Consider the following 114,041-nt stretch of genomic DNA (forward strand, 5'->3'; position numbering starts at 1 on the left):
TGCAACATCGGCGTGCTGCTGCAGAACATGTTCGCGTCGCTGGGTTTCGTGCCGCCCATCGGCGTGGACGTGAAGAGCTGGCGCGCGCCGGGCTGGCGCAACAGCGCGGCCAAGGCCTGCGGCACCGATGCGGCCACCTACTGCGCCTTCCAGATGGCCGGTGACGAGCGCGGCGTGGCCACCATCTCGGCCGCCCACGTGGCCGCCCGCGCGGTGATCCGCCGGGTGGCGCCGCAGGTGCAGGTGGGCCTGGCGCTGGCGCTGAGCCAGCCCCAGGTGGCCCCCGGCGGCGAGGCGCAGGCGGCGAAGATGTGGCACGGCAACTTCCGCCAGTGGCTGCCGGCCATCGAAGGCGACGACTTCTTCGCGCTGCAGAACTACACCCGCGAGATCTATGGCCCCGAAGGCCAGGTGCCGCCGCCACCCGGCAGCGAGTCGACCGGCGCGCGCTACGAGTTCGCGCCCCAGGCCATCGCCTCGGTCGCGCGCCGCGTCGCGCACGAGCTCAAGCTGCCCATCCTGATCACCGAGAACGGCTACTGCGGCGACGACGACGCGCGCCGCATCGCGTTCATCCAGCAGGCACTGGCCGGCCTGCATGCGGCCATCGACGACGGTGTGCCGCTGATCGGCTACACCTACTGGACGGCCTTCGACAACTTCGAGTGGGTGTTCGGCTATGCCATGCGCTTCGGCCTGGTGGCGGTGGACCGCGCCACCCAGCAGCGCAGCCCCAAGCCCAGCGCCCAGGTGCTGGGCGCCATCGCCCGCGCCAACGCGCTGCCCGACGGCATCTTGATCGAGCCGCAGCCCGGCACTTCGCAGGAACTGGCCATGGACCATGTCTACACCCCGCCCGCCGCCGAGCCCGGCACGGTGTTCACCAACGTGCGCATCTTCGACGGCAGCGGCAGTGCGCCCTTTGCCGCCGAGCTGCGCGTGGACGGCCGCCGCATCACGGCCATCGGCGCCAGCGTGTCGCACGACAACGCCCGGGTGATCGACGGCCAGGGCGGCGTGCTGATGCCCGGCCTCACCGAGGCCCATGCCCACCTCACCTGGCCTACCAGCGTGGAGAAGTTCGTGCCCGGCATGAGCCTGCCGCCCGAGGAGCTGACGCTGACCGCCGCGCGCAACGCCCGCATCCTGCTGGACCACGGCTTCACCAGCGCCTACTCGGCCGGCGCCCTGGGCAAGCGCATCGAGCCGGCGCTCAAGGAGATGATCGACAGCGGCGGCATGCCCGGCCCGCGCCTGGTGGCGTCGTCCGTCGAGCGCGAGCCGCCCAGCGACGGCACGCTGCTGGACCCCGGCAAGGTCGACGAGCACGGCGCCGGCCCGGCCAACGTGGCGGCCTTCGTCAAGGGCTGCAGCGACATCGGCGCCAAGGCGGTGAAGTTCCTGATCTCGGGCGAGAGCGCGCTCAAGCCCGGCGCGTCGCTGGAGCTGCTCTACACCGATGAGGAGCTGATGGCCGCCGGCCTGGCGGCACGCGAGCACGACGTCTGGCTCACCGGCCATGCCCACGCGGCCGCGGCCGTGAAGATCGGCGTGAAGGCGGGCTTTCGCGTGCTGTACCACTGCACCTATGCCGACGAGGAGGCGCTGGATCTGCTGGAGTCGGTCAAGGACAGCATCTTCATCGCCCCCAGCATCGGCATCATCCAGGCCACGCTCGACGCCACGCCGCCGCCGCACTTCGACATGACCCACATGAAGCAGGACGCGGCCCTGGTGCTCGAGACCCAGAAGAAGCTGGTGCCCGAGCTGCGCCGCCGCGGCCTGCGCCTGCTGCCGGGCGGCGACTACGGCTTTCCGTTCAACCCGAACGGCCGCAACGCGCGCGACCTGGCGCTGTGGGTCGAGCACTTCGGCTACACGCCCGCCGAGGCCCTGCACGCGGCCACCGCCCTGGGCGGCCAGATCATGGGCATGGGCGACGAGCTGGGCCAGCTCAAGCCCGGCTATCTGGCCGACCTGCTGCTGGTGGACGGCGACCCGACCGCCAATGTCGCCATCCTGCAGAACAAGCACCACCTGAAGGCCATCATGAAGGACGGCCGCTTCCACAAGGCCCCGCACTGAGATGGATCACCGCCTGCCTACGGGCCGGGCCGCGGGCGCCGGCCCCGCTGCGGCTGAACCCCTCGCATCGACGGCCGCCGGATGAAAAACAACGCCCGCCCACTGCGGCGCGCGCTGGCGATGGCCGCGCTGGCAAAGGCTGCACTGGCAATCGCCGCGCTGCTGGGCCTGGCGGCACGGGCCGGCGCGGCCGGCCCGCCGCCCGACCGGCCGCCGGCGCCCGCGCTGTCACCCGCCGCCGAGCGGGTGCTGGCCACGGTGCATGAAGATCTGCGCCCGCTGGCGCGGCGCTTCCTGGCCGCGCCGCCGCCACCGCCGCTCAGTGCCACCAGCCTGCCGGCGCTGCGCGGCATGAAGTTCATGCTGCCGCCGCAGCTGGCCGAGCCCGCGCCGCAGACCCTGCGCATCGACGGCCCGGCCGGTGCGCGCGCGCTGAGCCTGCATGTGGTGGGCGAGCGTGCGGCCACCGCCAAGCCGGTGCTGCTGTACCTGCATGGCGGCGGCTTCGTGTCGGGCGCGCCGGCGATGGATGTGCGGCAGCTGCAGGACATCGCGCTGGCGGTGGACTGCATCGTCGTCAGCGTTGGCTACCGCCTGGCGCCCGAGACCGTGCACCCCGGCGCGCTGGAGGACAACCTGGCCGCGCTGCAGTGGCTGCGTGCCCACGCCGCCGAGCTGGGCGGCGACCCCACCCGCATGGCCGTGCTGGGCGGCAGCGCCGGCGGCGGCCATGCGGCGATGCTGAGCCTGGCCATGCGCGACCGCGGCCTGCCGCCGCTGCGCATGCAGGTGCTCATCTACCCGATGCTCGACGACCGCAGCGGCAGCAGCCAGGCCGTGCCGGCGCCGTTTGGCAACATGATGTGGAACGAGGCTGCCAACCGCTTCGGCTGGAGCGCGCTGCTGGGCGTGCCGGCCGGCTCGCCGCAGGTGCCCGATGGCGCCGTGCCGGCGCGGGCGCCCTCGGTGACCGGGCTGCCGCCCACCTTCATTGGCGTTGGCAGCATCGACCTGTTCCTGCCCGAGAACCTGCGCTTTGCCGAGCGGCTGATGGCGGCCTCGGTGCCCACCGAGCTGCTGGTGGTGCCGGGCGGCTTCCACGGCTTCGACATGGTCGCGCGCGACACCCCGGTGGCGCGCGAATTCACCCAACGCTGGCAGGCCGCGCTGCGGCGTGCCTTGGCCCCCCACCCTCAACCCGCATCGCCATGAGCCTGCCCCGCAAACTCCGTTGTTCCGTCATCACGGCCGTGGCCTGCGCCGCGCTCGGCCAGGCCGGCAGCGCCCAGGCCGCCGAGGGCGGGCCGCCGCGCCATGTCTTCCGCACCGTGCCCGCCACGCCCATGGCCCTGCCGGCCGCGCTGGCGTTTGGCGGCCCGGCCAGCGGCCCGGCGTTCCAGTGGACCGGCCTGGGCCAGGAGCGCATCCTGCGCAATGTGCAGCGCCCGCAGCTGTTTGCCGTGCGGCCGGCCACCGGCAAGGCCAATGGCCGGGCCGTGCTGGTGGTGCCGGGCGGCGGCTACCGCTTCGTGGCCATCGAGAACGAAGGCCTGCCCATTGCGCGCCGGCTGGCCGACCAGGGCTTCACGGCCTTCGTGCTGGTCTACCGCGTCAAGCCCACGCCGGTGGTCGATGCCGACTTTGCCGCCGAGGTCAATGCCGAGATCGCCCAGCGTTTTGCCCCCGGTGCGCCCAAGGCCGCCGACGACCTCGCGCCGCACGGCCCGGCGGTGGAAGACGCCAGGGCGGCCATGGCCTGGCTGAAGGCCCACGCCACCGAGCAGGGCTTTGACGCCCAGCGCCTGGGCTACATCGGCTTCTCGGCCGGGGCCCGCAGCGGCCGCGCGCTGGTGAGCCAGGCCAGCGCCGCCGAAATGCCCGACACGCTGGCGCTGATCTACGGCGGCTTCTACGCCACCCAGCCGCGCCAGCCGGTGCCGCCGCTGTTTCTCGCCCAGGCCGCCGACGACCCGCTGTTTCCGCCCGACGGCTTCGACATCGTGCACAACTGGCGCCAGGCCGGCCAGCGCGTGGAGCTGCATCTGTACGAACGCGGCGGCCATGGCTTTGGCTCGATGCCGCGCGGCACCACGGCCGACGCCTGGCTGGACGCCTACCTTGGCTGGCTGAACCGGCAGTGAGCCGGGTCCGGCAGCTCCTGGCCCAGCTGAGCCTGGGCGAGAAGGCCGGTCTGATGGCCAACGCCAATGCCGCCGTGCCCCGCCTCGGCCTGCCCGCCTACGACCACTGGACCGAGGCATTGCATGGCCTGGTGGCGGCGGGCGAGTCGGCGGTGGTCTACCCGGCGCCCATCGCGCTGGCCGCTGGTTTTGACGCCGCGCTGCTGCACACCATCGGCCAGCAGATCGCCACCGATGGGCGCCGCGCCCACGCCCGTGCGCTGCAACGCAGCCCGGGTGGCACGGGTGGCACGGGCATGTCCGAGGGCCTGTGCTTCATGGCCCCCAACCTCAACATCCTGCGCGATCCGCGCTGGGGGCGGGGCCAGGAGACCCTGGGCGAAGACCCGCAGCTCACCGCCCAGCTGGGCGTGGCCCTGATCCGCGGCCTGCAGGCCGGCGACCAGGCCTGTGCCGTGGCCAAGCACTTTGCGGTGCACAGCGGGCCCGAGCCGCTGCGTTTCAGCTTCGATGCCCAGGTCAGTGCCTACGACCTGAGCGACACCTACCTGCCGGCCTTTCGCGCCGCCGTGGTGGACGGGCAGGTGGGCGGCCTGATGACGGTCTACAACGCCGTCAACGGCCAGCCGGGTGCGGCCCATGCGGGCCTGGTGCGCGACATGGCGCGCTCGGCCTGGGGCTTCCAGGGCTTTGTGATGTCCGACTGCAATGCCGTGCGCTTTCTGCACAGCCGGCACCAGCATGTGGCCAGCGAGGCCGAGGCCGTGGCCGCCGCAGTGCGCAGCGGCATGGACACCGAGCTGTACGCCGGCCCGGTGCCGGCCGCTGCCGCCTACCTCGACGCCGTGGCCGCCGGCCTGCTGACCGAAGCCCAGCTCGACACCGCACTGGCACGCAGCCTGGCCGTGCGCGAGCGCCTGGGCGTGCTGCATGCCGCTGACGCCGCGGCGGCGGCGCCAGGCCCGGCCCCAAGCACAGGCCCAGGCGCAACCCCGGACGCAGCCCACGCCGAGGCCGCGCTGCGCGCCGCGCAGCAGGGCCTGGTGCTGCTCAAGAACAACGGCCTGCTGCCGCTGGCGCCCGGCATCGCGCGCATTGCCGTGGTGGGGCCGCTGGCCGACGACCTCGAGTCGATGCTGGGCAACTACCACGGCCAGCCCACCGGCGGCCTCACGCCGCTGCAGGCCCTGGGGCAGCGCTTTGCGCAGGCCGAGTTCATCCACGCCCGGGGCGCCAACGTGCCCATGACGCCGCAGGACCTGCCGACGGCCCTGCTCAGCAGCGACGACGGCCAGCCCGGCCTGAGCGCCCAGCGCCATGCCGGCTTCGGCCCGGCGGGCGAGCCGGTGGCGCGCTGGGTGGATGCGCAGGCCCGCTGGTTTGGCCGTGCGGGCCAGGGCTTTACCCGCTGGACCGGCTGGCTGACCGTGCCCGAGAGCGGCCGCTGGCACCTTGGCAGCCACGGCACCGGTGCCTGCCGCATGTGGCTCGACGAGCAACTGCTGGCCGACGACGCCCACCCGCATGCGCCGGCCGACTGCCTGGCCGCGCTCGACCTGGTGCAGGGCCAGCGCCTGCGGCTGCGGTTCGAGGTCATGGGCATGCCCATGGGCTTCAGCCGGCTGGTGGGCTATCGCGAGGCGCCGGGCGCCTTGCAGCAGGCCGAAGCCGCGATGGCCCAGGCCGATCTGGTGCTGGCCTTCGTGGGCCTGAACGGGCGGCTGGAAGGCGAAGACCTGCCCGTGTGCCTGCCCGGCTTTGAAGGCGGCGACCGCCAGACCCTGGCGCTGCCCGCCGAGCAGCAGCTGCTGCTGGCGGCCGTGCGCCGCAGCGGCAAGCCCTGGGCCGCCGTGCTGATGGCCGGCGGCGCGGTGTCGGACGACGGCCTGGACGCGGCCGACGCCCTGCTGCACGCCTGGTATCCCGGCCAGGCGGGCGGCACGGCCATCGCCCAGGTGCTGGCGGGCGATGTCAACCCGGGTGGGCGCATGCCGGTGACCACCTACCGCGAGCTGGCCGATCTGCCGCCCTTCGAGAGCTACGCGATGGCGGGGCGCACCTACCGCTACTACCGGGGCCGGCCGCGCTATCCCTTTGGCCATGGCCTGAGCTACACCCGCTTCGGCTACACCGATGCCCGGCTGTCGTGCGACACGCTGCAGGCCGGTGAGCCGCTCAGCGCCGAGGTCAGCGTTCGCAACCTCGGCCAGCGTGATGGCGACGAGGTGGTGCAGGCCTACCTGGCCGTGCCCGGCAGCCCGGGCGCGAACCCCGGTCTGCAGGCGTTCCAGCGCATCCAGTTGCGCGCTGGTGCCGAGCAGCGCGTGGGCTTTCAGCTGCTCGCCCGGCAGCTCAGCCAGGTGGCCGCGGATGGCAGCCGCTGGGTGGCCGAAGGCCGCTACACCCTGCACCTGGGCGGCGGCCAGCCCGGCACGGCCGCGCCAGGCGTGGCGCTGCACTTCCACATCCGCGGCCGCCAACGCCTGCCCGATTGACCGACTGAGTGACGAGGCCGCGGCGCCGCAAGCCGGGCCTTCCATCCCCGCACCATGACCCAACACACCATCGATCCCACTGCCGCCTGCTGGCTGGCCGCCGAAGACGCCGCCGCGCGCGCCGAACGCCAGGCCGGCTGGCACTGGGCCTGGGGCACGCTGCCCGCCGGGGTGGCGCAAGAGCCCCGGCTGCGCGAGTTTGTCTGGGAGTTCGTGCTCGACGCGCCGCTGCACGAGGCCCGGCTGCTGATCGCCGCACAAAAGGGGCTGCCCGCCGTGTGGCTGGACGGCCAGGTGCTGCACGAGTCGGCCGACATGCTGTCGGGCCGCGCCATGCACGACCTGGCGCTGGGCACGCTGGCCGCCGGGCCGCACCGGCTGGCGGCGCAGGTGCGGGTCTTTCACCCCTTCATCGCCGAGCCGCGCCAGGGCGGGCTGGCGGCGCTGCTGCGCGGTGGCGGCCGCTTCCTGTCGCCGCAGCCGGCCGACTGGCGCACCCGCGTGGGGGCCCCGCCGGGCTGGCATCTGGCCGCGCCGGATGCCGGCTGGCAGACCGCCAGCGCACCGGCCGAGCCGATCGACTGGCTGCCCATGCCGGCCCAGCCCGCGCGTCTGCTGCGCCGCCGCTTCACGCTGCCCGCCAGGCCCGTGTCGGCCATGCTGACCTGCACCGCGCTGGGCGGCTGCGAGGCCGAGCTGAACGGCCAGCGCGTGGGCGATGCCTTGCTGGCGCCCGAGAACAGCGACTTTCGCCACCGACTGCTGGTGCAGCAGCACGAGGTGGCCGCCCAGTTGCAGGCCGGCGAGAACGCGCTGGGCGTGATGGTGGGCGACGGCTTCTACGCCAGCGAGGCCATCGGCCGCGGCCGCTACCCCTTTGGCGGCGCCCCTCGGCGCCTGTGGCTGACGCTGGACCTCACGCTGCCCGACGGCAGCACGCAGCGCATTGCCACCGACGGCCACTGGCGCGCCAGCACGGCGCCGGTGCGGTTTGCCGAGATCTACCACGGCGAGACCTACGACGCGCGGCTGGAGCAGGCCGGCTGGTCATCACCCGGCTTCGACGACAGCGCCTGGGACGAGGCCTGGCCCGCGCCCGCACCGGCCTGCACGCTGTTTGTGCAGGAGAGCCCGCCCATCCGTGCCACGCTGACGCTGCGCCCGCAGGCCATTCAGCAGCCGGTGCCGGGCCAGTACGTCATCGACTTCGGCCAGAACTTTGCCGGCTGGTGCCGCATCCGCGTGCGCGGCGAGGCCGGGCGCACCGTGACGCTGCGCTTTGCCGAGATCCTGGGCGACGATGGCCAGGTCGACATGCGCAACCTGCGCGCCGCCCGCTGCACCGACCACTACACGCTGCGTGGCGACCCGGCCGGCGAGACCTGGCAGCCGCGCTTCACGTACCACGGCTTCCGCTATGTGCAGGTGTCGGGCTGGCCGAGCGCGCTGGACGCCGGCGACATCGACGGCATCGTGGTGCACAGCGACCTGCCCGTCACCGGCCACTTCGAGAGCCGCCAGCGCATCCTGCAAGGCCTGTGGCACAACACCTTCTGGAGCCAGCGCAGCAACTTTGTCGGCATGCCCACCGACTGCCCGCAGCGCGACGAGCGCCTGGGCTGGACAGGCGATGCGCAGGTGTTCTGGCCCACCGCGGCCTTCAACATGGACGTGCGCGGCTTCACCCGCCGCTTTCTGGCCGACCTGCGCGCCAGCCAGCGCGCCGATGGGGCCTATGCCGACACCAACCCGCCCGCGCTGCCGGCCTACGGCGCGCATGGCTGGAGCGATGCCGGCGTGGTGCTGCCGCACACCGTGTGGCAGCACTATGGCCTGCAGGCGGCCAGGCCGCTGATCGACGAGCACTGGCACTCGATGGAGCGCTGGATGGCCTGGATTGCCGAGCCCAACGGCGACGGCCTGTGGCGCGCGCGGCGCGAGGTCGACTTTGGCGACTGGCTCTCGCTGGACGCCGTGAGCCTGATGGACGAGACCACGCCCAAGCTGCTGAGCGCCACCGCCTGCTGGGGCCGCATGCTGGGCATGATGGCCGACATGGCCACGGCCACCGGCCGCCATGAGCGCGCGGCGCACTTCATGGCCTGGCGCGAGCGTGTGGCCGGGGCGTTTGCCGCCAGCTTCATCCAGCCGGACGGCCGCATCGGCAACGGCAGCCACACCGGCTACATCCTGCCGCTGGCCTTCGGCCTGGTGCCACCCGCGCTGCGGCAGGCGGCGGCCGACCAGCTTGCCGCGGCCATCCGCGCGCGCGGCACGCTGCTGAGCACCGGCTTTCTCGGCACGCCGTTCAGCCTGGATGTGCTGGCCGATCATGGCCACGGTGCGCTGGCCGTCGAGCTGCTGCTGCGCACCGAGTTTCCAAGCTGGGGCTACATGGTCGAGCGCGGCGCCACGACCATCTGGGAGCGCTGGAACGGCGACACCGGCGACCTGGCGATGAACTCCTTCAACCACTATGCGCTGGGCGCCATCACCGGCTTTCTGTACCGGCGCGTGGCCGGCCTGGCCAGCGCCGCGCCGGGCTTCGAATCACTGCTGTGCCGGCCCCTGGCCGACGCCCGCCTGGGCGAGGGCAGCGCCCGCATCGACACCGTGCATGGCCCGGTGGGTTCGCGCTGGGGTGTCGGCGCCGCCGGCGCACCGTGGTTCCAGCTCACGCTGCCCGAAGGCATGCCGGCCACCGTGCTGTGGCAGGGCCAGGCCGTGATGCTGCATCGCCCGGGCCTGCACCGGTTTGGCGCCCACGTGCTGCTCAGCCACGCGGCAGATTGATCTCGGCGCGGGCCGCGTCGCTGCGCAGGCCGGCATCGAGCAGGCGCTGCACGGCCAGCGCCTGCTGCGCCGACACCGGCGTGGCGCCCAGGCCGCGCAGCGCATCGCGAATGCCGGCGTAGTAGGCCGGGTAGCGCCCGGCCGGCAGTGGCGCTGGCCGGCCTTCGGCGGCGCCGTCCACCCACAGCGTGGCGCTGCGTGACTCGTGGCCCCAAGGGGCATGGCTGGCCGGTGTGGCGCCGCGCTTCAGGTCGGCCTCCTGCACGTCCAGGCCATGCACCTGCCAGCTGCCGGCCAGCCCGTGCAGCGCAAAGCGCGGCCGGGCCGCGGCCGCCAGCATGCTGGCACCGAGCGTCACCCGCAGGCCGGCCCAGGCGCCATCGGCCCAGCGCAGGCGGGCACTGAACCAGTCGTCCACCATGGCGCCGGGCCGCAGGCGGGCGCGGTCGAGCGCCATCGCGTCGGGCATGCCGAACAGCTGCACGGCCTGGTCCAGCAGGTGCGGGCCGAGGTCCATCCACAGGCCGGCGCCCGGCGTGTCACGCTCGCGCCAACGGTCGACGACAGTGGGGCGGTAGCGGTCGAAGTGCGAGGCCAGCTCGACCGGGCGGCCCACGCAGCCATCGGCCAGCACCTGCTGCAGGGCGATGAAGTCGCTGTCCCAGCGGCGGTTGTGGAACACGCTCAGCAGCAGCCCGCGGCTTTCGGCCAGCGCCAGCAGCTCGGCGGCCTGGCCGGCATCGAGCGCGAAGGGCTTGTCGATCACCACATGCCGCCCGGCCGCCAGCGCCTGCCGTGCCAGCGGGTGGTGGCTTGCGTTCGGGCTGGCCAGCACGACGAGATCGATGTCGTCGCGATCGATCAGCGCCGCCACGGGCAAGACCGCCACCGCCGGCCCGAGCGCGCACTGCACCTTGGCCGCGTCGCTGCTGGCCACGGCCACCAGCGCCAGGCCGGGGGTGGCCCTGATCAAGGGCGCATGGAAGGTGCTGCCCGCGTAGCCAAAGCCCACGAGGCCGACACGCAGCGCCGGCGCCAGGCCTGCGCAAGGGGTGGGGGCTGGCATGGTCGGGGTGGGCAGGCGGGGTGGGGAGGGGTGCAGTATCGGGGCCCGGGCCTGAGCTTGGCGCCTTGATCTCGCGCGCCAGGTCCAGGGTTCGCGGCGCCGTGGCCGTGCAGGCGCCTTCGACGGGTGCGTTGGCGCGTCGCCAAGGCCCGGGTGGTTTGCCCCCGCCGCCGCCGTGGCCTCAGCGTGCCGGTGCCGAGGCCACGGCGGCGGCGACCTGTGGCGCGGCCTTCGGTCTCAACGGCCACACCGTGTAGCGCGCCAGGCCGCGGTTGTTGTCGTAGAACAGGCCCGGGTTGCCGGGCGGGCCGACGGCGTCATTGACGTAGAGAAACAGCTCGCCGCTGGTGCGTGCGTCGATGCGGCTGCGCAGCACCCGGTTCAGGTCGGGCCGGGCCTGCGGCGGATCGGGCTGCAGCGCGTAGACGTCCGATCCTTCACCTGCGATGCGCGCGATCGGCGCGAAGAAGGGCAGGCGCAGCTCGCGCTTGAGCAGCCAGGCCAGGCGGTGCCTCAGCGGTGTGGTGGTCACGCCCCGCCAGTCTGCGTCCAGGCTGTCGTCGCACCAGGCACCGCCGGCGGTGCTGCCGCAGTGCTCTGGCGGCTGCGTGACCTGAAGTTCGATGCCGTAGCTGGCTCCGGCCACCAGCGTGATCCCGGTGGCGGTGCAGAGCTGGCGCGGATCGAGCAGGCCCGACGCGGGTGCCGACAGCGGGCGGCTGTCTGCGCCGCCGCGGCAGAAGTCGCCGTCGGCGTCCTGGATGGCAAAGCCCAGTGTCATTGCCAGGCACAGCGCCAGGCCGGTCAGCGCCACGCCCCACAGCGTGGGGAACAGCTTGTGCCGCAGTCCGCGCAGCAGGCCCTGGTAGTGCCGGCTGCCGCGCAGGGCGGCAATGGCCCGGCCTGCGGCGCTGCCGGGCCGGGCCGGGCGCGGTGGGTCCGTCAGGCTGATGGGCCGCAGCGCCGGCAGGCCATACCAGACCCGGCGCATCTGGTCAAAGATGGCGAGTTGCAGGCGGCCACCCAGCCACAGCAGGGCGCCGACCAACGCCACCAATGCCAGGAAGAGGTCGGGATTGGCGGCGTACCAGGTCAGTGATGGCGCCAGCATGTCGGGCAGCAGTTGCTGCAGTCCACGCACAAAGGGCGAAAGCCAGCAACTGCTGCGGGTGCAGGCAGCGCCGGCCTCGGCCAGCAGCAGCGGCAACAGCAGCAGGCTGAGCGTGGCCAGCACGGTCAGAAAGTACACGCCGCGGCGCAGCCACACCCGGTTCTGCGCCCGATCAAGGCCGCATCGGAACGACTCGGCGCCGGACATCCCTGCCCCAGCCTGGCCACCGGCCGATGGCGAGTCCAGCTCGGGCACCCAGTGGGCCGCCGGCTTCACGGTGCCGTCGAAGTCCATCACCAGGAACCCGGCCGGCAGCACGATGGGCGCGTAGCCGTCCTGTCCAGCCCGGATGCGACGCAGCACGCTGCGGTGCACCACCGGCTGCGGCGGCAGCGTGCGCGGCTTGTAGCGGTAGTAACCGGCCAGGCCGCGGCGGGAGTCGTTCATCGGCCCGTTCTCGTCAGCCAGAGCCTGCTGCAGGCTGCGCACGTCGGGCAGCAGGCGCAGGCCGGCGGCTTGCGCCTGCTCCAGCATCCAGTGCAGCGAGACATGGGCCAGGCCCTTGTCGGCATAGCCGCCGCCGACGTCAGAGTGCATGCCCGCGAACCACACCTGCTGGATGCGCGGCTCGGGCAACCACAGCTTGGGATGGAAGGTGTAGCGCTCGTCGTCCAGCGCCAGCGCATGGGCGGCCTGCATCACCCGGGGGCTCAGCCGCGCATCGGGCATCTCCAGCGGGTAGACCACGGTGTTGATGAAGGTGGCGATTTCGTCCACCGGCATGCCGTAGGCCGCCACCGTGTCCCACAGGCCGACGAAGCGGATGTTGATCATGCGCTGCTGCGCGACCGTGGCGTGGCGGCGCTGGCCACGCAGGCGGGCCCAGACATCCAGCGCGGCGTCACGCAGCGCGCGCGGGCCTTCGATCCAGTTGAGCGGCAGCTTGTAGCGCTCGCGGCGGTAGGCACGCAACGCGGCCAGGCAAAGGCGGCGAAGCTCAGCCTGGTCGCCGCGGTAAGGCATCAGGCCCTGGTGGCTGATCAGGCCGATCAGCACGCGGATCGTGAAGGCGCCGCGGCTGAAGCCGAAGGCATAGACCTGGTCGCCGTCGCGGTAGGTGCGGCACAGGGTTTCATAGAGATCCAGCACATTGCGCGCCAGGCCATAGCCCACGGCGCCGCCCAGCAGCGCCAGTGGCTTGAACGACGAGGTGCCCACGCCGTCGTCATAGAAGGCGAACTGGCGCGGCGTCTGCGGCTGGGCCGGATCTTTCAGGTCCAGCGCCTCGTAGGTGCGCCAGACATTGGTTTGCTCGAGCTTGCCGCGCGAGTTGCCCGTGCCATCGGACAGCAGGATGATGTGGCGAGGGGAGGTGCTCATGGCCGCACCCTGCGCCTGTGCGGCGGCCGGGTCAACCTCATGTTGCCGGATGCGCCGAGGCCCGGGATGGTGTGCACCGCCACGGCAACGCGGCACGGCGAATGCACCGGCTGCGCCGCGGGCGGATCCGGCGCAGCCCGGGGCCGCTGGTCAGCGCTCCACCGTCTTGTTCCAGCGTGCGTTCCAGGCCGGCCGGTTGGCGTTGATGCTGTCCCAGTCCACGGTCACGGCGGTTTTCATCCACTTGCTGATGGCGGCCACCTGGGCCACGCCTTCGCCCACCACCGGGGCCTTGGGGTTGGTGGGAATCTGTGCGCCGAACTGCAGCACGTTGGCCTGGGCCTGCGGGCTGAGCAGAAACTCGGTGAGCTTTTGCGCCAGCTCGGGCTCGCTGTTGTTGGCGATCAGGCACTGGCCCACCACCAGCACCACCGAGCCTTCCTTGGGCTGGGCGTATTCCACCGGGATGCCCTTGACCTTGAGCGCCGCCACGGCCGTGGGCGTGAGCGGAAACAGCGCGGCCTCGCCGGTCTGCACCATCTCGCTGATCTTGGCCGAGCTGGGGATGTACTCCAGCACATTGGGGCCGATGCTCTGGCTCCAGGCCTTGAAGCCGGGTTCGACGTTCTTGTCGTTGCCGCCCTGGATGCGGTTGAACATCAGGAAGCCGTGCAGGCCGAAGGTCGACGACGACAGGCTCTGGAACACCACCTTGCCCTTCAGCTTGGGGTCGGCCAGGTCCATCCACGAGCTGGGCGGCGCCCACTTCTTTTCGTCATAAAGCTTCTTGTTGTAGGCCAGTCCGGTCATGCCCAGGCTCACGCCGCTGGCCATGTCGTCCTTGAAGCGGGCCAGGGGGTACAGCTCGTTCAGCGCGGCGCTGGGCCGTTGCTTCTGGCACAGGCCCATGCCGATGGCGCGCATCATCACGCCGTCGTCCAGGAACATCACGTGCATCTGCGGCCGGTCCTTGTTGGCCTGGGCCTTGGCCAGGATGTCGCTGCTGGTGCCGGGCACCACCACCACCTTGGCGTTGTGCAACTTCTCGAAGGCCGGAAACACGTACTGGGTGTACGCCTTCTCCATGGTGCCGCCGTTCATGCCGATGTAGAGCGTGCGGGTTTGCGCGTTGGTGCCGGCGGCGGCCAGGGCCAGCAGGCCGGCGGCGGCCAGGGCCGCCAAGGGGGGGCGACGGGTCATGCTCATCTCCTTCGTTGGGCTACGGGGTCGAAACGGGTGGGGCGCCATCGCGGGCAAAGCGCTGGATCGAGAACGGCGCAATCGGCGTGCTGCTGTGGCCGGTGTGCACCAGCTCGGCCAGCACCTCGCCGGCGGCCGGGCCGATCTGGAAGCCGGCACCGGCAAAGCCGAAGCCGTGAAACAGGCCTGGCGTGGTGCTGCTGGGCCCCAGCACCGGCTGGCGGTCGGGCAGGTAGCCTTCGGTGCCGCTCCAGGTGCGCAATATCTGGGCATGGCGCAGCGGCGGCAGCAGGGCCACCGCCTGCTGCAGCAGGTGGGTGAGGGTGGGGGCCTGCACACGCGTGCGCTGCCCGTCCAGCGCCAGGCCCTGGCCGCCGCCCATCACCACCTGGCCGCTGGGGGTCTGGCGGCAGTAGATGCCGCCGCCTTCCACCCCCAGGCTCCAGGGCAGGAAGGCGGGCAGCGGCTCGCTGACCGCCATGGCCGGGTGGCCGCTGTGCATGGGCACCGGCTCGCCAAAGGCCGCGGCCAGCGCGCCGGCCCAGGCCCCGGCGGTGTTGAGCAGCACCGGTGCGCGCAGCTGCAGCGCCTGGCCGGCGCGCACATGGAACAGCTGGCCGTCGTGCTGCACCTCGTGCACCGGGTGGTGCTCGAGCACCGTGGCGCCGGCGCGTGCGGCGGCACGCGCAAAGGCGGGCGACACCAGGCGCGGGTTGGCCTGGCCGTCCTCGGGGCACAGCGATCCGCCCACGGCCACGCCGCCCAGCCAGCTGCAGCGCGCACGCACCTGGGCGGCCGACAGCAGCTGCAGGCCCAGGTCGAAGTCGCGGCTCAACTCGGCATACGACACCAGCTGCGCCATGTCGGCCGCGCTGCGCGCGATCTTGAAGTGCCCGCTGCGGCGGTACTCGCCGTCCATCCCCAGGCGCTGCGGCAGCTCGGCCCAGATCTGGTGGGCGCGCTGGGCCAGCGGCAGCTGGATCGGCAGCCGGCCCTGGCGGCGCACGCCGCCGTAATTGACGCCGCTGGAGCGCGAGCCGCACAGGTCGCGCTCCAGCAGCACCACGGCGTGGCCCAGCCCGCGCAGGGCCAGCGCGGCCGAGGCGCCGACGATGCCGCCGCCGACGATGACCACGCCGGTGTGCTGAACGCTCATGCCGGCACCCCGGGCGACGGCCGCCGGCGCAGCGGGGCCGGGGTCATGGCCGGTCCCCTGCGTCGCCGCCTCGTGGCGCCGCCGGCTGCATTGCCACCGGCTGCAGCGCCACCGGCACCGGCTTGACCGGCGCCTGGCCACGCAGCCGGCCCACGCTGTGCACCGGCTGGCCGCCGTGCTGGGCCAGCAGCTCGGCCGCCGCGGCTGCGCACAGGCGGCCCTGGCAGCGGCCCATGCCCACGCGGCACAGGGCCTTCAGGCGGTTGAGCTCGCTGGCGCCGGTGTCGCGGGCGGCCTGGCGCAGCTCGCCGGCGGTGATGGCCTCGCAGCGGCAGACCACCGTGTCGTCGCTGGCCTGCGCGGCCCATTGCTGCGGAAACGGGAACGCCTGCTCCAGCCCCTCGCGAAAGCGCGCGGCCCGGGCCAGGCGCTGGTCGAGCCAGTGCGCGCGGCTGGCGTCGACGGCCAGGCCGCGGTCGGCCAGCAGGGCCAGCGCGGCGCGCTCGCCCGCCCACTCGGCCGCGTCGGCGCCCAGGATGCCGGCACCGTCGCCGGCCAGGTACACGCCGGGCACGCTGGCGCGGCCGGCGCCATCGCGCCGCGGCAGCCAGGCCCGGTGCAGCGGCTGCCAGTCGAAGTGGCAGCCCAGCAGGTCGGCCAGCTGGGTTTCGCTGCGCAGGCCGTGGCCCAGGGCCACGCCGTCGCAGGGCGTGGTGTGCTCGTGCGTGCCATCGGTCCAGCGCACGGCGTTCACCGCGCCCGGGCCGCCGGCCTCATCGCCCAGCAGGCGCAGCACGCGCACGCCGCGCCGCACCGCCACACCGGCCGCCATCAGCCGGGCCACGAACCAGGCGCCCTTGGCCAGCACCGCAGGCTGCGAGGCCAGGCGCGGCAGGGCGGCCACCTGGTCGGCCAGGCGGGCGTGTTCGAGCACGGCGGCCACGCGCACGCCGGCCTTCAGGTACTGCCAGGCCACCAGGTACAGCAGCGGGCCGGTGCCGATGAACACCACGCGCCGGCCGATGGCGCAGCCCTGGGCCTTGAGCGCCACCTGGGCACCGCCCAGGCTGAACACGCCGGGCCGTGTCCAGCCGGGCAGCGGCAGCACCCGGTCGGTGGCGCCGGTGGCCAGCAGCAGCTGGCCGTAGGGCTGGTTGTGCGAGCGGGCGCTGGGCCCGTGCAGCAGCGCCAGCGTGCCGCCGTGGGCCGGCGGCTGCGCGTGCCACACCAGCGTGTCGGGGCGGTGATCGACCTGCGGCAGCAGCGCGGCGAGGGCAGCGTGCACGGCGCGCGCACGGCCGGCCTCGAAACCGTAGAGCGCCCGGGCCGTGCGCTCAAAACCCGGCGGCGGCTGGCGGTAGATCTGGCCGCCGCCGCGTGCGGCCTCGTCCACCAGCACCGGCCGCAGGCCGTGGGCCACCAGGGTTTGCGCGGCGCGCACGCCGGCCGGGCCGGCACCCACGATGACGGCGGGGCTCATGCCCAGCCCCCATCGGTGCGCAGGTCCATGCCGGGCGCCACCGGCGTGGTGCAGGCGCGCAGGCGCTGTCCGTCTTGCAGCTGCACCCAGCAGTCCTGGCAGGCACCCATCAGGCAGAAGCCGGCGCGCGCCGTGGCATCGCGCTCGTGCAGGCGCAGCCGGTCGCGCTGCACCAGCACGGCGGTGAGCACGGTGTCGCCGGCCAGGGCCTGCGCCGGTGCGCCGTCGATGCGCAGTTCAACCGGCGCGCGCCGGGTCTCGGCCACCCGGTGCAGCAGCGCGCGGGGCGGGGCAGGCGGCGTCGTCATGCCTTGCCCACCAGCACCCGGTCGAGGCCGTACAGGCGGTCGAGCAGCACCATGGCCAGTGCGGTGACGGCGACCATCAGCGCCGACACCGCGGCCATCAGCGGATCGATCGATTCGGTGGCGTACATGTACATGCGCACCGGCAGCGTCACGGTGCTGGGCGCGGTGACGAAGATGCTCATCGTGACCTCGTCGAAGCTGTTGATGAAGGCCAGCAGCCAGCCGCCCGAGACGCCGGGCAGGATCATCGGCAGCGTGATGCGCCGGAACACCGTGGCCGGGCTGGCGCCCAGGGCCTCGGCCGCCTGCTCGAGGCTGCGGTCAAAGCCCACCAGTGCCGCCAGCACCAGGCGCAGCACATAGGGCGTGACCACCAGCGCATGGGCCAGCACCAGCCAGGCAAAGCTGCCGGTGCCGCCCACCAGGCCGAACAGGCGCAGCAGCGCCACGCCCAGCACCAGGTGGGGCACCACCAGCGGCGACAAAAACAGGCCGTTCAGCGCGTCGCGCCCGGCAAAGCGGTGCCGCGCCAGGGCCAGCCCGGCCGGCACCGCCACCGCGGTGGCCAGCGTGGCCGAGGCCAGGGCCAGCCACAGGCTGTTCCAGAAGCTCTGCACGAAGTCAGGGTGCTCGAACACGGCCTCGAACCAGCGCAGGCTCCAGCGCGTGGTGGGCAGGCTCAGCGTGTTCTCGGGCGTGAAGGCCACGGCGCACACCACCAGCAGCGGCGCCAGCATGAAGGTGATGACCACGGCATTGAAGGCCAGGGCCAGCGGCCCGTTGCGGCGTGCGTGCGGAGTCGACATGCCCATCACCCCAAGGTGCGCCGCGTGCGGCCTTCAACCAGCCGGTTCAGGCTGACCATCACCAGCAGGTTGGCCACCAGCAGCACCAGCGCCACGGCCGCGCCCAGCGGCCAGTTGAGCTCGTGCAGGTACTCGTCGTAGACGATGGTGGCCACCATCTTGAGCCGCCGCCCGCCCAGCAGCCCGGGGATGGCGAAGCTGCTGGCCGACAGGCCGAAGACGATCAGGCTGCCCGACAGCACGCCCGGCAGGATCTGCGGCAGCACCACGCGCCGCAGCACGGTGAAGGGCGAGGCCTGCAGCGACAGCGCCGCGTTTTCCACCTGCGGGTCGAGCCGCTGCAGCGAGGTCCACACCGGGATCACCATGAACGGCAGCATCACGTGCACCAGCGCGATGATCACCGCCCACTCGGTGTACAGCAGGCGCACCGCGCCCAGGCCCAGCGCGCGCAGCGCGGTGTTCACCAGGCCCTCGGGGCCCAGCAGCATGCTCCAGCCGAAGGCCCGCACCACCACGCTGACCAGCAGCGGCGCCAGCACCACCAGCAGCAGGATCGAGCGCCAGGGCTGGGCCATGCGGCTGAGCACGATGGCCTCGGTGGTGCCCACCAGCGCGCACACCAGGGCCACCACGCCCGAGATCCAGAAGGTGCGCCAGAAGATGCCGTGGTAGTAGTCGTCCTGCGCCACCTGCAGGTAGTGCGCCAGCGTGAAGCGGTCGGCCTGCACGCCGGTGGCCACGTCGAACTGGTTGAACGACAGCACCGCGGTCAGCGCCATCGGCACCAGCAGCAGCACCGCAAACAGCAGCAGCGCCGGGCCGGTGAGCAGCCAGGGCCGCAGCGGCGGGCGGTTCATGCCAGCGCGCGCAGGGCGCTGTCAGACCAGTCCAGCCCGCAGGCCTGGCCTTCGGCCAGCGCCTCGCGCCCGTCGTTGGGCACCAGGGCCATCAGCGTGCCGGCCGGCGTGTGCACGGCATACAGCCACTGGCTGCCCAGGAAGTAGCACTCGCGCACCGTGCCGGCCAGCCGCCCGGCGCCGGCCGGCAGCAGGTGCAGCTTCTCGGGGCGCAGCAGCTGGCCTTCCAGCAGGTTGGCCTTGCCGACGAAGCCGGCAATGAAGCTGGATTGCGGGCTGTCGTAGACCGCATGCGGATGGCCGATCTGCTCGGTGCGGCCGGCGCGCATCACCACCACGCGGTCGCTGATCGACAGCGCCTCGTCCTGGTCGTGCGTGACCATCAGCGTGGTGGTGCCCAGCGTGCGCTGGATGCGCCGCAGCTCGAACTGCATCTCCTCGCGCAGGTTCGCGTCGAGGTTGCTCAGCGGCTCGTCGAGCAGCAGCACCGGCGGCTCGATCACCAGCGCACGGGCCAGGGCCACACGCTGGCGCTGGCCACCCGACAGCTCGCGCGGGTAGCGCGTGGCGTGGGCCTGCAGGTGCACCAGATCGAGCACGCGCTGCACCCGCTGCTGGCGCTCGGACGCCGGCACGCGGCGCATCTCGAGCCCGAAGCCGACATTGGCCGCCACGGTCATGTGCGGAAACAGCGCATAGCTCTGGAACACCAGCCCCAGGCCGCGTGTATTGGCCTTGGCATGGGTGATGTCGCGGCCGGCCAGCGTGATCTGCCCGCGGCTCACGGCCTCGAAGCCGGCCACCATCTGCAGCGTGGTGGTCTTGCCGCAGCCCGAGGGCCCGAGCAGCGACACGAACTCGCCCTGCTCGATGGCCAGGTTCATGTCCTGCACGGCGCAGGTGGCGCCGTAGAACTTGGACACGTCGGTGAGGGTGAGGAACGCCATCGCAACCGCCTGTTCCGACGCGCACCAGGAAGGTTCGCCCTGGATGACCAAGCCCGTCGTCGATTCACTCTAATGCAATGCCCGCGCCAGATCGCCTGAGGAATTCCATTAAATAGAATATTTCTCGAAGTTATTCGAATGAATGGAATCTGAGCGCTAAGATCAATGCATCGGATTCCACAGGATGGCGGCATGGACGAGCCCCAGATCTCCACCGGCGGCGTGGCCCGGGTCTTTGCGGTGATCCGCGCCTTGGGCGCGGTGCAGGCTGAGGGCGGCCGGGTCACCCAGCTGGCGCGCAGCGTGGGCCTGACCCACGCCACCACGCACCGTCTGCTGGCGCAGCTGCTGGCCGAGGGCCTGGTCGAGCAGGACGAGCGCAGCAAACGCTACCGCCTGGGCCTGGACTTCTTTGCGCTGGCCGCGCAGGCCGGCAACCCGGGTGATCTGCGCACGCTGGCCCGGCCGGCGCTGCTGCGCCTGTGCGGCAGCCTGGGCGACACCATCTTTCTGCTGGCCCGCAGCGGCTTTGACGCGGTGTGCCTGGACCGCGCCGAGGGCCCGTTCCCGATCCGCAGCTTCACCGGCGATGTGGGCGGGCGCATTGCGCTGGGCGTGGGCCAGGGCGCGCTGGCCATCCTGGCCTTTCTGCCCGAGGCCGAGCGCGAGGAGGTCATCCGCTTCAACCTGGCACGGGTGCGCGAGTACGGGGTCTACGACGAGGTCTACCTGCGCACCGAGATCGAGCGCACCCGTGGCCTGGGTTATGCCGGGCGCAACACCGGCCTGCTGGAAGGCATGGCCGGGGTGGCCGTGCCGGTGCTCGACCGCGAGGGCCGTGCCGTGGCCGCGCTGAGTGTGGGCACCATCAGCGACCGGCTCAACGCCGAGCGCCTGCCCACCGTGGTGGAGCTGCTGCAGCGCGAGGCGCAGGCCTTGTCGCCGCGCCTGCACCCGTTTGACGCCAGCCTGCGCCGGCCGGCGCAAAGCCTGGCCGGTGCCGGGCCCGGCGAAGGCGTGGCGGCCGGGCGCATCGTGCCGGGCGCTCAGGCCGGCCGCTGAGGCCGGCACAGCCCGCGTCGGTTCACGGGGGTACGGCGCCGCCCGATCGGTGCAAACCCGCGGTTAACATCACCGCACCCAGTGCGGTGAATACGATGCAGCCGGCCTGCCAAGGCCGTGGCTGGCACGTGTGGGCTGCCAGGCAGCATGCGGCCACACCGGTGGCCGGCACACCACGGCAAGGGAGCAGGAATCAATGGACGCGATGGGCACGAAGGCCGCGCGGTGGCTGGCGCTGGCCGCCTGGGGCGTGGGTCTGGGCTGGGGTCTGGGGCCTGGCGTGGCGATGGCGGCACAGGCCGCCGCGGCACCACCGCCCTTGAACCAGTTTTTCGAGGAGCCGGTGCTGTCGCAGCCGATGCTGTCGCCCAGCGGGCGCTGGCTGGCGATGCTGTTGCGCGGCTCGAGCGGCACGCCGGGGCTCACCGTCATCGACACCCAGGGCCTCACACCGCCCACGCTGGTGGCGCGCTTCGCCGATGTGCGCATCGACGAAGTGCATTGGCTGGACGACGATCACCTGCTGTTCGACATCGATGTGCGCGAGGGCAGCCGGACCGGCCAGCTGCGCGGTTCGGGCCTGTTCGTCGTCGGGCGTGACGGCGCCGGCCTGAAGCCGCTGGTGCGCATGCGCCAAAAGATGCCCTACATCAGCGGCAAAACGGGCGAGGAGGGCCTGCTGCCGATCAATGCCGTGCTGATGACGGTGCCCGTGGGCGGCGGCAGCGAGGTGATGATGGGCCTGGTGGAATCGCTCGACGACCGGTCGATCAGCGACATCCGGCTGTTCTGGTTCAACCCCCACACCCAGGCGCGCCGCCGCCTGCCGCCGCCGCCCTTCGGCGCGGTGCAGCGCTGGCTGTTCGACCCCGCGGGCGAACCCCGGGTGGCGATCAGCCGCCACAACCACCTGGTGCGCATCCACTGGCGCGCGCCCGGCCAGGACAACTGGGTGCAACTGCTCGAGCACGATGTGCTGACGATGCCGTGGTGGCCGCTGTCCGTGGATGGCAGCGGCACGCTGTGGGTCGAGCGCGGGGGGCGCGGCAACTCAGCGGGCGGCGCTGCCGCTGCCGCGGGCGGCGGCGACCACGCCGACACCAGCGAGCTGGCCAGCTTCGACTTCGCCACAGGGCGGCCGCAGGCCGTGTCCACCGTGGTGGCGCCGGGCTTCGACTTCCATGGCGAGATGGTGATCGATGGCCGCAACGGCCGCGCGCTGGGCGCCCATCTGGTGACCGACGCGGCCACCACGGTGTGGTTCGACCCGGTGTTCCAGGCCCTGCAGGACGAGGTCGACCGCCACCTGCCGGGGCGCGCCAACCGCATCAGCTGCCGCCAATGCGGCAGCGATGCGCAGGTGGTGCTGATCCAGTCGAGCAGCGACACCGACCCCGGCAGCGTCCTGCTGTGGCGTGGCCGCAGCGGCGAACCCAGGCTGCTGGGCCAGCGCTTGCCGGCGGTGTCGCGCCAGCCGCTGGCGCGGCTGGACCTGCACCGCGTCCGCGCCCGCGACGGCCTCGCGCTGCCGGTGTGGCTGACCCAGCCCCTGCCGGCGGCCGACGCGGCGGCATCCGGCCTGCGGCCGGCGGTGGTGCTGGTGCACGGCGGGCCGTGGGTGCGGGGCCGCGAGCTGAACTGGTCGCCGATGCCGCAGTTTCTGGCCTCGCGCGGTTACGTGGTGATCGAGCCCGAGTTCCGTGGCAGCACCGGTTATGGCTGGGGCCACTTCCGGGCCGGCTGGCAGCAATGGGGACAGGCCATGCAGGACGACCTGGCCGATGCGCTGGCCTGGGCCGTGGCCGAGCAGCGGGTCGATCCGCAGCGGGTGTGCATCGCCGGGGGCAGCTATGGCGGCTATGCAGCCCTGATGGGCCCGGTGCGTCACCCCGGGCTGTACCGTTGCGCCGCGGCCTGGATGGCCTTGAGCGACCCGCTGCTGCTGCTGGAAGGCAGCTGGTGGCACGACGATGACACCTCCGCCGACGTGCGCGAACACACCTTGCCGACGCTGGTGGGCGACCCCCGCACCGACCGCGCCAAGCTGACCGCGGTGTCACCGCTGGCGCAGGCGGCGCGCATCGAGGCGCCGCTGTTGCTGGCCGTTGGCGGCAAGGACAAGCGGGTGCCCACGGTGCATGGCACGCGCCTGCGCGATGCACTCGCGGCGGCCGGCCGGCCGCCCGAATGGGTGCAGTACGACGACGAGGCCCATGGCTTCGTGCAGGTGTCGAACCAGCAGGACTTTGCGCGCCGGCTCGAGGCCTTTCTGGGCCGCCATCTGGCCCCGCCGGCCAAGGCGCCCTAGCGCGTGCCGCTGCCCCGGCAATGCTTGCTCAGGCCGTGGCCAGGCGCGCGCCCGGCGCAATGATCGGCGGCGCGGCGTTCAGCGTCTCGATGGCAAAGCCGGCCGCGGCCTTGTAGCGGGCCATGAAGGCCTCGCGCTCGACGGCCGGGATCACCGCGTCGATGTCGTCGAACACGCCGCCGCAGCGCTCGTCCACCAGGCCCAGCAGGCCGAAGGGCCCGGCGCCGCGGTTGCGCAGCACCAGGGCCGAGATGTCGGCACACAGGCGCTGGTCATAGGCGGCCAGCGCGGCCGGGCCCAGGCCATGGGCGATGAGCTCGGCGCCCAGCACGCGCGCGTCGACGATGGCCTGGCTGGCGCCGTTGCTGCCCACCGGGTACATCACATGCGCGGCGTCGCCCAGCAGGGCCACGCGGCCACCGCCGGCGGCATCCACCCAGCTGGGCACCGGGTCGCGGTCGATCATCGGGTACTCGAAGACTTCGGCCGCGCCGCGCAGCAGGGCCGGCACATCCAGCCAGCCGTAGTTCCAGCCCTCGAAGTGGTGGATGAACTCCTCCAGCGCCACCTGGCGGTTCCAGTCGCCCTGGGTCCAGCCCGCGGCGTTGTCCACCGTGATCTCGGCGATCCAGTTGATGGTGGCCAGGCCGGTGGCCGCATCGGCCGGCGAGATGGGGTACAGCACCACGCGGTGGCGCAGCGATCCCAGGCCCACGAAGCTGGCGCCGGTGCGGATGGGCACGCCCGGCGTGGTGCCGCGCCACATGATGGCGCCGCCCCACTGGATGGGCGGCTGCGCGGGGTACATCTGCGCCCGCACGGCCGAGTGCAGGCCATCGGCGGCGATCAGCAGGCTGCCTGGCAGCTCAGTGCGCCGGCCGTCGCGCGATTCGATCAGCGCGGTGACGCCGTGTTCGTCCTGCCGGTAGCCGGCCACGCGCTGGCCCAGGCGCACCGCGTCGGGGCCCAGGCGCTCGCGCACCGCGTGGTACAGCATCATCTGCAGCTGGCCGCGGTGCACGGCGTATTGCGGCCAGCGGTAGCCGGCCAGCAGGCCGCGCGCTTCGCTGTAGACCTCGTGGCCATTGCGGCCCACCAGCGCCCACTCGCGTGCCTGCACGCCGATGCGGTCGAGCACCTCGTTGCCAAAACCCAGCGCATGCAGCTCGCGCACGGCATTGGGCTGCAGGTTGATGCCCACGCCCAGCGGCCTGAGCTCGGGCACGGCCTCCAGCACCACGCAGGGCACGCCGATCTGGTGCAGCGTGAGCGCCAGGCTCATGCCGCCGATGCCGCCGCCGGCGATCAGCACCGGGGCTTTGTCTGTTGGGGTCGCACGGGTCATGGCGGGCGATTGTCGACGACGCCCGGCGGGCCGGCCCGCGCACCCGCGGCGCCGGGGCGCCGGGCGCCAGTCAGCCGCCGGCCAGCTTGGCCTTGCGCCCCTGCGCCTGCAGCCAGGCCAGCACCTTGGCGCGGTGGTCACCCTGGATCTCCAGCGTGCCGTCCTTCACCGCGCCGCCGGCGCCGCAGGCCGTGCGCAGCTGCTTGCCCCACTGGGCCAGCATGTCGGGGGTCAGGTCATCCAGGCCACGCACCACGGTCACGGCCTTGCCGCCGCGGCCCTTGGTCTCGAAGCCCACGCGCACCGTGCCATCGCCGCGCGGCGCGGCGGCCGCGGCCTGGGTCTTGCAGAGGCAGGCGGCCAGTGGCTGGCGGCAGGCCGGGCACATGGCGCCGGCCTCGGTGGAATAGACCAGGCCGCCGCTGCCGGCCGTCTTGAGCTTCATCGAGGGCATGGGGGTGATTGTGCGTGGCACCCACGGCCGGGCTTTGCATGGCCGGCCGCTTCGGCAGGCGTTCGCCAGTGCGCAGGCACTGGCTCACGTCCAGCCTCAGCCCTGCAGGCTCTCCGTCATGCGCTGGCAGTAGGCCTGCAGCTGCTCGGGCAGGTCGGTGGGGCACACGCCGCAGGCGCGGTTGCCGGGCACGGCGTGGTCGATGAACTTGGGGTAGGGCAGGTTCAGTCCGGCCATGATCTGCTCGAACTCGTGCAGCGCCTTGCCGCCACCCAGGCGCGGGTTGCGCGCCTTCTCCTGGCCCACTGACGACACCCGGCGGCCCTGGTAGTCGTGCCCCGGGTACACCAGCTGCTCGTCGGGCAGGGTGAACAGGCGGGTGGTCACGCTGCGGTACAGATCGGCGGCGCTGCCGCCCTGAAAGTCGGTGCGGCCGCAGCCGTCGATCAGCAGCGCGTCGCCGGTGAACACGCGCTCGCCCAGCACGTAGGCATGGTGGCCGCTGGTGTGGCCGGGCGTGTGCAGCGCCTCGATCAACAGGCTGCCCACGCGCAGCGGCACGCCTTCGGCCACGCCGATGTCGGCGCAGGGCAGGGCGTCGATGGCCGGTGCGGCAATGCGGCAGCCGGTGTGCTCGCGCAGGTGCAGCGCGCCGGTGATGTGGTCGGCATGCAGGTGGGTGTCGAGCGTGAGCGCCAGGCGCAGGCCCAGGCCATGCACCGCCGCCAGGTCGCGCTCGATGCTGTTGACCACCGGGTCGATCAGCAGTGCCTGGCCGGTGGCCTCGCAACCCAGCAGGTAGGTGTAGGTGGACGACAGGGGTTCGAACAGCTGGCGAAAGATCATGCCTGCCTCCGGCGGTGGGCTGGCGTTGATTCTGGCAGGCGGCGCGCCGCTTTCAGCCCAGCTCGCGGCTGGCCAGCGCCGCCGCGGCGGCGCGAGTCTCCACACCCAGCTTCTCGAACACGTGCTCGAGGTGCTTGTTCACGGTGCGCGGGCTCATGCCCAGGATGTCGGCCACGTCGCGGTTGGTCTTGCCCTTGGCCACCCACGACAGCACCTCGGTCTCGCGCGGCGTGAGCGCGGCGCTGGCCAGGCGCGAGGGCGTGGCCTCGCCGGCGGCCTGCGGGCTCAGCAGCCACATCGCCTCGCCCATGCCGATGCGGCCCACGCGCCGGGCCACCAGCTGGCGGCCATCGGGCAGCGGGCGGCGCAGCAGCGGTGGCGGTGTCGATGGTGCCGGTGCTGGTGCTGGTGCCGGTATGGGGGCCGGTGTTGACGGCCCGTTGGGCCCCGCCTCGTCCGGCGGCTCGGCTTCGGCCAGCCAGCGCGCGGCGGCGGCCGTGGCGTCGGTGCCGGCAAAGGCCTCGGCCAGCCAGCGCTGGGCCTGCGGCGATTGCCAGGCCAGGCGGCCGCGGCCATCCACCACCAGCACGCCGTGGCCGCCCACGTCCACCGCCTCGCGCGCCAGGCGCACCGCGCGGGCATTGCGCATGTGGGTGGCCAGGCGCACCTGCACCTCCTGCGCGCGCACTGGCTTGACCACGTAGTCCACGCCGCCGGCGTCAAAGCCTTCGACGATGTGCGCCGTCTCCGACAGCCCGGTCATGAAGATGATCGGGATGTGCTGCCAGGCGGCGTGGGCCTTGATGGCGCGGCAGGTGTCAAAGCCCGACAGGCCGGGCATCAGCGCGTCCATCAGGATGGCGTCGGGCGTCACCAGGTCCAGGCGCTGCAGCGCGGCCTCGCCGCTGTGTGCCACCAGCACGGTGCTGCCCTCGGCCTCCAGCGCCTGGGCCAGCGCGCCCAGGGTCTGCGGCTGGTCGTCCACCAGCAGCACGATGGTCATGGCCGCTCCGCGCGCGACGGGCAGGCCGCGCCCGCTTCGGCCGGGTCATGGCCAGGCTTCAGCGCGGCCAGCAGCGCCGCGAAGTCAAAGCGCTCGACCAGCGCGCGCAGCGCTTCGGCCTGCGCCGCGCAGGCCGGGTGCTCGCTGGCCAGTTGCGACAGTGCCTGCTGCAGGCCCTGCGCATGGCCCAGGTGCGCCAGGCGGGTGAGCGTGGCGGCGTACTCGTCGGGCAGCGGCGAGGTGGTCGTGGCCGTGGTCGTGCCCGTGGCCGTGCCCGTGGCCGTGGGTGGGGGCTCGGGCGCAGCCCAGCCGGGCAGGGTGAGCTCGGCCACCCATTCGAGCTGCAGGTGCTTTTGCAGCGCGGCCAGCAGCTGGCTCTCGATCACCGGCTTGTCGACGAAGGCCTGCGCGCCGGCGTCGGCCAGCTTGTCGGGCCGGTTCTCGAAGGCATTGGCCGAGACCATGATGATGGGCACATCGGGCCGCGCCGACAGGCTGCCGGCGCGCAGCCGGCGCGCGGTGTCCCAGCCGTCCATGTCGTCCATGCTGATGTCCAGCAGCACGGCATCGGGCACCTGGTGCAGCACGCTTTCCAGGCATTCGTGGCCGGTGCCGGCCTCGCGGATCTGGAAGCCCAGCGGCAGCAGCATGCCGGCCAGCATCTGGCGCTGGGTGGGGTGGTCGTCCACCACCAGCAGGCTGCGGCGCGGGCCGATGTAGCCGGTCACCGGCCGGTGCGTGGCCAGGGCCAGCGTCTCGCGGGCCGGTGGCGCGGCGATTTCACTGAGGTACAGGCGCACGGTGAAGGTGCTGCCCACGCCGGGCGTGCTGTCGACCGTGAGCTCGCCGCCCATCAGCTGGGTGAGCAGGTGGGTGATGGTCAGGCCCAGGCCGGTGCCGGGGTCGCCGCTGCGGCGGCCGGCGCTGCCGCGCTCGAAGGGCATGAAGATGCGCTCGAGGTCTTGCGCGGCGATGCCGATGCCGGTGTCGATGACCTGCAGGCGCGCCACCTCGCGGGTGTGGTCCAGGCGCAGCGTGATGCGGCCCTGGTCGGTGAAGCGCACCGCATTGCCCAGCAGATTGATCAGGATCTGGCGCAGGCGCTTGGCATCGGCGCGGATGTAGGTGGGCAGGCGGCCCTCGGTCTCGAGCGTGAACTGCAGGCGCTTGGCCGCGGCCTGCGGCTGCACCATGCGCACCAGGTCGTCGAGAAACTCGCGCATCGGCAGCGGCGCGGGGTCCAGCCGCAGGCGGCCGGCCTCGATGCGGGCCAGGTCGAGCAGGCCGTCGATCAGCGCATGCAGGTGCTCGCCGCTGCGGTGGATGGTGGCCACCGCGCGGCGCGGCGCGTCGGGCACGCGCTCGTCCTTCAGCAGGATCTGCGCATAGCCCAGGATGCTGTTGAGCGGCGTGCGCAGCTCGTGGGTGATGCCGGCCACGTAGCGGGTCTTGGCCTGGTTGGCCGATTCGGCCTGCTCCTTGGCCGCCTGCAGCGCGGCATCGGTGCGGCGGTGGGCCTCGATCTCGCGCAGCAGCAGCTGGTTCTGGCGGCTGGACTCGTCTTCGGCCATGTGCCGGCTCTCGCTGCCCAGCACCATCCACCAGGCGCCCACCGCGGCGGCCAGGCTCAGCAGCGCAAAGGCCTTGAGAAAGGGCGTGCGCAGCGCCTCGCCAAGGGCCGGGTTCACGCCCGACTGCTGGGCCCACACCACAGCCAGGATCACCGCCATCAGCGCCAGCAGCGACACGCTCACCACCAGGTAGTGCGCCACGCGAAAGTTGATGCGCCGCGCCAGCCTGGGCGGCAGCAGCGCGGCCAGCGCCGCATGCACCTGCTCGGCGGTGCGGGCGTCGCTCTTGCAGCGGTCGTGGCAGCGCGATTCGAGGGTGCAGCACAGCGAGCAGATCGGCGCGCCGTAGGCCGGGCACCAGGCCATGTCGTCCGACTCGAACGGGTTCTCGCACACCGAGCACACCACCGTCTCGCCCGGGCGCCACACCGGCGCCTCGTGGCGCGCCAGGTAGTAGCGGCCCTTCGTCCACCAGGCCAGCAGCGGCGAGATGAGCATGGCCGCCAGCAGCGCGATGAAGGGCGCATAGGCCTGCGCCAGCACGCCCAGCACGCCGGCATAGGCCACCACCGCCAGCGTGGCGGCGCTGAGCATGGCGCCCAGGCCCACCGGGTTGATGTCATACAGGTAGGCGCGGCGGAACTCGATGTGCTTCGGGCTCCAGCCCATGGGCTTGTTGATCACCAGGTCGGCCACCAGCGCGCCGACCCAGGCGATGGCCACGTTGCTGTACAGGCCCAGCACGTGTTCGAGCGCCTCGAACACGCCCAGCGTCATCAGCAGCACGGCAATCGCCACGTTGAACACCAGCCACACCACCCGGCCGGGGTGGCTGTGGGTCAGCCGGGCGAAGAAGTTGCTCCAGGCCAGCGAGCCGGCATAAGCATTGGTGAGGTTGATCTTGACCTGCGAGACGATCACGAACAGCACCGTGGCCGCCAGCACCCAGCCGGCCGAGGGCAGCACATAGGCAAAGCCGGCCAGGTACATCTGGGTGGGATCGACCGCCTTGTCCACCGGCAGCTGCTGCTGCAGCACCAGAAAGGCCAGAAACGCGCCGCCCAGCATCTTGAGCATGCCCGGCAGGATCCAGCCCGGCCCGGCCACCAGCACCGCGGTCCACCAGCGGCGCGCGTTTTCGGGCGTTTTCTCGGGCAGGAAGCGCAGGTAGTCGACCTGCTCGCCGATCTGCACCACCAGCGAGAAGGCCACCGTGGCCGCCGCGCCGAACATCACCGCATCAAAGCCCGCCGAGCCCGACACGCGCCCGGCCAGCGTGGTGAACTCGGCAAAGCGCTCGGGCTCCTGCCAGGCCACAAACAGGTAGGGCAGCACCAGCATGCCCAGCCACAGCGGCTGGGTCCACAGCTGCAGCCGGCTGATCAGCGTGATGCCGTGCATCACCAGCGGCACCACGCCCAGCGAGGCCACCAGGTAGCACAGCGGCAACGGCCAGTCGGTGGCCATCTGCAGCGCCAGCGCCAGGATCGCCGCCTCGAGCGCGAAGAAGATGAAGGTGAAGCTGGCGTACACCAGCGAGGTGAGCGTGCTGCCGAGGTAGCCGAAGCCGGCGCCGCGGGTCAGCAGGTCCATGTCGAGGCCGTAGCGTGCGGCATACACGCTGATCGGCAGGCCGGTGAGAAAGGTGATCAGCCCGACCACCAGGATGGCCCACAGCGCATTGGTGAAGCCGTAGCTCAGCGCGATGGCGCCGCCGATGGCCTCGAGCGCCAGAAAGCTGGTGGCCCCGAAGGCGGTGTTGGCCACGCGCGCCTCGCTCCACTTGCGGAAGTGGCGCGGCGTGTAGCGCAGCGCGTAGTCCTCCAGCGTCTCGTTGGCCACCCAGCTGTTGTAGTCGCGGCGGATGCGGAAGATCTTCTGCTGGGCGATGGCCAAGGCCGGCATCCTGTGGGTGGCGAAACGGGGCAGCCCGATGACTTGCAAGAAGCAGTCCCGCCCTGCGTACAGGCTGGCCCTGCGTTGAATGACGTATTCGGTCTGCGCAGCGTCGCACCTACCGTTGCATGCATGCCGCCGATGCCACCCGATGCCCTGGGTTGGTGCCCGGCGCCCCTGTTTGTCCACCGTCAGGAGATGCCCGTGTCGCAACGTGAAGATGATCTGAAGTCGGCCCAGCGCCGCAAGCTGCTGCAGGGCGCTGCCGCACTGCCGCTGGCCGGCGTGCCGGCCTGGGCCGCGGCCCAGCAGTTCCCCACCGCCAAGGTCAACACCACCAAGCTGGCGATCACCGACACCGAGGTGATCGTGGGCCAGCTGCACTCGGCCACCGGCACCATGGCCATCAGCGAGACCGGCTCGATCCAGGCCGAGCAGCTGGCGATCGACCAGATCAACGCCATGGGCGGCATCCTGGGCCGCAAGATCAAGGTCATCAAGGAAGACGGCGCCAGCGACTGGCCGACCTTTGCCGAGAAGAGCAAGAAGCTGCTCGTCAACGACAAGGTGGCGGCCGTGTTCGGCTGCTGGACCAGCGCCTCGCGCAAGGCCGTGCTGCCGGTGTTCGAGAAGGAGAACGGCCTGCTGTACTACCCGACCTTCTACGAGGGCCTGGAGCAGAGCAAGAACGTGATCTACACCGGCCAGGAGGCCACGCAGCAGATCCTGTACGGCCTGGACTGGGCGCAAAAGGAGAAGAAGGCCAAGAGCTTCTTCCTGATCGGCAGCGACTACATCTGGCCGCGCACCTCGATGAAGATCGCGCGCAAGCACATCGAGAACTTCCAGAAGGGCAAGGTCGTCGGCGAGGAGTACTACCCGCTGGGCAGCACCAACTTCGGCAGCCTGATGAACAAGATCAAGGTGCAAAAGCCCGACTGCATCTTCACCGCCGTGGTGGGCGGCAGCAATGTGGCCTTCTACAAGGCGCTGAAGGCCGCCGGCATCACCGGCGACAAGCAGCTGCTGCTGACCCTGAGCGTCACCGAGGACGAGATGACCGGCGTGGGCGGCGAGAACTTTGCCGGCTTCTACTCGTCGATGAAGTACTTCCAGAGCCTGGACAACGCCAACAACAAGGCCTTCGTGGCGGCCTTCAAGGGCAAGTACGGCAAGGACGCGGTGATCGGCGACGTGACCCAGGCCGGCTACCTGGGCCCCTGGCTGTGGAAGGCCGCGGTCGAGAAGGCCGGCAGCTTCGATGTGGACAAGGTGGTGGCCGCCAGCGAGACCGGCATCGAGCTGAAGACCGCGCCCGAGGGCTATGTGAAGCTCGACAAGAACCACCACCTGTGGAGCAAGTCGCGCATCGCCATGGGCATGCCCGACGCCACGTTCAAGGTGGTGTCGGAGTCGCCCGAGCTGATCAAGCCGGACCCCTTCCCCAAAGGCTATCAGTAACCCCCCTCCGAAGCGGCCTGGCGGCCGCCTCCCCCCAGGGGGCCACGCCAGTGGACCGGCGAAGCCGGCTCCACGGCGCGCGCTGGACGAGGGCCTCGCCTGACGGCGTTGGCCCGTCCGCTGCCGTGCCATTCAAGCCACGAACCCAGGTGCGCCCATGACCTTCTCCGAAATGCTGAACATCGGCCTGATGCAGGGCTTCGCGGGCCTGAGCCTGTTTGCCGTGCTGCTGATGATGGGCCTGGGCCTGGCCATCATCTTTGGCCAGATGGGCGTGATCAACATGGCGCATGGCGAGTTCATGACCATTGGCGCCTACACCATCTACCTGGGCTCGACGCTGGCCGAGAAGATCTCGCCGCAGATGACGGCGGCCTACTTTCCGCTGGCCATCATGGCCGCCTTCGTGTTTGCCTTTGCCGCCGGCTGGCTGGTGGAATGGGCGCTGATCCGCCATCTCTACAAGCGCCCGCTCGACACCCTGCTGGCCACCTGGGGCCTGAGCCTGGCGATGCAGCAGTGCTTTCGCAGCTTCATTGGCCCCAAGGAGGTGAGCCCCACGCTGCCCGAGTGGCTGATGGGCTCGTGGGCGCCGGCGCCGGGCCTGGACATCCCGATCAACGGCCTGTTCGTGCTGGCGCTCACCACCTTCACCACCATCGGCGTGCTGATCGCGCTGGCCAAGAGCCGCTGGGGCCTGCGCGTGCGCGCCACGGTCAGCAACCGGCAGATGGCCAATGCCATCGGCATCGACACCATGCGCACCGACCGGCTCACCTTCGCCATCGGCTGCGGAATTGCCGGCATGGCCGGTGCGGCCTTCACCACCATCGGCTCCACCGGCCCGACCTCGGGCTCGCTGTACATCGTCGACTCGTTCCTGGTCGTCACCTTCGGCGGCGCGGCCAGCCTGCTGGGCACGGTGGTCTCGGCCTTCGGCATTGCGCAGACGCAGTCGATCACCGAGTTCTTCCTGGCCGGCTCGATGGCCAAGGTGATCACGCTGTCGCTGATCGTGCTGATCCTGATGATCCGTCCGCAAGGCCTGTTCGCGTCAAAAGTGCGTCGCTGAGAGCCAGGCATCTTCCTGCTGCGCGAACCGATCTCGCGCCTGCGGTGCTCGCCGTACGGGTGTACGGCTGCGCGCCTCAACGCAAGCTCGGTCCGCTCGCGACGGAACCTGCCTGACTCTCAAACCCTGTCGTTGATCTCCGAAAGCACACCCATGACCGCATTGAAAGAGTTGATCAAGCGCTACCAGCTGGCCAGCCTGCTGGTGCTGGCCGTGCTGCTGGTGGTGGTGCTGCCGGCCCTGCTGCCGATCTTTCGGCTCAACCTGGTGGGCAAGTACCTCACCTATGCCTTCGTGGCCATCGGCCTGGTGATGGTGTGGGGCTATGGCGGTGTGCTGAGCCTGGGCCAGGGCGTGTTCTTCGGCCTGGGCGGCTATGCGATGGCCATGTTTCTGAAGCTGGAGGCCAGCGACCCGGTCTCCACCAAGATCCAGAGCACGCCGGGCATCCCCGACTTCATGGACTGGAACCAGCTCACCGCGCTGCCGGCTTTCTGGGAGCCCTTCAAGAGCCTGCCCTTTGCGCTGGCGGCGGTGGTGCTGCTGCCCATGCTGCTGGCCTGGATCGTCAGCTTCGCGATGTTCAAGCGCCGGGTGGGCGGCGTGTACTTCGCCATCATCACCCAGGCCGTGGCGCTGATCATGACGGTGCTGATCATCGGCCAGCAGGGCTACACCGGCGGCGTCAACGGCATGACCGACCTGAAGACCCTGCTGGGCTGGGACACCCGCACCGACGGCGCCAAGTACATCCTGTACTACCTGTGCGCGGCCCTGCTGCTGGCCAGCATCGTGCTGTGCCGCTGGATGCAGACCGGCAAGGCCGGCACCCTGCTGCTGGCCATGCGCGACAAGGAAGACCGGGTGCGCTTCTCGGGCTACGACGTGGCCAACTTCCGCATCTTCACCTTCTGCCTGGCGGCCGGCCTGGCCGGCATCGGCGGTGCGCTGTTCACGCTGCAGGTGGGTTTCATGTCGCCCAGCTTCGTGGGCATCGTGCCCAGCATCGAGATGGTGATCTACGCCGCCGTGGGCGGGCGCATGAGCCTGGTGGGCGCGGTGTACGGCACGCTGCTGGTCAACGCCGGAAAGACCTACTTCTCGGAGAGCTTTCCCGACCTGTGGCTGTTCTTGATGGCGGCGCTGTTCATCGGCGTGACCATGGCCTTTCCGATGGGCCTGGCCGGCCTGTGGGAAAGCCATGTAGTGCCCTGGTGGAACCGCCGCCGCGCCAAGGCCGGGCGGGCGCCCGCCGCCACGGCCCCGGCAGTGGCCCCGGCAGTGGCCACACCGGCGGCCCCCGCGGCCACCGCGGCCGCCCCCGCCCTGCCGCCCGGCACCGCCGCGCACCAGGCCTGACCCCCGACGAACCCGACGACCCCGGAGCGCGCCATGAGCAACACCGACTTCGCCCTCGCGGTGGAAGACCTCACCGTCTCGTTCGACGGCTTCAAGGCCATCGATGCGCTGACGCTGTACATCGACAAGAACGAGCTGCGCGTGATCATCGGCCCCAATGGCGCCGGCAAGACCACGCTGCTCGACCTGATCTGCGGCAAGACCAAGGCCAGCGGCGGCAGCATCAAGTTCAAGAACACCGAGCTCACCAAGATGGCCGAGTTCCAGCGCGTGCGGCTGGGCATCGGCCGCAAGTTCCAGACGCCGTCGATCTACGAGAACCTCAGCGTGTTCCAGAACCTCGAGGTGTCGTACCCCAAGGGCCGCTCGGTGTTTGGCGCGCTCGGCTTCAAGTGCACCGAGGAGGTCAAGGCCCGCGTGCAGGTGGTGGCCGAGGAGATCCACCTCGCCGACAAGCTCGACACCGAGGCCGGCCTGCTCAGCCATGGCCAGAAGCAGTGGCTGGAGATCGGCATGCTGCTGATGCAGGACCCCGAGCTGCTGCTGCTGGATGAACCCATTGCCGGCATGAGCGCCCGCGAGCGCGAGATGACCGCCGAGCTGCTGCAGCGCATCTGCGCCAACCGCGCGGTGATCGTGATCGAGCACGACATGGACTTCGTCAAGCAGATCGCCCACAAGGTGACCGTGATGCACCAGGGAAAGATCCTCGCCGAGGGCTCGATGGACAAGGTGCAGAACGACCCGAAGGTCATCGATGTCTACCTGGGCCATTGAAGGAGCCACTCACATGCTGAGCGTGAAAGACCTGTTCGTCGCCTACGGCCAGAGCGAGGCGCTGCACGGCATCTCGTTCGAGGCCGCGCCCAAGGAAACCGTGGCCATCATGGGCCGCAACGGCATGGGCAAGACCACGCTGTTCAAGAGCCTGATGGGCGTGCTGCCCACGCGCAGCGGCTCGGTCACGGTGGCCGGCAGCGAGATCAGCAAGGACGAGAGCTTTCGCCGCGTGGCCAAGGGCATTGCCTATGTGCCGCAGGGCCGCATGATCTTTCCGACGCTGAGCGTGGAAGAGAACATCCAGACCGGCCTGGAGAACAGCAAGACCCGCCGCATCCCCGACGAGATCTATGCGCTGTTTCCGGTGCTGTGGGACATGCGCCGGCGCAAGGGCGGCAACCTGTCGGGCGGCCAGCAGCAACAGCTGGCGATTGCGCGCGCGCTGGTCACCGAGCCCAAGGTGCTGCTGCTGGATGAACCCACCGAAGGCATCCAGCCCTCGATCATCAAGGACATCGCCAAGGCCCTGAACGAGATCCGCAAGATGCGCGACATCACCATCGTGGTGAGCGAGCAGGTGCTGAGCTTTGCGCTCGATGTGGCCGACCGCCTGTTCGTCATCGAGGGCGGCCGCCTGGTGCACGAGACCGCCCGCGCCGACACCGATGTCGCGCGCATCAAGAGCTATTTGTCCGTCTGACCCACCACCCGAAGCAGGAGAGATCAAACCATGGCCGAGACCCTGATCAGTGTTGACCTGACCCAGTCGCCCACCGAGAACGAGAACATCCACAACCGCTGGCACCCCGACATCCCGATGGCCTGCTGGGTGAACCCGGGCGATGACTTCATTCTCGAAACCTTCGACTGGACCGGCGGCTTCATCAAGAACAACGACTCGGCCGATGACGTGCGCGACATCGACCTGAGCACCGTGCACTACCTCAGCGGCCCGGTGGGCGTGAAGGGGGCCGAGCCGGGCGACCTGCTGGTGGTGGAGCTGCTGGACATCGGCGCCAAGCAAGACAGCCTGTGGGGCTTCAACGGCTTTTTCAGCAAGAAGAACGGCGGCGGCTTTCTCACCGAGCACTTTCCGCAGGCGCAGAAGTCGATCTGGGACATCGAGGGCATGTTCACCAAGAGCCGCCATGTGCCCGGCGTGCGCTATGCCGGCCTGATCCACCCGGGCCTGATCGGCTGCCTGCCCGACCCCAAGATGCTGGCGATGTGGAACAGCCGCGAGCAGGCGCTGATCGACACCGATCCCACCGGCAGCCTGGCCAACCCGCCGTTTGCCGGCACCGCCCACATGGGCCGCCTGACCGGCGATGCCAAGGCCAAGGCCGCCGCCGAGGGCGCGCGCACCGTGCCGCCGCGCGAGCACGGCGGCAACTGCGACATCAAGGACTTGTCGCGCGGCGCCAAGGTGTTCTTTCCGGTGTACGTGGACGGCGCGGGCCTGAGCGTGGGCGACCTGCACTTCAGCCAGGGCGACGGCGAGATCACCTTCTGCGGCGCCATCGAGATGGCCGGCTGGGTGCACATGAAGGTCACGTTGATCAAGGGTGGCATGGCCAAGTACGGCATCAAGAACCCGATCTTCAAGCCCAGCCCGATCACGCCCACCTACAACGACTACCTGATCTTCGAGGGCATCAGCGTCGACGAGCAGGGCAAGCAGCTCTACCTGGACGTGAACGTGGCCTACCGCCAGGCCTGCCTCAACGCCATCGAGTACCTGAAGAAGTTCGGCTACTCGGGCGCCCAGGCCTACAGCATCCTGGGCACGGCGCCGGTGCAGGGCCACATCAGCGGCGTGGTGGATGTGCCCAATGCCTGCGCCACGCTGTGGCTGCCCACGCAGATCTTCGACTTCGACATCAACCCCAGCGCGGCCGGCCCGGTGAAGCACCTCGACGGCAGCGTGGTGATGCCCTTGTCGCCTGACCTTTGACCCCCCCCCCGTAGCGGCTGGCGCCGCCTCCCCCCAGGGGGCGCCGCCAGCGGCCCGGCAAAGCCGGCTCCGCGGCGGCCGCTGGTTTGCGACCGTGCCCCGGCACGGCTTTGCGCTTGAACGACAAGGATTTCGCCGCATGCCCACCTACGACTACGCCTGCGCCGAGTGCGGCGGTTTCGACGCCTTCCGCAGCCTGGCCCAGCGCAATGATCCGGCCAGCTGCCCCGATTGCGGCACGGCCTCGCCGCGCGTGTTTGCCAGCGCGCCGCGCCTGGCGCTGCTGGACAGCGGCGTGCGCAACGCCCTGGCCACCAACGAGCGCGCGCGCCACGAGCCCGGCAGCAGCAAGGACTACCAGCGCCTGCGCCACCCCGCCGGCTGCGGTTGCTGCGCACCCGGGCGCAGCAAGGCCACGGTGACGGCGGCCAATGGCGCCAAGGCCTTTCCCGGCAAGCGGCCGTGGATGATCAGCCACTGAGCCTCGCGGTGACTCAGTACAGGCGGATGGCCGTGTCGAAGTACCAGGTGCGGCGGATCTCCACCACATCGAAGTCGCGTGCCAGAGCGGGCTGGAAGGGCGGGTAGGGCGCCAGGCCCTCGATCAGCCGGCGGATCGCGTCGTCGAGCGCCGGCAGGCCGCTGCTGCGCACGAAGCGCACCGATTCCACCGTGCCGTCGGCCCGCATCGCCACCGTGACCATCGGGTCGTTGTGCGGCTGGCGGGCCAGCTCGCGCAGCCGGGCATCGAAGGCATCGCCCAGCTGGATCTTGCGCGCCCAGGTCTCGCCATACAGCGCCAGCTCGGCATTGGCGTCGCTGCGGCCGAACAGGCGGCCCCGGCGCAGCGGGCTGGCCGACGAATCGCGGGCGCTGTCGGCGCGTGCGGCGGCGTCGCGGCGCGCGGCCTCTTCGTCCAGCTGCCGGCCGATGGCCTTGAGGCGCTCTTCGCGCCGCGCCTCGTAGGCCGCGGCCTCGGCGCGGACGGCCGCCTGGCGGCTGGCCTCGGCCTGACGAGCGGCGTCTGCGCGTGCGGCTTCTGCACGAGCTGCGTCTGCACGCGCGGCTTCTGCACGAGCGGCTTCTGCACGAGCGGCTTCTGCACGCGCCGCTTCTGCACGTGCGGCCTCCTGGCGGGCAGCGGCCTCGCGTTCTGCGGCCAGGCGTGCGGCCTGCTGGCGCTCGGCCTCCAGCCGCTGGGCGGCCGCGCGCTGCTCGGCGTCGCGCCGGGCCTGTTCGGCGCGCTGGGCTTCCAGGCGGGCGGCCTCTTGTCGTAGCGCGTCTTGCCGGAGGGTCTCTTGGCGCAGGGCCTCCTGCCGTGCTGCTTCCTGTCGCGTCGCTTCCTGCCGCAGCGCTTCCAGGCGTGCGGCTTCCAGTCGCGCGGCTTCCTGCTGTGCGGCCAGCTGTCGTGCGATGGCCTCGCGCTCGGCGGCCAGGCGGGCGGCAGTCGCGCGTTCGGCTTCGACGCGGGCGGCCTCGGTGCGTGCGGCATCCACGCGCGCGGCCTCCTGACGGGCTGCGGCCAGGCGCGCGGCCTCGGCCTGCTCGGCGTCGAGCTTCAGGGCTTCTGCCCGCGCCGCCGCCACGCGTGCGGCTTCTCTGCGGGCCGCCTCGGCACGCGCCGCCTCGGCCCGGGCAGCGTCCAATCGGCTGGCCTCCACCCGCGCCGCGTCTGCCCGCGCCGCCTCTGCCCGCGCGGCTTCTGCGCGCACGGCTTCTGCCCGCGCTGCCTCTGCCCATGCGGCTTCTGCTCTTGCCGCCTCTGCCCGCGCGCTGGCCAATCGCGCAGCCTCCGCCCTGGCGGCCTCGGTGCGGGCGGCTTCCGCACGCGCGGCTTCCAGGCGCGCCGCTTCGGCCCGAACGGCCTCCAGGCGCTCGGCCTCGGCACGCGCGGCTTGCCGTTGCGCGTCCAGGGCTTGTGCGGCCTCGCGGGCCCGTTGCAGATCCAGCGCGGCCTGCGCCGCCGCCTGCAGGCGAGCCTGCTCGGCGGCTTGTTGGCGGGCCACCAGCGCTTGCGCTGCCGCAGCTGCTTGCGCTTGCGCTGCCGAAGCTGCCAATGCTTGCGCCTGCGCTGCCGAGGCCGCGGCGTCGGCCTGGCGTGCCGCCAAGGCCGCAGGTGTGGGGGCCGACGCCGCCACGGCCGGTGGCGCGGGGCCGTCGGCCACCAGCGGCAAGGTGTGCAGGGTGCTGGACCAGGCGCCGGGGGCGGCCAGCGCCGGCGCGTCGGCCTGGGTCAAGGCCGTGGGGGGTGGCGCTTCGGCCAGGGCCAGGGGCAGGCGTGCCGCGGCAGCGGGCTCGGGCGCGGCGGCGGCTTCAACGGGATGGGCTGCACCGGTGGAGTCGGGCCACGCGGGTGCCATGGGCGCCGCGGCCGGCGGCGTGGGTGTTGCGGGAGTTGCGGGAGTTGCGGCTGGCGGCCTGGTGTCAGCCGCCGCGGCTGGCCCAGGTGTCGCCGTGGGCGCAGCGGGCGTGGTTGGCGCGATGGCCGCGGCGGCTGCGGGCGCTGCCGCCGCGGCATCGGCCTGGGCATCGGCCTCGGCAGCCTCTGTCCGCGCAGCGGCGTTGGCCGCGGCATCGGCGGCCGGCGCTTGCGGCCGTGCCGGGGGCGCAGGCCAGGGCTGGGCCGCATCCGCGGTGGCCGGGCCTGGCGCGGTGGGCGGGGCGCCGCGCGGTGGGGCCGAATCGGGCGCGGTTGGCGCCGGCATGCCGCCCGGCAGCAGGCGGGTCAGCAGGGCCGGCACCGCCAGGCGGCGCTCCTGCCAGGGCAGGCTCAGGCTGGGCAGGCCGGGGCCGTGGCCGGCGTCGGTGAGGCTCAGCAGCGGCAGGTGCAGCAGCAGGCCGGCCACGGCAGCCCAGCGCAGGCGACGGCGTTCGTGCGGCAGCAGCGTGGGCTGCGGGGCCGGCGCACGGCCGGGCGTTGGCCGCCTCACACCGGCCGGGCGCCGCACACCGGCGCCATGGCGTCGGCCTGCCGGAACTGGCGCCGGTGCCGTTCAGAACTCACTGCCCACTGCATCGGCCGCATTGTCCGCTGCCCGTCAGCGCGCCCGCGGCACCGGATTCCGGGATGGTCGGCGCCCCTAATCTGAGGCCCTTCCGCGCCGGCGCGGCCGGCAGTCTGGCGGCATGCTTGGTTCACGCGGTCATCGCGTCGCAGGCGTTCTGGCGACACGCTGGCCGGCCGGCAGCCACGCGCTGACGCCCGCACGCCGCACCAAGCCCGCACCCACGCCGCCCCTGCCTCGCCCCTACGTCGCCTTCAAGTCGCCCGCACGTCTCACCAGTGCCGCCTGCGCCTTGCGCGTGCCGTGACCCCACCCGCCTGCCAAGGATTGCCGATGCCCGCCCATCAAGCACCCAGCGCCCGGCCCGCGGCCAGCACCGCCCGGCACGCGCAGCCCGGCGCCTCACAGCCCGGCATGCATCAGCTCGGCATGCATCAGCCCGGCATGGCGCACGCCGGCATGGCGTACCCGGCGCCGCTGGGCACGGCCACCCGGTCGGCGCCCGGCCGGGTGGCCGCTGAGCCGCCGCAGGCCGTGCTGCAGCGCCGCGGCGTGCCGGCCGCCGATGCCGGGCAGCGCCGCCTGGCCGATCTGGCCCGGCAAGGCCAGGGCCAACAGCAGGAAGGTGGGCAGAACGGCGTGCACAACGGCGGGCGGGGCAACGGCCTGCCCGAACCGCTGCGCGAGGGCATCGAGCGCCTGTCGGGCCTGGCGATGGACGATGTGCGGGTGCACCACGATTCGCCCGAGCCGGCGCGCTTGGACGCGCTGGCCTTTGCCCAGGGCCGCGACATCCACCTGGCGCCCGGACAAGAGCAGCACCTGCCGCACGAGGCCTGGCACGTGGTGCAGCAGGCCCAGGGCCGGGTGCGGCCAGGCCTGCGCCTGGCCTACGGCGCACCGGTCAACAACGACCCGGCGCTCGAGCGCGAGGCCGATGCCATGGGCCAGGCCGCGCTGGCCCTGGGGGGCGGGGGCAGCGGCAAGGCCCCGGCCGCACTGCGCGCGTTGCCGGCGGGCCTGGCGCCGGTGGTGCAGCGGGTGGGCGGCACCAAGATCGCGATCGAACTCGACAAGGCGACACCGGCCGACGATCCCTTGCTGGCCACACTGGTCTCGGTGTTCACCGGCTACAAGAAGGAGATCCGCGACACCAAGGCCAAGGCCAAGACCGCCTTCAAGGGCCAGGAGGCCAGCATCGACGAGCAGACCAAGTTCTCTGACGCGCTGAAGGCCGCCGAGATGGACTACGCCGAGCTGGTCAAGCGCCTGACGGACACCAGGGCGTTCAAGATCAACGACAAGGGCGTGATCCGGCGCAAGGTCAAGGCCGAGGGCGCGCAAGGCCAGACCACGGTCATCGGCCGCATCCACAAGGGCAGTGCCGCCTTCCAGAAGACGGCCGACAAGGCCGACGCCGTGGTTCAGGATGTCTATCGCAAGTTCGATCCGTCGACCAAGGACGGGCTGAAGGACAAGACCGAGTACATCCAGGTGCAGGGCCGCATGCTGCGGCGCCTGGCCTACCGCGGCATCACGCCGCTGGAGATCGACCAGATCGAGAAGGGCGGCACGGTGAATCCGCTGTTTCACACCGCGCCCGACCGCGCCAAGGCGCAGAGCGGCATGCACTTCGACGGCGGCTTCGGCAACAAGCGCAAGGCGAACGACGACAAGCTCGACCTGTCCTACATGCGCAGCTTCTCCAAGGTGACGAGCATCACGCCCGAGATGCACGGCTTTGTGCACGGCCGCAAGGGCGTGGGCAAGTTCTTCTCGCTGCGCTCGACACCGGCCGACATCACCTCGAACCACGGCGCGAGCTTCTCCGACTTTGGCGAGATCGAGCTCGACCTGGCCATGGTGCCCGAGTCGGACTTCGTGTTTCACTATGCCGATGGCGGCGGCAGCGCGCTGCAGTCGGGCGTGGCGCCGAGCGATGTCACCGACAAGACCCGCCATACCAAGGAAGTGCAGCGCGCGCGTGAATCGGTGCTGCGCAACCGCGAGGTGATCCTGAAGGCCTACCCCGCTGCCGCGGTGCGCTGGAAGCGCAAGCACAGCATCAAGGAATCGGACGTGCAGGCGCGGGGCTACAGCGATGGCTTCAATGCCGAACGCCGCCCCGACTTCGTGCTGTACGCCACCGCCTACGATCTCGGCCATGCCTCGGGCGTGGCCAACCGCGAGGCCTGGTTCCTGGGCCAGGGCCATGGCCGCAACGACAAGCAGCGCCGGTCAGGCTGGCAGCCGAACCGCAGGATGCAGGCCAACAGCTCCTACATGGCCGGCTACAAGGCCGGATACGACGGATGAGCTTCGCGCCCGAAGCCACCGAACTGTGGCGCCAGTTGCTGCCCGACCCCGCGCTGAGCTGGGTGCTGTTTCGCCACGGCAGCTGCGTGCTGCTGCATGGTGCGCCGGCCGATGCGGTGGCCCAGGCCACGGCGCTGCTGCTGGCCGCGGGCCCGGTGGTGGCGGGCACGGCCTCGGCGGATTTCGACGTGCATCCGCTCGAGGGCCTGCCCGGCTGGATGGTGAGCTGCCACCACCCGGCCATCCTGGTGCATGTGCGGCCCGAGCAGGTGGGCGGCGAGCAGGCTGCGCTGCTGGATGTGGGCCTGGTCGGCCGCGACCTGCGCGACCAGGACGCCGAGCAGCCCGAGGTGGTGGCGGTGCATCTGGCCGCCGGCTGAGGGGCTGGCTGCAGCGCGGGCCGATGGCACGGCCGCACCGGCCGCACCGGCCGCCGACAATGCGGCACCGCTGACCTTGGCGTGGCTGCCGCCGCCGCCCCGCCTGTGCCCGCCGCTGCCTGCCGCCGTCCATGAACCTGCCGCCCGAGGTGCTGGCGCTGGCCGATACGCTGCAGGTGCTGGATGTGTCGGACAACGCGCTGACCAGCCTGCCCGAGGGCCTGGCCGCCTGCAGCCGGCTGCACACGCTGTTTGCGTCGAGCAATCGGTTCACGCAGCTGCCGCCGGTGCTGGGCCGTCTGCCGGCGCTCGACACGCTGGGCTTCAAGGCCAACCAGATTGCGCAGGTGCCGGCCGAGGCGCTGGCGCCCACGCTGCGCTGGCTGATCCTCACCGACAACCGGGTGGCCGAGCTGCCGGCCACGCTGACCCGCTGCACCCGGCTGCAAAAGCTGATGCTGGCCGGCAACCGGCTCACCCGGCTGCCGGCGGGCCTGGAGGCGCTGCAGCGGCTGGAGCTGATCCGCCTGTCGGCCAACCTGTTTGCGCGCGTGGCCGATGCGCTGCCGCTGGCGCTGCTGGGCCTGCCGCGCCTGGCCTGGCTGGCGCATGGCGGCAACCCCTATGCGCTGGCGGCCGAGGCGCAGGCCGCGCGGGCCGATGCCACGCCGCACATCGCCTGGCCCCGGCTGCAGCTGCAGGGCCTGCTGGGCGAGGGGGCCTCGGGCCACATCCATGCCGCGCTGCTGGCCACCGAGGGCGCCACGCAGGCGGTGGCGGTCAAGCTGTTCAAGGGCGCGGTCACCAGCGACGGCCTGCCGGCCAGCGAGATGGCCGCCAGCATCGCCGCCGGCAGCCACCCGCACCTGGTGGGCGAGCTGGGCCAGATCGACGGCCATCCCGATGGCCGCCTGGGCCTGGTGATGCGACGCGTGCCGCCGCAATGCCGGGCGCTGGCCGGGCCGCCCAGCATGCACAGCTGCAGCCGCGATGTGTATGCCCCCGGCCTGCGGCTGCCGGCCCGGCGCGCCGAGGCCATCGCCCGGGCCGTGGCCTCGGCGCTGGGCCACTTGCATGCGCGCGGCCTGGCGCATGGTGACCTGTACGCGCACAACATCCTGGTGGACGAGGGCCAGGCCTGCCTGCTCAGCGACCTGGGTGCGGCCTCGTTCCTGCCTGCCGACGACGCAGCGCGTGCCGAGGCCCTGCGTGCGCTGGACTGGCGCGCCCACCGCGTGCTGGTGGACGAGCTGGCCGAGCGCTGCGACGCGCCGCAGGCGCTGGCGGCCTGGCGCGGCTGAGCTTGCGGGTGGGGCCTGCGGGGGGGGGGGGCTTGCGCTCAGCGCAGCCCGCTGCGGCCCAGCTGCTGCACAAAGGCGCTGCAGGCGCGGCCGGCATCGGGCTGCTGGCGCCACTGCTGGGCCAGCAGGCGCAGTGCCGGGCGCAGATCGCGCGGCAGCGTGCCGTCCAGCGGGTCGTCGGCCACGGCGCACAGGTGGTCGGCGTACAGGCGCCGCGCCTGGTGGTCGCAGTCGAGCAAATCCATCACCGCGGCGGCCAGCCACTGAAACTGCTCGGCCGGCAGCTCGGCCGCGTCGGCGGGCTCGCCTGGCGCGGTGCGGTGGGCCGGCCAGGCCGCCAGGCACAGGTACTCGATCGGGCCCAGGCTGCGCCGGCGGCTGCCCTGCGCGGTGGTGGCGCGGCCGGCCGCCCGCTCGGGGCCTTGCGCCGCCCCCCAGCCGGCACGGCGGCCGCTGGGCAGCCGGCCCTGGCTCAGTGACTGGGCCAGGGTCTGCGCCACGGCTGCGCGGGCGGCATAGTCGCCACGCTGGTTGACCTCGGCCAGCACGCGCAGAAAGGCCGGGTAGAGCGCATCGCCCAGGCCGCTGCACACCCGCTCCATCAGCGCCACCGCCGCCTGCTGCTGGGTGCCCAGATCCACGCAGCCGTGGATCAGCGCCTGCGCGGCCTCGGTCCAGCGCGGCTGGGCCAGCAGCTGGGGCGTCTGCTCGCCGGGGCTCACGGCGTGCCGGTCAGCCGGCGATCAGCGCGGCCAGCACACGCTCGGCGTGCTGCTGCACCGAGAGGCCGCGCAGTTCGGGCGTCAGGTCGGCATGCAGCGAGGCGGCCTCGCCCCGGCCCAGGCCGTCGAGCCAGGCCGCCGGGGCGTGGGCTGCGGCCGTGCCTGGCGCGGCCGGTGCCGGGCCCGGCACGGGCCAGTGGGCCGACGCCTGCAGCGCCAGGGCGGGGGATGACAAGGGTGCGCCGATCATGGCCGTGCCAGGGGGTGGGGGAGTGGCGCCGAGCTTAGCCGCCGCGCCGGCCGGTGGGCATTGCGGCTGGCCCTATTTCGGCGGCCGTTCAGCCGAACAGCGTGCGCAGCAGGTCGCGCACGATGGCGGGGCGGGCCAGCAGCTCCTCGTTGAGCAGGGCCACCAGGCTGCCCATCTGCAGCAGCAGCACCAGGTGGCCCACCACCGACTTGATCGACATCGACAGGCTGAACACGTTGAGCTGCTGCGCATAGCGGTTGACCAGGCCCAGCACCCCGTCCACCAGGTACAGCAGCAGCAGCGAGGGCGCGGCCACCAGCAGGGCCATGCGCAGCATACGGCCGAACTCGTGCTCGAAGGCCAGGCGGCCGGCGGGCAGCAGCTGCCAGGGGCCGTGCAGCGGCCACAGGGCGTAGCTGTCGAGCAGCAGGGCCGCAAACAGCATGAAGCCGCCGCTGGCCATGAACACCCAGCTGGCCAGGCGGGCCAGGAAGGCGCCGCTCAGCGAGGTCTGGTGGCCCGACATCGGGTCCTGCACCTGGGCCTGGGTGGCGCCGACCTTGTTGTCGATCAGCTGGCCGGCCATCTCGAAGGACCACATCAGCCCGCCGAACAGGAAGCCCAGCGCGGCGCCCATCATGGCCTCCAGGCCATAGGCCTGCGCCCATTGCCAGGGGCCCAGGCGCAGCGGCTGCAGGTCCTGCACCAGCAGGCCCAGCATGCCGAGCGCCAGAAACAGCGCATTGCGGACCAGCGCCGGCACCAGGTCCTGCGTGAACAGCGGCAGCAGCAGGAACGCCGTGGCCACGCGCATGGCCGACAGGCCCAGCGTCAGCGCCGCGTCGGCCGGCTGGGTGGCCCAGGTCTCGTACATCGCGCGGTCTGCCGCGGCGCGCTCAGGGCGTCAGCCGGACCATGCCCGGAAACTCGCTGAACACGCGGTCGCCCAGCTGGTACAGGCTGCCGCCCAGCAGCGCGGCGGTGATGAAGATGGTGACCACGATGGCGAAGAACTTGGCCACGTACTGCACCGTCTGCTCCTGCAGCTGGGTGGCGGCCTGCACAAAGGCGATCAGCAGGCCCACCACGGCGGCCACCAGGATGGGCGGCGCCGACAGCAGCAGCACCAGCCACAGCGCGTGCTGGGTGAGTTGGATGACTTGGTGGTTCATGGGTGGTAGGTGAGCACCAGGCCGTGGGTCAGCTTGACCCAGCCCTCGATCAGCACGAACAGCAGCAGCTTGAACGGCAGCGACACGGTGGTGGGCGAGAGCATCTGCATGCCCATGGCCATCAGGATGTTGGAGATGACCAGGTCGACCACCAGAAAGGGCAGAAAGATCAGGAAGCCGATCTCGAAGGCCACGGTCAGCTCGCTCACCGTGAAGGCCGGCACCACCACCAGAAAGTCGCGCTCGGTCAGCGTCCTGGCGCGCTCGGGCTTGAGGCTGCGCTGCGCCGTCTTGAGAAAGAAGCTGCGCTCCAGCGGCCGGCTGTGGGCGATCAGGAAGTCGCGCAGCGGCTCCTTGGCCGCATCGGCGGCGGCCAGCATCTGGCTGGTGGAGGCCTTGCCGGTGTCGGGCAGGGCGGCCAGGCGGTCCTGCATCTCCACGCCCACCGGGTACATGACGTAGATGCTGAGGATCAGCGCCAGCCCGTTCATCACCACATTGGGCGGCACCTGCTGCAGGCCCATGGCATTGCGCAGCAGGCTCAGCACGATGACCAGCTTGGTGAACGAGGTGATCATCACCGCCACAAAGGGCGCCAGGGCGATCAGGATGACGGTGACCAGCGCCGAGGCCGGCGTGAAACTGCTCAGGTCCATGGCTCAGCTCGCGTCGATGCGCAGCGCCTGGCCGCTGCCCCAGGGCAGCAGGCGGCCACGGGCCAGCACGGTGGCGGGGCTGGCCGCGTCGATCAGCAGGCAGGTGGCGGGCGGCGGCGGCGAGGCCGGGCCGTCCCAGGCCTGCCAGCCCAGCAGCGGCGCCAGCGGCAGCGGCGTGGGCCAGCGGCACACCAGCTGGCAGTGCCGGGTGCCCGGCGGCGTGGGGCCGGCCGGCGCCGCCGTGGCCGTGGCCGCCTCGCCGATGGCCCGCAGCCGCGTGCCGGCCGGGCCGGGCAGCAGCAGCAGGCCACCGGGCTCGAGTGCCTGCAGCTCGTCGGCCAGCAGCCACCATTCGGCCAGCAGGCTTTCGGCCAGGGCCGGCTGCCATTGCAGGCCGGCCAGGGCCGGCTGCCATTGCAGGCCGGCCAGCGCCGGCGCCACGCCCAGCCCGCGCAGCAGGGGCCAGGGCAGGGCCAGCCGGGCCTGGGCCTGCGCGCCCTGCCAGAGGCCGTGGGCCATGCCGGGCGGCCAGGCCGGGGTGGGCATGCCGGGTGCGGACGTGCCGGGTGCGGGCGGCCAGTGCCAGGCGTCTTCGGGCACCAGGCCGCAGGCGGCCAGGGCGTCCAGCAGCTCGGCGGCCTGCTCCAGCGCCACCGCGGCGGCCGCGGCGCAGGCCGGCACGCCGGGCGCCGCGCCATCGCGGGTGGCCAGCCACAGCTGCGCGCCGCCGGCTGAAAACTGCCAGGCCTGCGGCCGGGCCGGCGCCACGGCATGCAGCTGCACGGCGGGGGCGAGCGCGGCCGGGGCCGGGGCCGCGGCGCTCACTGGACTGCCCTGCGCGCTCATGCGCGACGGCTGACCATCATGCGGGTCAGCTCGGTGACGGCGCGCGCCTGCATCTTGCGCATGCCGCGCGAGCGGTACAGCTCGACGCTCTTGAGCGAGAGGTGGATCTCGTCGGCGATCTGCTTGTTCATGCGACCGTTGACCACCAGGCCCAGCACCTGGCGTTCGCGCGGCGACAGCAGCTGCATGCGGCGTTCGAACTCGTCGCGCGAGCCGGCCAGGCCGGCCTCGGGGCCGAGGTCGAGCTCGGCGGTGGTGAAGGCGCGGTCCAGCGCCGCGCTCAGCGCGCCATCGTCCAGCGGCTTTTCCAGCAGCGAGACGGCACCGCGCTTTTGCATCGCCGCCACGGCCAGCGGCACGTCGGCATGGCCGCTCATGTAGATCACCGGCAGGTTCAGGCCCTGGCTGTGCAGGGCGTCGTGCAGGTCCAGGCCCGACAGCTCGGGCATGCGCACATCGAGCATCAGGCAGCCGGTGTCGGCGCAGGGGCCGGCGGTGTTCAGGCGCGACAGCGAGCGCAGCGCGTCGCGCGGGTCGCCCCAGTCGCGCACCTGGCAGCCCAGGCCCTCGAGCCAGAAGCGCAGCGAATCGCGGAACTCGGTGTTGTCGTCCACCACGTAGATCTGTCGGTTGCTCATGCGGGTGTGGGGGTTGCGGGTGAGGGCGCCGTGGCCGCGAGCGGCAGCGCGAAGTGAAAGCAGCAGCCCGCGCTGGCGCGGCGGGTGAACCACAGCCGGCCCTGGTGCATCTCGATCAGCGAGCGGCAGATCGACAGGCCCAGGCCCATGCCGTTGGGCTTGGTGGAGGCAAAGGGCAGAAACAGGCGGGCCTCGGTCTGCGGCGTGATGCCGGGGCCGTTGTCGGCCACGCACAGCTCGGCGCGGCCATCGGCCACGGCCAGCGTGATGTCGATGCAGGGCGCGGCGGGGCGGTCCAGGCGCAGCGCATCGAGCGCATTGCGCAGCAGGTTGATCAGCACCTGCTGCAGCATCACCGCATCGGCCAGCACCGGCACCGGCGTGGCCGGCAGCTGCAGCGACAGCTGCAGCGCCTCGCGCTGCAGATCCCAGTCGAGCAGGCCCAGGCTCTGGTGCACCAGGGCCACCAGGTCCAGCGGGCCGGCATGCGGCTGGCGCGACTGGGTGTACTCGCGCACCCGGCCGATGATCTGGCTGGCGTAGCTGACCTGCTGCAAGGCCTTGTCGAGGGCCGCCAGCTCGTCGCTGTCGTCGGGATGGCGGCGCGCCACGCGCAGCTTCAGGCCGCGCAACAGGTTGGCGGTGGCGCCGATGGGCTGGTTCAGCTCGTGCGCCAGCACGCTGCCCATCTCGCTGACCGTGAGCGAGCGCGAGGTGAACAGCAGGCCCTCGCGGTCGTCGAGCTGGCGCTGCAGCTGGTGCAGGTGGGCGCGCTCATCGTCCAGGCGCAGCAGCATGCGGCCGTCGCCCAGTGCTGTGCGCTGGGCCTGGTACTCGCCGCTGCTGCCGCAGCGCCAGCGCGGGCCCGGCGCGGCGGCCAGGGCCGCCGGCAGGCCGGGCAGGGCGGCCGCCCAGCGCGCCACCGACTCGCCGGCGGTGCCCGGCAGCAGCGCCCGCATCGGCGCGTTCAGCGCACCCAGCGTGTCGCCGTGCAGCAGGGCCAGGGCCTGGCCCTGCTCGCCCAGCGCCTGCAGCAAGGCGGCTTCGGCCGCGCCGGCGGCGGTGTGCACGGTGGCGGCTTCAGGCGCCGTCTGGCGGCTGTGGCCCGGGGGGGAACGGCCCGGCGCGATCACTGGGCGACGCTCCGTGCTTCGCACTGCGGGATTCGCACTTGGGGGAGGCCCGGCGCGATCATGCGCCGGTCTCCTGCGGCCACAGCGCCTGGCTGCACACCAGCCAGGGCAATGACGGGCGCGCGGCCAGCAGGGCGCGCAGGCTGGAGCTGGCCTGGGCCAGCACCAGCGCCTCGGTCCAGCGCGCCAGGCCGCCGCCATGGCCCTCGAGGCGCAGTTCGCAGCTCACCTGGCCGGGCGCGCAGGGCAGGGCCGGCCACAGCTCGCGCAGCGTGCGCGGCTGGCCTTGCGGCGACAGGCCCAGGCGCAGCGCCCACCAGCGCAGCCCGCCGCCCGGCCGCACACTGCGCCAGCGCGCCGGCCAGCGCCGGCCCTGCCACAGCAGGGCGTCGCCATGCGGCTGCAGGCAGGCCAGGCCGGCCGGGCTGGCCAGCAGCACCGGCCGGCCCACGGCCCAGGCCTGCAGCGCCGGGCGCAGCGCGGCGGCCGATTCAGGCTGGCCCGCCGCCTGGCGCAGCTGCCGCAGGGCGGCCTGGGCCCAGGCGGGGCAGTCGGCCGGGTCGGCGGCGCGCTGACCGGCCCGGGCTTCGGGGCCGGCCCCAGGCTGGGTGTCGGGATGGGTGTCGGGCTGTGCTTCGGGCTGTGCGTCGGGCTGGGCGGCCAGCCAGTCATGGGCCTGGCCGCCGTGGCCGGCCCCTTCGCCCGGCGTGTCGGCATCGGCATCGTCGGCTTCGTCGCGGCTGGGCGGCTGGCGGCCGGCGGCGTCGAACAGCGCGCGCCACTGGCCGGCATCGGCCGCTTGCCAGCGTGGCAGCTCGCCGCGGCTGGCTGTCAACGAGGCCAGCAGCGCCGGTGCCAGGGCCTGCACCGCGGCTGCGGGGTCGAGGCCGGGCCGGGCCAGCCAGGGCGCGGCGTCGGCCAGCGGCCCGTTGCCGGCGGCGCCATCGGCCGGCGCTGCACCGTGGGCGCTGGCGTGGCCGACGGCCTCGCGGCGCGGCAGGCCGCCGGCCAGCAGCAGCGGCATCGCGGCCTCGGGGGGGCGGTCGGGCGCGGCCGCGTCGGCGTCGCTGCCGCGCGGGGCTGGCGCCAGCGTGGTGCCGGGATCGTCGGCCACGATGGCCGCGACGTTCAAGGGATGGCCGCTGAGCCCGGCGGCCTCGTTGAGCGCGGTGAGGCCATGGACGGCACTGGTGGCATTGGTGGCACTGGTGGCACTGGTGGCACTGGTGGCACTGGTGGCCGCCGCGTCGCCAACGCCCGGCGCCACGGGCCCGGCCAGCGCCGAGGCCTCGGTGCCATTGGCGCCTTCGCCGGGGGCCCCGGGGGCTGCCGCTGGGTCGGCCTGCAGGGCCGTGGCCCAGGCCTGCCACAGATCGGCCGGCGGGACGGGCTGGATGGCGCCGATGCTCATGGGATCGGCCGGTGGCCACCGCGTGAGCATGCCCACGCGGCCAGCGCCTGCCATGTCTGGCGCCGGCATGCCGGCGCGCTGACCGGCGTGGCTGCTGGCTGCGTTGGAGGAACTTCAGCGTGGCAGCACCCGGCTGTGCGCTGCCCGGCTGGGCGGTGGTCGGTCGTGCGGCACCCGGCTGGGCGGTGGTGGGCCGTGCTGTGCTCGGCCGTGCGTTGCACGGCGCTGCGGTGTGCGGGCCTGGGGCGGCGAAGCGGGCTCATGTCGGGGTTGAGGTCGGCGTTGAGGTCGGCGTTCAGGTCTGCGTTCAGGTCTGCGTTTGCGGTGTCGGGCCGGTGACGCGTGCGCTGCCGCCGGCTGCGCGCAGTTGCAGGCCCAGCAGGGCGTGGCCGGCGGCGCGCAAGCGGCGTTCCAGGGCGTCGAGCTGGCGCCGGGCCTGGGGCAGGGCGGCGGCGGGCACCTGCAGCACCAGGTTCAGCGCGGCCTGCGGCGCGGCCTGGTGGATCTGCAGCGCCCAGTGCGGGCCGACGGCGGGCAGGGCCAGGGTCCAAGTGGCGCCGGCGATGGCGGCCCGCGGGTTGGCCACCCCGGCGTCGGCCGGGTGCTGCAGCTGCCGGTGCAGGCCTTGCGCGGTGGCCGTGCCGGCCAGGCGCGCAACACCGGCCGGCGCCGACCCGGGGCTGGGCCAGGCCGGCACGGCAGGTGGCGGCAGCAGTGGCAGCAGTGGCAGCAGCGGCCACAAGGGCATGGCCGGGGCCTCGGGTGGCGCCGGCTGGGACATGGCCGATGTGCCTGAGTCATCCATTGACGGATCGGCCGGCGCATGATGGCCCGAGGCATTGCGCGAGTCATTGCCCGAAACGTTGCCCGAGCCGTTGCCCGAGCCGTTGCCCGAGGTATTGATCGACGCACTGCCCGACGCATCTGCCAACGCATCGGCCAGCGCATCCCGCGGCGCACGGGTCGCGGCAGCCGCGGGCGCCTGCGCCGCCGCGGCCTGCTGCCGGCCGCGGTAGGCCTGGCACCAGCCGGGCAGGTTGGTGGCGTGCGCCGCGGTGGCGCTGCCGGGCGGGTTGAGCGGCCCGGGCGGCAGGGCCAGGCCGGCAAGGCCGGGGTGCTGCCGGCCGATCATGCCGGGGGCGCGCCGCTGCGCTGGGTGTCGTCGGCCTCCAGCTCGGCCTGCTGCTCGTGATGGCCCAGGCGCAGGCGCTGGCGGTCGGCCAGGGTGGCGTCCACCGCCGATTCGCGGGCCTGGGCCCGTGCCAGCGCGGCGCGGCAGCGCTGCACCTGCTGCTGGGCGCCGTGCAGGGCCTGCTGCTCGTCGATCAGCGCGTACTCGTCGCGCTCGAGGCGCTCGTGCAGCACGGCGCGGTGGGCCGCCAGCTGCCCGGCCCAGCGCGGCAGATCCACGCAGCCGGCCCCGCCCCAGTGCCGGGCCAGGGCCTGCAGCGCCTGGTGCTGTTGGGCGATGCCGTGCTCGCGGCGGCTCACGCTGTCGCGCGCGCGGGCTTCGGCGGCGCGGGCCTGGGCCAGGGCCCGGCGCTCGCGCTGCACATGCAGCTGGCGCAGGCGCTGCCACTGGCGCGCATCGCCGTCGGCCAGACGGGCCAGGGCCTGGCTCATGCGACGATCTCGCGCAGGTGCTGCAGGCAGCTGTCCCAGCCGGCCGGCTCGTGCGTGCCCTGCTGCAGCAGCGCGCGGATCTGCGGCAGGCGCTCGATGGCCTGGTCGGCCAGCGGGTCGCTGCCGGCCTGGTACTCGCCCACGCGCAGCAGGAACTCGACCTCCTTGTGCCGCGCCATCAAGGCGCGCAGCTGCGCGGCGTCGCGCTGCTGCTGCGCGCCGGTGACGCGGTTGAACACGCGGCTGGCGCTGGCCAGCACGTCGATGGCCGGGTAGTGCTGGGCCTGGGCCAGCGCGCGCGACAGCACCAGGTGCCCGTCGAGGATGGAGCGCACCTCCTCGGCCACCGGGTCGCTGCCTTCCTCGTCCTCGGCCAGCACGGTGTAGAAGGCGGTGATGCTGCCGTGGGCGTCGTTGCCGGCGCGCTCGAACAGCCGCGGCAGCTCGGCAAACACCGAGGGCGGATAACCGCGGCGCACCGCGGGCTCGTGCGCGGCCAGGCCCAGCTCGCGCAGGCCGCGGGCAAAGCGCGTCACCGAGTCCATCATCAGCAGCACACGCCGGCCTTCGGCGCGCAGGCCCTCGGCAATGGCGGTGGCGGCATGGGCGGCACGCACCCGCTCGAGCGCCGGCCGGTCGGAGGTGGACACCACCACCACCGAGCGCGCCAGGCCCTCGGCGCCCAGGCTGTCGTCGATGAACTCGCGCACCTCGCGGCCGCGCTCGCCGATCAGGCCGATGACGTTGACCTCGGCCCGCGTGCTGCGCGCCAGCATGCCCAGCAGCGTGGACTTGCCGCCGCCGGCCATTGCGAAGATGCCCAGGCGCTGGCCTTCGCCCACGGTGAGCAGCGCGTCGATGGCGCGCACGCCGCACACCAGCGGCTGGGCCACCGGGCGGCGCTGCAGCGGAGGCGGTGCGTCGCGGTACAGCGGCACGCGCGGCAGGCCGTCGAGCGGCGGGCCGTCGTCCAGCGGCTGGCCGAAGGCGTCGATCACGCGGCCCAGCAGGCCGCTGCCGCCGGGCAGCTGGGCCACCTCGGCCAGCACCTCCACCGCCGCACCCACCGGCACGCCACGCAGCGGGCCCAGCGGCGCCAGCACCGCCTCGTGGGCCTGAAAGCCGATCACCTCGGCCAGCAGGCCACGCTCGTGCGGCTGCTGGGGATCGAAGACGCGGCAGCTCTGGCCCACCCGTGCGCGCACGCCAGTGGCGCGCAGCAGCGTGCCACCGGCCTGCACCACGCGGCCCAGCGTGGCCACGGTGTGCACCTGCTGCAGGCTGCGGCGCAGCTCGGCCTGGCTGGCCAGGCCGAGGCGGGGGGCGGGCGGCTGGCTCATCGCGCCAGGCCCCAGGCGCTGGCCAGGCGCGCCAGCTGGGTGTGCAGGCCGGCATCGGCACTGCCAAACTCGGTGAGCAGGCGGCAGTCGGTTTCGGCCAGCGTGGCGTCGGCCACGATCTCGGCAGCGGCCAGGCCGGCGCTGTGGTCGGGATCGAGCGCCTGCAGTTGCTCGCGCAGGCCGGCCACCTGGGCCGGATGCACCAGCAGCCGCCAGGTGCGCGCGGGCAGCAGCTCGCGGGCGGCCTGGCTGGCCAGGCGGGCCAGCGGCTCGTGCGGCGGCAGCGCGCCCAGCAGCTTGCCAAACACGGCCAGGGCCAGCTCGGGCAGGGCCTGCTGCCATTGCGCGCGCTGCTGCTCGTGGGCATGGGTGAGCCGCGCCAGCGCATCGGCCAGGGCGGCCTCGCTGGCGGCGCGGGCATCGGCCAGGCCCTGGGCCAGGCCTTCGGCGCGGGCCTGCGCGCAGGCCGCGTCGATGCGCGCCTGGGTGCCGGCCTGCAGTGCCTGCAGGGCCTCCACCAACTGCTGGGCCTGCAGCAGGGGCGGCACCTCGGCGGCACGCAGCACGCGCCGATCGGACACGATGCCCATTGCCTGCGGTGGCTGGGCATGCCAGAGCATGAAGCCGTTCATGCGGCGGCCTGCGCCGGCGTGGGCGCCGTGGTGGTTTGCAGCGCCAGTTGCCGCTGCAGGGCCAGGGTGGCGTCCAGCACGGCCAGGGCCGTGGGCTGCGGCATCACCCAGGCCGCCACGCTGCCCAGGCGGCGGCTGGCCGCATGGCGCAGCGCACCGTGCGGCAGGCTGGCCAGCAGCACGGTGGCACCGGCCTCGCCCAGCTCGCGGCGCAGGCGCGCGCTGCGCTCGGGGGCCGGGTCGGCGCCGTGCAGCGAGAGCCCATCGGCGTGGGCCGCATGGGCGGCAAGGGGGCTGGTGGCGGAGTCGGTGTGGCCGTCCAGCAGGCTGGCCAGCAAGCCGTCGGGCAGGCCATTGGGCAGACCATCTGGAAGGCCGTCGGGCATGGCGTTGTGCGGACTGACGTGCGGGGTGACGTGTGCACTGTCGTGTGCGCTGTCGTGCGGGCCGCCACCGGCCGGCCCGCCCGGCGCCTTTGGCAAGGCCGGCCAGGCCGGTGCGGTGCGCAGCGCACGCCACCACGGCGCGCCCAGCGCGCAGCGCGCCAGCTGGCGCAGCGGGCCGGCGATCCACAGGCGCAGCACCGGCGCCGCCAGCACCGAGCCGCAGCGCAGCGCCAGCTGGCGCAGCTCGGGTTCGTCCAGCGCCAGCCAGGCGGGGGCCTGGCCAAGCTGGGCCCAGCTCAGCGTGCGGGCCTCGTCGGGGGCGTCGTCCAGCAGGCGGCGGGCCACCTGGGCGCGCCGTTGGCGCTCAGTCATGGCCGGCGGCCTCCAGCGCCAGGGCGGCGCCGCCCTGCTGGCGGCGGCGGCGCCAGGCCAGCACGCCGGCACCGCCCAGGCTGGCCACGCCCAGCGTGATGGCCAGCGCCAGCGGCACGCCCAGCGGCTGCGCCGGCGGCAGCACCGCCGCTGGCGAGGCCTCGGCCGCAAAGGCCACCACCGAGACGCTGTCGTAGGGCAGGCCCTCGACGCTGTTGACCACCAGCGCACGCACCTTGGGCAGCAGCGCGTCGACCTGCAGCCCGGGCCGGTGCTTGATCATCACCGAGGCCGACGCCGGCCGCAGCTTGTCGGACAGCGGATGGCGCTCGGGCACCACCAGGGTCACGCGGGCCTGCAGAACGCCGTCGATGCTGGTCAGCGTGTGCGACAGCTCCTGCGACAGCGCGTGCATCAGCCGCGCGCGCTCCTCCACCGGGGTGGAGACGAAGCCTTCACGCTTGAACACCTTGCCCAGGCTGTCGTAGTCCTCGCGCGGCAGGCCCTGGGCCTTGAGGATCTGCACCGCGCGCGGAAAGTCGGCCTCGTCGGTGAGCACCTCGAAGCCGATCTCGCGCGCCAGCTTCTGCGCCGGCACGCCGGCCAGGCGCAGCGCGGCCACCATGTCGTTGGCCTGGCGTTCGTCGAGCCGGGCATACAGGGTCTGCTCGCCGCAGGCGGCCAGCAGCAGGCTCAGGCCCAGGCTCAGGCTGAAGGGGAGGGCGCGCAGGCGTCGCAGCGGATTCATCGGTGCCTCAGGACTGCTGGCGGAACAGTTGCTGCAAGCCCTCGGACGTGCGGTTGGCGATGTTCGAGGTGAGCTGGCAATGGAACATGAACTCCTGGCAGCGCACGGTCAGGTTGACCAGCTCGCCCGGCGTCAAGGCCTGGCCCGAGGCCGCGGCGGCGCGTGCATCGCGCCCCAGGTTGGCGGCCTCGGTGTTGATGTGGTCCAGGGGCTGGGCCAGGCGCTGCATGGCGGCGGCGGGCCCGTCGGCCGGCGGCGCTGCATCGCTGCGCTGCAGCGCACCGGCCAGGGCGCGCTCGAAGCCGGCGGCCTCGGCCATCGGCACGGGCCGGCCCAGGCTGCCGAGCGAAGCCCCCGCGCCGAGCTGGATCTCGGCCACGGGGCCCAGGGCAAGGCCCGGGTTCATCACTGCTTGCGGGCCATGGTTTCGAGCGCCGAACCCACGGTGGACACCGCGGTGTGCGAGCTGCTGGCCAGAAAGCTCATCTTCAGCGACATGGCGGTCAGCTCGGTCACGTCGGCCGGCTTGTCGCCACCGGCGCCCACCGCGGCCGACTTGGTCTCGATGTCGCCGGCCTGCTTGTCCAGCGCCTGGCCCCAGGCGTCGGCCATGGCTTCGAACCAGGAGCCCGAGCCGCTCTTGCCGGTGCTGTTGCTGGCGAGGGGCGAGGCGGCCAGGTTGCCGAGGATGGATGAGGTCATGAGAGGTCCTTTCGGGGGCGGGTGGGTGGGGGGAAGAACAGGGTGCGGGCGGGCGCGGGTTCAGGGCCTGGCTGAAGTGGGTTCGTGCCGTGGCTGACGCAGGTGGGCCTCACAGCGAGAGGCGGGTGCGCAGGCCGTCGCGCTCGACAACCACCGCGCGCTCGGCGATCTCGACCACGCGGTGGCCGCTGGGCAGCAATGCGCCGCCGAAGTAGCGGCTGCCGTCGGCGGTGACGAAAAACGGGCTGTCGGCGTTGTCCACCACCGCCACCAGGCGCTTGGCGGGGTCGTCGACCGGGGTCTCGGTGGTGGCCGGTGGCGCAGGCGGCTGGTTGTCGATGCGCAGCGGCGGCAGCTGGGCCAGGTCGCGGCGCGCCGCGGCGGTGGCGCTTTGCAGGCGCGCGGCGTCGGGCTCGCGGGTCTGCAGCAGCAGCTCGCCCTGCGGCGTCCAGCTGGCCTGGGCGGCAATGCCGTTCAGGCGGAACAGATCCACCACGCTGGCCATCAGCTCGCCGGCGCGCAGCGGCGTGGCCGGGCCGGGCGGCAACGGGCCCGGCGCGCCGGGCTGTGCCGCCTGGGCCTGGGCCATCGGCAGCAGGGTGCCGCCCGGCCAGGCCAGCCACAGGCCACCCAGCAGCAGCAGGCCGCCCAGGCCGAACAGCGCCAGCTCCAGGTGCCACCAGCCGGGCGCCAGGCCCGCTGCACCTGCTGTGCGGCCGCCGGTTGCGCCGGCGGTGGCGGTCTCGCCATCGCCCAGCAGCACCGGCTCGGGCCAGTGCGCCTGGCCCGCCGGGCCATAGGCCAGCAGCACGCCGCCCAGGCGCAGGCGCTGGCCCGGCGCCAGGCTGTGGGCGGTGACCGCGGGGCCGAGCGCCTGGCCGGCCAGCTCGGCCGTGCCCTCGATCAGCTGCAGCCGGTAGCGGCCGCGGCCATCGGGCAGCAGCTGGGCCTGCACCTCGCTGTCGGTGGCCAACAGGATGTCGGCGAACTGGGTGTCGCCCTGCTGGCTGCCACTGCAGCCGACGATCAGCAGCGGCTGCTGCGCATGCAGCGCGGCGCGGGCGCCGGCCTGGCGGCCCGACAGCACGCGCAGCTCCAGGCGCGGGTCGTGGGGTGAGGGTGTCATGGACATGGCGGCGTGGCAGCGCGGTTCACAGCCCGCCCGGGGCCGGCGCGGCCTGCGGATGGGCCGCGCCGGCCGGCGTGGGGGCGGCCGGTGTCGAGGCCGGTGTGGTGGCCGGTGTGGTGGCCGGTGGTGTGACCGGTGGTGCAGTCGTGTTCGCGGCCGTGCTTGCGGCCGGTGTTGCGGCTGGTGGTGCCGCGGCGCCGTCCACCAGGGGCTGGCGCAGGCGTTCCACGGCGTCGGCGGTGGCGCGGCTGCCGGCCAGGCGCGGGGTGATCAGAAACAGCCGCTCGATGCGCTGCCCGCCCTTGCGCTGGCTCTTGAACAGGTTGCCCAGCAGCGGCAGATCGCCCAGCAGCGGCACCTTGTCGGTGCCGGCGCTGGCGCTGTCGCGCACCATGCCGCCGATCAGCAGGCTCTCGCCTTCGGTGATCAGCGCCTGGGTGTTGATGCCCGAGCGCTCGACGATGGGCAGCTGGTCCACGCTCTGGCCGCTGAGGCCGCCGTCCTCGATCTGCACCAGCAGCTTGATGCGCGGGCTGGCGCCACCGTCGCGAAACACATGCGGTGTCACGCGCAGCCGGGTGCCGGCGGTCACGTTGAACAGGTCGACCTCGTCGCGGCCGGCCACGCGCACGTAGTAGGTGGCGCTGTTGTCGAACACTGCCTCCACGTTCGACAGCGTCACCACCTGCGGGCTGCTCACCACCTTGGCCGCGCCGTCGCTCTGCAAGGCGCTGATGCGCGCCACGAAGGGGTAGCGGTCGCCGATCACCGCCGACAGCGTGCCGCCCCTGGCGCTGGGCGTCACGTCCTGCAGGCCGTTCAGGCGCAGATCGCTGGCTGCGCCGTTGCCCATCATCAGGCTGGACAAGCCGTGGTTGTAGCGCCAGTGGATGCCCAGCTCGCGCAGCCGGTCGGTGTTGATGTCGATGATGGTGGCCTCGATCTCGAGGGCCTGCGGCTCGATGTCCAGCGCCTTCACCAGTGCGGCATAACGCTCCAGGCGCTCGGGCAGGTCGCGCACGATCACCGCGTTGAGCCGCGGGTCGGCCTCGATGCGCGGGCTGGCCGCGGCCGCGCCCTGGCTGTCGATGGCGGCCAGCGCAGGCGCCTGGCCGGCCTCGCCAAGGGCGGCCACCAGTGCCTCGGTGCCGCGCAGGCTGGTGCTGGCCTCGTCGGCATGGCCCAGCGTGCCGGCGGCCGCCCCGCGCGCGGCGGTGCCGCGCCCGCGCTGGCTGCCCTGGGCGCGGGCCGGATCGCTGGCCTGCGCCAGCGGCGACTTGCCGGGCTGGCCCACCAGCGAGCGCAGGATGCTGGCCACGCCGGGCAGGGTGGTCTGTTGGCCGCCAAAGCTCATCGGCAGGTCCTGCGCCCAGGCATAGCGCAGGTAGAAGATGCGGTAGTCGGGCAGCGGCTGCTGCGCGCCCTGCCAGTGGCTGGCGGCGGCGCCGGGCAGGCCCGGGCGCACCTGGCGCACCAGCTCGTCGATCTGCTGCACGAAGCGCCGCGCGCCCACGGCCAGCAGCGCACCGTCGTCACCCAGCTTCAGGGTGTTGCGGGCGTCGGGCAGGCGCAGCGCCTGGGCGGCACGCTGCACCTGCGCCGCAGCGGTCGGCGCGAGCAGAAAGCTGCGGGTCTGCGTGTCGGCGGCCGGGGCGATGTGCAGCACGCCGCCGTCGTAGTAGCTCAGCAGGTTGTAGGCCCGGCTCAGATCGCGCAGCAGCCGGGTGGGCGTGCCGTCGAAGCGGCCGTTCACCTGGCCCTGCACGCCGGTGGTGACCACGGCGATGTCGGTGCCCGAGAACAGGCCCTGCAGAAACTGGTCGAGCGGCTGGTCGCGCGCCTCCAGCCTGAGCGGGCGCAGGCCCTCGGGCAGGTGGGCGGCCAGGGCGGCACAGGCCGGGGCCAGCAGCAGCCAGGCGGCGGCCGCGATGCGGTGGGTGGGGGTCATGCGGCAAGCAGCGCCGCCTGCGGCGCGTGGGGGTCGGGTGCCGCCAGGGCAGGCTCCGGCGGTGGCAGATGGCGCAGCGGCGTGAGCCGCAGCGTGGGCAGCAGTTCGTGGAACGACAGCACGGGGAGGTCGAAGCATTCGGTCTCGAGCAGCTTGCGCAGATGCCAGCGCAGGTCGATGGCGCAGACCACGGCCTGGGCCTGCAGCGCCTGCGCCTGGGCCTGCACATCGGCCACCAGCTGGCGCGCCAGATCGGGCGCCAGCGCCAGCTGGCTGACCCCGCCGCTGACATGCAGGCACTGGCGCAGCTGGGTTTCCAGCTCGGGGCTCAGCAGCAGGGCCTGCAGCTCGCCGCCGGGGCACAAGCGGTGGTGGGTCTGGCGGCGCAGCGCAATGCGGGTCATCTCGGTGAGCGCCTGCACATCCTTCTCGCGCTGGCTGGCCTCGGCCAGGGCCTCGAGGATGTCGCGCAGGTTGCGGATCGACACCTCCTCCGAGGCCAGGCGGCGCAGCACCTCGCTGACCTTCTGCACCGGCAGCGCACGCAGCACCTCCTTGACCACATCGGCCAGCTCGGCCTGGGCCCGGGCGAGCATCTCGCTGGTCTCCTGGATGCCGATGAACAGCGCCGCATGCCGGCGCAGCGCCTGGCGCACGCCCGCGGCCAGCTGCTGCGCGTCGGTGCTGCCGGCCACCGCGGCCAGCGGCACCTCATGGGCCAGCAGGCGCCAGCCGTCGTGGCCGGGGCGGCCATGCAGGCTCAGGCGCGGCAGCGGCAGGCCCTGGTCGATCTGCAGCGCATCGAGCATGGCCTCGATCTCGCGCGCCACCGCCACGCCGCCATCGGCCAGCAGCGCCTGCGGCAGCTCCAGCAGCAGCGGCACCGAGGGGCGCAGCCGCGGCGGCACGGTCTTGATCACGGCCGGTGCGGCCTGCGCGCGCTGCGGGCGCAGCGCCGGCCAGTGGCGCGACAGCCAGTCGCGCCCGCCCGGGGTCAGCGACAGGCCGGCACCGCCGAACACCAGGCCCAGCAGGCCGAACACCAGCGGCGGAAAGCCCGGCACCGTGGCCAGCAGCAGGCAGATGCCGCCGGCCATCAGGTGCACCCGCGGCTTGGCCGCCAGCTGCTTGCGGATGGCGTCGCCCAGGTGGCGGTCGTTTTCGTCGTCGTTGGTGCGGGTGACCAGCAGGCCGGCGGCCATGGCGCCCAGCAGGGCCGGGATCTGCGCCACCATGCCCTCGCCGATGGTCAGGATGGAGTAGCGGTGCACCGCGTCGGCCAGGCTCAGGTCCTGCTGCAGCACGCCGATGGCCAGGCCGCCCAGCAGGTTGATCAGGATGATCACGATGCCGGCAATGGCGTCGCCCTTGACGAACTTCATCGCGCCGTCGAGGCTGCCGTGCAGCTTGCTCTCCAGCTCGAGCGAGCGGCGGCGGCGCTTGGCCTCGTCCTTGTCGATCAGGCCCGAGCGCAGGTCGCTGTCGATCGACAGCTGCTTGCCCGGCATGGCGTCCAGCGAGAAGCGCGCGGCCACCTCGGCCACCCGCTCGGCGCCCTTGGCGATGACGATGAACTGCACCACGGTGATGATCAGAAACACCACCAGGCCCACCACCAGGCTGCCGCCGGCCACCATCTTGCCGAAGGTGGCGATGATGTGGCCGCCATCGGCATGCAGCAGGATCAGCCGCGTGGTGGCGATCGACAGCGACAGCCGAAACAGCGTGGTCATCAGCAGCACGCTGGGAAACACCGAGAACTCCAGCGGCCCGCTCACGTACACCGCGACCAGCAGCAGCACCAGGCCCGAGGCGATGTTCACCGCCACCAGCAGGTCGATCAGCCACAGCGGCAGCGGCAGCACCATCAGCGCCACGATGGCCACGATGCCGGCCACCAGAAACAGGTCGCTGAAGCGGGCGATCAGGCCCTCGCGTGGCCGGTCGGCCACGGCAAAGTAGCCGACCATGCCGCCGGCGGGCTTGCCGCCGCTCATGCCGCGCCCCCGCCCAGCTGCTGGCGCAGGTGGCTGTACACCGCCATCACGTTGCGCACATAGGCCTGGGTCTCGGCATAGGGCGGTATGCGCCGGCCATGGCGCTCGACCGCGCCCTCGCCGGCGTTGTAGGCGGCCAGCACCAGGCGCAGGTCGTTGCCGAAGCGCGCCTGCAGCCGCTTGAGGTAGCGGGCCGAGGCCTCCAGGTTGGCCTGGGGCGTGAGCAGCGCGCGGTCGGCATCGGCGATGCCCATGCTGCGCCCGGTGGCGGGCATCACCTGCATCAGCCCGCGGGCCCCGGCCGGCGAGATGGCCTGGCTCTGGTGGCGCGACTCCACATGCGCCAGCGCATGCAGCAGCAGCGGGTCGATGTCGTGGCGGCGGGCCACATCGGCCATCAGCGGCACCAGGGCCCGGATGCGCTCGCGGGCCGGGCCGTCCTGCGCACGCAGCGGCCGCCGCTCGGCCGGCAGCGGCCCGCGGGGCGCTGCCGCCAGGGCCAGGCCCTGGCGGCCGGCCGCCGGGTTGGCGGTGGGTGTTGCCGTGGGTGTGGGTGCGGGTGCGGGTGCGCTTGTCGCTGAGGGCATGGGTGCCGCGGCGTTGCCGCGCGTGTGGCCCCAGGCTGCGCTGCCGGCACCGTCGGGCGTGCGGGCCTCCAGCGTGACGCACAGGCGCTGGGCCAGGGCAAAGCCACGCGGGCCGGTGGGCTCGGCGGGAGCGGGCTCGGGCTCGGCCTCGGCCTGCATCAGCGCCTCGAGCCGGGCCAGGCCGTGCATGCCGTCGCAGCGGTTGGCGGCGGCATGGGCTGACGCGCTGACGGTGGTGGCCATCAGCAGCGCGGCAATGCGGCGGGGGCAAGGCACGGTGGCGGATTCCTGCGGTGAGAAGCGCCGGACTATGCGTGTGCCGATTGCCGCGCCGATGACCCATGCAAGCCAACGTAACCGGCCGGCCGATGGCCGCGACTTCTGCCCCTTGATATGGGCGACATGCACCCCCCCTGGATACGCACGGCTACATCTGCTACGGCAATACAGACGAAATACGCGGCATCGTTCGAACCCTGAACCACGCAGCAGCAGTACCCGGCCACCGGGTCGTGACGACATGGCCGACGACAGCGGCGACAAAACCGAACAGCCCACCGCCAAGCGCCTGCAGGACGCCCGCAAGAAGGGCGACGTGGCCAAGAGCAAGGACCTCACCAGCACCGCCACGCTGCTCACCTGGCTGGTGATGGGTGCGCTGTGCCTGGGCCTGGCCGCCGAGCGCAGCGCGGCCCTGTGCAACAGCCTGCTGGCCCGCATCGGCCAGGGCTGGCAGGCGCAGGAGTTCGGTCACGTGGCGGTCATGCTGGGCTGGCAGAGCGCCGAGCTGGCGGTGCTGCTGGTGGCCTTGCTGCTGGTGCCGGTGGCCCTGCTGGGCGTGCTGGTCGAGTACCTGCAGGCCGGCCCGGTGATGAGCTTCGAGAAGCTCGCGCCCAAGCTCTCGCACCTGAACCCGGCCGAGGGCATCAAGCGCATGTTCTCGCTGGACAACCTGATGGAGCTGTTCAAGGGCATCCTCAAGACCGCCCTGCTGCTGGCCATCGGCTGGGGCGTGGCGCACACCCTGCTGCCCGATGCAATGCGCCTGGCCCAGGGCGTCGACCGGCCGGTGCAGCACCTGGGCGGCCTGGTGTGGCAGGCCACCGTCAGCACCCTGGCCTGGACCGTGGGTGTGTTTGCCGCGGTGGCCGCGCTCGACACGCTGTGGACCCGCCACCGCTACACCAAGAAGCTGCGCATGAGCCTGCGCGACATCAAGCAGGAGATGAAGGACAACGAGGGCGACCCGCTGCTCAAGCACCAGCGCAAGCAGGCCCATGCCGAGTGGAGCCAGCGCAACCAGGCCGCCGCCGCGCGCGGTGCCAATGCCCTGGTGGTGAACCCCACGCATGTGGCCGTGGCCATCGACTTCGAGCCCGGCCGCTGCCCGGTGCCCACGGTCAGCGCCAAGGGCGAGGGCCATGTGGCCCGGGCCATGCGCGAGGCCGCCGAGCAGGCCGGCGTGCCCATCGTGCGCAACGTGCCGCTGGCGCGCGAACTGCTGGCGCGCTGCGAAGAAGGCGAGGTGATCCCGCCCGACCTGTTTGACGTGCTGGCCGAGGTGATCGTGTGGGCCGACAGCGTGCGCGAGCAGCTGCGCTGGGAGGCGCATTGCGCCGATCCGCACCAGCGCCACCCGGCCACGCCGCCGCCGCCGCCACCACCACGCCGCCGGGCCGCCCCGGGCGAAGACCTCACCGTGCACCCCAACCCGCAAACGCCCTCGCCATGCCCGACCTGATGCGCAACCTGGCCAGCACGGTGCTGGCGCTGGCCTTCGTGCTGCTGCTGGCCTGGGGGCTGCTGCGCGGCTGGCGGCGCCTGCAGGCCCTGGGCCTGAAGCCGGCGGCCGATGCCGGCGCGGCGCTGCACTTCGTGCGTGCGCTGCCGGTGGGTGCACGCGAACGCGTGGTGCTGATCGATCACGCCGGCGAGCGCTGGATGCTGGGCGTGACCGCCGGCGGCATCAGCCTGCTGGCGCGCCTTCCGCAACCGGCTGCGGCCCCGGCCGCGGTCGACACCCGCGCCAGGCCATGAGTGCGCCGGGCCGCTCCCCAGCACGAAACCCGGAGTGCACCGCGCAGCGACATCCCATGACCCATCTGCCCTTTCAGCACCGCAGCGCCACCCTGCAGCTGCGCGAGTTTCTGCCCGGCGACGCGGCCGACATCCAGATCCTGCATGCCGATGCCCGCGTGCGCGCCCTGCTGACCGACACCCATCCGCTGCAGGACGCCGCCTGCGCGCGCGACTTCGTGGCCTGCCTGGCCGACTTCTACCGGCGCCATCCGGGCCTGGGCATCTGGCGCTGCGCCGCGCAGGCGCCGACCACCGGGCCGACCACCGGGCCGACCACCGGGCCGACCACCGGGCCGACCACCGGGCCGGCCGCCGCACCGGCTGCCCGGCCCGCGGGTGGCTGCGTTTTTGCCGGCTGGTTCAGCCTGATGCCCATGCACCGCTCGCGCGCCAGCAGCCAGCTGGGCGTGGGGCGCGACGATGTCGAGCTGGGCAGCCGCCTGATGCCCCCGCACTGGGGCGGTGGCCTGGCCCTGCGCGGCGGCGAGGTGCTGCTCAACCATGCCTTCACCGCCCTGGGCCTGAGCCGCGTGTGGGGCGTGTGCCACCCCGACAACCGCAGCGCCCGCGCCTGCCTGCAGGCGCTGGGCTTTGGCTTGCGTGGCCTGGCCCCTTACGAGGGCCAGCTGTCGCAGCACCATGCGCTGGAGGCCGGCACCTGGGCACAGGTGCGCTCGCTGCGCCTGCGCGAGCGGCTGCGCACGCTGCGCGGCGGCGCGTCCCAGCCACTGCCGGTGGCCGCCGAGTGCGGTCAACCCTAGCCGCTCACATCTCGAAATAGTGCCAGCCCTGAATGGCCCCCCTGCCCGTTGCCCCGTTTAATCCATCCTGTCCACGCCGCAGAGTTTGCATGCCGAACCTTGACGACAAGACATGCAGCGATACCGGTCCGTTCAGCTTCGGTCGCACCCGGGATCAATGCCTCTCCGTCTCAATCCATCCATTCCTGCGGCGCCTTGCGCCGCGAACCTGAACTTTCAATTGGAGATCAACATGGGATCAGCAGTCAGCAGCATTCTGGGCGGTGGCGGCTCGGGTGGCATCCTGGGCGCCGTGGGCGGCATCGTCGGTGGCGTGCTGGGCGGGCCGCTCGGCTCGATGATCGGCCAGGCCATCGGCGGCATGCTGCAGCAAGCCGTCGGCGAGGCCACCACGCAGGCCGTCGACACGCTGCAAAAGGAACATGGCATGCCCAAGTTCCTGGCCAACGAGGTCAAGTCGAAGATCCAGGAAGCCGTGCAGCAGATGCTGGGCGAAAGCCAGCAGGGCGTGACGCCGGAAGCGGCGGGCCAGGCCAAGGAGATCGCCGGTGACTGGATGACCCAGTTCATCCAGGACGCCGCCAAGCAGATCGTGGCCGAAGCCACCAAGGAGCTGAAGGGCGAAGGCAAGGGCAGCAGCGGCAAGGCGAGCGGCGAGAGCTGGCTGGTGGCCATTGCCAAGGCCATGGGCAGCGTGATGGGTGACCGGGCCGCCAAGCTGGTGGACCTGTCGCAGCGCATGACGCAGACCAAGACCGGCGGCAGCTCCGACGCCCAGCAGGCCGCGGCCAAGGAAATGCAGACCCTCAACGCCGAGTTCCAGGCCACCACGCAGGAGTTCAACCTGCTGCAGAACACGATGTCGACGGCCTTGAAGTCGATCGGTGAAGCCATGTCCAGCGTGGCCCGCAAGCAGTAATCCACTGCTCCCTCCGAGCCCAGGGCGCCTCACGGCGCCCTGGGCTTCTGTCCTTTCAGATCATGGATCCGTCATGGTGAACTTCCGACAACTTTCCCTGTCCATCGCCGTCTTGCTCGCCGGGTGCGGCGGGGGCGGCGGCGGTGGTGACGCCGCCGCGCCGTCCACCCCGTCGCAGACCCCGGGTGTCGCGTTCACCAGCTACCAGAAGACCACCCTGCCGGGCCGCCTGCTGATGAACGCGCCCTTGGGCTCGCAGGCGGTGCTGCTCAACCTGACGACGGGCCAGCGCCAGGAGCTGCCGCACACGGCGGGCAGCACGGTGGACAGCGACGAATGGTCGGTGAGCGACGATGGCGGCCTGCTGCTGCGCTGGAACCGCGACACCAATGCCGGCTACCCGCTGCAGCAGTTCGATAGCACGACGCTGCAGCCGCTGGGCACGGCCGCCACGCTGACGGCCGGCCTGGGCTCGCATGACCTGAAGCTGAGCAAGGACCGCAAGTACCTGCTGGCGCAGATCGACGGCGGCCTGCCCAGCTTCGAGACCCGGCTGACGGTGCTGGACGCCGGCACGCTGGCCACGGTCAAGCGCGGCTCATTGCTGGATGGCGAGAGCGTGGTGGCCGATCCGCAGGCCTGGCTGCCCGACGGCCGCTATGTCTACCTGGTGGGGCGCAAGCTGTATGCCTCAGGGCCGGGCGAGTCGACCGCCCAGTTGCTGGCCACGCTGGATCTGCCGGCCAATGACGCGAGCGGCAGCGCGGCGGTCGCGGGCCAATCCGACCTGGTCGTCAGCCCCGATGGCACACAGGTGGCCTTCACCTGGAACGAAGCGCGGGCCGGCAATGCGGCCACGGTGGACACGCATGTCTACACCGCCCGGCTGGACGGCAGCGCATTGAAGAAGATCACCGAGGTGGCCGACGCCACCGACCCCGTTGCGCACAGCTTTGGCAGCCCGGTCTGGTCGCCCGACGGCAACTGGCTGGCCTTTGCCCTGTTCGTCAATGGCGCCACCAGCGCGCCGGTGTGGCCCGATGACCCGTACGGTGGCGCCAGGATCATCGGCACGACGGGCTGCGATGTCAGCCCGGTCTATGTGGTGCCGGCACAAACCGCCACCCAGCGCATCGGCCGCAGCAGCCTGCGCACCGATCTGGCCGTTCGCGTGCAGGCCACCGCCGCCGGCAGCGCGCAGTGGGTGAGCAGCTGCTCGCGCTTCAAGTGGCTGTCGTGATGAAGCGGGTGAGCGCCCTGATCGCCCGCGGCCTGCTCGGCGCCGTGGCCATGGCACCGGCGCTGGCGCTGGCCAACTACCCGTACATCGAGTTCGCGCAGTCCTACGCGGCGCCGATGTCCAACTTCATCAGCAACAGCTTCCTCAACCAGGAGGCCATGATCAACGCCACCCGCAGCGGTGCCCGGCCGGCGGCCGCGGTGGCGCGCCTGCCGCTGGGCCCACCGCGGGTGGCGCAAAGCGCGGCCGAGCTGGCCCAGGCGGCGCCGCAAGGCCAGCGCGAGCAGCTGCAGAAGGTCTACACCCGGCTGATGCCGGTGTACCAGCAGATCGAGCGCAAGCTGGGCTGGCCGCAGGACGATCTGCCTGGCGCCGTGGCGGCCGTGGTGGCCGGCAACTACATGGTGATGAGCGGCACCGAGCTGAGCGACGCGGCGGTGACGGCCGCCGGCAACCAGCTGCGCGCCAGCGCCGTGATGCAGACCCGCCTGAGCGAGCTGAGCACCGGCGACCGGCGCCGGCTCTACGAGCAGTGCGCCATGCTGGGCACCTTCATGGCGGTGGCGATCAAGACGCTGCCGCAGCAGCAGGCCCATGTGGCCAGCCAGCTGCGCCAGTCGGCGCGCGAGAACCTGCGGGCCATCCTGGGGCCGGCGGCCGAGACCGTGCGCTTCACGCCGCAGGGCCTGCAGATGAAGTAAGGCGCAAAGTAACGCGCGAAGTAAGGCGCGAAGCAAGGCGCGAAGCAAGGCGCCGGCACCCGCAAGGGGTGAATGAACGGCCCGCGCTGCAGGTCAGTTCGCAGCGCATCAGCTGAAGGTGCCGGTGGCCTGCAGGCGCAGGCGGCGCAGTTCGTCGTTCCAGAAGTTGTCGCGCCGGCGCGATCCCCGGGTGCTGCAGCCCTGCGCCCGCATCACGCGGGCCCAGCCGCGGGTGTGGGCGGTGGCGAGATCCTGGTTGCCGTCGCACAGCTGCATGGTGATGGCCCAGAACTCGGCGTCGCTGAAGACCTCGGGCTCGGGGCTGCGCAGCAGCTGCGTGGCCTGGGTCCACGGGGTGTCGAAGAAGGGCTGCTCAGGGCTGAACAGCAGCGGCCCGCCCGACTCGAGCAGGTTGCCGCGGCGGGCCGCCAGCAGATGCCCGAAGGCTTGCCGCCACGCGCGGCCCTCGGCCGGGCGCCACCATCGCCGCGCCGGCTGCCACGGCCACAGGCCATCCGGCCACACCACGTGAAACAGGGCATGCGCCCAAGGCGCCAGCAGCGCCCGGCACTGCGCCTCGGGGCAGCCGGGCCAGGCCTGGTCGAGCAGGGCCCGCAGTTCGGGCGGCAGCTGGGTCAGGGCAAGTGCGGGCATGGCGGCCACCTTACCAGGGCCGGATGGCGCGCCGCGCGCTCACCAGGGCGGGCCGAGCCTGCACACCCTCACCACGGCGGGACGGTGCGGCCCACGCCTCACCAGGGCGTGATGGTGCGGCGCACGCCTCACCAAGGCGGGACGGTGCGGCCCACGCCTCACCAAGGCGTGATGGCATTCCATGCCCTGGACAGGCCGTCGCCGGCCGACTGCAGGCCGTTGGCCAGCGCCGATTTGGCGGCCTGGGTGACGCCGGTGGCGCGGTCGAGCGCACCGATGGCGTAGTGCGCCCCCAGGCCCACGCCAAAGCCCACCACGGCGCCGATGGCGGTGCCCGCCACGGGCACCACCGAGCCCACCGCCGCGCCGGCCCACGCGCCGGCGGCACCGGCGGCGGCGGCCGTGCCGGTGTCGACCACGGTGTTGGCCACCGCCCGGCTGCCGCTGAGGGTGCCCGCGCGGTAGGCCTGCACGTTGGTGTAGCCGCTGGCCCCGGCCTGCACCAGGGCGCCCACCGCGCCGCCGGCCTTCACCAGGCCCAGCCGCGGCGTGAGGGCGTCCACGCCCTTGGCGGCTGCTGCGCCCACGGTGGTCTGCACGGCCGTGTCCTGGGCCAGCTGGGCGCCGTTGACCGACTCGCCGCGTGCCGCGCGCAGGCCGGCATCCACCAGCGTGGCGGCCGCACCGCCGGCCGCGCCATAGCGCGTGGATGCGGCGCGGGGGTAGCCGTCGCGGGCGCCGCTGAGGTGCTGGCGGACACGGTCGATGCGCGAGCCGGCGCGGCCTTCCAGGCCCTCGTTGGCGGCGGCCAGGGCCTGGCCGGCCACATCGGTGGCCGCAAACTGGCGTTGGCCGGGCTGGCCTGGCGCCGCCTCGGTGGGCGGCCGCGCGCCGGCGGGCTTGTCCAGCGGGCCATCGCGGTAGCGGCGTGCATCGGCCGGCATGTCGTGCACCACGCCGGTGGCCGGCACGCGCGGCGCCGCGCGGCCGTCGGCGTCATGCCGTGTCACGGCGGCCGGCTGCAGTTGATCGGGCCGGGTGTTGCGCGAGACGATGTCGATCTGCTCGCCGCCCACCGCGGCCGGGGCGCGCAGCGCGCTGGCGCCGCTGTCGGAGGCGCCCTTGCCCGCCTGTTGCGCCAGGGTGTAGGGATGCTCGCCGGTCAGCTGGTGCAGCCAGCCGGGCTGGCTGCCGCCCTTGGGCTCGGTCAGTGCCTGGACCGGCAGGCCCTGCCGGCGCGCGCCTTCGGCCATGTCGGCCACGCCGCCGCGGCCCTGGGCGTCGGGCGTGGCGGTGTAGTGCACTTCAACCACGCTCTTGAGGGCCAGCGGGTGCTCGCCGGCCCGGGCGTAGGCGGCGTTCTCGCGCAGCAGGGCGGTCGGGTCGGGTGCGGTGTAGAGCATGCCCTGGCCGCGTGCGTTGCTGCGGCCCGGGCCGCCATAGCGGTGGTCCAGCGCGCCGGCTTCGTACGAGGTGGGCACGGCGCGCAGAACGGTGCCGTCAAAGGCCGCCTGGGGGGCCGCTCGGCCGGCCTGATAGGCCTTGTCCTGCAGCGCCTGCACCAGCCCCTCGCGGCCACCGGCCGCGCTGATGCCGGCCGTGCCGACGCTTGACGCGCTGATGCCGGCCGTGCCGACGCTTGACGCGCTGATGCCGGCCGTGCCGACGCTGGCCACCGCCTCGGCCCGGTCGGGCAGGCGCACGGCCTGGCCCGGCGCCAGGCTCAGGGCGTCCGAGAGGGTGGGGTTGGCCGCGCGCAGGGCCTGTTCATCCACCGCATGGCGCTCGGCCAGGTCGGCCCAGTGGTCGCCGCGCTGGGCGAACACGGTGCTGTCGGTGGCGGGTGTGGTGGGCGCGGGTTCGCTGGACCGCGTGCGGGCGGTGTCGAGTGCGGGTGTCACGGCATGTCCTTGGGTTGACCCGGCCTGGCCGGGGTCGGCCGGGCGATGGCCATCGCCCGGCGCCTCATCTCGGCCCCCGCCACGCGGGCAGGGGCTGGCGCTGGCCTGGGTTCAGAACTCCAGGCGCACCATGGTCAGCGTGAAGCGGTGGCTGTCGCGCTGCGCGGGTTCCAGCGCGCGGCCGCTGTCGGCATCGCCGAGCAGCTGGTTCAGCGCGCCCAGGAAGGCGCCGCTCAGCGAGGCCTGCACCAGGCCCGAGAAGGCGTTGAACAGCTGGGCCATGAACGCGCCGCCCTGGTCGACCGTGGCCTGGGCCGGCGGGTTGCCGGCGTTGCCGGCATTGGCGATGCGCAGCAGGTCGAGATCGGTCTGGTTGATGTAGGCCTGGTCGACCTTCTTGATGGTGCCCTGGGCGTCGATGCCCAGGAAACCCTGCCCGGCGGGGTTCTCGTGCAGCACGTTGCCGTCGTCGCGCACCCAGTCGAGGGTTTCGCCCCAGCCGGCGGCCTCGTCGATCTTCAGGTCGCCGCGGGTGTTGGTGTCCACGCCGCTGATCTGCACGCCGTAGTCGCCATTGGTGATGGTCAGCTTGCTGGCCAGGGTCATGCCGTTGCCGGCCTGGGTGGTGTCGATGGTGAGCTTGGTGCCGTCTTCCAGCTGGAAGGTGGTGGTGCCCCAGAAGTCGAAGGCGTGTTTGCCGTCGATGTTGACGTGCGGGTCGCCCCAGACGTTGTAGCTCTCGCCGGTGTTCTTGTTGACGATGTTGACGGTGTTGTCGTCGCCCGCGCTGATGCGGTAGTTGTCGTTCTCGAACACCGCGCGGCCGCCTTGCATCTGGGTGCTGGCGTTGGTGGGGTTGCTGCGGTCGATCGGCAGCATGGCCTGGTTCGAGAGGGGGCTGTTGGCCTGGATCGCGTTCACGTGTGGGGTCCTTCCTGAAAAGGGATGCTTCGGTCGCGACACCGATTGCATCCGCTTCCACACGAAGGCGCCAGCTGCGGCCAGCCGCAATTCGGGTCGGCCGCAGCTGCGGCCACCCCCAGGCGGCGGCCGCTGCCGCTCAGCCCCGGGCCGCCTGCAGCGCCGACACCGCCGCGCGCAGCGCCAGCAGGTAGCTGTCGACGCCAAAGCCGGCGATCTGGCCCCTGGCGATCTCGCTGATCACCGAGTGGTGGCGGAAGGCCTCGCGCGCATGGATGTTGGACATGTGCACCTCGAAGATCGGCGCCGACAGGATGGCCAGCGCGTCGCGGATGCCGTAGCTGTAGTGCGTCCAGGCGCCGGGGTTGATCAGCACGGCCTCGGTGCCATCGGTGTGGGCGGCGTGGATGCGCTCGACCATCTCGCCCTCGTGATTGGTCTGGAAGCAGGCCACCTCGGCGCCCAGCTCGGTGCCCAGCGCCACCAGGCTGGCATCGATCTGCGCCAGCGTGGCCGTGCCGTACTGCCGGGGATCGCGCTTGCCGAACATGTTGAGGTTGATGCCGTTGAGCACGAGGATCTTCATGGGAACGTCTTTCGCGGGGCGGTGAGGCTGCAGGGGGTTCGACAGGGCCGGCCGGCCGCGCCTGTCAGGCCGGCTGTCGTGGGCGCGATTGTCGCCAAGGCCGGATCGCGCCGAAACAACGACAATCCACCCCCCGCCACCCCTTTGCAGCGCAGCCAGGTCTCGCATGTCCATCCAATGGTTTCCCGGTCACATGCACGCCACGCGCAAGGCCATCATCGAGCGCGTGCCCGAGATCGACGTGGTGATCGAGCTGCTCGATGCGCGCCTGCCCGGCTCGAGCAGCAACCCGCTGCTGGCCGAGCTGACCGCCGGCAAGCCGGCGCTGAAGGTGCTGAACAAGCAGGATCTGGCCGATGCCGGGCGCACCGCGGCCTGGCTGGCGCACTTTCAGGCCCAGGCGCAAACGCAGGCCCTGGGCCTGGACGCCAGCGCCGCCGCGCCGGCGCGCGCCCTCATTGCCGCCTGCCGCCAGCTGGTGCCGCGCCGCGGTGGCATGACCAAGCCGCTGCGGGTGCTGATCTGCGGCGTGCCCAATGTGGGCAAGAGCACCCTGGTCAACAGCCTGGTCGGGCAGCGCCGCGCCGCCACCGGTGACGAGGCCGGCATCACCAAGATCGAGCAGCGCATCAACCTGGCCGACGACTTCTACCTGTTTGATACGCCCGGCATGCTGTGGCCGCGCATCACCGTCGAGCGCAGCGGCTACCACCTGGCTGCCGGCGGCAGCGTGGGCCGCAATGCCTACGACGAGCAGGAAGTGGCCACCGCGCTGCTGGGCAGCGTGCGCGGCGCCTTTGCCGATCGCCTGGTGGCACGCTACAAGCTGGCCGGCACCGAGGGCCTGACCGACGACGAACTGCTGGCCGAGATCGGCCGCCGGCGCGGTGCCCTGATGGCCGGTGGCCGCATCGATCTGCAGAAGGCCGCCGAGATCGCGCTGAACGACTTTCGCAGCGGTGCCTGGGGCCGCATCACGCTGGAAACTCCCGAAGAGTTCACGGCCTGGTGGGCCGAAGGCCAGGTGCGCGACGCCGAGCGCGCCGAGCGCAAGGCGGCGCGCCTGGCCGGCAAGAAGCCCAGCCGCGGGCCGGGCGCCGGCGAGCGCCTGGTGACGCCGGCCGACGAGCCCACCGACGAGCCCACCGACGAGCCGGCTGACGAACCCGCCACGGGTGCCGGGCCGGCGCCGGCCTGAGCGCGACGGGCCGCCCGGCGCCGGCTCACAAGGTGTGAAGGAACCGTCGCGAGCGGGCTCAGGGTGGTTCGAGCAACGCAGCCGTACACCCGTACGGCGAGTCGCGCAGGGCCGCCATGTGCCCGCGCAGCAGGTTCATTCACAGCTTGTTACCCCCCGCTGAGCGCCAGCACGATGGCCACGTCGTCATCGGGCTGCAGCGCGTGCGTGAGGTCGCGCACGCCCTGGCCGTTGACGAAGATGCGCATGTTGGGGCGCAGCCGGTCCTGCTCGTCCACCACCCGAAAGCGCAGGCCGGGGTAGCGGCGGTCGAGCTCGGCAAACAGCGCCAGCAGCGAGGCGCCATCGGCCTGCAGCCGCGTGCTGCCGGTGTAGCTGCGCAGCGCGCCGGGCACCAGCACGTTCACGGCCGCCCCGTCACGGCAGCACCGCCACTTCGAGCGCGTAGATCTCGGGCAGGTGGCGGGCGATGTTGGCCCAGCGCGTGCCGCCCGCGTGGCCGATCCACAGCTCGCCGCTGGTGGTGCCCAGGTACAGCGCCGGGTCGGCCAGGGCGTCCACGGTCATGGCCTGGCGCTTGAGCGTCCACCAGGCCTGCTGCTGCGGCAGGCCGGCGTCCAGCCGCTGCCAGCTCTGGCCGCCATCGCGGGTGCGATAGGCCGCCGGGCGGCCGTCCGGGCTGGTGCGCGGCCACACGTCGGTGCCGTCCATCGGAAACACCCAGGCGGTGTCGGCATCGTGCGGGTGCACCACCATCGGAAAGCCGATGTCGCCCACCTCGGCCGGCATGTTGCGGCCGATGCGCTGCCACTGCCGGCCGGGCCGGTCGAGCCGGTAGATGCCGCAGTGGTTCTGCTGGTACAGGCGGTCGGGCTGGCTGGGGCACAGGCGGATGCAGTGCGGGTCGTGGCAGCTGATGTCGGCCGCGTCGACGCCCTCGACCACCTCCATGCCCTGGATCAGCGGTGTCCAGCTGCGCCCGGCGTCGTGCGACTCGTGCACGCCGCCGCCCGACATGCCGAACAGCAGGTGCGAGGCGTCGCGCGGGTCGACGATCACCGAGTGCAGCTTGGGGCCGTCGGGCGTGCCGTCCTGCACCGTGCCCATCCAGGCGCGGAACTGCGGGTCGTCGTTGATGGCGGGCAGCGGAGCCCAGCTCTCGCCACCGTCTTCCGAGCGGAACAGGCCCTGCGGCGAGGTGCCGGCATACCAGCTGCCGGGCTGGCTGGCATGGCCCGGCGTGAGCCAGAAGCTGTGGTCGACCGCACGCGCCGGCAGGCCGTTGCCGGGCTTGGCAAAGGCCGGCGGCTGGCGCGCCTCTTTCCAGGTCTGGCCGAAGTCGCTGGAGCGAAACACCGTGGGCCCCAGATGGCCGGTGCGCGCCGCGGCCAGCAGGGTGCGGCCGTCGCGCGGGTCGAGCTGCAGGTGGCTGATGGTGTGGCCCAGAAAGTGCGGGCCGTCCAGCGTCCAGTGCGCGCGCTCGGCATCACCGTGCAGCAGCCAGGCGCCCTTGCGCGTGGCCACCAGCAGCAGCAGGCGGGTGGGGGAGGGGTGGGTCACGCTTGCTCCTTGATCAAGAGGTTGCCGGGTGGGCTGCGCCGGAGCGGCCGCGCAGGGCGGCTTGGGCCGGCACAGGCACACGACGATCGGGCCGGCGGCATTTCGACAGGCCCGGGCCACGGCCCATGCCCATGCCCATGCCCATGCCCATGCCCCGTGCCGGTGGCAGCGCCGCCCGATCGCGCAAGATTCTGAGCGATTGGCGCCGGCGGCGTACCGGCGCTGCCGGGCCGCCCGCGCGGCGCGATGATGCCCGCTGGAGCGTGGACGGAGCAAGGGCAGTGAAGCGGCGCAGTCTGGTGATGGGCTCGGCAATGGCCGGCGTGGTGGTGGGCGGCACGGCGGGCTGCTGGAGCCGTGACTCGGTGGCGGCAGGGGCCGGCGAGGCGGCACCGCTGAGCCTGCCGCAGATGCCGCTGCACGACCCGTGGATGGTGGCCGATGCGGCCAGCCAGACCTACTGGCTCTACACCAGCAACGAGGAGGCGGTGAGCGGCGTGCCCGGCGTGGGCGTGATGGCCTACCGCAGCCGCGACCTCAGGCACTGGACGCGGCCGAGCGTGGTGTTCAGCCTGCCGCCGGGCGGCTGGGCCGATGCCGGCGGCTGGGCGCCCGAGGTGCACCGCTGGCGCGGCCGCTGGGTGATGTTCGTCACCGTGCACAACGAGCGCCTGGCGCTGCCCGCGCCGGCGGCACCGGCAGGCCCCTCGGCCGGCGCGGCCACCGGCACGCCCACCGGCCGGCCGCTGCACCGCCGTGGCACGGTGCTGGCCGCGGCCGACACGCTGGCCGGGCCGTTCACGCTGCTGCATGGCGGCGAGCCGGTGGCCCCGCCCGAGCTGATGACGCTGGACGGCACGCTGTTCCAGGACCGCCGCGGCCAGCCCTGGATGGTGTACGCGCACGAGTGGGTGCAGCTGCGCGTGGGCACCATGTCGGCCGTGCCGCTGGGCGACGATCTGCGCGCCAGCGGGCCGCCGCGGCTGCTGTTTCGCGGCGACGCCTCGCCGCACGCGCTGCCGCAGCAGGGCATCGGTGCCATCGTCACCGACGGCCCGCAGCTCTACCGCAGCGGCGATGGCAGCCTGCACATGCTGTGGTCGAGCTGGGGCAGCGACGGCTACTTCCAGACCGTGGCGCACTCGCCCTCGGGCGAGCTGTTCGGGCCGTGGACGCAGGGGCCCAAGTGGCTGGGCCGCGGCTCGGGCCACGGCATGCTGTTTCGCAGCTTCGAGCAGCAGTGGCTGCTGGTGCTGCACCGCCCCTTCAAGGCCGCGCGCGGCAAGCTCTACGAACTGCGCGACGCGGGCCACCGCTTCGAGCTGCTGCGCCAGCGTGTCGACCTCGACCTCGACCCCGAGCCGCTGGCACCGCAGGCCTGACCCGCCCGCGCGCCAGTCTCAGCCGCAGGCCGCCGTGCCCGCCGCGGGCGGATAGCGGCCCTGGCCACTGACCGTGGCGTGCCAGCCCATCTCGAGCCCCTGTGTGCTGCGCAGGGCCTGCAGCTGCACCTGGCGGCGCGCCCGGTCGATCTGCGCCTGGTCGGCCGGCACGTTGAACGCGGCCACCGACCACGCGCTGGCGCGGTGGCCCAGGGTCACGGCCAGCACCTGGGCATCGGCTGCGCTGAAGGCGATGTTGACGGTGTAGCGCGTGTCGCCGTGCAGCGGCGCGCGGGCCTGGTAACGCACCAGGCAGTAGGGCTGCGCCGAGAAGGCGTCGGGCGGCCGCAGCTCGGTGTGAACATCGTCCAGGCTGCTCACCTGCAGCTCGCCGACATGGGTGTTGGGGCTGGCGCTGCCGAGCCGGTAGCGGGCCACCGGCTCGGCAGGGTCGTCGCCTTCCGCGCCGCCACAGGCGCTCAACAGGGCCACCAGCACCAGCACCAGCACGCTGCCGCGCCGGCCGCCGGGGGACAGGCCTGCGGGTGCACGGCCTGCGGGTGCACGGCCTGCGGGTGCCAGGCCGGCCGGGTGGCGGGCCCGGGCTGGTTTGACGGCGGCGGCGTGCATGGTGCGGGCCGCCATTCAGAGGTAGCCCGGTGCGCCTGCCGCGGCCACCGCCGCGGCCGCCGCGTGCAGGCCGTGGGCCGGGCCCGGCGCCGCCAGCCGGGCCAGCGCGTAGCGGTGCAGCTCGTCGGCCCAGGCGCCAAACAGCTCGAACACGCGGTTGCAGCGGGCCAGGGCATCGGCCCGCTGGGCCTCGTCGAGCGTGATCGACACCAGCTCGGCGTGGTCGCTGTTCATGGCATGGCCCGACTCGAGCGCGAAGTGAAACTCGCCCAGGTAGCGCAGCGTGACGCCGGTGCTGCGGGTGTGGCGCTCGGCCAGCGGGGTGGTCAGCGCAAACAGCACGTTGCCGGTTTCTTCGATGGCCTCCACCACGGCCAGGCGCACGCGCGGCGTGGCGCCCCAGATCAGGTGCGCCAGCTCATGCGACAGCATGCGGTTGCGCGCGCAGGCGTCGCTGTACAGAAAGCGCAGCCAGGCGGTGGGGGTGGTGGGCGTGTCGTGGCCCAGCTTGCTGAAGTCTTCGAGGTACCAGGGCCAGTGGTGGTCGTCCTCGTGGCTGTGGGCGTTGAGCATCTGCTGGTGCGGGTCGCTGCTGGGCTCGACGCGCAGCACATGGCGGTTGAGATCGCCGAAGCTCATGATGAAGCTGGCCATGCAGGGGTAGAAGGCCAGGCGCTGGCGCACGCTGAGCGTGTCGTCGCGCAAGAAGTCGAAGAAGGGCAGCCGGCCATAGGCGCGCTTGCGTTGCAGGATGTGCTGGAGAACGGTTTTCATGGGCTGTGCGGGGCTCAGGCGGGGTGGGGGTGGCGAGGCTGGGGCGCGGCGGGCCGCGGGCAGGCGCCGCGGTGTCGGGCACCAGGGCTTGCCGGTATCACGCAGCCGCCCGGCGCGCCCGGACAGCGCCGCCGCCGGCCTGCGGCCCGGCTGTCCTCCGCGCGGTGGAGGTGTGGCCTGACAGCGTGGCGCGCGAGTTTGCCCGGGTGCCGCGCAAGACCTACCTCGACCTGCAGCTGAGCTACCAGTGGCGCAAGCAGCAGCAGTTCTACGCCGGCGTGAACAACCTGTTCGACACCCAGGCGCCGCCGGTGATCACCGGCCTGCCGGGCACGGTGACCGGCACCGAGACCGACGCCAGCACCTACGACGCGATCGGCCACCGCTTCTACCTGGGCTGGCGGCTGTGGCTGTGACGGCGGCGGGCGCTCAGCGCATGGCCAGCGCCCGCAGGGCCGGCACGGCCGAGGCCTGCAGCAGCGGCTGCGCGGCCTGGCGCTCGGCGCGCGCGGCGTCGTGGCGGCCCAGTGCGGCCAGGGCCACGGCCTGCCAATGGCGGGCTTCGGCATGCCAGTCGCTGCCGGGGTTGGCCTCGGCCCAGGCGGCCACCAGCGGCGCCAGCAGGGCCAGTGCCTGGGCCGGCCGGCCGGCGCCGAGCTCGAGCCGCGCCTGGGTGATCCAGGCCGTGGCCGACGGCGGCGAGGGCGCCACCTGGGCCTGGCTGAACAGCGCCAGCGCCTGCTGGTTGATGGCCAGCGCCCCGGCGGCATCGCCGCGCGCCAGCCGGGCGGCCGCCAGCTCGGCGGCCAGGGCGGCGCGGCTGTCGGGCCGAGCCTCGCGCAGGGCCGGATCGGCCCAGCCGCGCTCGGCGCGCTGCAGGGCCAGCGTGGTCTGGCCGCGCAGCCGGGCGGTCAGCGCCAGCGCCTGCCACAGATCGCTGCGCAGGGCGGGCTCGGGCGGCTGCGCGCGGGCCAGCGCGTCCAGGCGCCCGTCCAGCTCGGCCTCGGCCGCGGCAAAGCGGCCACGGTAGGCCATCACCCGGGCCATGCGGGCACTGGCCAGCACGGCCCGCGCGCTGTCAGGGGTCAGCTGGGCCAGGTTGGCGGCACTGGCACCGTGGGCGGGCGAGGCCGGCTGGGCCTCGCGGTGCAGGGACTGCAGCTCGTCGAGCACGGCCTCCACTTCGGCGCCGCGGCGGGCAAAGCCCAGCACCACCACCAGGGCGTTGCGCAGGTTGATGCGGTCTTCGTTGAACAGCGGGTTGTGCCGCGCCTCCATGGCCACCACCTGGCGCATCAGCGGCAGGGCCTCGCCCACCGCGCCGGCCTCGGCCAGCGCCAGGCCCAGCTGGTACAGGGCGTTGCGCACACGCGGCGTGTCGGCGCCGTCCATCGTCTGCTGGTCGGCCACCACGCGGCGCAGGATGGGCACGGCATCGCCCGGCCGGCTGTTGCGCCGCAAGGCCTCGCCGTACCAGCGCTCGACCGCGCTGAGCGTGTTGTGCGGCCGCGCCGAGCCGAGCGCGCCCTGGGCGCGCTGCATGGCCTCGTCGGCCACCGCCAGCTGGCGCTCGAACTGGCGAAAGCGGCCGTGGGTGTTGGACAGCAGGCCCAGCGTGCTGAGCGTCTGCTCATGTTCGCGGCCCAGGTGCTGCTCGGCCACCGCGGCGGCGCGCTGCAGCAGCGCGATCGACGGCGCCACCTGGTCGAGCTTGGCGCGCTGGAACGACAGCAGGCTCAGCGCCTCGACCGCATCGCCCGCGGTCTGCGGCAGGCCGGCCAGCGCGTCGGGCACCAGGGCCTCGGCCAGGGCCAGGGCCTCGTCGGGCTTTTGCACCGACAGGCTGCCGGCCAGCAGCGCGCGGCCGTGCACGCTGAGCGGGTGCCGCGGCCCGAGCTGGGCCTGGGCGCGGCGCACGGCCTCGCGCAGCACGTTCTCGCCGCGCTGCGGCTCGCCCAGCAGATCGAGCTGCTCGCCGATCAGGATGCCCAGCTCGGCGGCCAGGCGCGGGTCGTCGGCCAGCTCGCTGTCGATGCGCTCGCCGGCACGGGCCAGCAGATCGGCCGTGCTCAGCGCACCGCCCGCGGCCTGGCCCTGGCGCGGCTGGGCCTCGCGCAGCAGGCTGGTGATGAACTGCCGCGCCTGGTGCGCGCGCTGGGCCTCCAGCCGCGCCGCCTGGGCCTGCCACAGCGCCAGGCCCAGGCCGCTGAGCAGCGACAGCGCCACCGCCACCACCATGGCCACCGGCCAGCGGTTGCGCCGCACGAACTTGCCCAACCGGTAGCGCCGGGTGGGCGCCTGGGCCAGTACCGGCTGCTCGCCGAGCCAGGCGCGCAGGTCGTCGGCCAGCAGGCTGATGGTGGCGTAGCGCTGCGCCACGGGCCGGGCCAGGGCCTTGGCCAGCACCGCGTCCAGATCGCCGCGCAGTGCCCGGGAGCGCGCGCGGTCGCTGCAGCGGCGGCTGGCCAGCGGCACATCGGCCGCAAGGATGGCCTCCTCGAGCGCGGCCGCGCTGCGGCGCTGCAGCCGGTAGGGGCGCTGGCCGCTCAGCAGCTCGTACAGCACCACGCCCAGCGAGTAGACATCGGTGGCCACCGTGGCCGGCTGGCCGGCCACCTGCTCGGGGCTGGCGTAGTCGGGCGTCATCGCAGCGCCCATGGCCTGGGTGAGCGTGGGCGGCGCGGGGCTGTGCTGGCCGTCGCCCTGCAGCAGCTTGCCCACGCCGAAATCGAGCAGGCGAACCTCGCCGCCCTCGGTGATCAGGATGTTGGCGGGCTTGAGGTCGCGGTGCACGATCAGCCGCGCATGGGCGTGGGCCAGCGCATCGCAGACCTGCAGCGCCAGGTGCAGCACCGCCGCCGGCGGCAGCTGATGGCGCTGGCAGTACCGGTCGATCGGCTCGCCGGTGACATGCTCCATCGCCAGCCACGGGCGGCCGTTGCTGCTGACACCCGCGTCGTACAGCCGGGCGATGTGCGGATGGGCCAGCGCCGCCAGCAGGTCGCGCTCGCGGGCCATGCGCTGCACCAGGCCGGCGCTCCAGCCCGGGTGGGGCAGCTTCAGCGCCACCGCACGCGCCAGCGCGCCGTCGGCATGCTCGGCCAGCCACACGGTGGCCATGCCGCCTTCGCCCAGCGGCTGCAGCAGGCGCCAGGGGCCGATCAGGTCGCCCGCCTGGTCGAGGCTCTCGGCCGTGTCCAGCGCATCCATCACCGCGGCGACGGGGCGGCGCATGAACTGATCGGTTTCAGCGGCGGCGCGCTCGAGCATGCGCGCCAGCTCGGGCACGAAGTCGCGGTCGTCGTCGCCGCGGCCGGCCAGCCAGGGGCCGCGCTCGGCCACGGGCAGGGCCAGCGCCTGCTCGAGCAGGGCGTTCAGGCGGCGCAGGTGTTGCGGGTCGCGGCTGGGGCGCTGCATGGCGGCAACTCGGTGGCGTGGCGGCGGGCTGGCGGGTTCAACGCAAGGGTTCAACGCAAGGGTTCAACGCGAAGGTTCAACGCAAAACCGCGGCCCATCCGGACATCGGAACGCGGCCCGCGGCCCGGCCGACCGCGCTGCGCTGCGCAGCCCGGCGTTCAGTCCTGCCGCACGCCGGCCAGGTAGCGCACCACGATGCCCTCGTCGCCCGGGTGGTGCTCGGGCGCCACCGGCGTCAACTGCGCCAGCACGCACAGCCAGCCGGTGGCGGTGCGCACATAGGTGTCGGTGTAGCAGGTCATGCCCAGGGTCTCGACGCCCTGGCGCATGCGGATCCAGCGGTTGGTGGCACCCACCAGGGCCAGGTCGCCGATCACGCGGATGCGCTGGTCGCGCATGTCCCAGTACGGGATCAGCGCGGCATCGAAGCCGCTGGCCCAGTCCTGCAGGTAGGTGGCGCGGTCGACATGCTGGCCGGCGGTGTAGATGGCGCAGAAGTCGGGGTGCAGGATCGCGTCGTGCGAGCGCACATCGTTGGTGACGAAGTTGTGGATGAAGCGCTTGTTCAGCGCGGCCAGGGTGTCGTGGTCGGGGTGCGGCATGGCGGGCTCTCGGTGAAGGGGCTCTTGGTGATGAGGCTCTTGGTGGTGAGGCTCTTGGTGGTGAGGCTGGCCCGAGGTGCGCCGGGCCAGGGGTTTGGCAGGCCGGTGGCGGCACCGGGTTCGCCATGGTGCAGGCCGCGCCCTTTGTCTGCAAGACCAGACGGTGGATGGCGCGCGCCAATAGCATGCCGGGCCTCGCCTGTCTTGAGCCAGGCGAGGGCGATGGCGCGCTTTCCTGTGTGTTATTTCCCTGTTGCCTTTGGGAATGCACGGGCACTGCCGCCAGGTCTAGTATTCGCCGCTTGATGGGCCGAGGCTTCGGTCCGCTTCAGCGGGGTTACGGCATGCATGCCAGTGTCATCTCATCGAGCCCGGTCCTGCCCTTGTCGGCGCAGGAGCTGTTTCCGAACCTGTACCGCGAGCTGCGCCGCCTGGCCCGATCGCGCCTGGCCTCGGGCGGGCGCAACACCCTGCTCGACACCTCGGCCCTGGTCAACGAGACCTATCTGCGCATGCAGCGCGAGACCGATGCGCGCTTCAACGACCGCGAGCACTTCATGGCCTATGCCGCCACCACCATGCGGCACGTGGTCATCGACTTCATCCGCCGCCGCCGCGCCGAGCGGCGCGGCGGCGGCGCCGAGCACCTGACGCTGGACACCCGCGACTCGGCCGTGCTCGACCACGGCGCCGACGAGGCCGAGGCGGTGCACGAGGCCTTGCAGACCCTGGCCCAGATCGATGCCGGCCTGGTGCAGGTGGTGGAGATGCGCTACTTCGGCGGCTTCACCGATCTCGAGATCGCGCAGGCCATGGGCGTGACCGACCGCACCGTGCGCCGGCACTGGGAGCGCGCCCGCCTGCTGCTGAGCGAGCTGCTGGCGCTGTAGCCGCGGCGGCGGCGGCAGCGCCCGCCTGGCGCCGTGCGGCGGCGCTGTCCGCTTTGACGCGCGTTTGCCGTGGTACGGGGTGGCGCCATCCGCCATCGGTCTCCTGCCATGGGCCCATGGCCATGCCGCGTGATGGCCTGGCCGCTTTTTCGCACGTCTGCAACACCGCCTTGTCGCGCCACGCCGGGGCCTGCCCATGACCGAACCCGCTTCGCCCGACCTGGCCCGCCTGCGCGAGCTCAATGCCCTGCTCGAGCAGGGTCTGGCGCTGGCGCCCGCCGAGCGCCAGGCCTGGTACGCGCAGCTGGCTGAGGCGCAGCGCGCCTGCCTGTCGCGCCACCACGCCTGGATCGACGCCGAGGCCCGCATCGAGACCGACAGCTTCCTGCAGGCGCCGCTGCCGCTGCTGGCCCAGGCGCTGGCCGAGCCCGCCAGCGCCGGCGCGGGCCTGCGCGCCGGCGATCAGGTCGGCCCCTATCTGCTGCTGGAAGAGCTGGGCCGCGGCGGCCATGCCTGGGTGTGGCGCGCCGCACGCGGCGACGCGGCGCCGGCGCGTGAGGTGGCGCTGAAGCTGCCCTTCCTGGGCTGGTCGCCGGCCATGCTGCAGCGCGCGCTGCGCGAGCGGGCCCTGCTGGCCAGCCTGGAGCATCCGCACATCGCGCGGCTGTACGAGGCCGGGCAGACCGAAGCCGGCCTGCCCTGGCTGGCCATGGAGCTGGTGCGCGGCCAGGCCATCGACCGCCATTGCCAGGCGCACGGCAGCACGCTGGCGCAGCGCCTGGCGCTGTTTGTGCAGGCGGCCGCCGCCGTGGCCCATGCCCACGCGCAGCTGGTGGTGCACCGCGACCTCAAGCCCGCCAACATCCTGGTGGACGAGGCGGGCCAGGTGCGGCTGCTCGACTTCGGCATGGCCAAGCTGATCGCACCCGACGCGGCCGACCCGGCCCACGCGGGCGATGGCTCGGCCGCCGGCACGGCCGATGCCGCGCTCACCCGCCAGTGGGGTGCCGCCCTGACCCCCGAGTACGCCGCGCCGGAGCAGGCCCGTGGCCAGGCCGCGGGTGTGTCGGTGGACGTGTATGCGCTGGGCGTGGTGCTGTTCGAGCTGCTGGCCGGCAAACGCCCGTACACGCTGAACTGGCAGCCGGGGCAGGATCTGGCCACCGCCATCCTGCAGGCCGAGGTGCCGCCGGCCAGCGTGGCCGCCCAGCGCGCCAGGCACGCGGGCCGGGCCGTGCCGGTGCCGCCGCGCCTGCTGCGCGGCGACCTGGACGCGGTGCTGGCCAAGGCCCTGGCCAAGGACCCCGCGCAGCGCTATGCCAGCGTGGACCTGCTGGTGGCCGACCTGCAGCGCAGCCTGGCCCACGAGCCGGTGCTGGCGCGGCCACCGGGCTGGCGCTACCGCCTGGGCCGCCAGCTGCGCCGCCATGTGCTGGGGGTGTCGGTGAGTGCCGCGGTGCTGCTGCTCAGCCTGCTGGGAGGCGGCTTGTCGGCCTGGCAGTGGCAGCGCGCCGAGGCGCAGCGGCAGCAGGCGCTGGCGCTGCTGGCGCGCGGCGAGGCCTCGCACGAGTTCATGAACACGGTGCTGATGGACAGCGTGGACCGCGACCATCCGGTCACGCTGAACCAGCTGTTCGAGGCCAGTACGCGCTATGTTGAACACCAGCCCGACCCGCTGCTGCAGGCCACCGGTGCCTTTGCGCTGGCCACCTGGCACCTCAACGCGGGCCGCCCGCCGCAGGCGCTGGCGATTCTGGACGCCGCGTTGGCCGCACCGTTGACCGGCCCGCGCGCCATGGTGCAGCGCCAGCTGCACTGCCTGCGTGCCAACGCGCTGGACCTGAGCGGCCAGCCGGCGGCGGCCGACCAGGCGCTGCAGCTGGGCCTGGCCCCGGGCGCGCAAGACCCCGACGTGCGCTCACACTGCCTGTTGATGCAGGCCTATGTGGACAGCCGCCGTGGCCGGGCGCCGGCCGTGGTGCTGCGCAGCGTGGTCGCGGCCATTGCCGTGCTCGACGAGGCCGGCCTGCCCTTCTGGCGCCGGCGTGCGCTGCTGCAGGGCGAGCTGGCGCACCAGTGGGGGCTGCAGAAGGCCTTTGCGCCGGCCGATGCGGCCTTCCATGAGGCGCTGGGCCTGATGCGCCGCATGGGCCGCGGCGAGACCGGCAGTGCCGCCACGCTGATCAGCAACCACGGTGCGCTGTATGCCGTGTTCGGCATGCATCGCCAGGGCCTGGCCTTGCGCGAGCAGGCCCTGGCGCTGCTGCAGCAGCGCACACCGGGTGGCCCGGTGCCGCCGACGCTGCAGATCAACCTGGGCGGGCACCACCAGGCCATCGGCCGGGCCGCCGAGGCGGCGGCGCTGTTCGGCCCGCTGGCCGACAAGCCGGAGCTGCCGGCCGTGCTGCGCAGGGCCGCGCAGACCGGGCTGGCCATGTGCCGCATCGACCAGGGTGCGCTGGACGAGGCCGAGCGCCTGCTGCAACAGGCTGCGGCCGGCGCTGCCGACACGCTGCCGCAACTGACGCTGAGCGTGTCACGCGCCTGGCAGCTGGCCCGGCTGCGCCTGTGGCTGGCACGCCAGGACTGGCCGGCGGCCGAAGCCGCCAGCGCGCAGCTGCTGGCGCGGCGGCCGCCATCGATGCGGCAGGCACAGGCGGCCCAGCCCGCACAGCCCGCACAGCCCGCACCGACTGCACCGACTGCACCGACTGCACAGCCCGCAACGACTGCACAGCCGCCATCGCTGGAGGCCGTGCCCGACGGTTTCTGGCTCGAACTGATGCGCCTGCGGGCCGAGGCGCTGGGCCCGCAGGGCCGGGCGGCCGAGGCCGAACAGCAGTTGCGTGAGGGCCTGGCCCTGGCGCGCCAGGCCTATGCCGCCACGCCGGCCAGTGCGCATGAAGGCTGGCTGTGGCAAAGCCTGGGCCAGCGCCTGGCCAGCGACGGCCGCCAGGGCGAGGCAGCGCAGGCCCAGCGCCGCGCGCTGGCCCTGCTGGCCGAGGCCCTGGGCCCCGACAGCCCGCACACCCAGCGCAGCGCCCGCGCGCTGCAGGCCTTGCCGGCGCTGCCGGCCTCGGCCCTGGCAGCGCGCTGAGCGGCCGCCGCGGCCGGCGCTGCACCCGGCCCCTCAGCCACAGGTGCTGCCGCTGGATCTGGCGCTGCACCCGGTCGACCTGGCCCAGCGGCTGCAAGGGCTGCAGGGGCTGCAAGGGCTGCAGGGGTTGCGGGCGCTGCGGGCGCTGCTGCAGCGACTGCTCGCGTGGCCGCTGCTGCGCTGCCTGCTGTTGCGACACCACCCAGCCGTCGCGGCGGTCAACCAGCGACACCGCCGGCACCTGGCCGCCATCGGCCGCAAAGGCCACGCTCAGGTTGTACAGGTCGTAAAGGTCGCACAGGTCGCACAGGTCGTAGAGGTCGTAGAGGTCGTACAGGGCGGCGTGGCCATGGCGCAGCGGCGGCCAGGGGGCCGGATGGCCGGACAGCAGGGCCGGGTCGACCGCGCCTCGGGCAGGGTGCTCATTCGCCGCTGTGTCCGTTGTCGGGGGCGCCGGCCTGCGCCTGGCGGGCCATCTGCTGCCAGCGCCGGTGTTCGGCCGGCGTGGTGCCCCAATCCTGGCCGTACAGGCGGTGGCCGTGGTCCAGCATGAACAGCGCAATGCGCGCGGCCTCGGCATCGCCCGCCTGGGCCAGCCCGGCAAAGCGCCCGAAGGCCGCCGCATGCTGGCCGGCCTGGAAGGCCTGGGTCGCGGCCAGCCAGTCGGCACTGCCTTCGTCGGCGGCGCTGCCGTGCCGCGCCGCGTCGGGCGGCGGGCTGCCGGGCCTGGCCGTGGTGGCCGTGATGGGCGTGATGGGCGCCTGGCCCGGGCTGGCGGGCACGGTGTGGCCGGTGGCGGCTTGCCGCGCACCGGGCACTGGCAGTGGCGCGGGCATGGCCAGCAGGGCACCGCCCAGCAGGCCGGCGCCCAGCACGCCGGCGCACAGCAGTGGTGGCAGCTGCAGCCGGCCCGGCCAGGGCAGGGGGGCGGCGGCGGGGCGTGCGGGCTGGCGGGGGAGGGGGTGGTTCATGGCGGCTCCGGGATCGGGTGATGGCGGTGGTGGGCGTGATGGCGGTGATGGGGGGGTGCCCTGGTTCCACGGCCTGGGTGCCAGGGGCCGGACAGGCCGCTGACGCGGCACGGCGGCCCGTCCCCCCGCCTGTGGACGCAGGTGCCGCCGCGTGCCGGCCTGCGCGGACGCCTGCGCCGGATGCAGCCCGCACCGGCCGCCCACCTTCAGGCCGCGGCGGCCACCGCAGCCAAAGGGCTCGGCTGGGCCGGCCGGGCGAGCTGGCGGCGCAGCTCGGGCAGGGCCTGCTGCATGGCCTGGGCGCCGGCCTCCACCATGGCCGGCAGGGCGCTGGTCTGCCACAGGCCCACGGGGCCTTGCAGCGCCAGCTGCAGCTGCAGGATCGGCGGGCCGTTGCGGCGCGCGGCATCCAGCCGGGCGGCCATCAGGTTGTTGATCATGGTGGTGCTGATGCGCGTGACCAGGCGCGCCGGATGGTTGACGCGGCGCGGCAGCCGGCCCTCGAAGCCGAGCGCCAGCACCAGGTCGGCATCGGCCGCGGCCGACACCGGCAGCGGGTCGGACAGCACACCGTCGAGCAGCAGGCGCGGGCCCACCTGCACCGGTGGAAACACCATCGGCACCGCCATGCTGGCCTGGATGGCCTGGGCCAGCGGGCCGCTGCCCAGCACCACGGCCTGGCCGCTGGCGGCGTCGGTGGCGGTCACGCGCAGCGCCAGCGGCAGGGTCTCGATGTGCTGGCGGCCGAAGGCCTCGTCCAGGCGCTGGCGGATCAGCGTGGCCTTGCGCAGCGCGAAGTGCGGGCCGAAGTGCAGCAGCCGCGGCAGCGCCAGCTCGAGCCAGGCGCGCCAGCGGCGCTGCTGGGTGAGCTCTTGCGACCAGGCGCTGGTGACCATGTGCGTGGCCTCGGCCACCGACACGCCCAGCGCGAGCACGCCGGCGATCAGCGCACCCGAACTGCAGCCCACCAGCAGCTGCGGCGCCAGGCCCTCGCGCTGCAGCACCCGCATCACGCCGATGGCCGAGGCGCTGCGCACGCCGCCGCTGCCGATCACCAAGGCGATGCGCGGGGCCTTGTGCTTCAGTTCGAGGGATTTCATGGTCGATCTCCTGGGGTGCGGGGTTGAAGGGTGGATCCGGTTCCACGCAGCCGCGGCGGCGATCCGGACAGGCGCCGGCGGGGCCGGGCCCCCCCAGGTGCGTGGTGCTCATCGATGCGGATGACGCCGGGGCGCGGCGCTGTCCGGCGCGGCGCGGGCAGGCCGTGGAACAGGGCATCACACCCCCCAGGAGCGACGCCATGACCCCCTTGTTCGACACCGCGCTGCACGGCGCCGATCTGGTGCAGGCCGATCTGGTGCATGCCGATCTCGCGCAGGCCGATCTGCTGCACGACGCGCTGGGCCGCGAACCCGGGCACGCTGCCGACGACGATGCCGACCCGCTGGCCGCCGAGCAGGCGCGTTATGCGCGCTGCATCGCCATGTCGCAGCGCGTGCGCTGGGACATCGACGAGGACGTGCTGCGTGGCCGCCAGTTCGACCTGGCGCACAAGTTCCTGCCCGATGCGCTGTCGCAGGTGCAGCGGCTGGACGGGCTGTCGGCCGACGAGCAGCGCCTGCTCAGCCAGATCCAGGGCCGCACCTACGCCAACATGTTCGGCCTGGTCGAGCGCTTCATCGGCGCCAAGATGCTCGAGCTCAGCCGCAGCCACTGGTTTGCCGACCAGGTGGCGCTGCAGGCGCTGGTGCGTTTTGCCGACGAGGAGCTCAAGCACCAGGCGCTGTTTCGCCGGGTCGACGAGATGATGGCGCAGGCCATGCCGCCGGGCTACCACTTCACGGCGCGGCCCGACGAGGTGGCGATGGCGGTGATGCAGGCGCCCGACTGGTCGGTGCTGGCGCTCACCTGCCACATCGAGCTGTTCACGCAGGTGCACTACCGCCAGAGCATCGGCACCCAGCCCGGGCTGTCGCCGATCTTCCGCGACATCTTCCTGTACCACTGGCGCGAGGAGTCGCAGCACGCCATCCTGGACGAGCTGGAGTGGCGCCGCGTGCACCGCACGCTGGACACCATCGGCCGCGACCAGGGCGTGGACGGCCTGATCGTGCTGGTGGCCGCGGTGGACGGCATCGTGCAGACCCAGGCGCAGGCCGACGCGGCGTGCTTCGAGCAGTGGATCGCGCGCCGCCTGCCCGAGCGCGAGCGCCAGCGCCTGCGCACCGTGCTGCTGCAGGCCTACCGCTGGCAGTACATCGGCTCGGGCGTGCGCGATGCGCGTTTTGCCGCGCTGCTGGAAGCCCTCACCACGCCGGTCCAGCGCCAGCGGCTGCAGCGGGCGCTGGCGCCGCTGATGGACTGAGCCATGGCCCGCACCTTTGTCGTTGAAACCCTGGTCGCGGCCGATGCCGCGCGCGTGGCCACGCTGTGGCAGGCGCAGGACCCGGCCTCACGCGCACGGCGCTTTCATGGCGCGGTGGATGCCGCCAGCGCGGCGCAGCGCTGGCGCCTGGCGCTGCAGGCCGGCGCACTGCAGGCCTGGGGCGTGGCCCATCCCGACCAGCCGGGCCGCTTGCTGGCCGAGGCCTGCGCCGCACCGGCGCACGACGCACCCGGCTGGGAGCTGGCGCTGCTGGTCGACCGCCACTGGCGCCGCCACGGCCTGGGCCGCCAGCTGCTGGCCAGCGTGCTGGCCGCCGCCACCGCCGCCGGCGTGGCCGGCGTGCAGGCCCTGGTGCAGGCCGACAACCTGGCCATGCAGGCGCTGGCGCTGAGCCTGGGCGCGGTGGATGGCGAAACCTGGCCGCCGGCCGGCGCGCCGACGGATGCGCTGGCCGGTTCACTGGCCGGGGCGCTGGCCGCGCTGGAGCGCGAGCTGGGTGGCCGGGTGGCCGGTGCCGGCAGCGTGGCGGCCGGCGGCACCGCCGCTGCGGCCTGCAGCCTGTGCTGGCCCGCGCCGCGGCCGGTGGCGCCGCCGGTGCGCAGGCTGTCGGGCTGGCCGGGAGCGGTCGGGGTGGCCGGTATGGCCGGTGCGGCCGGTGCGGCCGGCCGCGCCTGGTGGCAGCGCTGGGCGGCGCGGCTGCGCTGAGCCGCGGTGCCGCGGGCCTGGCGGGCCGCCGTCCGGGCGATGGCTCAGAACAGCGTGGCGCTCAGGCAGTCCACCTCCACCCGGCCGCGGCCGGCCTGCTTGCCACGGTACATGGCCAGGTCGGCGCGGCGCAGCAGCTTGTCGGGTGCGGTGGCGTGCTCGGCAAAGGCGCAGCCGGCGGTCAGGCTCAGTGCCAGGCCGCTGTGCTCGGGCAGCAGCGGCGCCTGCAGGGCCTGCAGCAGCTTCTGGCCCAGCTCCTGCGCCTGCACGCTGTGCTGCAGGCCCTCGGCCACCAGCACAAATTCGTCGCCACCCAGGCGGGCCAGCACATCGTGCTGGCGGATGTGCTGGCGCAGGCGGTCGGCCATGGCGCGCAGCAGGCGGTCGCCCATGGCATGGCCGTGGGTGTCGTTGATGGCCTTGAAGCCGTCCAGGTCGATCATGTAGAGCGCCAGGCCGTGGCCGGCCTGGGCGCGCGCCAGCATCGGCGGCAGCAGCGCCTCGAGCCCGCGCCGGTTGGGCAGGCCGGTGAGCACATCGGTCTCGGCCAGGTTGCGCAGGTGGGCGGCCTGGCCGGCCTGCAGCGCCACCTGCTGCTCGGCGCGGGCCAGGCGCTGGCGCTGGCGCAGCACCAGCACCTGCAGGAACAGCAGCAGGTCGAACACCGCCGCCAGCTGGAACGCGTGCAGCGTCCACGGCGTGGCCGGCAGCCGGCCATAGGACACCGCCATCAGCGTGAAGATGCCCAGGTAGTAGCCCAGCCAGGCCAGCAGCAGGTAGGCGCCGGTGGCGTCGCGCTGGCGCAGCAGGGCCCAGGCGCGCGACAGGCCCAGCAGCGCCGGCATCATGCCCACCGTGCCGGCCACGGCGCTGAGGCCGGCCACGCCGATCAGGTCGGTGGCAAACAGCAGGGCGGTGGCCAGCATCACCAGCGCGCCGGCGCGCATGGTGGTGCTGAAGCCGCGCCAGCCGGGCTGGTGGCGCAGCACCGCCTCGTTGTAGAGAAAGCTGGCGCACTGCGCCAGCAGCGCCGCCAGGCCGGCGCCGTGGCGCAGCGCCCAGTCATGGCCCGGCCACAGAAACTGCGCCGCCAGGCCGAACTGGGCCAGCGACACGGTCATCGAGCTGGCCACCAGAAAGGCGTAGCGCAGACTCAGCCGGTCGCGGTGCCACCAGGCCTGGCCCAGGCTGTAGGCCAGCAGCGCCAGGCTCAGGCCGGTGAGCAGGGCCTGCAGCGATTGCGCGGCCAGCGTGCGGTCGATGTAGGGCCCGGGCCGGCTCAGGCGCAGCGGCAGGATCAGCGGGCTCTCGGACTGCGCGCGCAGCAGCAGCTGGTAGCTGCGGCCGGGCTGCAGCTCGAGCTGGGCGGTGGGCACGCGGCCATGCTGGCGTTCGAGCGAGCCCAGGCGGGCCTGCAGCAGCAGCTGGCCGGCGTCGTCCAGCAGGTAGAAGGCCAGGTGCTGCACCGAGGGCTGCTCGGATTCGAGCACCCACTGCCCACCACCGCCGGGCGGTACCTGCAGCGCCACCATCAGCCAGGCGGCGCCGCGCTGCAGGCCCAGCGTGCCGCTGGCCATGGGTGGCGGCACGAACATCGCGCCGCCGTCGCGCACGGCGTCGAGGTCGAGCTGGCCGCTGGGGTCGTGCAGCCAGCGCACGGCCGGCCACAGGCTCAGGCTGCCGCTGGGCTGGGGCAGCAGTTGCAGCGGCGGCTGCTGCGCCGGCGCGCCGGCGGCCGCCGGCGCAAGCAGGGCCCACAGCAGCGGCCAGCCACAGCACCAGGTCAGCCACCAAGCCCAGCCACTGCGCTGGCGCGGCCCGCGCGCTGCCGCGACGGGGCGCTGCGCCCCCCCCAACCTGCTGCCCATCCAGATCTGCCCTTGTCCTGTCGATGCTTGTTCTGGCCCGTGCGGTTTGGCCCCGCCACAGGCGTGCCACGCGGCGGCGGCACGGCGCCAAGGGTAGTGCATGGTGTGCCTGCAGATGCTGACAACCCCAGGCCTGGCGCGCCGTTTGCCGGGCGGCCGCAGGGTTTCACCCAGGCCGGCCACCCCGGGGCGCCGGGTGCCGCCGGGGTGCGGCAGGCCGGCCTGCCGCCGGCCCCCGGCTCAGCGCGCCGCGCTGACCCGCCAGATCACATCGCCCACATCGTCGGCCACCAGCAGCGAGCGGCCGTCGGGGCCGATGGCCACGCCCACCGGGCGGCCGTAGGACACCGATTCGTCCGGCGCCAGAAAGCCCCACAGGATGTCGCGCGGCGTGCCAGCCGGCCGGCCCTGGGCAAAGGGCACGAAGACCACGCGGTAGCCGCTGAGCGTGCTGCGGTTCCAGCTGCCGTGCTGGCCGATGACCATGCCGTCCTGATCGAAGCCGGGCAGGGTGCCGGCCGGCATCCAGCACAGGCCCAGGCTGGCGGTGTGGCCGCCCAGCGCGTAGTCGGGCTGCAGGGCGCTGGCCACCTTGGCGGCATCTTGCGGCACGCGGTCGTCGACCGTCTGGCCCCAGTAGCAGTACGGCCAGCCGTAGAAGCCGCCGTCGCGCACCGAGGTCAGGTAGTCGGGCGGGGTTTCGTCGCCCAGGCCGTCGCGTTCATTCACCACCGTCCACAGCGCGCCGCTGCCGGGCTCCCAGGCCAGGCCCACCGGGTTGCGCAGGCCGCTGGCAAAGATGCGGCTGGTGCCGCTGGCCAGATCGAGCTCATAGATGCAGGCGCGGCCTTCCTCGGCCTCGAAACCATGCTCGGCGATGTTGCTGAGCGAGCCCACGCCCACGTACAGGCGCTGGCCGTCGGCGCTGGGCAGCAGGCTGCGGGTCCAGTGGCCGCGCGGCTTGAAGGTGGCCAGGCGCCGGCCTTCGCCGCTGATGCGGGTGGCGCCGGGCGTGAACGCGAAGGCCATCACGCCATCGGTGTTGCCGACGTAGAAGTGGCCGTCCAGCCAGGCCATGCCGAAGGGCTGGCGCTGGCCTTCGAGCAGCGTGAAGCGCTCTTCGGCCGTGCCGTCGCCGTTGGCGTCGCGCAGCAGCGTGATGCGGTTGGGGCTGTCACCCAGCGCGGCGGCGCGCTTCATGGTGGCGGCCATGGCGTGATCGAACAGCGTGCGCGGCTGGCCGGCGCTTTGCAGCGCCTCGGCCACCGTCACGTCGCCATTGGGCAGCACCTGGATCCAGCGCGGGTGCTTCAGCCCGGCGGCAAAGGCGTTCACCGCCAGGCCGGGCGCGGCACTGGGCAACTGGCCGGCAGCCCAGCCCTGGGCGGTGGGCATCTTCAGCGTGGGGATGCTGCCCTGCGGCCGCTCGGCCGGGATCTCGGGTGCGCTGCCCACGGCCTGGGTGCGCACGGTGCCCTGCAGGCGGCGCCAGTGCAGGGCGCCAGCACCCACCCAGGCCACCACGCGGGCCAGAACGGTGTCAAAACTCATCGGTCTCCTCCGGATCGTGCGGCCGCGCGCCGGCAGGAGGGGCGGCGTGCCGTCAAAGCGACGCACGATAGCGGCAAACGCCCGGGCGCGTGGGTACGAGCGCGTTACGAACCCCGCGCCGGCGCGGCCTCTCGCCGCCGCGGTGCGGCGGGCGGCCGGGCGCTCAGCGCTCGCCCGAGGGCCTGGCCTGCGGCACCCCAGAGGCGATGGCCGGCCCGAACTGCGGCAGGCCATCGGCCGACCAGCCGAAGCGCTGGATGCGCATGGTGCGGCCCGCGGCGTCGTTGGCGTCCACGTCCTTGGCGTGATAGACCAGCCAGTCCTCCCGGCCGTCGGGCGAGCGCGTGAAGCTGCAATGCCCTGGCGCATGCACGCCGCCGTGGCCCTGGCCGGCCGCGGCCGGGCCGAACACCGGCTGCGCATGCTTGCGCCAGCTGCCGGGCTGCATCGGGTCGCGGCCCACCAGTTCGAGCAGGCCCAGGTAGTACACCGCGGCGGTGTGGCCGGCCGAGTAGACGACGAAGTCGCGGCCGCCGCGCTGCAGGGCCTGCGGCGCCTCGATCCAGTAATGCTCGCGCTGCGCCTCCCAGCGGCCGTCAGGCCGCTTGTGCCAGCCGCGCTCCCAGTCGTGCTCACCTTGGGCGATGCGCACGCCGGGGCCGTCGGCCCGCGCCGGGCTCGACATCGGGGCGATCCACAGGCCGTCGTCGGCGTACATCCAGTACAGGCGGCCATCGGCCAGGCGCAGCACCGAGCCGTCGATGGCGTAGCGCTCGTGGGCGTTGTGCACGCGGCCCAGATCGCGGTACGGGCCCAGCGGCTGGTCGGCCTCGAGCACGTAGTGGCGGTGGTTGGCGTCAACCTGGTCGGACGCCGTGTAGTAGAGGTACCAGCGCCCGTCCAGGTGGTGCAGCTCGGGGGCCCAGATCATGGCGCTGCGCGGCCCGCTGGGCTCGGCGCTCCAGACCTTGCGGCGCTCGGCCTGGCGCCAGTCGCTCAGCCGCGGCGAGCGGTAGATCCACAGGCCGCCGCCAGGATCGAGCGTGGCGGTCATGTAGTACTGGCCTTCGTGCCACAGCACCCAGGGGTCGCCGGCCTCCTGGCCCGGCAGCACGGGGTTGGTGAACGCGTCGGCGGGCAAGGGGGCGGCGGGCAAGGGTGCGGCCTGGGGCATGGGCAGGAAGGCTCCGGTGGCCGCCAGCCCGGCCGTGGCCGCGGCCCAGCCCATCAGGCGGCGGCGGGCGGCGGGGGCAGGGGGCGGTGCGGGTGCATGGTGGGGGGTCTCGGGCAGGCGGCCGGCATCCGGCCGCAGCGGCGCATGCTAGCCGCTCGGCTCATTAATAACAAATAGTGTTGTTACTAATGAAAAGCCCGGGGCGCCCCGATCAGGCGCTGCCGGCGCCGCCGCCGCGCGGGAAATCGAAGCCCACGCGCATCACCATGTCCTGCGGGTAGTTGCCGAACTTGCGGCCGAACAGGTTGAGCCCGCCGCGGTGGCGGGCATCGTCCTTGACGCCCAGGCGCACCTTGATGTGGTTGGTCTGGGTGAGCGCCAGCTGCTCGATCTGCACCGCGCTGAGCTCGACGCCGTCGATCATCGCGCCCCTGGGGCCCACGCTCCACTGCTTGAGCAGGCCGTGGGTGGTGCGGTCGACCTGCCACCAGCTGGGCATCAGCAGCGAGGGCGAGCCGCCGTAGTCGCCCGGGCAGGTCCAGGTGCCGACCTCCACGTCGTTGATCCACAGCGTGATGTCGGACGGCCAGTCCTCGTTGAACTGCGGTGCCTCGGAGCAGATCTCGACCGACAGCTCCAGGTGCGTGGGCAGCGCGCCGTAGGGCAGGTTGTTGGGGAAGGCGTACTCCACGTAGCCCACGCCGCCGAACCACAGCAGCTGGGCGTACACATGCTCGGGCTCGAAGAACGAGCGCGGCTCGTCGAGCATGCCGATGATCTTGGTCTCGCTGACCAGGCCGCAGGTCGGCTTGGCCTCGACATGGCGGTAGCTGCCGATGGGCATGCTGACCGACATCACGTTGGCGTTGGACTCCACCGCCGCGCCGGGCAGGCGCAGGCGCACCTCGTCGTAGCGCTTGGAGCACAGCTTTTGCTGGCCGCGCGTGCCCGGCTCCACCTCCACCGAGACCAGGCCCACCGCCTGCAGCTGGTTGATGTTGAAGCTCACCGTGGAGTGCGGCAGGTTCATGGCCGAGGCCAGCTCCGAGACGTTGAGCACCTGATGGGTCAGCAGGCCCAGCATCATCTGCCGGGTGTTCGAGGCCAAAGCCTTGGCCACGGCCAGGGCGGCATCGCCCTCGACCATCAATACGCGGCTGCCCGCCACATCCACCATGTCCCGCCCCTTTGCTCGATTGGACCGAAAGGATTGGCGAGTTTATGGGGTGCCGGCCGGCGGCGCGGGCGCGCGTTGGCGCTGCAGCGTGGGTCAGAGCGGTTGCTTAGGGTAAAGCCGAATCATTAATAACCAATCAATTGGTGACAATGGCGGCATGCCCCGCACCGACGCCCAGGCCACCACCGCTGCCGCCACCGCTGACACCAACGCTGCTGCCACCGCTGCCGCCACCGCCTCCCGCTCGCCGCTGCCGCAGCCTGACGGCGAGGCCCAGGTGTTCACGCTGCGCTCGCCCGACGGCCTGCAGGTGGCGGTGATGGACCACGGGGCCACCTGGCTGTCGTGCCAGGTGCCGCTGGATGGTGGCCTGCGCGAGGTCTTGCTGGGCCATGCCACGCCGGCGCAGCACCAGGTGCAGCCCGGCTACCTGGGTGCCGTGGTGGGCCGCCTGGCCAACCGCATTGCGCAGGCGCGCTTTGCGCTCGATGGCCGCCTGGTGACGCTGGACGCCAACGAGGGCCCGCACCACCTGCATGGCGGCACGCAGGGCTGGCATCGCCGGCGCTGGCAGGTGCAGGCGCGGGCCGCCGACTGCCTCGAGCTGGCCCTGCACTCGCCCGCTGGCGAGCAGGGCTATCCCGGCGCGGTGGATCTGCGCCTGCGCTACCAGCTGCAGGCGCCGCTGCAACTGACGCTGGACATGCAGGCCACGGCCACGGCCGCCACGCCGCTGGGCCCCACCAGCCACGCCTACTTCAACCTCGACGGGGCGGGCGACATCGGCGCGCACCGCCTGCAGATCCCGGCCAGCCGCTACCTGCCGGTCGGGCCCGACCTGATCCCCACCGGCGAGTTCGGCGCGGTGGCCGGCACGGCCTTTGACTTCCGCCGGCCGCGCCACATTGCCCAGGCGCTGGCGCAGCTGCGCGCCGGCGCCGCATCACCGGCCAGCCACGACCACTGCTGGCTGATCGATGCCGGCGCTGCCCCGCTGGACGGCGCGCCGCCGGCCGTTCAGCCGGTGGCGCAGCTGTGGTCCGGCGATGGCCGGCTGGCCCTGTCGCTGCACAGCAGCTACCCGGGCCTGCAGTTCTATGCCGGCGAGTTCTTGCCGCACAGCCTGGGCCGCGATGGCCGGCCCCACCTGCCGCACGCCGGGCTGGCACTGGAGCCGCAGTACCTGCCCGACAGCCCCAACCATGCCGGCCAGCCCGGCTGGCCCGATTGCGTGCTGCGGCCGGGGCGCGTCTGGCGGCAACGGCTGGTCTACCGCTTTCAACCCCACCCCGACCTCTCTCTCGCCGCGTGACATGAACCAAGCCCAAGCCCCCGCCACCCCCCTGCAGCGCTGGATACCCGAGCGCGCCCATGCCTGGCACCAGGCCCAGCCCTGGGCGTTGGGCGCCAACTTCGTGCCGGCCACGGCCATCAACCAGCTGGCCATGTGGCAGGCCGAGAGCTTTGACCTGGCGCGCATCGACCTCGAGCTGGGCTGGGCCGCCGGCCTGGGCATGAACACGATGCGGGTGTTTCTGCACGATCTGCTGTGGGCCCAGGACCCGGCGGGCTTCAAGCAGCGCATCGACCAGTTCCTGGACATTGCCGACCGGCACCGCATCCGCACGATGTTCGTGCTGTTCGACTCGTGCTGGGACCCCGAGCCGCGCCTGGGGCCGCAGCGCGAGCCGATTCCGGGCGTGCACAACTCGGGCTGGGTGCAAAGCCCGTCGGCGGCCCAGCTCGCCGACGAGGCGCAATGGCCGGCACTGCGGGCCTATGTGGAGGATGTGGTGGCGGCCTTTGCGCACGACGCGCGCATCAGCCACTGGGACCTGTGGAACGAGCCCGACAACCAGGGCGGCGGCATGGGCTACTACCAGCCGCGCGAGGCCCCCGACAAGATCGCCCGCGTGGCCCGGCTGCTGCCCCAGGTGTTCGAGTGGGCGCGTGGGCAGCAGCCCACCCAGCCGCTGACCAGCGGGCTCTGGCTGGGTGACGACTGGAGCCCGGCCTCCAGCAGCCTGAACGCCGTGCAGCAGGTGCAGCTGGCGCAGTCGGACATCGTCAGCTTTCACGACTACAGCTGGCCCGAGCGCTTCGAGGCCCGCATCGCCCAGCTGCAGGCCCACGGCCGGCCGCTGATCTGCACCGAGTACATGGCGCGCAGCCTGGGCTCGACCTTCGACACCGCCTTGCCGATCGCCCGGCGCGAGAACGTGGGCATGCTCAACTGGGGCTTTGTGGATGGCAAGAGCCAGACGCGCATGCCCTGGGATTCGTGGCTCAAGCCCTATACGCTGCAGGCGCCGATCGTCTGGTTCCACGATGTGCTGCACCAGGACGGCCGGCCCTACCGCGAGCGCGAGGCCGAGCTGCTGCGGCAGTACGGCGCGCAGGCCGGGCACGGGCAGTGAGCGCCGGCATCGAGTTCCAGGGCGTGGCCAAGCGCTACGGCGCGGTGGAGGTGATCGCCGATTTCTCGCTGCGCATCGAGGCCGGAGAGTTCGTCGTGCTGCTGGGCCCCTCGGGCTGCGGCAAGAGCACGCTGCTGCGCATGCTGGCCGGGCTGGAGGGCTGCTCGGCCGGGCGCATCGTGCTGGGCGGGCGCGATGTCACGGCACTGCCGCCGGGCCAGCGCGGCGTGGCCATGGTGTTTCAGCAGTACGCGCTGTACCCGCACATGAGCGTGGCCGACAACATGGGCTTCGGTCTGCGCAACATCGGCCTGCCGGCCGCGCAGATTGCCCGCCGCGTGGCCGATGCGGCGCGCATGCTCGAGCTCGAGCCGCTGCTGCAGCGCCGGCCGGCTCAGCTGTCGGGCGGGCAGCGCCAGCGGGTGGCCATCGGGCGGGCCGTGGTCAAGGAGCCGCAGGCCTTCCTGTTTGACGAGCCGCTGTCCAACCTGGACGCCAAGCTGCGCAACCGCACGCGCATCGAGATCGCACGCCTGCACAAGCGCCTTGGCGCGACCATGGTCTTCGTCACCCACGACCAGGTGGAGGCCATGACCCTGGCCGACCGCGTGGTGGTGCTCGATGGCGGCCGCATCGCCCAGGTGGCGCCGCCGATGGCGATCTACGAGCGGCCGGCCAACCGCTTTGTGGCCGGCTTCGTCGGCAGCCCGTCGATGAACTTCCTGCCGGCCGAGCGCCGCCCCGATGCGCAGGGCCGCGTGGCGCTGGCGCTGCCCGGTGGCACGGTGGCCACCACCCAGGTGCCGGCCGCGGCGCTGGCCGGCGGCGCGGCCAGCGGGCTGTCGCTGGGCGTGCGGCCGGAGGGCCTGCGCCTGGCCGCCCGGGGCCCGCTGGCCGGCCGGGTGGAGCTGGTGGAGCGCCTGGGCGAGCGCAGCCTGGTGCATGTGGGCTTGGGGCCAGCGGGCGCCGGGCCTGCGGGCCCGGGGTCATCGGGCCCGGCCGAGGCCTGCGTGGTGGTGGCCGACCTGGCCGGCCAGCCGGTGCCGGCGCTGGGCGACGTGGTGCAGCTGGCGCTCGACCTGGACCGGGCGCATGTGTTCGACGCGGCCGGCCACGCCCACCATGCGGAGGCCGCGTGAGTCCGCCGGCCCGCGCCGGCCTGCTGGCGCCAACGCCGCTGGCCGGGCCGGCCTGGGTGGGCTGGGCCTTCGTGCTGCCCTTCCTGGCCGGCTACGTGCTGCTGCTGGGGGTGCCGGTGCTGCAGGGGCTGTGGTTGTCGCTGCAGGCGCAAGACCTGTTGTCGGGCCGCGGCCAGTTTGTGGGCCTGGCCAACTTTGCCGATCTGCTGGGCGACGAGGTGTTCCTGCGCGCGGCTGTCAACACCGTGCTGTTTGCCGGCCTGTGCACGCCGCTGATGGTGGGGCTGGGTCTGGCGCTGGCCCTGGTGCTCAACCGGCCGGGCCGCCTGGGCGCCTGGCTGCGCGGCATCTTCTTTGCCTCCAGCGTGCTGTCGGTGACGGTGGTCACGCTGATCTGGCGCCTGGTGCTGCTGCCCGAGCGCGGCCTGCTGGGCCAGACCCTGATGGCCCTCGGCCTGCCCGACCCGGCGCCGCTGGGCAGCGAGAGCCTGGCCCTGCCCTGCATCGCGCTGGTCACGCTGTGGTGGGGCGTGGGGCTGCCGATGATGCTGCTGCTGGCGGCACTGCAGCAGGTGCCGCGCGAGCTGTACGAAGCCGCCGCGCTCGACAACGCGGGCCGCTGGGCGAGCTTTCGCCACATCACGCTGCCGGCGCTGCGGCGCACGCTGGTGCTGGTGGCCATCGTGCAGGTGCTGGGCCAGCTGCAGGTGTTTGGCCAGGTGCAGCTGCTCACGCAGGGCGGGCCCAACCACAGCACGCGCACGCTGGTGATGTTTGTCTACGAGGCCTTGTTCGACCAGTGGGCCCTGGGCTATTCGGCGGCCGCCGCGCAACTGCTGTTCGTGCTGCTGGTGCTGGGTGTGGCGGTGCAGCGCTGGGCCGAGCGGCCTCACGGGGAGGGCGCATGAGCCGCCAGCAACGTGGCCCTCAAGCCGAATGGCGCCAGGCGCAGCCTGACGCGGCCCCGGTGAACGCGCCGCTGCGCGGTGGCCTGACCGATCGCCTGCTGCTGGCCCTGGCCGTGCTGCTGGCCGTGGCCTGGACGCTGCCGCTGGCCTGGGTGCTGGCGCTGTCGTTCAAGTCGAACGCCGACCTGATGGAACGCAGCGATGCACTGCTGTCCTCGCCCTTCACCCTGGCCAACTATGCCGACATCGTGGCCCATCCGGCGGTGTTCCAGTGGGTGCTCAACAGCGCCGTGGTGGCCGTGGTGCAGACGGTGCTGGTGCTGCTGCTGTCGTCGCTGGCCGGCTACGGTTTTGCGCGCTGCGAGTTTCCGGGGCGGCGCTGGCTGTTTGCGCTGGTGCTGGCCGGCCTGGCCGTGCCCGAGCCCGCGGTGGTGATCCCGCTGCACCGCCTGTTTGCGCAGCTGGACCTGCACAACACCTATGCCGGCCTGGTGCTGCCGCGCCTGGCCGCGCCCTTTGGCGTGTTCATGATGGTGCAGTTCTTCAAGGCCATCCCGCGCGAGCTGGAAGAGGCGGCGCTGCTGGACAACGCCAGCCGCTGGACCGTCTTCTGGCGCGTGATCCTGCCGCTCACGCTGCCGGCCCAGGCCACGCTGGGCATCTTCAGCTTCCTGGCGTGCTGGAACGACTACCTGTGGCCGCTGATCTCGGCCACCCGACCCGAGATGTACACGCTGACCCTGGGCCTGGCCTCCACGCAGAGCAACTTTGCCCAGTCCGAGGGGCTGGGCTTCCTGATGGCGCAGGCGGTGTTCGCGGCGCTGCCGATGCTGGTGCTGTATGCCTTCTTCCAGCGCCACATCGTGGCCGCGGTGGCCGGCGGCGGCGCCGTGCGGGAGGCGGCGCGATGAGCCGGCGCGCAAGCCCGGGGCGCCTGGCGGCCGGCCTGCTGGCGGCGCTGGCAATGGCCGCTCTGGCTTCGCCGGCCACGGCCGCGCCGCCGGTCACGCTGAGCTCGGCGCGCTTTTTCGGCAGCTGCGAGGCGCAGTTCGCCGGCCAGCTCGATCCGGCCCAGGCCAGCAGCGAATGCGGCGTGATCACCGTGCTGACGCAGCGCTTCAATGCCCGCCATGCCGGGCGCATCCAGGTGCAGACCCAGGTGGTCGAGCACAGCGCCTACTACCAGCAGCTGGGCGCGCGCATCGTCGGGCGCGACCTGCCCACGGTGGCCATCCTGCACAGCTCGGTGCTGGGCGACTTTGTGCGCCGCGACCTGCTGCAGCCGCTGGACGAGGGCTTTGCCCGCCACGGCATCGACGTGGCCGGCTTCACCCCGCATGCGCGCCGCGGCGTCACCGTGGCCGGGCAGGTGTATGCGCTGCCGTTCGACACCCATGCCATGGTCTGGCATGTCAACACCGGGCTGATGCGCCAGGCCGGCCTGCTGGACGCGCAGGGCCATGCCCGGCTGCCGGCCGATCCGGCCCAGCTGCTGGCCCAGGCGCGGCAGTTCAAGGCGGCCACCGGCAAGCCCTATTTCGTGTGGCTGACGCTCAACGACCCGGCCTTCTTTGCCCGCACGCTGCTGGGCCTGGTGCAGCAGCAGGGCGGGGCGCTGTTCAGCGAGCCGGCGCCGGGCATGGCCCCGGCCATCGACCTGGGCTCGCCCGCCGTGCGCTCGGCGGTGGCGCTGATGCGCACCCTCTACGCCGAGGGCCTGGCCACGCGCCACATGGACTACAGCGCGGCGCTGCAGGCCTTCATGGCCGGTGCCGGCGGCGTGATGCCCAACGGCACCTGGCTGCTGGGGGAGCTGAGCGCCCGCGCGGCGCGGCCCGGCAATGCGCTGAGCCAGGCCTACGAGGCGCGGCCCGAGCCCACGCTGCACGGCCAGGCCGCCACCTGGGCCGACAGCCATGTGTGGGTGATGCTGCGCAATCCGCGGCAGACGCTGGCCGAGCGCGACGCGGCGCTGCAGTGGCTGCGCTTTCTGCACGACGAGAGCCTGAGCTGGGCGCGCACCGGGCAGCTGCCGGCGCGCCAGTCGGCGATCGACAGTGCCGGCTTCGCGCAGCTGCCCATGCGCGCGGCGCTGGGCCCGGTGGCCCAGGCCGGCGTGGGCCTGCCGGCCAGCGTGGCTCGTCAGTCGAGGGTGATCGGGCTGCTGGGCGAGGCGGTGGCGGCGGTGGTGGTGTCGGGGCAGCCGCTGGAGGCCACGCTGGCCAAGGGCCAGCAGCGCATCAACCGGCTGCAACAGCGCGAGCTGCGCTTTCTGGCGCCTTGAGCGTCAGCCCGGGCTGGTTGCGATCACGCCAACGCCGCCCGGGTGTGTCATTTAAAACAAAAAAACTTGTTGTTAATGGTTTGTCCCATTGAGGGAGACAGGGCGGGTGCCCAAGATGGCACCCGGAGGGCGCTGCGGATCAGGGCCGCGGCACGTTAAAACTAACAAACTTAGTTGTTTATAACTGGCTGAAACCGGTGGCATTCACCGGTGGCGGCCTCAGGAGGCATCCATGAAGCGTTTCACACTCACCCCCGTGGCCATGGCCAGCCTGCTGCTCGGCAGCGCGGCCATGCAGCAGGCCATGGCCCAGCCGGCGCCGGCCGCCGCAGCCGGCGCCGCCAAGCCCGAGGCGGTGCTCATCGTCGGCCAGCGCGCCAGCCGCAACGAGGCGGTGCGTGCCAAGCGCGACGCCGACCAGGTGATCGAGTCGATCGTCTCGGACGACGTGGGCAAGTTCCCCGACAACACCGTGGCCGAAGCCCTGCAGCGCGTGCCCGGCGTGCAGACGGTGGTGGGCTTCAACAACGAGATCGTCAATCCGCTGATCCGCGGCATTGGCGGCATCGTGACCACGGTCGATGGCCGCGAGATGTTCACCGGGGTCGGCCGCGGCTTCTCGTTCCAGGACCTGCCGGCCGAGGTGATTGCGCGGGCCAACGTCTACAAGTCGGCCGGTGCCAACCTGATCGAGGGCGGCGTGGCCGGGGCCATCGACCTGCGCCTGCGCAAGCCGCTCGAGTTTGCGCAGGGCACCACCTTCGTGCTCAACGGCCGCGCCAGCCAGGGCGATCTGGTCGACAAGCCCGGCACCAAGCTGGGCCTGCTGGCCTCGCACCGTGGCCGCCTGGCCGGCGGCGAGTTCGGCGCCTTGCTCGACCTGTCCTATGCCGACCACAGCTTCAACCGCCCGATCTCGTTCAACTGCGATCCGCGCTCGGGCAGCAACGGGCCGGCGGGTGCGGCCGGCATCGTGCTGCCCACCTGCGTGGGCGGCCTCACCGACAGCGGCGACTACCAGCGCCCGCAGGTCAGTGCCGCGCTGCAGTGGAAGCCCGACGCCCACAACGAGTTCTATGTCGACGCGCTGTACGCCGGCTACCGCAGCAAGTTCGGCACCTACTTCATCTTCTCGGACGTGTTTGCCGCCAGCAGCATCAGCAATGCGCGCGCCGGCACCGACTGCTTTGATGCGCGCGTGGATGGCGCGGGCTTTCTGGGCGGCCCGACGGCCAGCCTGCAGCGCCTGTGCAATGGCATCTCGGCCACCTTCAACAACGTGCCGGGCCTGACCAGCACCCAGGCCAAGACCCAGGCCACCGACCAGAGTCTGCTGGCGCTCGGCTGGCGCTACAGCGCGGGCAACCTGGCGCTGAACCTGGACCTTTCGCGCATGGATTCGCGCAACCGCAACCGCAACATCATTGTCGACATCGGCAAGACCGTGGCGGCGGTGGATGTGCGGGTGGATGCCGGTGGCTACGGCACCACCAGCATGCCGGGCAATCCGCTGGGCGACGCCACCGACTTCCGCTTCGCCAACTCGCTCTACCAGGACATCAACCGCGCCACCAGCACGCTCGACGCGCTGGCGCTCAACGGCAGCTACGACCTGGGCGGCGCACTCAGCTCGGTCGACTTCGGCCTGCGCATGGCCGACCGCAGCTCGGCCTTCCGGTCGTTCACCGGCGGCCCCGGCTCGCCGGGCGGCAACCGGGTCACCCAGGTGAGCTCGGCCACCCAGCTGCCGGGTGACTTTCTCGTGCGCTCGCCCTACTGCATCCCGCAGATCAACGGCTGCAACGCCTGGATGACGCCGAACGCCGACTACCTGCGCAACAACACCGACGCGCTGCGCCAGCTGTACGGCGCCGCCGCCGGCGACCCCGCGTTCAACCCGCTGAGCAACTTCGACGCCACCGAGCGCACCTATGCGCTGTATGTGCAGCCGCGCTTCGAGACCCAGGTGGCCGGCATGCGGCTGGACGGCGTGTTCGGCGGCCGCTTCGTGCGCTCGGACCGCGATCTCTCGGGCACCGGCCAGATCAACGGCGCGCTCACGCCGCTGAAGGCCTCGACCAGCACCAGCAAGTTCCTGCCGAACGCCAGCGCCAAGCTGGCGCTGATGCCCAACCTGCTGCTGCGCGCCAGCGCCGGCGTCACGATGTCGCGCCCGGCCCTGGGCGACCTGAACCCGGCGCTGACCTACTCGGTGCCCAGCAATGCCAACATCCGCCCCAACGGCAGTGGCGGCAATGCCGAGCTGAAGGACCCCAGCTCCACCGCCTACGACCTCTCGCTCGAGCGCTACTTCGGCCGCGGCAACTACCTGCAGGCCGCCGTCTACCACCGGGTGCTCAAGAACCGCGTGGCGCGCTCGTCGGCACCCGAGGTGATCGGCGGCATCGAGTACGACATCAACCGCCCGCGCAACCTGGGCCAGGCCACGCTGCAGGGCCTGGAGCTGAGCGGCCAGTATTTCCTCGACTTCCTGCCCGGCGCGATGGGCGGCCTGGGCCTGTTCGGCAACTACACGCTGGCCGACAGCCGGGTGGACACCGCCAGCGACGCGCTCTACGGCAAGCCGCTGCTGGGCGTGTCCAAGCACAGCTTCAACCTGGGCCTGATGTACGAGATGTTCGGCTTCACCAGCCGGCTCACCTACACCTGGCGCGACAAGTTCAACGAGGGCCCGTTCACCTGCCTGCTGGCCTCGCAGGCCGAGGACGGCCGCAGCGTGGCCAGCTGCGGCTCGGGCAACGCGCCCACCTACAACCGGGTCAAGGCCTATGGCCGCGTCGACTTCTCGCTGGGCTACAAGATCAGCGAGTCGCTCAACGTCGCCTTCAATGCCAACAACCTGACCGGCGCCAAGTACTACAGCTACTTCCAGAACGAGAGCTTCCCGCACGACATCCGCTCGGACGACAAGTTCTACGGCGTGAGCTTCAACGCCAAGTTCTGAGTTGCAGGGGCGGGCGGCCGGCACCGGCCGCCCCTTTTTGCTGGGTCAGGGCGGGCCGGGGGCTCAGTCAACCGGCAGGGTGCCGCGGGCAAACCAGGTGCGGCAGGGGCGGCGCGGGTCGCTGGTGTCGAAATCGCTGGCCATCATCAGCACGCTGCGGCCGTCCAGGCTGGGCAGCAGGGCCGACGAATAGTGCTGGCACCAGTTGGCATCGGTGGCCATCTGGCGTGCGGCCAGCGGCGCGGCAAAGGCCTTCCACGGGCCGCTGCCGTCGGCCGTGCTGCTCAGCAGCAGCGTGGCGCCCGAGGCCGCGGCGTCATGGCGGCCATCGCTGTGGTGAACAAACTGCGCGCTCAGCAGCAGGCGGTCGCGCACCGGCACCCAGGCCAGGGTGGGTGCGGCGCGCAGGTAGCGGCCATCGTCGGTGCGCACCAGCTGGCCTTCGGCCTGGGTGGGCGACCAGTCCAGGCCGTCCACCGAGGTCTTCAGGTACACCTTGCAGTCATTGCCGGGCAGGCTGGCCACGAACATGCCGCAGACCTCGTAGCCCATGGCATAGCGGCGGCTGCCGGCGCCGGGGCCCAGGCGCTGCACCACGGCCATGCCCGGGCGCGCGTTGTGCGGCTGCGTGGTGAACAGCGGCTGCGGCTCGCTCCAGGTGAGGCCGTCGCGGCTGCGCACCAGCATCAGGTTCTGGTCGGGCGTGGGCTGGGTCTCGTCGGAGTAAAAGCACAGCAGGCTGCCGTCGGGCGCCAGCGCGAATTCGGGCTCCCACACGCCGCCCAGGCTGCCGCGCGGGCCGCGGCCCAGGCCGCAGCGCGACAGCAGGCTCCAGCTGCGCCCGGCGTCCAGGCTCTTGTAGACCGGCAGCTGCATCGGCTGGTCGGCGGTTTCCTGGCCCACCGATGCCGACCACAGCAGCGTGCCGGCCGGCAGCGCGCCCACCGCCTGCGGCAGCTCGAAGATCGAGCCGCAGCACAGGCCCGGCGCCCAGCCGTCATCGCGCACCGCCCCGATCTTGCGGAAGCTGCGGCCGTCGTCGTCGCTGGCAAACACGCTGGCCTCGCCGCGGCCGTCCGGAAACGAGGTCACGCTGGCCAGGATGCGGCCATTGGCGGCGGCATCGGCCTGGTGCGACAGGCGCAGCAGCCGCGGGTAGAACGCCGCGGCCTCGGTGAGCAGGGTGCCGCTGCGGCTGGCGTCGCTGGCAGGCGTGGAGGGGGCCGGCGCGGCGGCCTGGGCGGCCGAGCCACCGCCGCCGCAACCGGCCAGCGCCAGCGCCAGGCCCAGCACGCCGCAGGCCACCGGGTGACGCCGCCGGGCCGCGCCATGCGGGCCCGGCGGTGGCGCGGCGGTCGGGCGCTCAGTGGCTGGGCGCTCCGTGGATGGGCTGATGGGCGGTGTCGGGCCTGGCATGTGTCTCCCCCGGGTGGGTTGGTTCTGGGTGGCAAATTATCGCGAACAAGATTGTTAGTAAGCGATATGGTTAAAACACCTAGCGACACCGCAAGGCGCGGCTGCGCACAATGCCGGCACGGCCTTCACAGGCCGTCATGGGTGGCCGCCGGGCTGCCAGCGGCCCGCCGGCGGCAGGCCAGGCGATGGCTGGGCTCCGTGGCTTGAATCATTTATCACCATTCAAATTGCGATGAAAAGCTGGATCACGCTTGTCAAACGCGGGGCCCGCCGCGCCGGGGTGCAGCGCAGGCTGGCGCGTGCGTTGCTGACCCTGGGCCTGGTGGCGCCCTGCGCCGCGGCGGCTGACCCGACGGTGGCGCCCGCGGCCCCGGGCAGCGCCGGCGCCCACTACCTGTTTGCCCACATGACCAGCGAGCGCTACGGCGTGCTGCACTACGCGATCAGCCAGGACGGCCTGCACTGGCAGCGGCTCAACGGCGGCCAGCCGGTGTCGCCGGACTACCGCGGCCACCCGTCCATCGTGCAGGGCCATGACGGCCGCTACTACCTGGTGGGCAACCGCAGCGACGACGACCCCGAGATCCGCTTCTGGGTCTCGGACGACCTGGTTCGCTGGTCGCCGCTGGGCAGCCACCGGCCCGATCTGGCCAGCACGCCGGGCTATCCGCACCCGATGCAGCGCATTGGCGCGCCCAAGCTCTACTACGACGCGCCCTCGCGCCGCTACCTGCTGACATGGCACACACCCAACGTGCCCGGCACACCCGACGACCCCGAGCGCTACTGGGCCAGCCAGCACACGCTGTACCTGCTGTCGCCCGACCTGCAGCAGTTCGAGGGCCCGCCGCGGCGGCTGTTTGCCTGGCCCATGGCCACCATCGACGTGTTCATGGTCGCCAACCCGGAAGGTGGCTACTGCGCGGTGCTGAAGGACGAGCGCTTTCCGTCCTACCTGTGGACCACCGGCAAGACCATCCGCATGAGCTGCGCCCCGGCGCTGCTGGGCCCCTACCCCGAACCCGGCCCGCCGCTGAGCCCGGCCTTCCGCGAGGCGCCCACGCTGATCCGCGCGCCCAACGGCCTGGACTGGCTGCTCTACTACGAGCAGTACGCCGGCACCAGCTACGGCCTGTCGATGGCGCCGCGCCTGCAGGGGCCCTGGATCGAGGCCTGGGGCAACTCCGGCGTGGCCGAGTGGAACCGCTTCGAGATGCCGCCCGGCCTGCGCCACGGCTTCATGATGGCCATCACCCGCCCGCAGTACGAGGCCCTGCGCCAGGCCTACCCGGTGCGCTGAGTGCGGCGCCTGGCCGCCGGCCGGGCCACCTGGGTGGCCAGCGGGCGAGGTGGCCGGAAATGGTAGAGTCCGCCGCTTTTCGCGGCCCGGACTCCGGGCCTGGTTCCACCGTTTTTTCGGCATGGCGTCCGCACCGCCGCGCAACCGTTTCGCCCGCTCGACGCTGACCCGCCTGCTCTCGGACCTGGCCCAGGTCGATCTGCCCGAACCGCCGCTCACCGTGGCGGAGCGGCTGGGCCCCTGGCTGGAATGGACGGATGCCATCGCACTGTCCACCGCGCTGCAGGCGCCGGCGTCGGCGGTGCAGGCGTCGGCCGGGCTGGCGGCCAGGGCCGCGCGGGCCGCGGCCGACGAGCTGGCGCGGGTGCGCAGCACGCTGTCGCGGGCCATCACCAGCGACGAGGTGCTGGCGGCGCAGCCGGCCGTTGTGGCCGGGGCCGTGGCCGGAGCCGGGGCGGTCGAGCCCTTGACGGATTTCACGCCTTTGCGGCTGCGTTGTCAGCAGCACCAGCGCGCGATGACCGCCGCCCTGGGCCCGTTGCGCCAGCGCGTGCGCGCGGCGCTGGGCGTGGCTTCGCCGCCGCTGGCGCGGCTGGCGGCGCTGGACGCGGTGCTGGACGACGCCCTGGCCCAGCGCGAGCGCCACGCCCTGGGCCGCGTGCCGGCGCTGCTGGAGCGCCATGCCGAGCGACTGGGCCAGCCGGGCCAGGCGCAGTTGGACTGGGTGAGCGCCACGGCCGGCGCGGCGCCCGATGTGGCCAGCCTGGGGGCCACGGTGCAGAGGGTCTTGCTGGCTGAGCTGGACATCCGGCTCAAGCCGATCGAGGGAATGATGGAAGCATTGAAACAGGCCAACGCCGGCGCGGCCACCGCGGCCACCGCGGCGGATTCGCCGGTGGCGCCCACCCCGGCGGCCCCGGGAGACCGGCCATGACGCGCCGCCAGTGGACCCGCGCCGCGCTGGGCGCCTACGCCGTGGGCGGCCTGGCCGTGGCCTGGGTGGCCGCGGGCTATGTACCGTCCAACCCGCTGGCGCTGGTGATGACGCTGCTGATCGGCGCCACCTATGCCGTCGGCGGGCTCGAGCTGCGGCGCTTTCACCAGGCCAGCCTGGGCCTGGGCGATGCGCTGGCCGAGCTGTCCACCGGCGCGGCACCGGCGGATGCCGGCGCCCTGGACGCCTGGCTGGCCCGTCTGCCCGCCGGCCTGGCGCCGGCCGTGCGCCTGCGCATTGCCGGCGAGCGCGTGGGCCTGCCCGGCCCCGGGCTCACGCCCTATCTGGTGGGCCTGCTGGTGCTGCTGGGCATGCTGGGCACCTTTGTGGGCATGGTGGTCACGCTCAAGGGCGCCGTGTCGGCGCTGGAGGCCACCACCGATCTGGCGGCCATCCGCGCCGCGCTCACCGCGCCGGTGCGCGGCCTGGGCGTGGCCTTCGGCACCTCGGTGGCCGGCGTGGCTGCCTCGGCCATGCTGGGCCTGGTGTCGGCGCTGTGCCGGCGCGAGCGCGTGGCCGTGGCCCAGGCGCTGGATGCCGCCCTGGCCGGGGCGCTGCGGCCCTTCGGCCCGGCCCACCAGCGCGAGCGGGCGCTGCACCAGCGCGAGCGGGCGCTGCAGCAGCGCGAGCAGGCGCTGCGCCTGCAGCAGCAGCAGGCCCAGGCACTGCCCGACGTGGCTGCGCAGCTGCAGGCCCTGATCACCCAGTTCGGCCAGCAAAGCCAGGGCCTGATGAGCCAGCTGGCACAGCAGAACCAGGCCCTCACCAGCCAGGTGGCCCAGCACAGCGAGAGCGTGGCCAGCCAGCTGGCCCGCCACAGCCAGACGGTGGCCACCGAGCTGGCCGGCCTGGGCCGCCAGGTGCTGGCGCAGGTCACGGCCCAAAGCCAGGCCGCCGGCAGCCAGCTGGCCGAGCAGAGCCGGCTGCTGGCCAGCGCGGTGGCCGAGCAGGGCCGCACCGTGGCCACCGAGGTCGCCGAGCAAAGCCGCGGCGTGGCCGCCGAGGTGGCGCAACTCAGCCGTGGCCTCAGCGCCGACATGGCGCAGCTCAGCCGCGGCCTGTCCACCGAGGTGGCGCAGCTCAGCCGCGACGCCAGCGCCGAGCTGGTGACGCAAAGCCGCGAAGCCATGGCCGAGCTGGCGCGCCAGGGCCAGGCCGTGACCGAGGCCATGGCCCTGCACAGCCGCGACACCATGGCCCAGGTGGCGCAGCACAGCGCCAGCAGCGCCAGCGGCCTGGCCCAGCAACTGCACACGCTGGGCGAGCAGCTCACGCAGCAGCACCAGGCGCTGGCCACGCAGCTGGGCGCGGGCCAGGCGCAGTTTCACCACGAAGCCGCCGCGGCCTATGGCGCGCTGGCGACCTCGGTCGACCAGTCGCTGCGCGCCAGCCTGGCCGAGAGCGCGCGCGCAGCCGGTGCCACGCTGCAGCCGGTGGTGCAGGCCACGATGGACGCCATCGGCCGCGACACCACGGCGCTGCACGAGCGCACCGCCGGCGCCTTGCAGGCGCAGCTGGAAGGCCTGTCGCAGCGCTTTGACGGCGCGGTGGGCCGGGTCACCGAAGGCTGGGGCGAGGCCCTGGCCGATCACCGCCAGCGCAATGCCGAGGCCGCTGACTCGCTGCGTCAGGCGCTCGATGGCGCCGCCGGCACGCTGGCCACGCAGGCGGGCGAGGTGCTGGCGCGGCTCGACGCCGCCCATGCCGGCTGGACCGATGCGCTGGCCGCGCAGGACGCCCAGCGCCAGGCCACGCTGACCCAGACGGTACAAGGCATCGCCACCGCGCTGCAGGCCGAGTGGCAGCAGGCCGGCGCCCAGGCCCAGGCCCAGCAGGCGCAGATCTGCGCCACGCTGGAGGCCACCGCGCAGCGCCTGCAGGCGCAGGCCGAGATCCAGTCGCGCGAGACCCTGGCCGAGATGGCCGCGGTGATGGCCACCGTGGCCGAGGCGCCGCGTGCGGCGGCCGAGGTGATCGGCCAGCTGCGCGAAAAGCTCAGCGACAGCATGGCGCGCGACAACGCGCTGCTCGAGGAGCGCAGCCGCATCCTCGACACCCTGGGCGGCCTGCTGGCCACCGTCAACGCCGCTGCCACCGAGCAGCGCAGCGCCATCGACGGCCTGGTGGCCTCGTCGGGCGCGATGCTGGCGCAGACCGCCGCGCAGTTTGGCGAGCAGGTGCAGGCCGAGTCCAACCGCCTGTCCGACAGTGCCGCGCAGATCGCCGGCAGTGCCGCCGATGTGGCCGGCCTGGGCGAGGCCTTTGGCGGCGCGGTGGCGCAGTTCGGCAGCTCCAGCCAGGTGCTCACCGCCCACCTCGAGCGCCTGGAGGCCGCCTTGACCCAGGCCACCGCGCGCAGCGACGAGCAGCTGGCCTACTACGTGGCCCAGGCGCGCGAGGTCATCGACCTGAGCCTGCTGTCGCAACGCCAGATCGTTGAAGACCTGCAGCGCCTGGCGCACCAGCCCTCGCTGTTTGCCGCCGAGCCCGGCTGATGGCTGCGCTGGACCCGCTCGACGCCGGCCTGGCCGAGGACGGCCTGGACGCCAGCACGCCGGTGTGGGCGGTGTTTGGCGACCTGATGGCCGGCCTGCTGGGCGCCTTTGTGCTGATGCTGGTGCTGGTGCTGGGCGCGCAGCTCGATCTGGCCAGCAGCCTGCAGGACGAGGTCAAGAAGCGCCAGGCTGCCGAGCAGCAGCGCCTGAGCCTTGAGCAGGCGCTGGCCGGGCCGCTGGCCACGGGCCGCGTGACCCTGGTCAACGGCCGCATCGGCATCAGCGGCAGCGTGCTGTTTGCGCAAAACTCCGACGAGCTGCAGCCCGAGGGCCGGCAGCTGCTGAAGTCGCTGGCGCCGCCGCTCACCGCCTACCTGAGCGCACGCGGCGAAATGCTGATGGTCAGCGGCTTCACCGACGACCGCCTGCTGCGCGCCCGCAACCGCGAGTACGTCGACAACCTGGAGCTCTCGGCCCAGCGCGCGCTGACCGTCACGCGCACGCTGATCGAGTTCAACATGCCGTCCGCGTACCTGTTTGCCGCCGCCTTCGGGCCCGAGCAACCGGTGGCCTCGAACGCCGATGCCGCCGGCCGCGCACGCAACCGGCGGGTGGAGATGGCACCGGTGCCGCGGGCGCCCACGATGGCCGCCTCGGCGCCTGGCGCCGCGGCCGCATCCGCAGCCGGCTCCGCGGCCGCGACCGCGACCGCGACCGCGACCGCACCGGCCGCCGCTGCGGCCCCTGACGCCGCGAGCGCCGCCCATGCCCCCGGTGCCGGCCCCGCCCGCTGAACGGCCGGCGTTGGGGCCACGGCCGGCGGCGGCCGCCGCACCCGTCGCACCGCCCGCCCCGCCGGCCGCCTCGGGCACGCCGCTGGGCGGCCTGCTGGCCCATGCCGCGCAGGCGCGTGCCGCCGCCGGCCTGCCGGGCACGCAGCAGACGCTGGCGCAGTTTCGCCAGCTGTGGGGCCAGCTCAGCACCGAGCGGCAGGTGCGCCAGTCGGCCGCCAGCGTGCCCGAGGGTGCCGGCCCGCTCAACTCGCAGCGCCTGGTGCTGCGCGCGCTGCAGAGCATGCAGCAGCTCTCGCCCGCCTACCTCAACCGCTACATGGCCTATGCCGAGACCCTGCTGTGGCTGGACGAGGCCGGCAGCGCGCTGATGCCGCCACCGCCGCCCCGGCCGGCCGCGCCGCCCGCGCCCCGGCCCGCCGCCAAAGCCGACAGCCCGGCCACAACCAGGCCCGAGCCCGGGGCCGACACGCCGCCCCGGCCGGCCGCCAAGCCGGCGCGCAAGCCGGTGCGCAAGGCGGCCCGCAAGCCGGCGCCCAAGAGCGCGCAGCTGGCCGCGTCAAAAAAGGGCTAGGCCGGGCCGCCGCCCAGGTGGTGCGCGGCGCGGTGCAGGTGGGCCAGAAAGTGCCGCACGCTGGGCTTGAGCGCGGTGTCGGTGCGCGCCAGCGCACCCAGCGTGAGCTTCAGCGGGCCTTCGGCCACCGGCACGATGTCCAGGTACTGCTGGGCCATCGGGTGCATGGCGATCTGGTAGGGCATCAGGCCCACGCAGTTGCCGCCGGCCAGCATCGACAGCAGGCCCAGCGTGCTGTTCACCAGCGCGGCGGCGGGCGGTGGCTCGAGGCCGTGGCGCTCGTAGTACAGCCGGGCATAGCCTGATTCGGGGCCGCTGCCGGTGTACACCCACGGCGCCTTGCCCAGCTCGGCCAGGCGCCTGGCCCGGCCCAGCGGGTTGCCCTTGCTCACCACCACCACCATCGAGATCGGCATCAGCGTCTCGACCGCAAACTCGCCCGCCGGCAGCTGCTCGGGCAGCGGGCCCAGCGCAATGTCGACCTCGCCCTTGCGCAGCCGCGTGAGCTGGGCGATGTAGAGCTCTTCCACCACGCGCAGCTGGATCTGCGGGAACTCGCGGCCGAAGGTGCGCACGGTCTCGGGGATCAGCAGCATCACCGCCAGCGGCACGGCGCCGATGGTCAGCGTGCCGGCCATGCGCCCGCCCAGCTGCTGGATCTGATCCACCGCCTGGGCCAGCTCGCGCTCGGCGGCCAGCGCACGCTCGTACAGCACCATGCCCTGGGCGGTGGCCAGCACGCCGGTGGTGCTGCGCAGCAGCAGCGTGGTGGCCAGCTCGCGCTCGAGCTCGCGGATCAGCTTGGTGAGCGCCGGCTGGGTGACGCCAAGCCGCCGCGCGGCCGAGCGCAGGCTGCCTTCCTCGATGGCGGCCACCAGGGCACGCAGGCTGGTGAGCTTCATCGCCAGATGATAACCATTCGTTATCGCCCCGGCGTTCGCGCCATCTTCTCGCCCGGCAGGGCCAAACCTACATTGCCGCCGGATTCGATCCCGTCAGCGGGACAGCGTACGAGGAGACAACATGAGTTCTGCTTCATCCCCGCCGGGCGATGCCCTGGGCCGCCTGTGCGATGCCAGCGCCGCCCTCGGCGCCCTGGTGCTGCTGGCCATTGCCGGCATGACCACCGTGAGCGTGATCGGCCGCGCCTTGTTTGCCCACCCGATCCTGGGCGATGTGGAGCTGGTGCAGCTGGGCGGCGCGGTGGTGGTGGCCTGCTTTCTGCCCTACACGCAGATGCGGCGCGCCAACATCATCGTCGACTTCTTCACCACCCGCGCCAGCGCGGCGGCCCAGCAGCGCATGGACCTGGCCGGCACCGCGCTGTACACGGTGGTGATGGCCCTGGTGCTGTGGCGCGTGGCGGTGGGCGGCATCGACA

The 114,041-nt window shown here is 72.8% G+C and carries 96 protein-coding genes and 1 pseudogene (2 of these 97 cut by a window edge); 43 read left to right on the forward strand and 54 right to left on the reverse strand.

Annotated elements, in window-relative coordinates; translation table 11 throughout:
• From N4G63_RS22305 to N4G63_RS22325, 5 genes are all read left to right on the forward strand, one after another.
• Window positions 1-2,085 carry the 3' portion of a family 1 glycosylhydrolase gene (locus tag N4G63_RS22305; protein ID WP_314600318.1) on the forward strand. 474 nt of this gene lie to the left of the window's left edge, so only the last 2,085 of its 2,559 coding nucleotides appear in the window; the start codon falls outside the window, past its left edge; its stop codon occupies window positions 2,083-2,085.
• 81 nt (window positions 2,086-2,166) lie between these two features.
• On the forward strand, window positions 2,167-3,297 hold the full coding sequence (locus N4G63_RS22310) for an alpha/beta hydrolase (RefSeq protein WP_314600319.1): 1,131 nt from the start codon (window positions 2,167-2,169) through the stop codon (window positions 3,295-3,297).
• On the forward strand, window positions 3,294-4,226 hold the full coding sequence (locus N4G63_RS22315) for an alpha/beta hydrolase (RefSeq protein ID WP_314600320.1): 933 nt from the start codon (window positions 3,294-3,296) through the stop codon (window positions 4,224-4,226). The genes N4G63_RS22310 and N4G63_RS22315 overlap by 4 nt, the downstream gene beginning before the upstream one ends.
• The gene (locus tag N4G63_RS22320) at window positions 4,223-6,721 is read left to right on the forward strand and encodes a glycoside hydrolase family 3 C-terminal domain-containing protein (RefSeq protein ID WP_314600321.1); all 2,499 of its coding nucleotides are present in this window, start codon (window positions 4,223-4,225) and stop codon (window positions 6,719-6,721) included. The genes N4G63_RS22315 and N4G63_RS22320 overlap by 4 nt, the downstream gene beginning before the upstream one ends.
• Before the next feature lie 54 nt (window positions 6,722-6,775).
• Window positions 6,776-9,514: an alpha-L-rhamnosidase gene (locus N4G63_RS22325; RefSeq protein ID WP_260789824.1), complete on the forward strand. Its 2,739-nt coding sequence runs from the start codon at window positions 6,776-6,778 to the stop codon at window positions 9,512-9,514.
• On the opposite strand, the gene N4G63_RS22330 is transcribed toward N4G63_RS22325, so the two are convergent.
• The 9 genes from N4G63_RS22330 to N4G63_RS22370 form a co-directional block, all read right to left on the reverse strand.
• On the reverse strand, window positions 9,495-10,580 hold the full coding sequence (locus N4G63_RS22330) for an oxidoreductase (protein ID WP_314600322.1): 1,086 nt from the start codon (window positions 10,578-10,580) through the stop codon (window positions 9,495-9,497). The genes N4G63_RS22325 and N4G63_RS22330 overlap by 20 nt on opposite strands.
• A gap of 181 nt (window positions 10,581-10,761) precedes the next feature.
• Window positions 10,762-13,071: a T6SS phospholipase effector Tle1-like catalytic domain-containing protein gene (locus N4G63_RS22335; RefSeq protein ID WP_260789825.1), complete on the reverse strand. Its 2,310-nt coding sequence runs from the start codon at window positions 13,069-13,071 to the stop codon at window positions 10,762-10,764.
• A gap of 150 nt (window positions 13,072-13,221) precedes the next feature.
• The gene (locus tag N4G63_RS22340) at window positions 13,222-14,277 is read right to left on the reverse strand and encodes an ABC transporter substrate-binding protein (RefSeq protein WP_443112098.1); all 1,056 of its coding nucleotides are present in this window, start codon (window positions 14,275-14,277) and stop codon (window positions 13,222-13,224) included.
• Between the two features lie 13 nt (window positions 14,278-14,290).
• The gene (locus N4G63_RS22345) at window positions 14,291-15,427 is read right to left on the reverse strand and encodes an NAD(P)/FAD-dependent oxidoreductase (RefSeq protein WP_260789827.1); all 1,137 of its coding nucleotides are present in this window, start codon (window positions 15,425-15,427) and stop codon (window positions 14,291-14,293) included.
• A 43-nt stretch (window positions 15,428-15,470) separates the two neighbouring features.
• Entirely contained in the window at window positions 15,471-16,907 is a 1,437-nt protein-coding gene (locus tag N4G63_RS22350) for an FAD-dependent oxidoreductase (protein ID WP_260789828.1), read from the reverse strand.
• Entirely contained in the window at window positions 16,904-17,215 is a 312-nt protein-coding gene (locus N4G63_RS22355; RefSeq protein ID WP_260789829.1) for a (2Fe-2S)-binding protein, read from the reverse strand. The genes N4G63_RS22350 and N4G63_RS22355 overlap by 4 nt, the downstream gene beginning before the upstream one ends.
• Window positions 17,212-18,021, reverse strand: coding sequence for an ABC transporter permease (locus N4G63_RS22360; protein ID WP_260789830.1), 810 nt, complete (start codon window positions 18,019-18,021; stop codon window positions 17,212-17,214). The genes N4G63_RS22355 and N4G63_RS22360 overlap by 4 nt, the downstream gene beginning before the upstream one ends.
• 5 nt (window positions 18,022-18,026) lie before the next feature.
• Window positions 18,027-18,881 carry an ABC transporter permease gene (locus N4G63_RS22365; RefSeq protein ID WP_314600324.1) on the reverse strand — a complete coding sequence of 285 codons (855 nt, stop codon included), beginning with the start codon at window positions 18,879-18,881 and terminating at the stop codon, window positions 18,027-18,029.
• Window positions 18,878-19,828 carry an ABC transporter ATP-binding protein gene (locus N4G63_RS22370; protein ID WP_260789831.1) on the reverse strand — a complete coding sequence of 317 codons (951 nt, stop codon included), beginning with the start codon at window positions 19,826-19,828 and terminating at the stop codon, window positions 18,878-18,880. Before N4G63_RS22370 ends, N4G63_RS22365 begins: the two co-directional genes overlap by 4 nt.
• 192 nt (window positions 19,829-20,020) lie before the next feature.
• On the opposite strand from N4G63_RS22370, the gene N4G63_RS22375 reads away from it, so the two are divergent.
• Window positions 20,021-20,890 carry an IclR family transcriptional regulator gene (locus N4G63_RS22375; protein ID WP_260789832.1) on the forward strand — a complete coding sequence of 290 codons (870 nt, stop codon included), beginning with the start codon at window positions 20,021-20,023 and terminating at the stop codon, window positions 20,888-20,890.
• 205 nt (window positions 20,891-21,095) lie between these two features.
• On the forward strand, window positions 21,096-23,198 hold the full coding sequence (locus tag N4G63_RS22380) for an alpha/beta hydrolase family protein (RefSeq protein ID WP_314600325.1): 2,103 nt from the start codon (window positions 21,096-21,098) through the stop codon (window positions 23,196-23,198).
• 28 nt (window positions 23,199-23,226) lie between these two features.
• Here N4G63_RS22380 and N4G63_RS22385 read toward each other — a convergent pair whose 3' ends face one another.
• From N4G63_RS22385 to N4G63_RS22405, 5 genes are all read right to left on the reverse strand, one after another.
• Window positions 23,227-24,543 carry a flavin-dependent oxidoreductase gene (locus tag N4G63_RS22385; RefSeq protein ID WP_260789836.1) on the reverse strand — a complete coding sequence of 439 codons (1,317 nt, stop codon included), beginning with the start codon at window positions 24,541-24,543 and terminating at the stop codon, window positions 23,227-23,229.
• 70 nt (window positions 24,544-24,613) lie between these two features.
• Window positions 24,614-24,997, reverse strand: coding sequence for an SUI1 family translation initiation factor (locus tag N4G63_RS22390; RefSeq protein ID WP_260789837.1), 384 nt, complete (start codon window positions 24,995-24,997; stop codon window positions 24,614-24,616).
• Window positions 24,998-25,093: 96 nt separating this feature from the next.
• A complete protein-coding gene (locus N4G63_RS22395; protein WP_260789838.1) occupies window positions 25,094-25,843 on the reverse strand; it encodes an MBL fold metallo-hydrolase in 750 nt (249 codons plus the stop codon).
• A gap of 52 nt (window positions 25,844-25,895) precedes the next feature.
• On the reverse strand, window positions 25,896-26,846 hold the full coding sequence (locus tag N4G63_RS22400) for a response regulator (protein WP_260789839.1): 951 nt from the start codon (window positions 26,844-26,846) through the stop codon (window positions 25,896-25,898).
• On the reverse strand, window positions 26,843-30,322 hold the full coding sequence (locus N4G63_RS22405; RefSeq protein ID WP_443112099.1) for a hybrid sensor histidine kinase/response regulator: 3,480 nt from the start codon (window positions 30,320-30,322) through the stop codon (window positions 26,843-26,845). Before N4G63_RS22405 ends, N4G63_RS22400 begins: the two co-directional genes overlap by 4 nt.
• Before the next feature lie 216 nt (window positions 30,323-30,538).
• Between N4G63_RS22405 and urtA the strand changes: the two genes are divergently transcribed.
• From urtA to N4G63_RS22440, 7 genes are all read left to right on the forward strand, one after another.
• Entirely contained in the window at window positions 30,539-31,774 is a 1,236-nt protein-coding gene (urtA, locus tag N4G63_RS22410) for an urea ABC transporter substrate-binding protein (RefSeq protein ID WP_443112104.1), read from the forward strand.
• 157 nt (window positions 31,775-31,931) lie between these two features.
• Window positions 31,932-32,846 (forward strand): urea ABC transporter permease subunit UrtB, encoded by a 915-nt coding sequence (gene urtB / locus N4G63_RS22415; protein ID WP_260789842.1) that lies wholly within the window; start codon window positions 31,932-31,934, stop codon window positions 32,844-32,846.
• A 153-nt stretch (window positions 32,847-32,999) separates the two neighbouring features.
• Window positions 33,000-34,205: an urea ABC transporter permease subunit UrtC gene (gene urtC, locus N4G63_RS22420; protein WP_260789843.1), complete on the forward strand. Its 1,206-nt coding sequence runs from the start codon at window positions 33,000-33,002 to the stop codon at window positions 34,203-34,205.
• Window positions 34,206-34,238: 33 nt separating this feature from the next.
• Window positions 34,239-34,982, forward strand: a complete 744-nt coding sequence (gene urtD, locus N4G63_RS22425) for an urea ABC transporter ATP-binding protein UrtD (RefSeq protein WP_314600328.1) — start codon at window positions 34,239-34,241, stop codon at window positions 34,980-34,982.
• A 13-nt stretch (window positions 34,983-34,995) separates the two neighbouring features.
• Window positions 34,996-35,685: an urea ABC transporter ATP-binding subunit UrtE gene (gene urtE / locus N4G63_RS22430; RefSeq protein ID WP_260789845.1), complete on the forward strand. Its 690-nt coding sequence runs from the start codon at window positions 34,996-34,998 to the stop codon at window positions 35,683-35,685.
• Window positions 35,686-35,715: 30 nt separating this feature from the next.
• Entirely contained in the window at window positions 35,716-36,939 is a 1,224-nt protein-coding gene (gene fmdA, locus N4G63_RS22435; RefSeq protein ID WP_260789846.1) for a formamidase, read from the forward strand.
• Between the two features lie 139 nt (window positions 36,940-37,078).
• Complete coding sequence (locus N4G63_RS22440) at window positions 37,079-37,420, forward strand: FmdB family zinc ribbon protein (RefSeq protein WP_260789847.1); 342 nt, start codon at window positions 37,079-37,081, stop codon at window positions 37,418-37,420.
• 13 nt (window positions 37,421-37,433) lie between these two features.
• Here the strand turns inward: N4G63_RS22440 and N4G63_RS22445 are convergent, their stop codons facing one another.
• Window positions 37,434-39,785, reverse strand: a complete 2,352-nt coding sequence (locus tag N4G63_RS22445; protein WP_260789848.1) for a TonB C-terminal domain-containing protein — start codon at window positions 39,783-39,785, stop codon at window positions 37,434-37,436.
• 588 nt (window positions 39,786-40,373) lie between these two features.
• On the opposite strand from N4G63_RS22445, the gene N4G63_RS22450 reads away from it, so the two are divergent.
• From N4G63_RS22450 to N4G63_RS22460, 3 genes are all read left to right on the forward strand, one after another.
• Complete coding sequence (locus N4G63_RS22450; protein WP_260789849.1) at window positions 40,374-42,260, forward strand: eCIS core domain-containing protein; 1,887 nt, start codon at window positions 40,374-40,376, stop codon at window positions 42,258-42,260.
• Window positions 42,257-42,640, forward strand: coding sequence for a hypothetical protein (locus N4G63_RS22455; protein ID WP_260789850.1), 384 nt, complete (start codon window positions 42,257-42,259; stop codon window positions 42,638-42,640). The genes N4G63_RS22450 and N4G63_RS22455 overlap by 4 nt, the downstream gene beginning before the upstream one ends.
• A gap of 131 nt (window positions 42,641-42,771) precedes the next feature.
• A complete protein-coding gene (locus N4G63_RS22460; RefSeq protein ID WP_314600329.1) occupies window positions 42,772-43,941 on the forward strand; it encodes a leucine-rich repeat-containing protein kinase family protein in 1,170 nt (389 codons plus the stop codon).
• Window positions 43,942-43,979: 38 nt separating this feature from the next.
• Here N4G63_RS22460 and N4G63_RS22465 read toward each other — a convergent pair whose 3' ends face one another.
• The 21 genes from N4G63_RS22465 to N4G63_RS22565 form a co-directional block, all read right to left on the reverse strand.
• A complete protein-coding gene (locus N4G63_RS22465) occupies window positions 43,980-44,663 on the reverse strand; it encodes a hypothetical protein (protein WP_260789852.1) in 684 nt (227 codons plus the stop codon).
• 10 nt (window positions 44,664-44,673) lie between these two features.
• Window positions 44,674-44,898 (reverse strand): hypothetical protein, encoded by a 225-nt coding sequence (locus N4G63_RS22470; RefSeq protein WP_260789853.1) that lies wholly within the window; start codon window positions 44,896-44,898, stop codon window positions 44,674-44,676.
• A gap of 103 nt (window positions 44,899-45,001) precedes the next feature.
• Window positions 45,002-45,787, reverse strand: a complete 786-nt coding sequence (sctT, locus tag N4G63_RS22475) for a type III secretion system export apparatus subunit SctT (RefSeq protein WP_314600330.1) — start codon at window positions 45,785-45,787, stop codon at window positions 45,002-45,004.
• A 22-nt stretch (window positions 45,788-45,809) separates the two neighbouring features.
• Window positions 45,810-46,085, reverse strand: a complete 276-nt coding sequence (gene sctS / locus N4G63_RS22480) for a type III secretion system export apparatus subunit SctS (protein ID WP_260789855.1) — start codon at window positions 46,083-46,085, stop codon at window positions 45,810-45,812.
• Window positions 46,082-46,741, reverse strand: a complete 660-nt coding sequence (gene sctR / locus N4G63_RS22485; RefSeq protein ID WP_314600331.1) for a type III secretion system export apparatus subunit SctR — start codon at window positions 46,739-46,741, stop codon at window positions 46,082-46,084. The genes sctS and sctR overlap by 4 nt, the downstream gene beginning before the upstream one ends.
• Before the next feature lie 3 nt (window positions 46,742-46,744).
• Window positions 46,745-47,587 (reverse strand): hypothetical protein, encoded by an 843-nt coding sequence (locus N4G63_RS22490; RefSeq protein WP_260789857.1) that lies wholly within the window; start codon window positions 47,585-47,587, stop codon window positions 46,745-46,747.
• Window positions 47,584-48,225 (reverse strand): response regulator transcription factor, encoded by a 642-nt coding sequence (locus N4G63_RS22495; RefSeq protein WP_260789858.1) that lies wholly within the window; start codon window positions 48,223-48,225, stop codon window positions 47,584-47,586. The genes N4G63_RS22490 and N4G63_RS22495 overlap by 4 nt, the downstream gene beginning before the upstream one ends.
• On the reverse strand, window positions 48,222-49,295 hold the full coding sequence (locus N4G63_RS22500) for a sensor histidine kinase (RefSeq protein ID WP_260789859.1): 1,074 nt from the start codon (window positions 49,293-49,295) through the stop codon (window positions 48,222-48,224). Before N4G63_RS22500 ends, N4G63_RS22495 begins: the two co-directional genes overlap by 4 nt.
• A 121-nt stretch (window positions 49,296-49,416) precedes the next feature.
• A complete protein-coding gene (locus N4G63_RS22505) occupies window positions 49,417-50,769 on the reverse strand; it encodes a hypothetical protein (protein WP_260789860.1) in 1,353 nt (450 codons plus the stop codon).
• 307 nt (window positions 50,770-51,076) lie between these two features.
• Complete coding sequence (locus tag N4G63_RS22510; protein ID WP_314600332.1) at window positions 51,077-51,901, reverse strand: hypothetical protein; 825 nt, start codon at window positions 51,899-51,901, stop codon at window positions 51,077-51,079.
• Window positions 51,898-52,392, reverse strand: a complete 495-nt coding sequence (locus tag N4G63_RS22515) for a hypothetical protein (RefSeq protein WP_260789862.1) — start codon at window positions 52,390-52,392, stop codon at window positions 51,898-51,900. The genes N4G63_RS22510 and N4G63_RS22515 overlap by 4 nt, the downstream gene beginning before the upstream one ends.
• Window positions 52,389-53,732 carry a FliI/YscN family ATPase gene (locus N4G63_RS22520; RefSeq protein WP_260789863.1) on the reverse strand — a complete coding sequence of 448 codons (1,344 nt, stop codon included), beginning with the start codon at window positions 53,730-53,732 and terminating at the stop codon, window positions 52,389-52,391. Before N4G63_RS22520 ends, N4G63_RS22515 begins: the two co-directional genes overlap by 4 nt.
• Window positions 53,729-54,364 (reverse strand): FliH/SctL family protein, encoded by a 636-nt coding sequence (locus N4G63_RS22525; RefSeq protein WP_260789864.1) that lies wholly within the window; start codon window positions 54,362-54,364, stop codon window positions 53,729-53,731. The genes N4G63_RS22520 and N4G63_RS22525 overlap by 4 nt, the downstream gene beginning before the upstream one ends.
• On the reverse strand, window positions 54,361-55,122 hold the full coding sequence (locus N4G63_RS22530; RefSeq protein ID WP_260789865.1) for a hypothetical protein: 762 nt from the start codon (window positions 55,120-55,122) through the stop codon (window positions 54,361-54,363). The genes N4G63_RS22525 and N4G63_RS22530 overlap by 4 nt, the downstream gene beginning before the upstream one ends.
• A complete protein-coding gene (gene sctJ / locus N4G63_RS22535; protein WP_260789866.1) occupies window positions 55,115-55,870 on the reverse strand; it encodes a type III secretion system inner membrane ring lipoprotein SctJ in 756 nt (251 codons plus the stop codon). The genes N4G63_RS22530 and sctJ overlap by 8 nt, the downstream gene beginning before the upstream one ends.
• A 7-nt stretch (window positions 55,871-55,877) precedes the next feature.
• Complete coding sequence (locus tag N4G63_RS22540; RefSeq protein WP_260789867.1) at window positions 55,878-56,276, reverse strand: hypothetical protein; 399 nt, start codon at window positions 56,274-56,276, stop codon at window positions 55,878-55,880.
• Window positions 56,276-56,572 (reverse strand): hypothetical protein, encoded by a 297-nt coding sequence (locus N4G63_RS22545; RefSeq protein ID WP_260789868.1) that lies wholly within the window; start codon window positions 56,570-56,572, stop codon window positions 56,276-56,278. Before N4G63_RS22545 ends, N4G63_RS22540 begins: the two co-directional genes overlap by 1 nt.
• A gap of 109 nt (window positions 56,573-56,681) precedes the next feature.
• Entirely contained in the window at window positions 56,682-57,698 is a 1,017-nt protein-coding gene (locus N4G63_RS22550; protein WP_314600333.1) for a SctD/MshK family protein, read from the reverse strand.
• 25 nt (window positions 57,699-57,723) lie between these two features.
• Window positions 57,724-59,649 carry a type III secretion system outer membrane ring subunit SctC gene (sctC, locus tag N4G63_RS22555; protein ID WP_314600334.1) on the reverse strand — a complete coding sequence of 642 codons (1,926 nt, stop codon included), beginning with the start codon at window positions 59,647-59,649 and terminating at the stop codon, window positions 57,724-57,726.
• Window positions 59,646-61,646, reverse strand: a complete 2,001-nt coding sequence (locus tag N4G63_RS22560; RefSeq protein WP_314600335.1) for an FHIPEP family type III secretion protein — start codon at window positions 61,644-61,646, stop codon at window positions 59,646-59,648. The genes sctC and N4G63_RS22560 overlap by 4 nt, the downstream gene beginning before the upstream one ends.
• Window positions 61,643-62,509, reverse strand: coding sequence for a lytic transglycosylase domain-containing protein (locus N4G63_RS22565; RefSeq protein ID WP_260789872.1), 867 nt, complete (start codon window positions 62,507-62,509; stop codon window positions 61,643-61,645). Before N4G63_RS22565 ends, N4G63_RS22560 begins: the two co-directional genes overlap by 4 nt.
• A 244-nt stretch (window positions 62,510-62,753) precedes the next feature.
• Here N4G63_RS22565 and N4G63_RS22570 point away from each other — a divergent pair, with 244 nt between their 5' ends.
• The 6 genes from N4G63_RS22570 to N4G63_RS22595 all read left to right on the forward strand — a co-directional run bounded on the left by N4G63_RS22570 (window position 62,754) and on the right by N4G63_RS22595 (window position 67,933).
• A complete protein-coding gene (locus tag N4G63_RS22570) occupies window positions 62,754-63,974 on the forward strand; it encodes an EscU/YscU/HrcU family type III secretion system export apparatus switch protein (protein ID WP_314600336.1) in 1,221 nt (406 codons plus the stop codon).
• A complete protein-coding gene (locus N4G63_RS22575; RefSeq protein WP_260789874.1) occupies window positions 63,962-64,270 on the forward strand; it encodes a flagellar biosynthetic protein FliO in 309 nt (102 codons plus the stop codon). The genes N4G63_RS22570 and N4G63_RS22575 overlap by 13 nt, the downstream gene beginning before the upstream one ends.
• Window positions 64,271-64,326: 56 nt before the next feature.
• Complete coding sequence (locus N4G63_RS22580; RefSeq protein ID WP_260789875.1) at window positions 64,327-65,073, forward strand: GNAT family N-acetyltransferase; 747 nt, start codon at window positions 64,327-64,329, stop codon at window positions 65,071-65,073.
• 232 nt (window positions 65,074-65,305) lie between these two features.
• Entirely contained in the window at window positions 65,306-65,992 is a 687-nt protein-coding gene (locus tag N4G63_RS22585) for a hypothetical protein (protein WP_314600337.1), read from the forward strand.
• 112 nt (window positions 65,993-66,104) lie between these two features.
• Entirely contained in the window at window positions 66,105-67,232 is a 1,128-nt protein-coding gene (locus N4G63_RS22590) for a TolB family protein (RefSeq protein ID WP_314600338.1), read from the forward strand.
• The gene (locus N4G63_RS22595; protein WP_260789878.1) at window positions 67,232-67,933 is read left to right on the forward strand and encodes a DUF6683 family protein; all 702 of its coding nucleotides are present in this window, start codon (window positions 67,232-67,234) and stop codon (window positions 67,931-67,933) included. Before N4G63_RS22590 ends, N4G63_RS22595 begins: the two co-directional genes overlap by 1 nt.
• Before the next feature lie 108 nt (window positions 67,934-68,041).
• Here the strand turns inward: N4G63_RS22595 and N4G63_RS22600 are convergent, their stop codons facing one another.
• The 4 genes from N4G63_RS22600 to aroQ all read right to left on the reverse strand — a co-directional run bounded on the left by N4G63_RS22600 (window position 68,042) and on the right by aroQ (window position 71,995).
• Entirely contained in the window at window positions 68,042-68,587 is a 546-nt protein-coding gene (locus tag N4G63_RS22600; protein WP_314600339.1) for a hypothetical protein, read from the reverse strand.
• Window positions 68,588-68,745: 158 nt separating this feature from the next.
• Window positions 68,746-70,488, reverse strand: a complete 1,743-nt coding sequence (locus N4G63_RS22605; protein ID WP_314600340.1) for a hypothetical protein — start codon at window positions 70,486-70,488, stop codon at window positions 68,746-68,748.
• Window positions 70,489-70,599: 111 nt separating this feature from the next.
• A complete protein-coding gene (locus N4G63_RS22610; RefSeq protein ID WP_260789881.1) occupies window positions 70,600-71,409 on the reverse strand; it encodes a DUF1521 domain-containing protein in 810 nt (269 codons plus the stop codon).
• Window positions 71,410-71,548: 139 nt separating this feature from the next.
• The gene (gene aroQ, locus N4G63_RS22615) at window positions 71,549-71,995 is read right to left on the reverse strand and encodes a type II 3-dehydroquinate dehydratase (RefSeq protein WP_260789882.1); all 447 of its coding nucleotides are present in this window, start codon (window positions 71,993-71,995) and stop codon (window positions 71,549-71,551) included.
• Window positions 71,996-72,161: 166 nt separating this feature from the next.
• Between aroQ and ylqF the strand changes: the two genes are divergently transcribed.
• Complete coding sequence (ylqF, locus tag N4G63_RS22620; RefSeq protein WP_260789883.1) at window positions 72,162-73,193, forward strand: ribosome biogenesis GTPase YlqF; 1,032 nt, start codon at window positions 72,162-72,164, stop codon at window positions 73,191-73,193.
• A 149-nt stretch (window positions 73,194-73,342) separates the two neighbouring features.
• Here ylqF and N4G63_RS22625 read toward each other — a convergent pair whose 3' ends face one another.
• Window positions 73,343-73,600, reverse strand: a complete 258-nt coding sequence (locus N4G63_RS22625) for a MoaD/ThiS family protein (protein ID WP_260789884.1) — start codon at window positions 73,598-73,600, stop codon at window positions 73,343-73,345.
• A gap of 10 nt (window positions 73,601-73,610) precedes the next feature.
• Window positions 73,611-74,753 carry a sialidase family protein gene (locus N4G63_RS22630; RefSeq protein ID WP_260789885.1) on the reverse strand — a complete coding sequence of 381 codons (1,143 nt, stop codon included), beginning with the start codon at window positions 74,751-74,753 and terminating at the stop codon, window positions 73,611-73,613.
• 281 nt (window positions 74,754-75,034) lie between these two features.
• On the opposite strand from N4G63_RS22630, the gene N4G63_RS22635 reads away from it, so the two are divergent.
• Window positions 75,035-76,135, forward strand: a complete 1,101-nt coding sequence (locus N4G63_RS22635) for a glycoside hydrolase family 43 protein (RefSeq protein WP_260789886.1) — start codon at window positions 75,035-75,037, stop codon at window positions 76,133-76,135.
• Between the two features lie 18 nt (window positions 76,136-76,153).
• On the opposite strand, the gene N4G63_RS22640 is transcribed toward N4G63_RS22635, so the two are convergent.
• Complete coding sequence (locus N4G63_RS22640) at window positions 76,154-76,765, reverse strand: hypothetical protein (RefSeq protein WP_260789887.1); 612 nt, start codon at window positions 76,763-76,765, stop codon at window positions 76,154-76,156.
• A gap of 15 nt (window positions 76,766-76,780) precedes the next feature.
• Window positions 76,781-77,539, reverse strand: coding sequence for a hypothetical protein (locus N4G63_RS22645; RefSeq protein ID WP_260789888.1), 759 nt, complete (start codon window positions 77,537-77,539; stop codon window positions 76,781-76,783).
• Window positions 77,540-77,703: 164 nt separating this feature from the next.
• Between N4G63_RS22645 and N4G63_RS22650 the strand changes: the two genes are divergently transcribed.
• Window positions 77,704-77,955 (forward strand): TonB-dependent receptor, encoded by a 252-nt coding sequence (locus N4G63_RS22650; RefSeq protein ID WP_260789889.1) that lies wholly within the window; start codon window positions 77,704-77,706, stop codon window positions 77,953-77,955.
• A 13-nt stretch (window positions 77,956-77,968) separates the two neighbouring features.
• Here the strand turns inward: N4G63_RS22650 and N4G63_RS22655 are convergent, their stop codons facing one another.
• A complete protein-coding gene (locus N4G63_RS22655) occupies window positions 77,969-80,956 on the reverse strand; it encodes a serine/threonine-protein kinase (RefSeq protein ID WP_260789890.1) in 2,988 nt (995 codons plus the stop codon).
• 158 nt (window positions 80,957-81,114) lie between these two features.
• Window positions 81,115-81,558 (reverse strand): nuclear transport factor 2 family protein, encoded by a 444-nt coding sequence (locus N4G63_RS22660; protein WP_314600341.1) that lies wholly within the window; start codon window positions 81,556-81,558, stop codon window positions 81,115-81,117.
• Window positions 81,559-81,902: 344 nt separating this feature from the next.
• Here N4G63_RS22660 and N4G63_RS22665 point away from each other — a divergent pair, with 344 nt between their 5' ends.
• Together N4G63_RS22665 and N4G63_RS22670 are read left to right on the forward strand one after the other, a co-directional pair.
• Window positions 81,903-82,448, forward strand: coding sequence for an ECF-type sigma factor (locus N4G63_RS22665; RefSeq protein ID WP_314600342.1), 546 nt, complete (start codon window positions 81,903-81,905; stop codon window positions 82,446-82,448).
• Window positions 82,449-82,644: 196 nt separating this feature from the next.
• A complete protein-coding gene (locus N4G63_RS22670) occupies window positions 82,645-85,545 on the forward strand; it encodes a serine/threonine-protein kinase (RefSeq protein WP_314600343.1) in 2,901 nt (966 codons plus the stop codon).
• A gap of 422 nt (window positions 85,546-85,967) precedes the next feature.
• On the opposite strand, the gene N4G63_RS22675 is transcribed toward N4G63_RS22670, so the two are convergent.
• Window positions 85,968-86,516: a hypothetical protein gene (locus N4G63_RS22675; RefSeq protein WP_314600344.1), complete on the reverse strand. Its 549-nt coding sequence runs from the start codon at window positions 86,514-86,516 to the stop codon at window positions 85,968-85,970.
• A gap of 206 nt (window positions 86,517-86,722) precedes the next feature.
• The gene (locus N4G63_RS22680) at window positions 86,723-87,616 is read right to left on the reverse strand and encodes a patatin-like phospholipase family protein (protein ID WP_260789895.1); all 894 of its coding nucleotides are present in this window, start codon (window positions 87,614-87,616) and stop codon (window positions 86,723-86,725) included.
• Window positions 87,617-87,816: 200 nt separating this feature from the next.
• Here N4G63_RS22680 and N4G63_RS22685 point away from each other — a divergent pair, with 200 nt between their 5' ends.
• Together N4G63_RS22685 and N4G63_RS22690 are read left to right on the forward strand one after the other, a co-directional pair.
• On the forward strand, window positions 87,817-88,881 hold the full coding sequence (locus N4G63_RS22685; RefSeq protein ID WP_443112100.1) for a hypothetical protein: 1,065 nt from the start codon (window positions 87,817-87,819) through the stop codon (window positions 88,879-88,881).
• A 3-nt stretch (window positions 88,882-88,884) separates the two neighbouring features.
• Window positions 88,885-89,607, forward strand: coding sequence for a GNAT family N-acetyltransferase (locus N4G63_RS22690; protein WP_314600345.1), 723 nt, complete (start codon window positions 88,885-88,887; stop codon window positions 89,605-89,607).
• 44 nt (window positions 89,608-89,651) lie between these two features.
• Here the strand turns inward: N4G63_RS22690 and N4G63_RS22695 are convergent, their stop codons facing one another.
• The 4 genes from N4G63_RS22695 to N4G63_RS22710 all read right to left on the reverse strand — a co-directional run bounded on the left by N4G63_RS22695 (window position 89,652) and on the right by N4G63_RS22710 (window position 95,377).
• Window positions 89,652-91,475: a diguanylate cyclase domain-containing protein gene (locus tag N4G63_RS22695; RefSeq protein WP_314600346.1), complete on the reverse strand. Its 1,824-nt coding sequence runs from the start codon at window positions 91,473-91,475 to the stop codon at window positions 89,652-89,654.
• A 240-nt stretch (window positions 91,476-91,715) separates the two neighbouring features.
• Window positions 91,716-93,026 (reverse strand): PQQ-dependent sugar dehydrogenase, encoded by a 1,311-nt coding sequence (locus tag N4G63_RS22700; protein ID WP_314600347.1) that lies wholly within the window; start codon window positions 93,024-93,026, stop codon window positions 91,716-91,718.
• Window positions 93,027-93,189: 163 nt separating this feature from the next.
• Window positions 93,190-94,182 (reverse strand): glycoside hydrolase family 43 protein, encoded by a 993-nt coding sequence (locus N4G63_RS22705; protein WP_314600348.1) that lies wholly within the window; start codon window positions 94,180-94,182, stop codon window positions 93,190-93,192.
• 229 nt (window positions 94,183-94,411) lie between these two features.
• Complete coding sequence (locus N4G63_RS22710) at window positions 94,412-95,377, reverse strand: ArsR/SmtB family transcription factor (protein WP_260789900.1); 966 nt, start codon at window positions 95,375-95,377, stop codon at window positions 94,412-94,414.
• A 157-nt stretch (window positions 95,378-95,534) separates the two neighbouring features.
• On the opposite strand from N4G63_RS22710, the gene N4G63_RS22715 reads away from it, so the two are divergent.
• From N4G63_RS22715 to N4G63_RS22745, 7 genes are all read left to right on the forward strand, one after another.
• The gene (locus tag N4G63_RS22715) at window positions 95,535-96,689 is read left to right on the forward strand and encodes an aldose epimerase family protein (RefSeq protein WP_314600349.1); all 1,155 of its coding nucleotides are present in this window, start codon (window positions 95,535-95,537) and stop codon (window positions 96,687-96,689) included.
• A 1-nt stretch (window position 96,690) separates the two neighbouring features.
• Window positions 96,691-97,794: a glycoside hydrolase 5 family protein gene (locus tag N4G63_RS22720; protein ID WP_314600350.1), complete on the forward strand. Its 1,104-nt coding sequence runs from the start codon at window positions 96,691-96,693 to the stop codon at window positions 97,792-97,794.
• Entirely contained in the window at window positions 97,791-98,933 is a 1,143-nt protein-coding gene (locus tag N4G63_RS22725; protein WP_314600351.1) for an ABC transporter ATP-binding protein, read from the forward strand. The genes N4G63_RS22720 and N4G63_RS22725 overlap by 4 nt, the downstream gene beginning before the upstream one ends.
• Entirely contained in the window at window positions 98,930-99,841 is a 912-nt protein-coding gene (locus tag N4G63_RS22730) for a carbohydrate ABC transporter permease (RefSeq protein ID WP_260789903.1), read from the forward strand. The genes N4G63_RS22725 and N4G63_RS22730 overlap by 4 nt, the downstream gene beginning before the upstream one ends.
• Complete coding sequence (locus tag N4G63_RS22735; protein WP_260789904.1) at window positions 99,838-100,752, forward strand: carbohydrate ABC transporter permease; 915 nt, start codon at window positions 99,838-99,840, stop codon at window positions 100,750-100,752. Before N4G63_RS22730 ends, N4G63_RS22735 begins: the two co-directional genes overlap by 4 nt.
• Window positions 100,749-102,125: an extracellular solute-binding protein gene (locus tag N4G63_RS22740; protein WP_260789905.1), complete on the forward strand. Its 1,377-nt coding sequence runs from the start codon at window positions 100,749-100,751 to the stop codon at window positions 102,123-102,125. The genes N4G63_RS22735 and N4G63_RS22740 overlap by 4 nt, the downstream gene beginning before the upstream one ends.
• Window positions 102,126-102,357: 232 nt before the next feature.
• Window positions 102,358-105,090 carry a TonB-dependent receptor gene (locus tag N4G63_RS22745; RefSeq protein WP_314600352.1) on the forward strand — a complete coding sequence of 911 codons (2,733 nt, stop codon included), beginning with the start codon at window positions 102,358-102,360 and terminating at the stop codon, window positions 105,088-105,090.
• A gap of 63 nt (window positions 105,091-105,153) precedes the next feature.
• On the opposite strand, the gene N4G63_RS22750 is transcribed toward N4G63_RS22745, so the two are convergent.
• Window positions 105,154-106,395 (reverse strand): sialidase family protein, encoded by a 1,242-nt coding sequence (locus tag N4G63_RS22750; protein WP_260789908.1) that lies wholly within the window; start codon window positions 106,393-106,395, stop codon window positions 105,154-105,156.
• Between the two features lie 343 nt (window positions 106,396-106,738).
• On the opposite strand from N4G63_RS22750, the gene N4G63_RS22755 reads away from it, so the two are divergent.
• From N4G63_RS22755 to N4G63_RS22775, 5 genes and pseudogenes are all read left to right on the forward strand, one after another.
• Window positions 106,739-107,806 (forward strand): glycoside hydrolase family protein, encoded by a 1,068-nt coding sequence (locus N4G63_RS22755; protein ID WP_314600353.1) that lies wholly within the window; start codon window positions 106,739-106,741, stop codon window positions 107,804-107,806.
• Between the two features lie 121 nt (window positions 107,807-107,927).
• Window positions 107,928-108,740: a DUF3348 family protein gene (locus N4G63_RS22760; protein WP_260789910.1), complete on the forward strand. Its 813-nt coding sequence runs from the start codon at window positions 107,928-107,930 to the stop codon at window positions 108,738-108,740.
• Window positions 108,737-111,295, forward strand: a complete 2,559-nt coding sequence (locus N4G63_RS22765) for a DUF802 domain-containing protein (RefSeq protein ID WP_260789911.1) — start codon at window positions 108,737-108,739, stop codon at window positions 111,293-111,295. Before N4G63_RS22760 ends, N4G63_RS22765 begins: the two co-directional genes overlap by 4 nt.
• Window positions 111,295-111,960, forward strand: a pseudogene (locus tag N4G63_RS22770) (OmpA family protein); the annotation flags it as partial. The gene N4G63_RS22765 and the pseudogene N4G63_RS22770, both read left to right, overlap by 1 nt.
• Before the next feature lie 100 nt (window positions 111,961-112,060).
• Window positions 112,061-112,660, forward strand: coding sequence for a DUF2894 domain-containing protein (locus N4G63_RS22775; protein WP_260789913.1), 600 nt, complete (start codon window positions 112,061-112,063; stop codon window positions 112,658-112,660).
• Here N4G63_RS22775 and N4G63_RS22780 read toward each other — a convergent pair.
• Window positions 112,657-113,562, reverse strand: a complete 906-nt coding sequence (locus N4G63_RS22780; protein ID WP_260789914.1) for a LysR family transcriptional regulator — start codon at window positions 113,560-113,562, stop codon at window positions 112,657-112,659. The genes N4G63_RS22775 and N4G63_RS22780 overlap by 4 nt on opposite strands.
• Before the next feature lie 121 nt (window positions 113,563-113,683).
• On the opposite strand from N4G63_RS22780, the gene N4G63_RS22785 reads away from it, so the two are divergent.
• Window positions 113,684-114,041, forward strand: the 5' portion of a protein-coding gene (locus N4G63_RS22785; protein WP_260789915.1) for a TRAP transporter small permease. The gene runs 143 nt beyond the window's last position; 358 of the gene's 501 nt are visible here — the first part of the coding sequence; its start codon is at window positions 113,684-113,686; its stop codon lies beyond the right edge, outside the window.

The sequence above is a fragment of the Aquabacterium sp. OR-4 genome (assembly GCF_025290835.2).
In the GTDB taxonomy this organism is placed as follows: Bacteria; Pseudomonadota; Gammaproteobacteria; order Burkholderiales; family Burkholderiaceae_C; genus Pseudaquabacterium.

Bases quoted from the DNA above. Each gene is read 5' to 3' on its own strand.
- N4G63_RS22310 (WP_314600319.1), top strand. From the start codon at position 2,167: ATGAAAAACAACGCCCGCCCACTGCGGCGCGCGCTGGCGATGGCCGCG.
- N4G63_RS22315 (WP_314600320.1), top strand. From the start codon at position 3,294: ATGAGCCTGCCCCGCAAACTCCGTTGTTCCGTCATCACGGCCGTGGCC.
- N4G63_RS22325 (WP_260789824.1), top strand. From the start codon at position 6,776: ATGACCCAACACACCATCGATCCCACTGCCGCCTGCTGGCTGGCCGCC.
- N4G63_RS22330 (WP_314600322.1), bottom strand. From the start codon at position 10,580: ATGCCAGCCCCCACCCCTTGCGCAGGCCTGGCGCCGGCGCTGCGTGTC.
- N4G63_RS22335 (WP_260789825.1), bottom strand. From the start codon at position 13,071: ATGAGCACCTCCCCTCGCCACATCATCCTGCTGTCCGATGGCACGGGC.
- N4G63_RS22340 (WP_443112098.1), bottom strand. From the start codon at position 14,277: ATGAGCATGACCCGTCGCCCCCCCTTGGCGGCCCTGGCCGCCGCCGGC.
- N4G63_RS22345 (WP_260789827.1), bottom strand. From the start codon at position 15,427: ATGAGCGTTCAGCACACCGGCGTGGTCATCGTCGGCGGCGGCATCGTC.
- N4G63_RS22350 (WP_260789828.1), bottom strand. From the start codon at position 16,907: ATGAGCCCCGCCGTCATCGTGGGTGCCGGCCCGGCCGGCGTGCGCGCC.
- N4G63_RS22355 (WP_260789829.1), bottom strand. From the start codon at position 17,215: ATGACGACGCCGCCTGCCCCGCCCCGCGCGCTGCTGCACCGGGTGGCC.
- N4G63_RS22360 (WP_260789830.1), bottom strand. From the start codon at position 18,021: ATGTCGACTCCGCACGCACGCCGCAACGGGCCGCTGGCCCTGGCCTTC.
- N4G63_RS22365 (WP_314600324.1), bottom strand. From the start codon at position 18,881: ATGAACCGCCCGCCGCTGCGGCCCTGGCTGCTCACCGGCCCGGCGCTG.
- N4G63_RS22370 (WP_260789831.1), bottom strand. From the start codon at position 19,828: ATGGCGTTCCTCACCCTCACCGACGTGTCCAAGTTCTACGGCGCCACC.
- N4G63_RS22375 (WP_260789832.1), top strand. From the start codon at position 20,021: ATGGACGAGCCCCAGATCTCCACCGGCGGCGTGGCCCGGGTCTTTGCG.
- N4G63_RS22380 (WP_314600325.1), top strand. From the start codon at position 21,096: ATGGGCACGAAGGCCGCGCGGTGGCTGGCGCTGGCCGCCTGGGGCGTG.
- N4G63_RS22385 (WP_260789836.1), bottom strand. From the start codon at position 24,543: ATGACCCGTGCGACCCCAACAGACAAAGCCCCGGTGCTGATCGCCGGC.
- N4G63_RS22390 (WP_260789837.1), bottom strand. From the start codon at position 24,997: ATGCCCTCGATGAAGCTCAAGACGGCCGGCAGCGGCGGCCTGGTCTAT.
- N4G63_RS22395 (WP_260789838.1), bottom strand. From the start codon at position 25,843: ATGATCTTTCGCCAGCTGTTCGAACCCCTGTCGTCCACCTACACCTAC.
- N4G63_RS22400 (WP_260789839.1), bottom strand. From the start codon at position 26,846: ATGACCATCGTGCTGCTGGTGGACGACCAGCCGCAGACCCTGGGCGCG.
- N4G63_RS22405 (WP_443112099.1), bottom strand. From the start codon at position 30,322: ATGCCGGCCTTGGCCATCGCCCAGCAGAAGATCTTCCGCATCCGCCGC.
- urtB (WP_260789842.1), top strand. From the start codon at position 31,932: ATGACCTTCTCCGAAATGCTGAACATCGGCCTGATGCAGGGCTTCGCG.
- urtC (WP_260789843.1), top strand. From the start codon at position 33,000: ATGACCGCATTGAAAGAGTTGATCAAGCGCTACCAGCTGGCCAGCCTG.
- urtD (WP_314600328.1), top strand. From the start codon at position 34,239: ATGAGCAACACCGACTTCGCCCTCGCGGTGGAAGACCTCACCGTCTCG.
- urtE (WP_260789845.1), top strand. From the start codon at position 34,996: ATGCTGAGCGTGAAAGACCTGTTCGTCGCCTACGGCCAGAGCGAGGCG.
- fmdA (WP_260789846.1), top strand. From the start codon at position 35,716: ATGGCCGAGACCCTGATCAGTGTTGACCTGACCCAGTCGCCCACCGAG.
- N4G63_RS22440 (WP_260789847.1), top strand. From the start codon at position 37,079: ATGCCCACCTACGACTACGCCTGCGCCGAGTGCGGCGGTTTCGACGCC.
- N4G63_RS22450 (WP_260789849.1), top strand. From the start codon at position 40,374: ATGCATCAGCCCGGCATGGCGCACGCCGGCATGGCGTACCCGGCGCCG.
- N4G63_RS22455 (WP_260789850.1), top strand. From the start codon at position 42,257: ATGAGCTTCGCGCCCGAAGCCACCGAACTGTGGCGCCAGTTGCTGCCC.
- N4G63_RS22460 (WP_314600329.1), top strand. From the start codon at position 42,772: ATGAACCTGCCGCCCGAGGTGCTGGCGCTGGCCGATACGCTGCAGGTG.
- sctT (WP_314600330.1), bottom strand. From the start codon at position 45,787: ATGTACGAGACCTGGGCCACCCAGCCGGCCGACGCGGCGCTGACGCTG.
- sctS (WP_260789855.1), bottom strand. From the start codon at position 46,085: ATGAACCACCAAGTCATCCAACTCACCCAGCACGCGCTGTGGCTGGTG.
- sctR (WP_314600331.1), bottom strand. From the start codon at position 46,741: ATGGACCTGAGCAGTTTCACGCCGGCCTCGGCGCTGGTCACCGTCATC.
- N4G63_RS22490 (WP_260789857.1), bottom strand. From the start codon at position 47,587: ATGAGCGCGCAGGGCAGTCCAGTGAGCGCCGCGGCCCCGGCCCCGGCC.
- N4G63_RS22495 (WP_260789858.1), bottom strand. From the start codon at position 48,225: ATGAGCAACCGACAGATCTACGTGGTGGACGACAACACCGAGTTCCGC.
- N4G63_RS22505 (WP_260789860.1), bottom strand. From the start codon at position 50,769: ATGAGCATCGGCGCCATCCAGCCCGTCCCGCCGGCCGATCTGTGGCAG.
- N4G63_RS22510 (WP_314600332.1), bottom strand. From the start codon at position 51,901: ATGATCGGCCGGCAGCACCCCGGCCTTGCCGGCCTGGCCCTGCCGCCC.
- N4G63_RS22515 (WP_260789862.1), bottom strand. From the start codon at position 52,392: ATGAGCCAGGCCCTGGCCCGTCTGGCCGACGGCGATGCGCGCCAGTGG.
- N4G63_RS22520 (WP_260789863.1), bottom strand. From the start codon at position 53,732: ATGAGCCAGCCGCCCGCCCCCCGCCTCGGCCTGGCCAGCCAGGCCGAG.
- N4G63_RS22525 (WP_260789864.1), bottom strand. From the start codon at position 54,364: ATGAACGGCTTCATGCTCTGGCATGCCCAGCCACCGCAGGCAATGGGC.
- N4G63_RS22530 (WP_260789865.1), bottom strand. From the start codon at position 55,122: ATGACTGAGCGCCAACGGCGCGCCCAGGTGGCCCGCCGCCTGCTGGAC.
- sctJ (WP_260789866.1), bottom strand. From the start codon at position 55,870: ATGAATCCGCTGCGACGCCTGCGCGCCCTCCCCTTCAGCCTGAGCCTG.
- N4G63_RS22540 (WP_260789867.1), bottom strand. From the start codon at position 56,276: ATGAACCCGGGCCTTGCCCTGGGCCCCGTGGCCGAGATCCAGCTCGGC.
- N4G63_RS22545 (WP_260789868.1), bottom strand. From the start codon at position 56,572: ATGACCTCATCCATCCTCGGCAACCTGGCCGCCTCGCCCCTCGCCAGC.
- N4G63_RS22550 (WP_314600333.1), bottom strand. From the start codon at position 57,698: ATGACACCCTCACCCCACGACCCGCGCCTGGAGCTGCGCGTGCTGTCG.
- sctC (WP_314600334.1), bottom strand. From the start codon at position 59,649: ATGACCCCCACCCACCGCATCGCGGCCGCCGCCTGGCTGCTGCTGGCC.
- N4G63_RS22560 (WP_314600335.1), bottom strand. From the start codon at position 61,646: ATGAGCGGCGGCAAGCCCGCCGGCGGCATGGTCGGCTACTTTGCCGTG.
- N4G63_RS22570 (WP_314600336.1), top strand. From the start codon at position 62,754: ATGGCCGACGACAGCGGCGACAAAACCGAACAGCCCACCGCCAAGCGC.
- N4G63_RS22575 (WP_260789874.1), top strand. From the start codon at position 63,962: ATGCCCGACCTGATGCGCAACCTGGCCAGCACGGTGCTGGCGCTGGCC.
- N4G63_RS22580 (WP_260789875.1), top strand. From the start codon at position 64,327: ATGACCCATCTGCCCTTTCAGCACCGCAGCGCCACCCTGCAGCTGCGC.
- N4G63_RS22585 (WP_314600337.1), top strand. From the start codon at position 65,306: ATGGGATCAGCAGTCAGCAGCATTCTGGGCGGTGGCGGCTCGGGTGGC.
- N4G63_RS22595 (WP_260789878.1), top strand. From the start codon at position 67,232: ATGAAGCGGGTGAGCGCCCTGATCGCCCGCGGCCTGCTCGGCGCCGTG.
- N4G63_RS22600 (WP_314600339.1), bottom strand. From the start codon at position 68,587: ATGCCCGCACTTGCCCTGACCCAGCTGCCGCCCGAACTGCGGGCCCTG.
- aroQ (WP_260789882.1), bottom strand. From the start codon at position 71,995: ATGAAGATCCTCGTGCTCAACGGCATCAACCTCAACATGTTCGGCAAG.
- ylqF (WP_260789883.1), top strand. From the start codon at position 72,162: ATGTCCATCCAATGGTTTCCCGGTCACATGCACGCCACGCGCAAGGCC.
- N4G63_RS22640 (WP_260789887.1), bottom strand. From the start codon at position 76,765: ATGCACGCCGCCGCCGTCAAACCAGCCCGGGCCCGCCACCCGGCCGGC.
- N4G63_RS22645 (WP_260789888.1), bottom strand. From the start codon at position 77,539: ATGAAAACCGTTCTCCAGCACATCCTGCAACGCAAGCGCGCCTATGGC.
- N4G63_RS22655 (WP_260789890.1), bottom strand. From the start codon at position 80,956: ATGCAGCGCCCCAGCCGCGACCCGCAACACCTGCGCCGCCTGAACGCC.
- N4G63_RS22660 (WP_314600341.1), bottom strand. From the start codon at position 81,558: ATGCCGCACCCCGACCACGACACCCTGGCCGCGCTGAACAAGCGCTTC.
- N4G63_RS22665 (WP_314600342.1), top strand. From the start codon at position 81,903: ATGCATGCCAGTGTCATCTCATCGAGCCCGGTCCTGCCCTTGTCGGCG.
- N4G63_RS22670 (WP_314600343.1), top strand. From the start codon at position 82,645: ATGACCGAACCCGCTTCGCCCGACCTGGCCCGCCTGCGCGAGCTCAAT.
- N4G63_RS22675 (WP_314600344.1), bottom strand. From the start codon at position 86,516: ATGAACCACCCCCTCCCCCGCCAGCCCGCACGCCCCGCCGCCGCCCCC.
- N4G63_RS22680 (WP_260789895.1), bottom strand. From the start codon at position 87,616: ATGAAATCCCTCGAACTGAAGCACAAGGCCCCGCGCATCGCCTTGGTG.
- N4G63_RS22685 (WP_443112100.1), top strand. From the start codon at position 87,817: ATGACCCCCTTGTTCGACACCGCGCTGCACGGCGCCGATCTGGTGCAG.
- N4G63_RS22690 (WP_314600345.1), top strand. From the start codon at position 88,885: ATGGCCCGCACCTTTGTCGTTGAAACCCTGGTCGCGGCCGATGCCGCG.
- N4G63_RS22695 (WP_314600346.1), bottom strand. From the start codon at position 91,475: ATGGGCAGCAGGTTGGGGGGGGCGCAGCGCCCCGTCGCGGCAGCGCGC.
- N4G63_RS22700 (WP_314600347.1), bottom strand. From the start codon at position 93,026: ATGAGTTTTGACACCGTTCTGGCCCGCGTGGTGGCCTGGGTGGGTGCT.
- N4G63_RS22710 (WP_260789900.1), bottom strand. From the start codon at position 95,377: ATGGTGGATGTGGCGGGCAGCCGCGTATTGATGGTCGAGGGCGATGCC.
- N4G63_RS22715 (WP_314600349.1), top strand. From the start codon at position 95,535: ATGCCCCGCACCGACGCCCAGGCCACCACCGCTGCCGCCACCGCTGAC.
- N4G63_RS22720 (WP_314600350.1), top strand. From the start codon at position 96,691: ATGAACCAAGCCCAAGCCCCCGCCACCCCCCTGCAGCGCTGGATACCC.
- N4G63_RS22735 (WP_260789904.1), top strand. From the start codon at position 99,838: ATGAGCCGCCAGCAACGTGGCCCTCAAGCCGAATGGCGCCAGGCGCAG.
- N4G63_RS22740 (WP_260789905.1), top strand. From the start codon at position 100,749: ATGAGCCGGCGCGCAAGCCCGGGGCGCCTGGCGGCCGGCCTGCTGGCG.
- N4G63_RS22745 (WP_314600352.1), top strand. From the start codon at position 102,358: ATGAAGCGTTTCACACTCACCCCCGTGGCCATGGCCAGCCTGCTGCTC.
- N4G63_RS22755 (WP_314600353.1), top strand. From the start codon at position 106,739: ATGAAAAGCTGGATCACGCTTGTCAAACGCGGGGCCCGCCGCGCCGGG.
- N4G63_RS22760 (WP_260789910.1), top strand. From the start codon at position 107,928: ATGGCGTCCGCACCGCCGCGCAACCGTTTCGCCCGCTCGACGCTGACC.
- N4G63_RS22765 (WP_260789911.1), top strand. From the start codon at position 108,737: ATGACGCGCCGCCAGTGGACCCGCGCCGCGCTGGGCGCCTACGCCGTG.
- N4G63_RS22775 (WP_260789913.1), top strand. From the start codon at position 112,061: ATGCCCCCGGTGCCGGCCCCGCCCGCTGAACGGCCGGCGTTGGGGCCA.
- N4G63_RS22780 (WP_260789914.1), bottom strand. From the start codon at position 113,562: ATGAAGCTCACCAGCCTGCGTGCCCTGGTGGCCGCCATCGAGGAAGGC.